General features: G+C 61.8%; 111 protein-coding genes, 1 pseudogene and 1 riboswitch (2 of these 113 only partly in view). Of the genes and pseudogenes, 18 read left to right on the plus strand and 94 right to left on the minus strand.

Features of this window, described 5'->3' with window-relative positions:
• The 10 genes from tgt to I6E42_RS02595 form a co-directional block, all read left to right on the plus strand.
• A protein-coding gene (tgt, locus tag I6E42_RS02550) for a tRNA guanosine(34) transglycosylase Tgt (protein ID WP_235370279.1) crosses the window boundary here: on the plus strand, position 1 shows a 1-nt sliver of it. Its footprint begins 1,142 nt before the window's first position; just 1 of its 1,143 coding nucleotides falls inside the window; the start codon falls outside the window, past its left edge; its stop codon straddles the left edge of the window (only 1 of its three bases is visible, at position 1).
• A 111-nt stretch (positions 2-112) separates the two neighbouring features.
• Positions 113-388 (plus strand): preprotein translocase subunit YajC, encoded by a 276-nt coding sequence (yajC, locus tag I6E42_RS02555; RefSeq protein ID WP_235370281.1) that lies wholly within the window; start codon positions 113-115, stop codon positions 386-388.
• A 67-nt stretch (positions 389-455) separates the two neighbouring features.
• Positions 456-884: a TIGR04086 family membrane protein gene (locus tag I6E42_RS02560; protein ID WP_235370282.1), complete on the plus strand. Its 429-nt coding sequence runs from the start codon at positions 456-458 to the stop codon at positions 882-884.
• Positions 885-966: 82 nt separating this feature from the next.
• On the plus strand, positions 967-1,107 hold the full coding sequence (gene scfA / locus I6E42_RS02565) for a six-cysteine ranthipeptide SCIFF (RefSeq protein WP_008980862.1): 141 nt from the start codon (positions 967-969) through the stop codon (positions 1,105-1,107).
• 82 nt (positions 1,108-1,189) lie between these two features.
• Entirely contained in the window at positions 1,190-2,611 is a 1,422-nt protein-coding gene (gene scfB, locus I6E42_RS02570; protein WP_235370284.1) for a thioether cross-link-forming SCIFF peptide maturase, read from the plus strand.
• A gap of 275 nt (positions 2,612-2,886) precedes the next feature.
• Positions 2,887-3,507: a hypothetical protein gene (locus I6E42_RS02575; protein ID WP_235370285.1), complete on the plus strand. Its 621-nt coding sequence runs from the start codon at positions 2,887-2,889 to the stop codon at positions 3,505-3,507.
• Positions 3,508-3,530: 23 nt separating this feature from the next.
• The gene (gene xerD / locus I6E42_RS02580; protein ID WP_235370287.1) at positions 3,531-4,412 is read left to right on the plus strand and encodes a site-specific tyrosine recombinase XerD; all 882 of its coding nucleotides are present in this window, start codon (positions 3,531-3,533) and stop codon (positions 4,410-4,412) included.
• Between the two features lie 100 nt (positions 4,413-4,512).
• Complete coding sequence (gene radA / locus I6E42_RS02585) at positions 4,513-5,886, plus strand: DNA repair protein RadA (RefSeq protein WP_235370290.1); 1,374 nt, start codon at positions 4,513-4,515, stop codon at positions 5,884-5,886.
• Positions 5,887-6,194: 308 nt separating this feature from the next.
• Complete coding sequence (locus I6E42_RS02590; protein WP_235370293.1) at positions 6,195-7,247, plus strand: tyrosine recombinase XerC; 1,053 nt, start codon at positions 6,195-6,197, stop codon at positions 7,245-7,247.
• Position 7,248: 1 nt separating this feature from the next.
• Positions 7,249-7,611 carry an SdpI family protein gene (locus tag I6E42_RS02595; RefSeq protein WP_235370295.1) on the plus strand — a complete coding sequence of 121 codons (363 nt, stop codon included), beginning with the start codon at positions 7,249-7,251 and terminating at the stop codon, positions 7,609-7,611.
• Positions 7,612-7,673: 62 nt separating this feature from the next.
• Here I6E42_RS02595 and I6E42_RS02600 read toward each other — a convergent pair whose 3' ends face one another.
• Together I6E42_RS02600 and fba are read right to left on the minus strand one after the other, a co-directional pair.
• Positions 7,674-8,210, minus strand: coding sequence for an amidase domain-containing protein (locus I6E42_RS02600; RefSeq protein ID WP_235370296.1), 537 nt, complete (start codon positions 8,208-8,210; stop codon positions 7,674-7,676).
• Positions 8,211-8,399: 189 nt separating this feature from the next.
• Positions 8,400-9,368: a class II fructose-1,6-bisphosphate aldolase gene (fba, locus tag I6E42_RS02605; protein WP_235370297.1), complete on the minus strand. Its 969-nt coding sequence runs from the start codon at positions 9,366-9,368 to the stop codon at positions 8,400-8,402.
• A gap of 144 nt (positions 9,369-9,512) precedes the next feature.
• Between fba and I6E42_RS02610 the strand changes: the two genes are divergently transcribed.
• On the plus strand, positions 9,513-10,754 hold the full coding sequence (locus I6E42_RS02610; protein ID WP_235370298.1) for a 6-phosphofructokinase: 1,242 nt from the start codon (positions 9,513-9,515) through the stop codon (positions 10,752-10,754).
• Between the two features lie 112 nt (positions 10,755-10,866).
• Here the strand turns inward: I6E42_RS02610 and I6E42_RS02615 are convergent, their stop codons facing one another.
• From I6E42_RS02615 to leuC, 6 genes are all read right to left on the minus strand, one after another.
• On the minus strand, positions 10,867-12,174 hold the full coding sequence (locus I6E42_RS02615; protein WP_235370301.1) for an AI-2E family transporter: 1,308 nt from the start codon (positions 12,172-12,174) through the stop codon (positions 10,867-10,869).
• Positions 12,175-12,202: 28 nt separating this feature from the next.
• Positions 12,203-13,639, minus strand: coding sequence for an adenylosuccinate lyase (gene purB / locus I6E42_RS02620; protein ID WP_235370303.1), 1,437 nt, complete (start codon positions 13,637-13,639; stop codon positions 12,203-12,205).
• 238 nt (positions 13,640-13,877) lie between these two features.
• The gene (locus tag I6E42_RS02625) at positions 13,878-15,077 is read right to left on the minus strand and encodes a pyridoxal phosphate-dependent aminotransferase (protein WP_235370305.1); all 1,200 of its coding nucleotides are present in this window, start codon (positions 15,075-15,077) and stop codon (positions 13,878-13,880) included.
• 418 nt (positions 15,078-15,495) lie between these two features.
• Positions 15,496-16,572: a 3-isopropylmalate dehydrogenase gene (gene leuB / locus I6E42_RS02630; RefSeq protein ID WP_235370307.1), complete on the minus strand. Its 1,077-nt coding sequence runs from the start codon at positions 16,570-16,572 to the stop codon at positions 15,496-15,498.
• The gene (locus I6E42_RS02635; RefSeq protein ID WP_235370308.1) at positions 16,569-17,054 is read right to left on the minus strand and encodes a 3-isopropylmalate dehydratase small subunit; all 486 of its coding nucleotides are present in this window, start codon (positions 17,052-17,054) and stop codon (positions 16,569-16,571) included. The genes leuB and I6E42_RS02635 overlap by 4 nt, the downstream gene beginning before the upstream one ends.
• An 86-nt stretch (positions 17,055-17,140) precedes the next feature.
• On the minus strand, positions 17,141-18,400 hold the full coding sequence (leuC, locus tag I6E42_RS02640) for a 3-isopropylmalate dehydratase large subunit (protein ID WP_235370314.1): 1,260 nt from the start codon (positions 18,398-18,400) through the stop codon (positions 17,141-17,143).
• Between the two features lie 111 nt (positions 18,401-18,511).
• Here leuC and I6E42_RS02645 point away from each other — a divergent pair, with 111 nt between their 5' ends.
• Positions 18,512-19,156: a Crp/Fnr family transcriptional regulator gene (locus tag I6E42_RS02645; RefSeq protein WP_235370316.1), complete on the plus strand. Its 645-nt coding sequence runs from the start codon at positions 18,512-18,514 to the stop codon at positions 19,154-19,156.
• Between the two features lie 83 nt (positions 19,157-19,239).
• Here the strand turns inward: I6E42_RS02645 and I6E42_RS02650 are convergent, their stop codons facing one another.
• Positions 19,240-20,898, minus strand: a complete 1,659-nt coding sequence (locus I6E42_RS02650; RefSeq protein WP_235370317.1) for a SulP family inorganic anion transporter — start codon at positions 20,896-20,898, stop codon at positions 19,240-19,242.
• Positions 20,899-21,306: 408 nt separating this feature from the next.
• Here I6E42_RS02650 and I6E42_RS02655 point away from each other — a divergent pair, with 408 nt between their 5' ends.
• Positions 21,307-22,884, plus strand: a complete 1,578-nt coding sequence (locus tag I6E42_RS02655) for a DUF6056 family protein (protein WP_235370319.1) — start codon at positions 21,307-21,309, stop codon at positions 22,882-22,884.
• A 111-nt stretch (positions 22,885-22,995) separates the two neighbouring features.
• Here the strand turns inward: I6E42_RS02655 and spoIVA are convergent, their stop codons facing one another.
• The 63 genes and pseudogenes from spoIVA to I6E42_RS02965 all read right to left on the minus strand — a co-directional run bounded on the left by spoIVA (position 22,996) and on the right by I6E42_RS02965 (position 84,408).
• Positions 22,996-24,474, minus strand: coding sequence for a stage IV sporulation protein A (spoIVA, locus tag I6E42_RS02660; protein ID WP_235370324.1), 1,479 nt, complete (start codon positions 24,472-24,474; stop codon positions 22,996-22,998).
• A gap of 158 nt (positions 24,475-24,632) precedes the next feature.
• Positions 24,633-26,159 (minus strand): DUF3794 and LysM peptidoglycan-binding domain-containing protein, encoded by a 1,527-nt coding sequence (locus I6E42_RS02665; RefSeq protein WP_235370326.1) that lies wholly within the window; start codon positions 26,157-26,159, stop codon positions 24,633-24,635.
• A 333-nt stretch (positions 26,160-26,492) separates the two neighbouring features.
• Positions 26,493-27,404, minus strand: a complete 912-nt coding sequence (gene rsgA / locus I6E42_RS02670; RefSeq protein ID WP_235370331.1) for a ribosome small subunit-dependent GTPase A — start codon at positions 27,402-27,404, stop codon at positions 26,493-26,495.
• Positions 27,401-29,389, minus strand: a complete 1,989-nt coding sequence (gene pknB, locus I6E42_RS02675) for a Stk1 family PASTA domain-containing Ser/Thr kinase (RefSeq protein ID WP_235370335.1) — start codon at positions 29,387-29,389, stop codon at positions 27,401-27,403. The genes rsgA and pknB overlap by 4 nt, the downstream gene beginning before the upstream one ends.
• 38 nt (positions 29,390-29,427) lie before the next feature.
• Entirely contained in the window at positions 29,428-30,147 is a 720-nt protein-coding gene (locus I6E42_RS02680; protein ID WP_235370340.1) for a Stp1/IreP family PP2C-type Ser/Thr phosphatase, read from the minus strand.
• 51 nt (positions 30,148-30,198) lie between these two features.
• Positions 30,199-31,236: a dual-specificity RNA methyltransferase RlmN gene (gene rlmN, locus I6E42_RS02685; RefSeq protein WP_235370354.1), complete on the minus strand. Its 1,038-nt coding sequence runs from the start codon at positions 31,234-31,236 to the stop codon at positions 30,199-30,201.
• Positions 31,233-32,570, minus strand: coding sequence for a 16S rRNA (cytosine(967)-C(5))-methyltransferase RsmB (gene rsmB / locus I6E42_RS02690; protein ID WP_235370355.1), 1,338 nt, complete (start codon positions 32,568-32,570; stop codon positions 31,233-31,235). The genes rlmN and rsmB overlap by 4 nt, the downstream gene beginning before the upstream one ends.
• Before the next feature lie 367 nt (positions 32,571-32,937).
• A complete protein-coding gene (gene fmt / locus I6E42_RS02695; RefSeq protein ID WP_235370356.1) occupies positions 32,938-33,858 on the minus strand; it encodes a methionyl-tRNA formyltransferase in 921 nt (306 codons plus the stop codon).
• Positions 33,855-34,352: a peptide deformylase gene (gene def, locus I6E42_RS02700; protein ID WP_235370358.1), complete on the minus strand. Its 498-nt coding sequence runs from the start codon at positions 34,350-34,352 to the stop codon at positions 33,855-33,857. Before def ends, fmt begins: the two co-directional genes overlap by 4 nt.
• A gap of 27 nt (positions 34,353-34,379) precedes the next feature.
• Positions 34,380-36,845 carry a replication restart helicase PriA gene (gene priA / locus I6E42_RS02705; protein ID WP_235370360.1) on the minus strand — a complete coding sequence of 822 codons (2,466 nt, stop codon included), beginning with the start codon at positions 36,843-36,845 and terminating at the stop codon, positions 34,380-34,382.
• A 71-nt stretch (positions 36,846-36,916) separates the two neighbouring features.
• A complete protein-coding gene (gene rpoZ, locus I6E42_RS02710) occupies positions 36,917-37,111 on the minus strand; it encodes a DNA-directed RNA polymerase subunit omega (RefSeq protein WP_235370366.1) in 195 nt (64 codons plus the stop codon).
• 73 nt (positions 37,112-37,184) lie between these two features.
• Positions 37,185-37,799 (minus strand): guanylate kinase, encoded by a 615-nt coding sequence (gene gmk / locus I6E42_RS02715; protein WP_235370367.1) that lies wholly within the window; start codon positions 37,797-37,799, stop codon positions 37,185-37,187.
• A complete protein-coding gene (remA, locus tag I6E42_RS02720) occupies positions 37,790-38,059 on the minus strand; it encodes an extracellular matrix/biofilm regulator RemA (RefSeq protein ID WP_235370369.1) in 270 nt (89 codons plus the stop codon). The genes gmk and remA overlap by 10 nt, the downstream gene beginning before the upstream one ends.
• 12 nt (positions 38,060-38,071) lie before the next feature.
• On the minus strand, positions 38,072-38,938 hold the full coding sequence (locus tag I6E42_RS02725) for a YicC/YloC family endoribonuclease (protein WP_235370499.1): 867 nt from the start codon (positions 38,936-38,938) through the stop codon (positions 38,072-38,074).
• Positions 38,939-38,975: 37 nt separating this feature from the next.
• The gene (locus tag I6E42_RS02730) at positions 38,976-39,518 is read right to left on the minus strand and encodes a hypothetical protein (protein ID WP_235370372.1); all 543 of its coding nucleotides are present in this window, start codon (positions 39,516-39,518) and stop codon (positions 38,976-38,978) included.
• Position 39,519: 1 nt separating this feature from the next.
• Positions 39,520-40,122: a J domain-containing protein gene (locus tag I6E42_RS02735; RefSeq protein WP_235370373.1), complete on the minus strand. Its 603-nt coding sequence runs from the start codon at positions 40,120-40,122 to the stop codon at positions 39,520-39,522.
• On the minus strand, positions 40,119-40,985 hold the full coding sequence (locus tag I6E42_RS02740) for a DUF5685 family protein (RefSeq protein WP_235370376.1): 867 nt from the start codon (positions 40,983-40,985) through the stop codon (positions 40,119-40,121). The genes I6E42_RS02735 and I6E42_RS02740 overlap by 4 nt, the downstream gene beginning before the upstream one ends.
• 10 nt (positions 40,986-40,995) lie before the next feature.
• Positions 40,996-41,418, minus strand: coding sequence for a SoxR reducing system RseC family protein (locus I6E42_RS02745; RefSeq protein ID WP_235370378.1), 423 nt, complete (start codon positions 41,416-41,418; stop codon positions 40,996-40,998).
• 37 nt (positions 41,419-41,455) lie between these two features.
• On the minus strand, positions 41,456-42,688 hold the full coding sequence (locus I6E42_RS02750) for a CdaR family protein (protein WP_235370380.1): 1,233 nt from the start codon (positions 42,686-42,688) through the stop codon (positions 41,456-41,458).
• Positions 42,685-43,563: a diadenylate cyclase CdaA gene (cdaA, locus tag I6E42_RS02755; RefSeq protein ID WP_235370386.1), complete on the minus strand. Its 879-nt coding sequence runs from the start codon at positions 43,561-43,563 to the stop codon at positions 42,685-42,687. Before cdaA ends, I6E42_RS02750 begins: the two co-directional genes overlap by 4 nt.
• A 342-nt stretch (positions 43,564-43,905) precedes the next feature.
• The gene (locus tag I6E42_RS02760) at positions 43,906-45,030 is read right to left on the minus strand and encodes an aminotransferase class V-fold PLP-dependent enzyme (protein WP_235370388.1); all 1,125 of its coding nucleotides are present in this window, start codon (positions 45,028-45,030) and stop codon (positions 43,906-43,908) included.
• Positions 45,027-45,281, minus strand: coding sequence for a DUF3343 domain-containing protein (locus I6E42_RS02765; protein ID WP_235370390.1), 255 nt, complete (start codon positions 45,279-45,281; stop codon positions 45,027-45,029). Before I6E42_RS02765 ends, I6E42_RS02760 begins: the two co-directional genes overlap by 4 nt.
• Before the next feature lie 235 nt (positions 45,282-45,516).
• Positions 45,517-45,990, minus strand: a complete 474-nt coding sequence (gene ispF, locus I6E42_RS02770; protein WP_235370396.1) for a 2-C-methyl-D-erythritol 2,4-cyclodiphosphate synthase — start codon at positions 45,988-45,990, stop codon at positions 45,517-45,519.
• 1 nt (position 45,991) lies between these two features.
• On the minus strand, positions 45,992-46,726 hold the full coding sequence (ispD, locus tag I6E42_RS02775) for a 2-C-methyl-D-erythritol 4-phosphate cytidylyltransferase (protein WP_235370399.1): 735 nt from the start codon (positions 46,724-46,726) through the stop codon (positions 45,992-45,994).
• A gap of 99 nt (positions 46,727-46,825) precedes the next feature.
• Positions 46,826-47,305 carry a CarD family transcriptional regulator gene (locus I6E42_RS02780; protein ID WP_235370402.1) on the minus strand — a complete coding sequence of 160 codons (480 nt, stop codon included), beginning with the start codon at positions 47,303-47,305 and terminating at the stop codon, positions 46,826-46,828.
• Between the two features lie 292 nt (positions 47,306-47,597).
• A complete protein-coding gene (locus tag I6E42_RS02785; protein ID WP_235370404.1) occupies positions 47,598-49,544 on the minus strand; it encodes a bifunctional 4-hydroxy-3-methylbut-2-enyl diphosphate reductase/30S ribosomal protein S1 in 1,947 nt (648 codons plus the stop codon).
• Positions 49,541-50,185, minus strand: a complete 645-nt coding sequence (locus tag I6E42_RS02790) for a lysophospholipid acyltransferase family protein (RefSeq protein WP_235370406.1) — start codon at positions 50,183-50,185, stop codon at positions 49,541-49,543. Before I6E42_RS02790 ends, I6E42_RS02785 begins: the two co-directional genes overlap by 4 nt.
• Complete coding sequence (gene cmk, locus I6E42_RS02795) at positions 50,182-50,853, minus strand: (d)CMP kinase (protein ID WP_235370408.1); 672 nt, start codon at positions 50,851-50,853, stop codon at positions 50,182-50,184. The genes I6E42_RS02790 and cmk overlap by 4 nt, the downstream gene beginning before the upstream one ends.
• Positions 50,854-50,930: 77 nt before the next feature.
• Entirely contained in the window at positions 50,931-52,202 is a 1,272-nt protein-coding gene (locus I6E42_RS02800) for a BaiN/RdsA family NAD(P)/FAD-dependent oxidoreductase (protein WP_328284072.1), read from the minus strand.
• The gene (locus I6E42_RS02805) at positions 52,199-53,062 is read right to left on the minus strand and encodes a MurR/RpiR family transcriptional regulator (RefSeq protein WP_235370410.1); all 864 of its coding nucleotides are present in this window, start codon (positions 53,060-53,062) and stop codon (positions 52,199-52,201) included. Before I6E42_RS02805 ends, I6E42_RS02800 begins: the two co-directional genes overlap by 4 nt.
• Positions 53,063-53,188: 126 nt before the next feature.
• The gene (locus tag I6E42_RS02810; protein WP_235370411.1) at positions 53,189-53,914 is read right to left on the minus strand and encodes a pseudouridine synthase; all 726 of its coding nucleotides are present in this window, start codon (positions 53,912-53,914) and stop codon (positions 53,189-53,191) included.
• 70 nt (positions 53,915-53,984) lie between these two features.
• The gene (locus I6E42_RS02815; RefSeq protein WP_235370413.1) at positions 53,985-55,094 is read right to left on the minus strand and encodes a D-alanyl-D-alanine carboxypeptidase family protein; all 1,110 of its coding nucleotides are present in this window, start codon (positions 55,092-55,094) and stop codon (positions 53,985-53,987) included.
• Between the two features lie 89 nt (positions 55,095-55,183).
• Entirely contained in the window at positions 55,184-55,615 is a 432-nt protein-coding gene (locus I6E42_RS02820) for a GerW family sporulation protein (RefSeq protein WP_235370415.1), read from the minus strand.
• 4 nt (positions 55,616-55,619) lie between these two features.
• A complete protein-coding gene (locus I6E42_RS02825; RefSeq protein WP_235370417.1) occupies positions 55,620-56,255 on the minus strand; it encodes a DUF2953 domain-containing protein in 636 nt (211 codons plus the stop codon).
• Complete coding sequence (gene scpB / locus I6E42_RS02830) at positions 56,252-56,881, minus strand: SMC-Scp complex subunit ScpB (RefSeq protein WP_235370418.1); 630 nt, start codon at positions 56,879-56,881, stop codon at positions 56,252-56,254. The genes I6E42_RS02825 and scpB overlap by 4 nt, the downstream gene beginning before the upstream one ends.
• Positions 56,882-56,896: 15 nt before the next feature.
• Positions 56,897-57,706, minus strand: coding sequence for a segregation and condensation protein A (locus I6E42_RS02835; RefSeq protein WP_235370419.1), 810 nt, complete (start codon positions 57,704-57,706; stop codon positions 56,897-56,899).
• A 209-nt stretch (positions 57,707-57,915) separates the two neighbouring features.
• Entirely contained in the window at positions 57,916-58,512 is a 597-nt protein-coding gene (yihA, locus tag I6E42_RS02840; RefSeq protein WP_235370420.1) for a ribosome biogenesis GTP-binding protein YihA/YsxC, read from the minus strand.
• A gap of 10 nt (positions 58,513-58,522) precedes the next feature.
• On the minus strand, positions 58,523-60,967 hold the full coding sequence (gene lon, locus I6E42_RS02845) for an endopeptidase La (protein WP_235370421.1): 2,445 nt from the start codon (positions 60,965-60,967) through the stop codon (positions 58,523-58,525).
• A gap of 144 nt (positions 60,968-61,111) precedes the next feature.
• Entirely contained in the window at positions 61,112-62,425 is a 1,314-nt protein-coding gene (clpX, locus tag I6E42_RS02850) for an ATP-dependent Clp protease ATP-binding subunit ClpX (protein WP_235370422.1), read from the minus strand.
• An 82-nt stretch (positions 62,426-62,507) separates the two neighbouring features.
• Positions 62,508-63,089, minus strand: coding sequence for an ATP-dependent Clp endopeptidase proteolytic subunit ClpP (gene clpP, locus I6E42_RS02855; RefSeq protein WP_235370423.1), 582 nt, complete (start codon positions 63,087-63,089; stop codon positions 62,508-62,510).
• Between the two features lie 173 nt (positions 63,090-63,262).
• Entirely contained in the window at positions 63,263-64,627 is a 1,365-nt protein-coding gene (tig, locus tag I6E42_RS02860; RefSeq protein ID WP_235370424.1) for a trigger factor, read from the minus strand.
• Positions 64,628-64,768: 141 nt separating this feature from the next.
• Positions 64,769-65,455, minus strand: coding sequence for a metallophosphoesterase (locus I6E42_RS02865; RefSeq protein WP_235370425.1), 687 nt, complete (start codon positions 65,453-65,455; stop codon positions 64,769-64,771).
• A 3-nt stretch (positions 65,456-65,458) separates the two neighbouring features.
• Positions 65,459-66,943: a threonine synthase gene (thrC, locus tag I6E42_RS02870; RefSeq protein WP_235370426.1), complete on the minus strand. Its 1,485-nt coding sequence runs from the start codon at positions 66,941-66,943 to the stop codon at positions 65,459-65,461.
• A gap of 150 nt (positions 66,944-67,093) precedes the next feature.
• Positions 67,094-67,462: a YraN family protein gene (locus I6E42_RS02875; RefSeq protein ID WP_235370427.1), complete on the minus strand. Its 369-nt coding sequence runs from the start codon at positions 67,460-67,462 to the stop codon at positions 67,094-67,096.
• Entirely contained in the window at positions 67,459-68,064 is a 606-nt protein-coding gene (locus I6E42_RS02880) for a ribonuclease HII (protein WP_235370428.1), read from the minus strand. The genes I6E42_RS02875 and I6E42_RS02880 overlap by 4 nt, the downstream gene beginning before the upstream one ends.
• Before the next feature lie 202 nt (positions 68,065-68,266).
• On the minus strand, positions 68,267-69,154 hold the full coding sequence (gene ylqF, locus I6E42_RS02885; RefSeq protein WP_235370429.1) for a ribosome biogenesis GTPase YlqF: 888 nt from the start codon (positions 69,152-69,154) through the stop codon (positions 68,267-68,269).
• Between the two features lie 149 nt (positions 69,155-69,303).
• Positions 69,304-69,645 (minus strand): 50S ribosomal protein L19, encoded by a 342-nt coding sequence (gene rplS / locus I6E42_RS02890; protein ID WP_328284073.1) that lies wholly within the window; start codon positions 69,643-69,645, stop codon positions 69,304-69,306.
• Between the two features lie 163 nt (positions 69,646-69,808).
• Positions 69,809-71,455 carry a hypothetical protein gene (locus I6E42_RS02895; protein WP_235370430.1) on the minus strand — a complete coding sequence of 549 codons (1,647 nt, stop codon included), beginning with the start codon at positions 71,453-71,455 and terminating at the stop codon, positions 69,809-69,811.
• Complete coding sequence (locus I6E42_RS02900) at positions 71,442-72,239, minus strand: Nif3-like dinuclear metal center hexameric protein (RefSeq protein WP_235370431.1); 798 nt, start codon at positions 72,237-72,239, stop codon at positions 71,442-71,444. The genes I6E42_RS02895 and I6E42_RS02900 overlap by 14 nt, the downstream gene beginning before the upstream one ends.
• Positions 72,227-72,934: a tRNA (adenine(22)-N(1))-methyltransferase gene (locus I6E42_RS02905; protein WP_235370432.1), complete on the minus strand. Its 708-nt coding sequence runs from the start codon at positions 72,932-72,934 to the stop codon at positions 72,227-72,229. The genes I6E42_RS02900 and I6E42_RS02905 overlap by 13 nt, the downstream gene beginning before the upstream one ends.
• 9 nt (positions 72,935-72,943) lie before the next feature.
• Positions 72,944-73,534 (minus strand): flavodoxin family protein, encoded by a 591-nt coding sequence (locus I6E42_RS02910; RefSeq protein WP_235370433.1) that lies wholly within the window; start codon positions 73,532-73,534, stop codon positions 72,944-72,946.
• Between the two features lie 69 nt (positions 73,535-73,603).
• A complete protein-coding gene (locus I6E42_RS02915; RefSeq protein ID WP_235370434.1) occupies positions 73,604-73,807 on the minus strand; it encodes a DUF1858 domain-containing protein in 204 nt (67 codons plus the stop codon).
• A gap of 326 nt (positions 73,808-74,133) precedes the next feature.
• Positions 74,134-74,415: a zinc-ribbon domain containing protein gene (locus I6E42_RS02920; RefSeq protein ID WP_235370435.1), complete on the minus strand. Its 282-nt coding sequence runs from the start codon at positions 74,413-74,415 to the stop codon at positions 74,134-74,136.
• Positions 74,416-74,473: 58 nt separating this feature from the next.
• On the minus strand, positions 74,474-75,112 hold the full coding sequence (locus I6E42_RS02925; RefSeq protein ID WP_235370436.1) for a sigma-70 family RNA polymerase sigma factor: 639 nt from the start codon (positions 75,110-75,112) through the stop codon (positions 74,474-74,476).
• An 87-nt stretch (positions 75,113-75,199) separates the two neighbouring features.
• Positions 75,200-76,558 (minus strand): phosphoglucosamine mutase, encoded by a 1,359-nt coding sequence (gene glmM / locus I6E42_RS02930; RefSeq protein ID WP_235370437.1) that lies wholly within the window; start codon positions 76,556-76,558, stop codon positions 75,200-75,202.
• Between the two features lie 206 nt (positions 76,559-76,764).
• Positions 76,765-77,841, minus strand: coding sequence for a Holliday junction branch migration DNA helicase RuvB (gene ruvB / locus I6E42_RS02935; protein ID WP_235370438.1), 1,077 nt, complete (start codon positions 77,839-77,841; stop codon positions 76,765-76,767).
• Between the two features lie 48 nt (positions 77,842-77,889).
• On the minus strand, positions 77,890-78,498 hold the full coding sequence (ruvA, locus tag I6E42_RS02940) for a Holliday junction branch migration protein RuvA (RefSeq protein ID WP_235370439.1): 609 nt from the start codon (positions 78,496-78,498) through the stop codon (positions 77,890-77,892).
• Between the two features lie 48 nt (positions 78,499-78,546).
• Positions 78,547-79,068, minus strand: coding sequence for a crossover junction endodeoxyribonuclease RuvC (gene ruvC / locus I6E42_RS02945; protein ID WP_235370440.1), 522 nt, complete (start codon positions 79,066-79,068; stop codon positions 78,547-78,549).
• Between the two features lie 233 nt (positions 79,069-79,301).
• Positions 79,302-79,820 (minus strand): annotated as a pseudogene (locus I6E42_RS02950) (L-serine ammonia-lyase, iron-sulfur-dependent, subunit alpha); the annotation flags it as partial.
• 173 nt (positions 79,821-79,993) lie between these two features.
• Entirely contained in the window at positions 79,994-80,131 is a 138-nt protein-coding gene (locus I6E42_RS12890; RefSeq protein WP_412761279.1) for a Gfo/Idh/MocA family oxidoreductase, read from the minus strand.
• Between the two features lie 210 nt (positions 80,132-80,341).
• Positions 80,342-81,157, minus strand: a complete 816-nt coding sequence (locus I6E42_RS02955) for a sugar phosphate isomerase/epimerase family protein (RefSeq protein ID WP_328284074.1) — start codon at positions 81,155-81,157, stop codon at positions 80,342-80,344.
• A gap of 317 nt (positions 81,158-81,474) precedes the next feature.
• On the minus strand, positions 81,475-82,182 hold the full coding sequence (locus I6E42_RS02960) for a Bax inhibitor-1/YccA family protein (RefSeq protein WP_235370441.1): 708 nt from the start codon (positions 82,180-82,182) through the stop codon (positions 81,475-81,477).
• A gap of 111 nt (positions 82,183-82,293) precedes the next feature.
• Positions 82,294-84,408 (minus strand): LTA synthase family protein, encoded by a 2,115-nt coding sequence (locus tag I6E42_RS02965; protein WP_235370442.1) that lies wholly within the window; start codon positions 84,406-84,408, stop codon positions 82,294-82,296.
• Between the two features lie 221 nt (positions 84,409-84,629).
• Between I6E42_RS02965 and I6E42_RS02970 the strand changes: the two genes are divergently transcribed.
• Positions 84,630-84,797 (plus strand): hypothetical protein, encoded by a 168-nt coding sequence (locus tag I6E42_RS02970; protein ID WP_235370443.1) that lies wholly within the window; start codon positions 84,630-84,632, stop codon positions 84,795-84,797.
• Positions 84,798-84,897: 100 nt separating this feature from the next.
• On the opposite strand, the gene I6E42_RS02975 is transcribed toward I6E42_RS02970, so the two are convergent.
• The 9 genes from I6E42_RS02975 to pyrH all read right to left on the minus strand — a co-directional run bounded on the left by I6E42_RS02975 (position 84,898) and on the right by pyrH (position 96,878).
• Positions 84,898-85,410 (minus strand): ferritin, encoded by a 513-nt coding sequence (locus tag I6E42_RS02975; protein WP_235370444.1) that lies wholly within the window; start codon positions 85,408-85,410, stop codon positions 84,898-84,900.
• Between the two features lie 143 nt (positions 85,411-85,553).
• The gene (locus tag I6E42_RS02980) at positions 85,554-89,690 is read right to left on the minus strand and encodes a PolC-type DNA polymerase III (RefSeq protein WP_235370445.1); all 4,137 of its coding nucleotides are present in this window, start codon (positions 89,688-89,690) and stop codon (positions 85,554-85,556) included.
• Positions 89,691-89,722: 32 nt separating this feature from the next.
• Positions 89,723-90,760, minus strand: a complete 1,038-nt coding sequence (gene ispG, locus I6E42_RS02985) for a flavodoxin-dependent (E)-4-hydroxy-3-methylbut-2-enyl-diphosphate synthase (RefSeq protein WP_235370446.1) — start codon at positions 90,758-90,760, stop codon at positions 89,723-89,725.
• A gap of 509 nt (positions 90,761-91,269) precedes the next feature.
• Positions 91,270-92,343: a M50 family metallopeptidase gene (locus tag I6E42_RS02990; protein WP_235370447.1), complete on the minus strand. Its 1,074-nt coding sequence runs from the start codon at positions 92,341-92,343 to the stop codon at positions 91,270-91,272.
• 25 nt (positions 92,344-92,368) lie between these two features.
• Complete coding sequence (locus I6E42_RS02995; RefSeq protein WP_235370448.1) at positions 92,369-93,505, minus strand: 1-deoxy-D-xylulose-5-phosphate reductoisomerase; 1,137 nt, start codon at positions 93,503-93,505, stop codon at positions 92,369-92,371.
• Positions 93,506-93,883: 378 nt separating this feature from the next.
• Positions 93,884-94,705 (minus strand): phosphatidate cytidylyltransferase, encoded by an 822-nt coding sequence (locus I6E42_RS03000; protein ID WP_235370449.1) that lies wholly within the window; start codon positions 94,703-94,705, stop codon positions 93,884-93,886.
• A 3-nt stretch (positions 94,706-94,708) separates the two neighbouring features.
• Positions 94,709-95,458, minus strand: a complete 750-nt coding sequence (locus tag I6E42_RS03005) for an isoprenyl transferase (protein WP_235370450.1) — start codon at positions 95,456-95,458, stop codon at positions 94,709-94,711.
• A 111-nt stretch (positions 95,459-95,569) separates the two neighbouring features.
• Positions 95,570-96,124, minus strand: coding sequence for a ribosome recycling factor (frr, locus tag I6E42_RS03010; RefSeq protein WP_235370451.1), 555 nt, complete (start codon positions 96,122-96,124; stop codon positions 95,570-95,572).
• A gap of 37 nt (positions 96,125-96,161) precedes the next feature.
• Entirely contained in the window at positions 96,162-96,878 is a 717-nt protein-coding gene (pyrH, locus tag I6E42_RS03015) for a UMP kinase (RefSeq protein WP_235370452.1), read from the minus strand.
• An 802-nt stretch (positions 96,879-97,680) separates the two neighbouring features.
• A riboswitch (FMN riboswitch) is annotated at positions 97,681-97,806 on the plus strand.
• A gap of 108 nt (positions 97,807-97,914) precedes the next feature.
• Between pyrH and I6E42_RS03020 the strand changes: the two genes are divergently transcribed.
• Positions 97,915-98,541 (plus strand): ECF transporter S component, encoded by a 627-nt coding sequence (locus I6E42_RS03020; RefSeq protein ID WP_235370453.1) that lies wholly within the window; start codon positions 97,915-97,917, stop codon positions 98,539-98,541.
• Positions 98,542-98,568: 27 nt separating this feature from the next.
• Here I6E42_RS03020 and I6E42_RS03025 read toward each other — a convergent pair whose 3' ends face one another.
• Positions 98,569-98,988, minus strand: coding sequence for a YjdF family protein (locus I6E42_RS03025; RefSeq protein WP_235370454.1), 420 nt, complete (start codon positions 98,986-98,988; stop codon positions 98,569-98,571).
• 300 nt (positions 98,989-99,288) lie between these two features.
• Between I6E42_RS03025 and I6E42_RS03030 the strand changes: the two genes are divergently transcribed.
• Positions 99,289-100,857 carry an alkaline phosphatase gene (locus I6E42_RS03030; RefSeq protein WP_235370455.1) on the plus strand — a complete coding sequence of 523 codons (1,569 nt, stop codon included), beginning with the start codon at positions 99,289-99,291 and terminating at the stop codon, positions 100,855-100,857.
• A 604-nt stretch (positions 100,858-101,461) separates the two neighbouring features.
• Complete coding sequence (locus I6E42_RS03035) at positions 101,462-102,601, plus strand: YibE/F family protein (RefSeq protein ID WP_235370456.1); 1,140 nt, start codon at positions 101,462-101,464, stop codon at positions 102,599-102,601.
• A 50-nt stretch (positions 102,602-102,651) separates the two neighbouring features.
• Here the strand turns inward: I6E42_RS03035 and I6E42_RS03040 are convergent, their stop codons facing one another.
• The 10 genes from I6E42_RS03040 to abc-f form a co-directional block, all read right to left on the minus strand.
• On the minus strand, positions 102,652-104,064 hold the full coding sequence (locus I6E42_RS03040) for an aminopeptidase (protein WP_235370457.1): 1,413 nt from the start codon (positions 104,062-104,064) through the stop codon (positions 102,652-102,654).
• 73 nt (positions 104,065-104,137) lie between these two features.
• Complete coding sequence (gene coaE / locus I6E42_RS03045; protein WP_235370458.1) at positions 104,138-104,737, minus strand: dephospho-CoA kinase; 600 nt, start codon at positions 104,735-104,737, stop codon at positions 104,138-104,140.
• 31 nt (positions 104,738-104,768) lie between these two features.
• The gene (locus I6E42_RS03050) at positions 104,769-105,794 is read right to left on the minus strand and encodes an L-threonylcarbamoyladenylate synthase (protein WP_235370459.1); all 1,026 of its coding nucleotides are present in this window, start codon (positions 105,792-105,794) and stop codon (positions 104,769-104,771) included.
• A gap of 27 nt (positions 105,795-105,821) precedes the next feature.
• Positions 105,822-106,103, minus strand: a complete 282-nt coding sequence (locus I6E42_RS03055; protein ID WP_235370460.1) for a GNAT family N-acetyltransferase — start codon at positions 106,101-106,103, stop codon at positions 105,822-105,824.
• 12 nt (positions 106,104-106,115) lie between these two features.
• Entirely contained in the window at positions 106,116-106,247 is a 132-nt protein-coding gene (locus I6E42_RS12690) for a hypothetical protein (protein WP_268841858.1), read from the minus strand.
• Positions 106,244-106,897: an HAD family hydrolase gene (locus I6E42_RS03060; RefSeq protein ID WP_235370461.1), complete on the minus strand. Its 654-nt coding sequence runs from the start codon at positions 106,895-106,897 to the stop codon at positions 106,244-106,246. The genes I6E42_RS12690 and I6E42_RS03060 overlap by 4 nt, the downstream gene beginning before the upstream one ends.
• Positions 106,898-106,930: 33 nt before the next feature.
• Positions 106,931-107,188 (minus strand): hypothetical protein, encoded by a 258-nt coding sequence (locus I6E42_RS03065; protein ID WP_235370462.1) that lies wholly within the window; start codon positions 107,186-107,188, stop codon positions 106,931-106,933.
• Between the two features lie 59 nt (positions 107,189-107,247).
• Positions 107,248-108,306 carry a peptide chain release factor 1 gene (gene prfA, locus I6E42_RS03070; protein WP_235370463.1) on the minus strand — a complete coding sequence of 353 codons (1,059 nt, stop codon included), beginning with the start codon at positions 108,304-108,306 and terminating at the stop codon, positions 107,248-107,250.
• Between the two features lie 44 nt (positions 108,307-108,350).
• The gene (locus I6E42_RS03075; RefSeq protein WP_235370464.1) at positions 108,351-108,992 is read right to left on the minus strand and encodes a YdcF family protein; all 642 of its coding nucleotides are present in this window, start codon (positions 108,990-108,992) and stop codon (positions 108,351-108,353) included.
• Complete coding sequence (gene abc-f / locus I6E42_RS03080; RefSeq protein WP_235370465.1) at positions 108,989-110,893, minus strand: ribosomal protection-like ABC-F family protein; 1,905 nt, start codon at positions 110,891-110,893, stop codon at positions 108,989-108,991. Before abc-f ends, I6E42_RS03075 begins: the two co-directional genes overlap by 4 nt.
• A gap of 70 nt (positions 110,894-110,963) precedes the next feature.
• Here abc-f and mtnA point away from each other — a divergent pair, with 70 nt between their 5' ends.
• On the plus strand, positions 110,964-111,980 hold the full coding sequence (gene mtnA, locus I6E42_RS03085) for an S-methyl-5-thioribose-1-phosphate isomerase (RefSeq protein WP_235370466.1): 1,017 nt from the start codon (positions 110,964-110,966) through the stop codon (positions 111,978-111,980).
• 74 nt (positions 111,981-112,054) lie between these two features.
• Here mtnA and I6E42_RS03090 read toward each other — a convergent pair whose 3' ends face one another.
• Together I6E42_RS03090 and I6E42_RS03095 are read right to left on the minus strand one after the other, a co-directional pair.
• Positions 112,055-113,446, minus strand: coding sequence for a UDP-N-acetylmuramoyl-tripeptide--D-alanyl-D-alanine ligase (locus tag I6E42_RS03090; RefSeq protein WP_235370467.1), 1,392 nt, complete (start codon positions 113,444-113,446; stop codon positions 112,055-112,057).
• Between the two features lie 4 nt (positions 113,447-113,450).
• Positions 113,451-114,454: the 3' portion of a D-alanine--D-alanine ligase gene (locus I6E42_RS03095; protein WP_235370468.1), read on the minus strand. The gene runs 49 nt beyond the window's last position; only the last 1,004 of its 1,053 coding nucleotides appear in the window; the start codon falls outside the window, past its right edge — the gene reads right to left on this strand; the stop codon is at positions 113,451-113,453.

A 114,454-nucleotide genomic window follows, 5' to 3' on the forward strand; every position in this document is an offset into this window, starting at 1 on the left:
AAAAGAGACGGGGGAATTTGACAAAAAGGCTTGTCAAGAAACCCTATAACCGCTATAATAGTAGAAACGCGTCCAGCAAAATGCTGACAGACGACTTTTGGAGGGAACTACTTTGGAATCTATTATTTTGCTTGTCCTTATGTTCGCCATGCTCTACTTCTTCATGATCCGCCCCGAGAATAAGCGGAAGAAGGAAGCGGAGAACCTGCGCAACTCCCTGGTCGTGGGTGATGAGATCACCAGCATCGGCGGCATCACCGGCACCGTCTGCGCCGTGAAGGAGAACACCATCGTCATCGAGACCGGCGCCGACCGCGTCCGTATCGAGCTGACCAAGTGGGCTGTCTCCAGCAAGAACGCCAAGGCCGGCGAGCAGGCAAGTAAGTAAAAAACAGGACATGAAACATACCCTCCCCGCATAGGTTTTGACAGAAGCCATGGGGGAGGGTATTGTTATGAAAAAACGGGACAGACGTCCGGAGGAGACGGGCGGACAGTGGATCGACGCCCTGTGTGACCTGCTGAAGGGGGGCGCGCTGGCCGGGCTGGCGGCTATCCTGTCCCTGCTCCTGTGCGCGGTTCTGGTGTCCGCCGGGCTGCTGCGGGAGCGGTGGATGGAGGGGGCGGTGCTGGCGGTCTGCGTTCTGGGGGCTATGACCGGCGGCCTGTACGCGGCCCGGCGGATCGGCCGCAGGACCCTGCTGGTGGGCCTGGGGGTGGGCGCCGTGCTGTTCCTGCTGCTGCTGACGGCGGGGCTGCTGGCCTATGACACCGCCTCGGTGGACCAGGGCGGGGCGGGGCTGCTGTGCGCCTGCCTGTGCGGCGGAGGCATCGCGGGACTGCTGGGCAGCGGCGGCGCCTCCAAGAAAAAACGCAGAAGATGATTGAAATGGAAAAAGTTCTGTGTTATAATAGTTATAATCTATGCGGGGCCCGCGCTCCGCGATCAATCAGGAGGAGATACCAATGAAGCATATCCAGACTCTCAATGGCGCCACTCTGAAGGCCAGCGCCGCCAAGGGCGGCTGCGGCGAGTGCCAGACCTCTTGCCAGTCCGCCTGCAAGACTTCCTGCACCGTTGCCAACCAGAAGTGCGAGAACCAGTAATATAAATCAGCGCTTAAAAAGGGTAGGCGTCAGCCTGCCCTTTTCCTATGTCAGATAGACGCAACGGAAAGGACGTTTCAAGATGGTACATACCTTTACCGCCCTGGGCCAATACCTGGCGGCGGATGTGAACAGCGGCGCGGTCCATGTGCTGGACAAGCTGAGCTATGACCTGCTCTCCCAGGTGGAAGGCCCCATGGGGGAGGCGCTTCCCGGGGAGCTGGCCGCCCGGCTGCCCCAGTATAGCCCGGCCGATCTTGCCGAGGCTTGGGAGGAGCTGCGCGCCCTCCAGGACCAGGGGCTGCTCTTTACCGATGACGAGTACGTGGACCGGGACAAGGCCATGGAGCTGCCCCGCCAGGCGGTGGTCAAGGCACTTTGCCTTCACGTGTCCCACGACTGCAACCTGCGGTGCAAGTACTGCTTCGCCTCCACCGGCGACTTCGGCACCGGCCACCGCATGACCATGGACTTTGAGACCGCCAAGCGGGCCATCGACTGGGTGGTGTCCAAGTCCGGCAAGCGGCGGAACATCGAGGTGGACTTCTTCGGCGGCGAGCCCCTCATGGCCATGGACACCGTGAAGAAGACGGTGGAGTACGCCCGTTCCCTGGAAAAAGAACATGACAAGTGTTTCCGCTTTACGATCACCACCAACGGCATCCTCCTCAACGACGAGAACATCGATTATATCAACCGGGAGATGTCCAATGTGGTCCTCTCCCTGGACGGCCGGAAGGACGTCAACGACAACATGCGCCCCACGGTCAACGGAAAGGGGAGCTATGAGATCATCACCCCCAAGTTCCAGAAGCTGGTGGCAGGCCGGGGTACCAAGGACTACTATGTCCGGGGCACCTTCACCCGCCAGAACCTGGACTTTGCCCAGGACGTGCTCCACATGGGAGACCTGGGCTTCCGCCATGTGTCGGTGGAGCCGGCCAGCGGCCCCCTGGATGACCCCTTCGCCATCAAGGAGGGGGACCTACCCCAGGTGGAGGCAGAATACGAAAAGCTGGCCAAGCTGCTGATGGACCGGAAGGACATCAATTTCTTCCACTTTAATGTGGATCTGGCCCAGGGCCCCTGCGTCATCAAGCGGCTCCGGGGCTGCGGCGCGGGCTGTGAGTACGTGGCCATCACCCCCGACGGCGACATCTACCCCTGCCACCAGTTCGTGGGGAAGGAGGAGTACCGGATGGGCAACGTGTTCGACGGCTCCTTCGACATGGAGATCTCCCGGACCTTTGCCGACCAGAACATCTACACCCGGCCCGCCTGCCGGGAGTGCTGGGCCCGGTTCTACTGCAGCGGCGGCTGTTCCGCCTCCAACCTGCTTGTCAACGGCGACATAACAAAGTCCAACGAGGTGGCCTGCGCCATGGAGCGTAAGCGCCTGGAATGCGCCATCGCCCTGAACGCCATCGCCGCCGGCATGGGGGAGCAGGGGGATACAAAATGTGATAATACATCTTGTAATCAGTGTGATCAGTGCGGCGAATGACCGAAAATCCCAAGATATAGCATAACAAGGCGAAAAATCATCCATATTTGGTAAAGGAGGCCCCGCTCAGGCGGGGTCTCCTTTCTTTCCACTTTACCAAATTTACATAACGCAATTTACATAACAAGTTTTAAAAATAGAAAAAATTGAAAAATCCGGGAAAAGGACTTGCGAAAAATGGTGGAAAAGGCTATATTAATTATATCGCCACAGTTGTCCGCCGTTCTCCGTCTATTTCCCGCCGCCGCCTCATACCCTGTATGGAGGTGAGGGCAATGGGAAAACGGGAGCAAAGGAAATGGGACTTGCCATGGGGACAGGGCGCGGTTCTGGTGCTGCTGTGCCTGCTGTTTTTGGCGGGGGGTATGGCCGGATGCCTGTTTGCCGGGTTGGGAGACCGGTCAGGCGCCCAGGAGCTGCGGGACTATCTGGTGGACTATCTCAGTTTGGTCCTGGAGGGACAGGCCGCTTACCCCTTCTGGCCGGCGGTTTGGAAAGAGTTGTGCCTCCTGCTTCCTGTCCTGCTGCTGGGGTTGGCTGCGGCCGGCGTTGTGGTGATCCCCCTGGTCCTGGCGGTCCGGGGATTTTTCTTCGCGTTTTCCGTGGGCTGCTTCTGCCGGGTCTTCGGGGCGGCGGGACTGGTCCCGGGGCTGGTCCTTTTCGGTCTGCCCGCCTTGCTGTGGGGGCCCGCTCTCTTTTTAGCCGCGTTTCAGAGCATGACCAGTTCCCAGGCCTTGATGCGGCGGGTCATGGGAGATTCCCGCTGCACGCTGCCTTTTACCCCGCGGTATTGGCTGTGGGCATGGCTGTGCGTCCTGCTGGTCCTGGCCTGTGCCGGGGCGGAATACGCGGTGGTGCCGGTACTGCTCCGGGCGGCCGCCCGTGTTGTGTTGTAATTTTGTGTTGGGAGAGTTGACTTGTGACTGATTGGTTATCTGTCTACGAGGACTATTTGAAAAATGAAAAACAGGCCTCGGCGAACACGGTCAGCTCTTATCTGCGGGACGTGCGGCAGTTCGCCAAAGAGATGGAGGAACGGGAGATCCCCTTGACCGAGGTGCTGTCCCAGGATGTGGAGGAGTACGCCCACGGCCTGACCCGGAAGGGAAAGTCCCCCGCCACGGTGACCCGTTCCGTGGCCTCCATCAAGTCCTTTTATAACTGCCTCATCAGCCGGGGCGGGATCGACCGGAACCCGGCCAAGAGCGTGGTCCCCGCCAAGGTGGAGCGTAAGCTTCCCCAGGTGCTGACAGGGAAAGAGGTGGAGCTGTTCCTGGAGCAGCCCGAGTGCACCGACCTGAAGGGCTACCGGGACCGGGCCATGCTGGAGCTGCTCTACGCCACCGGCATCCGGGTCAGCGAGCTCATCGCCCTGGACGTGGATGACCTCAACCTACCCGGCGGCGTGCTCAAGTGCTTCAGCAAGGGGAAGGAGCGGATCATCCCCCTGTATCCGGCGGCTATCCGCGCCCTGAACGAATATGTACATAACGTCCGGCCACAGTTGGTGGACTCCCTGGACGAGACGGCCCTCTTTGTCAACATGAACGGAGAGCGGATGAGCCGCCAAGGCTTCTGGAAGCTCATCAAATACTACCAGGAAAAGGCGGGCATCAAAAAGGACATCACGCCCCATACCCTGCGCCACTCCTTCGCCGCCCATCTGCTGGAAAATGGAGCGGACCTGCGGTCCATTCAGGAGATGCTGGGACACGCCGACATATCGTCCACCCAGATCTATTCCCGGCTGCTGAACCAGAAGATCAAGGACGTCTATTTAAAAGCCCATCCCAGGGCATGAAAACGCGGCAGGAGGGAGGCCTCCTGCCGTTTTGCGTTTACAAGTTTACCGCAGCCTGCTATAATGAAAAAAAGTTTTGTTGACCAAAGAGGAGTTTTTCATGAAGGCAAAGACCTTGTTTTATTGTACCGAGTGCGGCAATGAGACTCCCAAGTGGGCGGGAAAATGCCCTGCCTGCGGCGCCTGGAACACCGTAGTGGAGCGCCCGGCGGAGAAGCCGGCGAAAAAGGCCGGTCCGGCCGCCTCACGGGGGTCTGCCATCGGGGTGGCGGTCCGCCGCCCCAAGCCCATGACCGAGGTGGAGACCACCGACGAGCTGCGCTTTCTCACCGGAATGGGGGAACTGGACCGGGTGCTGGGGGGAGGGGCGGTAAAGGGCTCCCTGGTGCTGGTGGGCGGCGCCCCCGGCATCGGGAAGTCCACCCTGATGCTCCAGATCTGCGACAATCTCTGCCGGTTCGCCACCGTTTTATACGTGTCCGGTGAGGAATCGGAGCGGCAGATCAAGCTCCGGGCGGAGCGTCTGAAGGTGCGGGGAGATGGGCTTTATCTGCTGTCGGAGACAAACCTGGAAAATCTGGTGGACGCTGTGCACCAGCTCCAGCCCGATGTCCTCATCGTGGACTCCATCCAGACCATGTACAACGGGGATGTAAACTCCGCTCCCGGCAGCATCACCCAGGTGAAAGAGTGCACCATGACCCTGATGCAGCTGGCAAAAGGGGAGGGGCTCACCGTCTTCGTGATCGGTCATGTGAACAAGGAGGGTTCCATTGCCGGTCCCAAGGTGCTGGAGCACATGGTGGACTGCGTGCTTTACTTCGAAGGGGAGCGCCATATGGCCTACCGCATCCTGCGCGCGGCCAAAAACCGCTTCGGCGCCACCAATGAGATCGGCGTCTTCGAGATGGAGGACGGCGGTCTGACGGAGGTGCCCAATCCCTCGGAAGCCATGCTGGCGGGCCGCCCGTCCGGGGCCCCCGGCACCTGTGTCACCTGCGTCATGGAGGGTGTGCGCCCGGTGCTGGCGGAGATCCAGGCCCTGGTGGTGCCCAGCAGCCTGGGAAACCCCCGCCGGGTAAGCAACGGGTTTGATTATAACCGCGGGATGCTGCTGCTGGCGGTGCTGGAGAAGCGGGGCGGACTGTTGGTGGGCAATTGCGACGCCTATGTGAACGTCATCGGCGGCCTGTACCTGGATGAGCCGGCCGCCGATCTGGCCGCGATCCTGGCCCTGGCTTCCAGCTTTCGGGACCGCCCAGTGCCCCACGATCTGACCGCCATCGGAGAGGTGGGATTGACTGGGGAGCTCCGGTCAGTCAGCGCCCTGGGACAACGGCTGGCTGAGGTCCGGCGTCTGGGCTTCACCAAGTGCCTGATCCCCAAGCGGGTCCAGGGAAAGCTGGTTGTCCCGGAGGGCCTGGAGTTGATCCGGGTGGCCAATATCCGGGAGGCTCTGGCCGCGCTGCTGTAAAGCCGCGGACGGGTGCCTGGGGATAAAGTTCACACAGCCGCCGCTGGAAGGGATCCCGGAAGACAGCGCCCGTGACAAGGAACACCGGCCGTCTTTCTGATAAACGCAGGGATCGGTGCAGGCAATAAGACTCACGCAGATCCACCTCGATTCCATCCGGCATCTTTGTCTTAGCATCTCCAAAAGACTTTTTCATATACCGACGAAAGGAGGGACGTTAAAGGCCCTCTAAAATGGGTAGAGTCTCAGGTCAACAAAATAAAAATTTTGTTGACCTGAGTGGAGGCGAAAAGCCTGATCCACCCCGTTTGAAGGCTTTTAGCAGGCATACGGACTACCGAACTGAAGCTCCGCCGCTGCTGCGGGATTTTCTGGTTTACCATGAAACGATCCAGGGACATTCCAGGCAGACGGTTGACGAATACTTTTTAGACCTGCGGAATTTCTTCCGCTATTTGAAACAGGAAAAAAATTTAGTTCCCAGAGACGTTCCGCTGGATCACATCTCCATTGACGATGTTGATCTGTCTCTGGTCCGCAGTGTCACGCTGACGGATATTTACAGCTATATGAATCACCTGTCCCGCGACCGCGGTCTGAACGCCGCGTCCCGGGCCCGCAAGGTCGCCACCATCCGTTCCTTTTACAAATACCTGACCAACAAGGCCAAGCTGCTGGACCAGAATCCGGTCCAGGATCTGGATTCCCCCCGGTTGAAAAAGTCCCTGCCAAAATACCTGAATCTGGATGAAAGCGTGGAACTGTTGGAATCGGTGGAAGGCAAAAACGCCAGCCGGGACTACTGCATCCTGACGCTGTTTTTGAACTGCGGTCTGCGTATCTCCGAGCTGGTCGGGCTCAATGTAACAGATGTTCGAGGGGACCATCTCAGGGTGTTGGGCAAAGGCAACAAGGAACGGGTCTTATTTCTCAATCCCGCCTGTCAGAAGGCTTTGCAGGACTGGATGACCGACCGGAACACTCTGACGCTGGTGGATCAGAACGCCCTGTTCGTCACCCTCCAAAACCGGCGGCGCATCTCCAAGGCCGCAGTCCACAAGCTGGTCAAAAAGCACTTGGCCGCCGCCGGTCTGGACAGCACCCAGTACTCCTCCCACAAGCTGCGGCACACCGCCGCCACCTTGATGCTGCAAAACGGTGTGGATGTCCGGACCCTCCAGGAGGTGCTGGGCCACGACCACTTGAACACCACCCAGATCTATACCCACGTGGACAGCGACGATCTCCGCGCCGCCGCCCGGGCCAATCCTCTGGCCCAGGTAAAGCGCCGGGGCCGCCCGCCCAAAGGTGCCGGCAGCACCAAAGAGCATACCGAAACAGACGAAAAGGATGTGGATTGACATGTATTATCTGGCTTTCCTGCTGGTGATGGCTACTCCCCTGGCCCTGCTGGCCCTCGGCCTGATCTGGCGTTCCCACTCGCCCAAGCGCGGGGGCGGTGGTTTGGCCTACCGCACTGCCCTGTCAGACCGCAGCGACGAGACCTGGGCCTTCGCCCACCGGCATATCGCCAAGCTCTGGACCCGGCTGGGTCTGCTGCTGGCCATCGCGTCCGCCGCGCTGATGGTGGTATTTCGTTCCAGCTATTCCGGCTTTTTTCTCTGGCTTATTGGCGGCCAGATGGTCTTTCTGTGCATCAGTGCCTTCCTGGTGGAAGGCTTGCTGAAGGCCTCTTTTGACGAAAACGGCAACCGGATCGGCTGAACCAATTGCCGCGGAAAAGCGCCGCACATCTATGGAAGATGTGCGGCGTTTTCGCTTTACAGTCATTGGTTCTTCTTGGATTTTTCGGGTATCCAGAGCGGACGTCTGGCCCCGAGGATATGGATGAAACGGATCTCCTGGAACTGGTAGGTGTCCAGTGGACGGAAATCCGCATCCAGACTGTGGGCAGCTACCAGAATGTTGTTCAGGGTGGGCGGTTCTCCCACCTCCACCACGATGGGGGTATGCCCAAACCGCTCCTGCTCAAATCGGAGCTGGACAAAGTCACCGGGCTGGATCATGCGTGGAGAACTCTCCATTCCGAAAGGCCCCTGTGTCTCTTCAGTCCGGGTCATGAAATTGAAGAAGTAGGGCACGCCGGTCCAGGCGGGAGATTTGTCATTGGGCCCCAGGTAATACCAGCCGTAGGTAGGGGTATAATTCATGATCCCGGTACCGGCATAGAGGCACTGGGAGGCGAAATTGGTGCAGTCGCCCCCGATCTCCTCATAGTCGTAATACTTTGGATTCCGGCCATAGGCCCATCGGTGGGCATAGCGCACCGCCGCTTCCCGGTCATATGGAATGATCTCTGACATGAGGCCCTCTCCCCTTTCCCACCAGTCTATGTCCGGGGCAAGGGAAAAGGTTCCGCCCCGGCCCATAGGACCGGGGCGGTTTTCAGTTCTTCACAGATTCTCGTGGGACAGTGGCCAAGGAGTGAAAACGGGCCGCCGCAAATTCCTTGCGGCGGCCCGTCGGGTCACATGGGAAAAGATAAGCTGAGATCAGGCCTTGCCGTCGCAGCCCAGGACGTTGATCAGCTTGTGCTTGACCAGCTCCTTGATGTTGGCGCGGGCGGGCTTCAGATACTCGCGGGGATCGAACTTGTCGGGGTGCTCATCGAAGAACTGGCGGATGGTGCCGGTCATGGTCAGGCGCAGATCAGAGTCGATGTTGATCTTACACACGGACATGGAAGCGGCCTTGCGCAGCTGGTCCTCGGGGATGCCGATGGCGTCGGGCATCTTGCCGCCGTGCTCGTTGATCATCTTCACATACTCCTGGGGCACGGAGGAAGATCCGTGGAGCACGATGGGGAAGCCAGGCAGGCGCTTGGAGACCTCCTCCAGCACGTCGAAACGCAGGGGCGGGGGAACCAGGATGCCCTTCTCGTTGCGGGTGCACTGGGCAGGCGTGAACTTATAGGCGCCGTGGCTGGTGCCGATGGCGATGGCCAGGGAGTCGCAGCCGGTCTTGGTCACAAACTCCTCGACCTCCTCGGGATGGGTGTAGGAGGAATCCTCGGCGGAAACCTTCACCTCGTCCTCCACGCCGGCCAGGGTGCCCAGCTCGGCCTCTACCACCACGCCGTGGTCATGGGCGTACTCAACGACCTTCTTGGTGATCTCGATGTTCTCAGCGAAGGGCTTGGAGGAGGCGTCGATCATGACGGAGGTAAAGCCGCCGTCGATGCAGGCCTTGCAGGTCTCGAAATCGGGGCCGTGGTCCAGATGCAGGGCGATGGGGATCTCGGGGCACTCGATGACAGCGGCCTCCACCAGCTTCACCAGATAGGTGTGGTTGGCGTAGGCGCGGGCGCCCTTGGAGACCTGGAGGATCAGGGGGGCCTTGACCTCGCGGGCGGCCTCGGTGATGCCCTGGACGATCTCCATGTTGTTCACATTGAAAGCGCCGATGGCGTAGCCGCCGTCGTAAGCCTTCTTAAACATTTCGGTAGTAGTGACCAATGGCATAGTTACCATCTCCTTTTCAAATTTGGCGTTTCTTATTGTATCATTAACGGTTGATAAATACAAGGGTTTGTGTTATCCTTTAAAGAGAATTTCCGAGTTAATTCCATTTTATTCTTATTTATTTCGTTTAAGGAGGAAGCAAACATGGAGAAATTGACTGGCGCCTGTATTATCGGCCAGTCCGGAGGCCCCACCGCTGTCATTAACGCCAGCGCTCAGGGCGTCATCCAGACCGCTTTGAAGGCTGACTGCATTACCCGGGTGCTGGGTGCCGCCCACGGCATCAAGGGTGTGCTGGAGGACAAGCTGTATGACATGTCCCAGGAGGACCCCGCCGAGCTGGATATTCTGAAGTATACCCCCTCCTCTGCTCTGGGCTCCTGCCGGTATAAGCTGGCTGACCCCGACAAGGACGACACCGATTACAAGCGCATTCTGGAGATCTTCCAGAAATACAACGTCCGCTATTTCTTCTACAACGGTGGCAACGACTCCATGGACACCTGCAACAAGATCTCCAAGTATATGCAGAAGGTAGGCTATGAATGCCGCATCATGGGCGTGCCCAAGACCATCGACAACGACCTGAACGGCACCGACCACTGCCCCGGCTTCGCCTCTGCCGCCAAGTATATCGCCACCTCCTGCGCCGAGGTCTGGCAGGACGCCCACGTCTATGACACCGGCATGGTCACCATCATTGAGATCATGGGCCGTCACGCTGGCTGGCTGGCCGGTTCTGCCGCTCTGGCCTCCCTCACTGGCTGCGGTCCCGACCTGGTCTACCTGCCTGAGACTGACTTCGACATGGACAAGTTCCTGGCCGACGTGAAGGCCATCTATGCCAAGACCGGCAAGTGCATGGTTGCTGTCTCCGAGGGCATTCACTACGCCGACGGCACCTTCGTCTCCGAGGCCAAGACCTCCGCCACCGACGGTTTCGGCCATGCCCAGTTGGGCGGTCTGGCCTCCCTGCTGGCCGAGACGGTGAAGCAGGCCACCGGCGCCAAGGTCCGCGGCATCGAACTGTCTCTGCTTCAGCGCTGCGCGTCCCACGCCGCCTCCAAGACCGACGTGAAAGAGGCCTGGCAGGCCGGCGCCGCCGCTGTGGAGGCCGCTGTTTCCGGCGTCACCGATAAGATGGTTGCCTTTAAGTGCACCCGCGAGGGCGGCTACCAGTGTGAGACCAGCCTGGAGCCCCTGGATATCGTGGCCAACTTCGAGAAGAAGGTCCCCCGCGAGTGGATCAATGAGGCCGGCAACGGCATTGAGCAGCCCTTCATTGATTATGTGTTACCCCTGATCCAGGGTGAGTCCGAGGCCCCCAAGGAGAACTCCCTCCCCCGCTTCGCCCGCCTGAAGAAGGTCCTCACCACCGAGATGTAATGATCTGGACGCCCCGCCGTGTTATCACGGCGGGGCGTTTTCTTTCACGCCATGCGTGCCCGAAAATACGAGCGCCCCATGCCAGACGGCATAGGGCGCTCGTTTTCAATACTCAATGCAGAGGGTTCTTTTCCTCCGGCACATCACCTGCACCGCAGGACAAAGGCCCCGTTTTCCCCAGATAGAACCCCGTGTCCTGGGGCAGCCCATGCTTTCGCAGTCCCCGCCGGACCAGCCGGTTGGCAATGTTGTACAGCATGGCAAAAACAGGTACCCCCAACACCATTCCCGCAAAGCCAAACAGGCCGCCGAACAGCAGAATGGAGAACAGCACCCAAAAGGAGGCCAGCCCGGTGGAACTGCCCAGGATCTTGGGGCCAAGGATATTGCCGTCAAACTGCTGGAGCACAATGATAAACACCACAAAATAGATACACTGGATGGGACTGACCAGCAGGATCAGGAAGGCGCAGGGCACCGCCCCGATAAAGGGGCCGAAAAAGGGGATGATGTTGGTCACGCCGATGATGGTGGCCAGGAGGGCGGGATAGGGAAACTTGAACAGGTTGCTGCAAACCAGCGTGATCCCGCCGATGATCATGGAATCCAACAGCTTCCCAGTGATGAAACCGCTGAGGATACGGTAGGCGTTCCGGACTTCCTCCACGATCAGGTCCCCGGTGCGGGTGGGGAAAATGCTGTACACGACCTTCTTGCTCTGGGCGGCAAAGGTATCCTTCCGGGCCAACAGGTAGATGGAGACGATGAGGGCAATGAGCAGGTCCTTCATCAGGTTCAGGAATGCGGCGATCATGGCCGAAACGTTTGAGACCACCCCGGTAAGATTGGGCAGGACGGAACCTCGCAGCCATTGGAAGGTGGAGGGAATAGATTCCAGATTGGGCAGGATATCGGTGTACAGCCACTGCTCCAGGGAGTTGGCCGCCGAGTCGTACAGAGACATGACCGAAGACTGGATCTCCGGGTTGTCATCCAGAAAGGCGACCAGCCAGGTTTGGACGCTCTCAATATAGTCCGGGAAGGCCTGGATCAGCCCCACAATGCTGAGGTAGACCTGGGGGACCACCATGGCCATCAGAAGATAGACCAGAAAAAAGGCAAAGAGCAGGCTGAAAACGATGGCCAGGACATTCAGAAAGGCGAGGTTCCGCTGGTCCTTCAGACTGCTGTCCGGCGTCGTGGCCTTCATAAAGCCCAGGATGCCCCGGTGGACAGGCAGAAGGAGAAAGGCGATGATCATGCCCATGAAGATGGGGCGCAGGATGCGGGCCAGCAGCGTCAGAAACCGCCGGACCCCCGCGGCGTGGAACAGAAGGAAAAAGAGCAGGATGGCAGCGGCGACCACGCAGAACGCCGTGACGCCGGCAGCGATATAACGTCTATATGGACTGCGCTTCAAGGCAATTCCACCTGTCCTTCCCGGTGTGTCAGACCTTCAGTTCCGCCTCTTTGTCCTGGAGGGCGCCGGCGTAGCGCTCCAGCACGGGAGCTACCTCCCCGTCCAGGAACTCCTCCACCTGCTGGGGACAGCGGCCAATGTAACGGCTGGGCTCCAGATGGGCGGTCAGCTCCTCCCGGGTCATGCCGAAGGCGGGATCTTCCGCGATCAGATCGATCAGGTTGTTTGACAAGCCCAGATCCTTTACATTCTTTCCGGCCTCCAGGGAGTGGACACGGATGCGCTCATGGAGCTCCTGGCGGTTGCCGCCCTTCTTCACCGCGTCCATCATGATGTTCTCGCTGGCCATGAAGGGCAGCTCCTCCAAGACATGCTTCTCGATGACCTTGGGGTGGACAATGAGGCCGGAGGCCACGTTCAGGTAGATATTCAGGATGGCGTCCACGGCCAGGAAGGCCTCGGGCACGGAGATGCGCTTGTTGGCGGAGTCGTCCAGGGTCCGCTCAAACCACTGGGTAGCGGTGGTGACGGCGGGGTTGCCCACGTCCACGATGACATACCGGGCCAGGGAGCAAATCCGCTCGCAGCGCATGGGGTTGCGCTTATAGGGCATGGCGGAGGAACCGATCTGGTTCTTCTCAAAGGGCTCCTCCACTTCCTTCAGGTGGCAGAGCAGGCGCATGTCGGTGGCGAACTTGCTGGCGGACTGGGCGATGCCGGCCAGGGTGGACACCACGTTGTAGTCCATCTTGCGGGAATAGGTCTGTCCGCTTACGGGGACAAAGGCCGTAAAGCCCATCTCCTTGGCGATCTTCTCCTCCAGCAGCTTCACCTTCTCGTGGTCCCCCTCGAACAGCTCCAGGAAGGAGGCCTGGGTGCCGGTGGTGCCCTTGGAACCCAGCAGCTTCAGGGTGGAGATGCGGTGCTCCACCTCCTCCAGGTCCATGAGCAGATCGTTCATCCACAGGGTGGCGCGCTTGCCCACGGTGACCAGCTGGGCGGCCTGGAAGTGGGTGAAGCCCAGGGTGGGCAGGGCCTTGTACTCGTTGGCGAACTTGGCCAACTTGGCGATGACCTGGACCAGCTTGCCCCGCACCAGCTCCAGCCCCTCCTTCATGAGGATCACATCGGTGTTGTCCCCCACGTAGCAGCTGGTGGCCCCCAGATGGATGATGGGCATGGCCTTGGGGCACAGCTCACCGTAGGTGTGGACGTGGGCCATCACGTCGTGGCGCAGCTTCTTCTCCCACTGGGCGGCTTTTTCGTAATCGATGTCGGTGATATGGGCCTCCATCTCGTCCACCTGCTCCTGGGTAACGGGCAGGCCCAGCTCCATCTCGGCCCGGGCCAGGGCGACCCACAGGCGGCGCCAGGTGGAGAACTTCTTATCGGCGGAGAAAATGTACAGCATCTCGTCACTGGCGTAGCGGGAGGACAAGGGGCTTTCGTAGGTGTTGGTAGCCATGTTATTTCGACCTCTTTTATCTAAAGTGTTTCTTCTATGGCGGCACGAGGGCGGGAAAATACTGTTCCGCCTCCCCCCTGCCCTTCCGGCATGGCGGGAATCACAGCGCCGTTGATCCAGTCGATATTATTATATCGTATTTCTTTCCGCATTGCCACACTTTCGGGAAACTTTCAGGAAAAATTCAGAATAAAAAAGGATGCCGCGGACACGGCATCCCTTTGCATGTTCATATTGCTCAGACGGTCTCGCCCCGGAGGAAGCGCTCCAGGCGGCTCAGACCCTCCTTGATATTATCGATGGAGGTGGCGTAGGACCAGCGGACAAAGTTGGGGGCGCCGAAGCTGGTGCCGGGGACCACAGCCACCTTGCCGTACTTCAGGAACAGGGTGCCGAAATCGTCGGCGTTCCGGATGACCTGGCCGTGCATCTCCTTACCGATGAGCTGTTCAATGTTCATCATGATATAGAAGGCGCCGTGGGGCTTGTTGCAGCTGACGCCGGGGATGTTGTTCATCCGCTCCACCATATAGTTACGGCGGCGCTCAAAGGCCAGGCGCATGCTCTCCACGCTGTCCTGGGAGGCGGTCAGCGCCTCCAGCGCGGCCTTCTGGGAGATGGCGCAGGGGGAACCGGTGCAGTGGCTGAGATAGTTGGCGATGACCTGGGCGATCTGGTGGTTGGCGGCAACGTAGCCGATCCGCCAGCCTGTCATGGCATAGGACTTGGAGACGCCGTTGATGAGCAGAGTGCGCTCCTTGACCTCCTCGCCCAGAGAGGCGAAGCTGACGAATTCGGCGTTGTCGTAAACCAGGCTGTAATAGATCTCGTCGGAGATGACATAGATGTCCTGCTCCAAACAGACCTTGGCCAGAGCCTCCAACTCCTCCCGGCTGTACATGGAGCCGGTGGGGTTACAGGGGTTGTTCAGGATCATGCACTTGGTCTTGGGGGTGATGGCGGCGGAGAGTTCCTCGGCGGTGATCTTGAACTCATCGGCCTCGGCGGCATGGACGATGATGGGAACGCCGCCCACCATCCGGATCAGCTCGGAGTAGCTGACCCAGTAAGGAGAGGGCAGAATGACCTCGTCCCCGGGGTTGACCAGGGCGCGGAGGGCCACATAGACACAGGGCTTGGCGCCGTTGGAGACAGAGATCTGCTTGAAGTCGTAATCCAGTCCGCAGTCGGCATTCAGCCGGGCACAGATGGCTTTGCGCAGCTCCACAGTACCGCTGGAGGGGGTATAGCGGGTGTCGTTGTTGTCGATGGCCGCGTGACCGGCGGCTTTGATGTGGTCAGGCGTGGCAAAATCGGGCTCACCGGCGCCGAAGCCGATCACGTCCTGCCCCTCTGCTTTCATCTGCTTGAACATGGAGTCGATCGCCATGGTGGCGGAGGGTTCCACCGCCAGAGCAATTCTTGACAACTCTTTCATAGGTCTCTTTCCTCCTATTTCCTACCCTGTAATTCTTTTCCGATTTTGCAAAAAATCATGCAAAACAAAAGTATCTGTCCTGCAAAATACAGGGATTCCTGCAAAAATTTGCCGCAGCGGCCTCCGACCTAATCTATGCGGTCCTGTTCGCACACGGCAGGACATATTATACCCGCGAACCTGCAAAAATGCAAGAAAAATCTGCGAATCCCCTTCTTTTTTGCGCATATGACATTTCCCACACTGCAAAAAGAGCCTCCTGCTGTGATTATCACCAGAAGGGCGGGCCCCCATTTCCACCCATCTGCCCTTTTGCACTTCGCCGGGCAAGACGGATGCATGCTTCCGTCATGCAAAAGAGGTCCGGCTCCATAAAAAACGGCCGCCCACAGGCGGCCGTTTAAAGGTTTGGGTTGGATCAGATCTTTGCGCGGATCAGCTCGCCCATTTTTACGGTACCCACTGCCGGTTCGCCGGGGGCGGCGATGTCAGCGGTACGCCAGCCCTCGTTGAGGACGGCGTCCACCGCGTTTTCAATGGCGGCGGCTTCCTGGGGCAGGTTGAAGGAGTAGCGGAACATCATGGCCACGGACAGGATGGTGGCAATGGGGTTGGCCTTGTCCTGGCCGGCAATGTCAGGTGCGGAGCCGTGGATGGGCTCGTAGAGGCCGGGGGCGGTGTCGCCGATGGAGGCGGAGGGCAGCAGGCCGATGGAGCCGGTGATCATGGACGCCTCGTCGGAGAGAATGTCGCCGAACATGTTCTCGGTGACTACCACGTCAAACTGGCCGGGGTCCCGCACCAGCTGCATGGCGGCGTTGTCCACCAGCACGTCCTCATAGGCCACGTCGGAATACTCCTCAGCCAAACGGTGCATCACCTTCCGCCACAGGCGGGAGGTCTCCAGCACGTTGGCCTTGTCCACACTGGCCACTTTCTTATTGCGCAGGCGGGCCAGCTCGAAGGCGCGGCGGCCGATGCGCTCGATCTCCAGCTCGGAGTAAGCCATCCGGTCAGCGGCTTCCTCTCCCCTGTCCTCGGTCTGGTAGTGCTCCCGCTTGCCGAAATAGATGCCGCCGGTCAGCTCCCGGACGATCATCAGGTCGATGCCCCGGTCCGCCGTCTCCTTTTTCAGGGGGCAGGCGCCGGCCAGAGCGGGCCGCAGGGCGGCGGGACGGAGGTTGGCGTACAGGGCAAGGTCCTTGCGGATGGACAGCAGGGCGGTCTCAGGCCGCTTATCCGCCTCGGTGGAGTGGCCCCACTTGGGGCCGCCCACGGCGCCCAGCAGCACCGCGTCACATGCCTTACACTTCTCGGCGGTTCCCTCGGGGTAGGACTTGCCCACCGCGTCGATGGCGCAGCCGCCCATCATCACGTCCACAAACTCGAAACTATGGCCAAACTTGGCGCCCACGGTCTCCATGACCTTGACCGCCTCGCCCACCACTTCGGGGCCGATGCCGTCGCCCCGGATCAGCGCGATCTTATAATTCACTTCGCCACACCTCTCGCTTTCAGGGAATTGAGCAGTCCGCCGCTCTGGATGATGCCGTCGATAAACGCGGGGAAAGGAGCGGCCTGGTAGGTCTTCCCGGTGGTCACATCGGTGATGACGCCGGAAGCAAAGTCCACTTCCACCTGATCCCCGGCCTGGATCTCCTCGGCGGCCTGGGGGCACTCCACGATGGGGAGGCCGATGTTGATGGAGTTGCGGTAGAAAATGCGGGCGAAGGAGGGAGCGATGACGCACTTCACGCCGCAGGATTTGATGGCCAGGGGAGCGTGCTCACGGGAGGAGCCGCAGCCGAAGTTGGGGCCCGCCACGATGATGTCCCCCGCCTCCACGGTGGAGGCGAAGTTGGCGTCGATGTCCTCCATACAGTGGGAGGCCAGGGCCGCGGGAGAGGGATCGTTCAGGTGCCGGGCGGGGATGATCACGTCGGTGTCCACATTGGCACCGTATTTGTAAACCTTCATGCTCGGTTCAGTCCTTTCTTGTTGTGGAAAAACTCCGTTTTTCTTTATTTGATCGATCGCCTTTACAAAGTCCGTATCAGGTCAAGTCAGACCTTTCGGGGATCGGCCACGCAGCCGGCGATGGCGGAGGCGGCGGCCACGTCGGGGCTGGCCAGAATGATCTCGGAGGTGACATGGCCCATGCGGCCCACGAAGTTCCGGTTAGTGGTGGAGACGGTGCGCTCCCCCTCCGCCATGACGCCCATGTGGCCGCCCAGGCAGGGACCGCAGGTGGGGGTGGAGACGGCGGCGCCGGCTTCAATGAAGGTCTGGATCAGGCCCTCCTCCATGGCCTGGAGGACGATAGCCTGGGTGGCGGGGATGACGACGCAGCGGACGTTGGGGGCCACCTGTTTGCCCTTCATCACCGCGGCGGCGGCCCGCAGGTCGCTGATCCGGCCGTTGGTGCAGGAGCCGATGACCACCTGGTCGATGGGCAGGCCGGCCACCTCGCTGACCACCTTGGTGTTCTCCGGCAGGTGGGGCATGGCCACGGTGGGCTCCAGCTGGTCCAGGTCGATGACGACCTCGCTGTCATACCGGGCGTCCTCGTCGGCGGAGAAGGCCTCGCAGGGGCGGTTGACCCGGCCGTTGATGTACTCCATGGTCTTCTCATCCACAGGGAAAATACCGTTCTTGGCCCCGGCCTCGATGGCCATGTTGCAGATGGTGAAGCGGTCGTCCATGGACAGGGCGGAGACGCCCTCTCCGGCGAACTCCAGGGACTTGTACAGCGCGCCGTCCACGCCGATGGTGCCGATGAGGTGCAGGATCACGTCCTTGCCGGACACGTGAGGCTGGAGCTTGCCCTTCAGGGTCACCTTGATGGCGGAGGGCACCTTGAACCACAGCAGGCCGGTGGCCATGCCCGCGGCCATGTCGGTGGAGCCCACGCCGGTGGAGAAAGCGCCCAGCGCGCCGTAGGTACAGGTGTGGGAGTCGGCACCCACAATGACCTCGCCGGGGGCGCACAGGCCCTTCTCCGGGGCCAGAGCGTGCTCCACGCCCATCTGGCCCACGTCGAAGAAGTTGGTGATGTGGTGCTTGTGGGCAAACTCCCGGGACTGCTTGCACAGCTGGGCGGACTTGATGTCCTTGCAGGGGGTGTAGTGGTCCAGAATAATGGAGATCTTATCCTTGTCAAAGACCTGGGTAAAGCCGGCCTTCTCAAACTCGGTGATGGCGACTGGGGTGGTGATGTCGTTGCCCTGCACCAGGTTCAGTCTGGCCTCGATCAGCTGGCCAGGCTCCACCCGGTCCAGTCCGGCGGCCTTCGCCAGGATCTTCTGTGTCATGGTCATTCCCATAAAAATGATTCCTCCTATGCTGATAAGCGGTTACCGTTAGTATGACAGAGTCCTTGCAAAAAGAATGTAAACTATGTTATAATCAGTCATATTTCTTGGAGGTGACATCCCTTGGAACTGCTTTCCCAAGACTCCATGGGCCTCCCCGCCCAGATCTGGCAGCCCTTCGCCGAGCACCGTGCCCCCATCGCCTGCTCCCCCGGCTTCCTCATCTATCTCCAGGGCACCGAGGCCACCTGCTTCTACTTTCTCAAGGAGGGCCGGGTCAAGAGCTTTATCCAGTCCGAGGACGGCAACGAACGGGTTCTGAACATCTACGGCGCGGGCAGCCTGTTCGGGGAAGCGTCCTTCTTTGACGAGCTGCCCCGGGTGTCCTCCGCCGTGGCCATGACCCCCTGCCAGCTGGTCCCCATCGACCGGGAGCTGGTGACCCAGGAGATCGCCCGGGACCCGGAGCTGGCCCTGGCCATGATGAAGTATCTGGCCCGGACCGTTCGCCTCCTATCCGGCCAGGTGGACCAGATGGCCTTCCGCCCCGCCAAGTGGCGGGTGGCCCAGTACCTCCTCTCCCACGCCGGAGCACAGGACCTGGTGTCCTGCACCCAGGATGACATCGCCGCCTCGGTATCGGTGAGCCGGGTGACAGTGAGCCGCATCCTCAACGCCCTCGCCCGGAAGGGCGTAGTGGAGCTGGGCTACCGCGGGCTGGTCCTGCGGGACCGCGCCGCACTGGAGGCGATCTGTCAGGAGGAGTAAAGCCAGTCCACCCCATAAAAAGCAGCCCCGGCATCCTTTTAGATGCCGGGGCTGCTGTCTTCACTATGACAAGTATAAAGGCTTTACGCCTTCTGTTTTTCCTCCATCAGGTCCCGCAGCTCCACCGCGCGGGCAATGGCGGCGTCGATGTTGGGCTGGAAGTTGTCCGCTCCCATATCGTCCAGCAGGCCGGACTTCTTGAAGACAGACATGGGCTGCTCGTTCACATGGGAGAACACCACCTGGATACCCTTGCGGCGGCACTCCTCCCACAGGCGGCGCATACCCTTCAGGGCGGTGATGTCCAAGGCGGGGACCGCACGCATCCGCAGAATGAGTACGCTCTTGTCGGTCTCCTGGTCCATGTGGGGGATCTTGTCGGCGGCGCCGAAGAACATGGGGCCGGTGATCTCAAAGACCATGACATGGGCGGGAACGGGCTTCAGCCGGCCCTTCTTGTCCTGGGTGTCCTCCACATAGTCCCACTCCTTGACGGAGGACACATCGGCCATCCGCTTCATGAACAGCAGGCAGGCCAGGGACAGGCCCACGGCGATGGCCACCACCAGGTCAAAGACCACGGTTAGGAAGAAGGTGATCAGCAACACGGCGATGTCGCTCTTGGGGGAGCGCTTGACCACCCGGACAAAGGTGCGCCAGCCGCTCATGTTGTAGGCCACCTGGAACAGGATGGCGGCGATGCAGGGCATGGGAATGAGGGCGGCGTAGGGCATCAGCAGCACCAGCACCAGCAGCAGGACCCCGGAGTGGACCATGCCGGCAATGGGAGACAGGCCGCCGTTTTTGATGTTGGCCGCCGTCCGTGCGATGGCGCCGGTGGCGGGGATGCCGCCGAACATGGCGGAGGCCGCGTTGCCCACGCCCTGGGCCACCAGCTCCATGTTGGAGTTGTGGCGGGCGCCGGTCATCTCGTCGGCCACCACCGCGGACAGAAGGGACTCAATAGCCGCCAGAATCGCGATAGTAAAGGCGTCCGGGAGTACCGCCGCCACCGTTTCATAGGAGAAGGAGGGCAGGTGGAAGGTGGGGGGCGCGCTGGAGATGGTGTACAGGTCGCCGATGGTGTTCACCGGCAGGTCCAGCAGGGCCACCGCTCCGGCGGTGATGATGACCGCCACCAGAGAGGCGGGGATCTTGGCGGAGACCCGGGGCCAGAAGATCAGGATGGCCAGGGCCAGGACGCCCACCCCCATGGCCGCCACGTTCAGCGTGCCAATGCAGGAGACCACCTGCTCCAGCTTTTCCATGGTCTCGATGGGTGACTTCTCAAATGTCAGGCCGAGGAAATCCTTGATCTGGCCGATGAAAATGGTGACGGCGATACCGGCGGTAAAGCCGGTGGTGATGGTGTAGGGAATGAACTTGATCATGCTGCCCATCTGCAGCAGGCCCATTGCTACCAGGATAACGCCAGCCAGAATGGTGGCCACCGCCAGGCCGTCCATCCCGTTTTTCGCCACGATGCCCGCCACGATGGTGGCGAAGGCCGCCGTTGGGCCGGCGATCTGGACCTTGCTGCCGCCCAGGGCGGAGATCAGGAAGCCGGCAACGATGGCGGTGTACAGGCCCTGTTCCGGCGACACGCCGGAGGCAAGGGCCAGGGCAATGGACAGTGGCAGGGCGATGATGGCTACAATGACGCCGGAGACCAGATCTTTCAGGAACTTTTCCTTGGAGTAGTCCTTCAGGGACAACAAAAGCTGGGGCTTCAAGTCGTTCATGGGGTGCTCTCTCCTTCTCTTGATTGGACACAACACATTATTACGCGGGAAACAGGGCCAGGTCAATCATACGTAAGTAACGAACCGCTTTTGTAACTAGAGTAACAGCGCTTTCCTTCAGCCGCCGTGACGTGAAGCTGCGCCGAAAGCGGATGACCGTATCAAATGATAAGGGATAGGTCCATATTTTGCAAGTTATTTTTCCAATTTTCTCCCGTCCGTTCAATCCCTTCCCAACCAGCCGGAGAAAGTCGTATGAGGGGCGATTTGGCAGAAAGCTGTTGCAAAGCATAGGGTCCTATGGTATTTTTAATATGGGAATTTTTGCGGTGGGATGCTGTCTTTTGAGCCGCCGCTCCAAATAGGAAAGAGATACTGGAGGGAAAGCACAGTTTTGTGCGTGTCCATATGGAAAACGAACTGCATCACCCGTTAGAAGCCCCGGCCAATCCCGGAGAGGCCCTGCATGCTGAGCCGGCTGTACCGGAGGATCAGAAAGCCGCCCCCTCCTCCGTTCACCGGCAAAGAGAAAGACTGATCCGGTGGGCGGGCCTGCTTCTCTTATTCGCGGGTCTTCTGTCCCTGTTCTGGCTGTGTCCCGTCATGGGAGACGACTGGTTCCGGGAGGAACTGGGGCGGAACCTCCACAGCCTATCCGACCTGATGGATAAAGTGATCGCCGGCTGGTGCACCTACAACGGGCGTATTCTCGGCAACATTCTGGCCTACTCCGCAGGGGGACGGAAAGTACTGCGGGAACTGATGCGCGCCCTCTTTACCCTGGGCACCGTATGTGTCGCCGGCCGGCTGGCCGGTTTTCGCTCCCTGTGGGGCACGCTGCTTGCGGCCGCTGCCCTCCTGGCCCTGCCCAAGGAAATGTTTTGCCAGATCTACCCCTGGGCCGCCGGCTTTTTCAACTATGTGCCCCCGGTGCTTTTTCTGTTCACCGCCCTGTGGCTTATCCGGGCCGTCTTCACGGAGGAACCACTCCCGGAGAACCCGATCCGGGGAGCGGCGGTGTTCCTGCTGGGATTCAGCGGACAGCTGTTCATTGAGAACAACACCCTGTACGCCGTCTGGGCGGGGTTGGTCCTGCTGGTCTGGTACGCCTTCCGCCGGAGGATGCTGTCCCCCACACTGGTATCCTTCTTTCTCGGCACTGTGCTGGGCGCCCTCCTGCTGTTCGCCTCTCCCTCCTACGGGCTGATCTGGAGCAGCGGCGGCGGATATGAGACGGGCCTCGGCGGCGGCCTGTCCGGTCTCTGGTCCACTGTTCAGGGCAACCAGGAGGAGGTCCTGCGCTATCTGATCGCCGGCTGTCCGGTGCTGTACCTGTCGCTGACGGCTCTCGGCCTGGTGTGGTTCGCCCGCTCGGCCCGCCGCTGGCCGGACTGGACGGCGGCAGCGGTGCTGCTTCTGGGCTGTGTATACTTTGCCGCGAACCGCGGCGCCTCTCTGGGCCCTTGGGCCACTCCACTGGCCGTGCTGCTGTGGGGACTGGCCCTGGGCGTGGGCTGCTGGCGCTGGCTGCCCAAAGGGGCCGGACGAAACAGCGCCCTGTTCTTCTGGGCCAGTTCCGTGGTAGCCGCTTTCCCGCTGCTCTTTGTACTGCCCATCGGCCCCCGGTGCCTGTACCTGTCTTATGTGTTTCTGCTGCTGACCGCCGGATGCCTCCTCTCCTCCCTTCCCCTGGAACGGCTGCCCAAAGCGGCGGTATGCGTGTCCGCCTCCCTGCTGGCTGCCGCCGTTCTGGGTTATTACCTATACTTGTTCCTCCCCATCCACAGTCTGGAACTGGAACGGGACGCCGCTCTGGAGCGTGCCATGGCCGCGGGCAAGACTGAGGTCACCCTGCCCGCCTATCCCCACGGAGATTACCTCTGGGATGGGGACTCCGTCAAGGTCGGTTTCCGCTACTACTACCACACCCCTGGCGACCTGACCGTCCAGTATGTGCCGGCGGACCAGTGGAACAGTGAGGGCTGAGCCGATTCATCATGGGTTACCAGCCGCCGCCCATATCCCCATACTTCACCGAAAAACAGCCACATCCGGACAAAACCCGGATATGGCTGTTTTTTCCCTTTGTTTCCTCGCTTAAAGGATGATACAGATGAGTCCGCCGGAACCCTCGTTGATGATACGCTGGAGTGTCTCCCGCAGCTTTGCCCTTGCGTCCTCCGGCATCCGTTTCAGCTTCACATTCAGGTCCTCATTGACCAGCTCGTGGAGGGATTTCCCGAAGATGTTGGCCTCCCAGATCTTGCTGGAGTCCCCCTCATACTCCTGCAGCAGGTAGTTGATCATGTCCTCGCTCTGCTTTTCGCCCCCCACAATGGGGGATACCTCCGTCTCAATATCCGCCCGGATCATGTGTATGGACGGGGCGCTGGCTTTCAGACGGACGCCGTACCGTCCCCCCTGCTTCATGATCTCCGGTTCCTCCAACACCAGGGAGTCGATGGAGGGTACCACGATGCCGTAACCTGTCTCCTCCACCTCCTTCAAGGCGTCAGCCACCTTGTCATAGGCCGCCTTAACCCCCGCCAGCTGGGTGAGCAGGGCCAGCAGATCTCCGTCATCGCTGACCTGGAAGCCCGACTGCTGGGACAGGGTCTCATAGAACAGGGCCCGGGGCAGCTCCAGGGAAGCCACCGACAGGCCGATGCCCAGATCGATTGAGGTGATCTGGGCCTGACTGACCACCTCACAGTCCCGGAAGGAGGCCACCGCCCGCTCCACGTCCCGGATGCGGCACAGCTGTCCGGTGCCCTCCCGGATGGCGGCGTACAGCATGGCCTTGATGGGGTGCTCCTGGGGCAGAGCGTCAATCCAGGGCGGCAGGTACAGGTCCAGCTCCTTCAGGGGGAACTCATAGAGAACGTCCTTCAGGATCTCGTGGATCTGCTCCTGGCCAAGCTCCAGACAGTTCACCGCCATGCAGGTCACGTCATACCGCTGGGCGATGTCCGCGCGGATGGCCTGGGCCCGGTCAGAGTCGGGATAGGCCGAGTTGAGCAGCACCACAAAGGGTTTGCCCAGCTCCTTCAGCTCGGAGATCCCCCGCTCCTCCGCCTCCAGATAGTCCTCCCGGGGAATGTCGGTAATGGTGCCGTCGGTGGTGATCACAATGCCGATGGTGGAGTGCTCCGAAATCACCTTCCGGGTTCCGATTTCCGCCGCCTCCGCCATAGGGATCTCGTGGTCGAACCAGGGAGTGGTGACCATCCGCTCTGTCTCCCCCTCCAGCTGACCCACCGCCCCGGGCACCATATAGCCCACGCAGTCGATGAGCCGGACCCGGAAGGAGGCCCCTCCGTCCACCGTCACGCTTACCGCGTCCTCGGGGACAAATTTGGGCTCGGCGGTCATGATGGTCCGGCCCGAACCGCTCTGGGGCAGCTCGTCCCGGGCCCGCTCCCGGCGGTACACGTTGTCGATACCCGGGATCACCAGCGTCTCCATGAAACGCTTGATAAAGGTGGATTTTCCGGTACGGACCGGCCCCACGACGCCGATGTAGATGTCGCCCTCCGTCCGAAGGGCAATATCCTCATAGATTTTGCGGTCTTCCACTGCGATTCCTCCTTCGGCCCTATTCGTCAGCCGGTAGTTTCCCTACACTCTATGAGGATAAGCCCTGGAATATAACCCGGGCTTCAGAGGCTGTTACAGAAAACGGCCGCCCATAGGGCGGCCATTCTGATTCGTCTTTTCACGCCCCGGCGGCACTCCTACCTCATGCGTGGGATCAGCAGCATCCGGCCCTCGGGGAGGGCGTCCTCGCTGAGTTCATTGGCCTGCAGGATCTGCTGGGTGGTGGTACCGTAGGCCTTGGCCAGCTCCCAGATACCCTCCCCGGGCGCGGCCAGACGCAGGACCACCGAGGGACAGGGGCCCTCCCCCCGGGTCCTGGGGCCGCCCAGCCGGGCTTCCCGCACCGACGGTACCTGGGTACGGCCCAGTGTGAGGCAGTGGAACTCCAGGGTGAACCGTACCTCGGCGCCCCCGGCCGCCGGGACGGCAAAGACCTCACCGGGGCAGCGGCAGACGCAGGTGCAGCGGTAATCCTCCGGGCAGTCCAGTCGGCAGGTCACGGGAACGGTCCTGTGGGCGCACTGGACCAGGCCGTTTTCATCCAGGTAGAGGACTGTGATCCAGGCCTCCGCGCTGAGCAGCAGAGTGTTGCCCTCCCGGCTCTGGGTCACCTGGCCCAGGGTCAGGCGGCTGTCAATGACGCTGCGTACCAGTTCCCCCGTCTCCAGCAGCTCCCGCACCGCCTGTGGCCGGACAGACTGCTCCCCCAACTTCCAAAGTGTCTGGAGCTCGCTGTCCGCCTCCATCTCATATGCGGTGCTGTACAGGTCCTGCAGCAGAGTCACTGGCCTCCGGCACCGTACCCCAGCCTGGGCCAGCAGCTCCAGGTCCACGTTCAGACTGCCTCCGTCAGCCAAATCTGTCTCCCAGGTCAGATCGGTGAGCTCCACATCCACCTGGCAGTCCCCCTCCTCATTCTCCCCGGACACCTCCATGACCTGGGAGAAGGTGAGGGACTCGTGGCTGGAGGTCAGGCCCCCATCCCCCTCCTGGAGGAGCATATGGAGGTCTACTGTGCCCTTGAAGATCATCTTGCTGCCCACCAGCTTGCTTTCCGTGCACATGGGCTGGGCCCACAGGGCCATGATCCGGGGCACCTCTCCCGGACTGGAGGGCAGGCGTACCTGCTCCTGGAATGTAAAGGGCTTCTCCTGAACAGCACTGATCAGACAGGTCTCCCCGTGGAATTGGCGCTGACAAAGCCCAGCCCCCTCCCGCTCCTGGACGCCCCGGCAAAGGGTACATTTGGAGGGCTGATAGGCGGCCACATCCACCGCCAGGTCCACCCGCAGCAGCACCTTGCGGGGATTCAGGGCCCGGGCCTCCGCCCTGCGCAGTCTGGGAGAGGCAAAGACGGTCCCATCCCCGGTGAAGCCCGGCGCCTCCGCCTGGCAGGTAAAGGGCAGCCCCACCTCCATCCGCCGCAGTCCGCTGCCCTCCTCGGGCTGGTACAGGATGGCCGCCTTCACCATACCGGAGACCATGGCCGCTCCGTCCCGGGCCTGCTTCCCCGTCAGCACCGCCTGACCGCATACATCCACAATGCGCAAAATGTCCGGGCAGGCATCCGGGACGATACTCTCCAGGGTCTCCTCCTGGCACAGGGTCACCTCCGCCGCCGTTTCATAGAAATTCATGGTCTCCCGATCAAATTCCAGTTCCATGGTCGCTGTCCTCTCCCTTGTCACAGTATCATGTCCATTCCGGCCATCCGGGGGCACTGGCTTTGTGACACTATATGGCTGGGGGAGAAAATGTATGCCTGTTTTTACTTCAGACCGAACACTCTGCGCAGCAGGCCCCGCAGGCATTTGGGGGAACGTACCACCACGATGCCCATGAAAACGCCTCCCCTCCCTCATAGATTGGCCGTTTCCGGCTGTGTCATCCTATGTCACGGGGGCCGTGTTTGACACAGGAGATTTCTCCGCCCTCCCTCCACTCCGGAGAAAAAACATCCCGAACGGACCGTAAGACGCGGTTCGTTCGGGATACTTTCATTTCATGGATGGGTCCTGCTGGTTTTTGCGCCGCTCCCAGTCGGGGACGGCCTTAGCCTGCTGGTACAGGCGGACGTAGCTCTGGTGCCGGGTGGGTTGGATCTTGCCCTGGGCCAGGGCCTCCAGCACGGCGCAGCCCTTCTCCTTCACATGGGCACAGTCCTGAAAGCGGCACTTGTCCAGGTAAGGCGCAAACTCCCGGAAGGCGTATTGCAGGTCCTCCGCCCGGGCCAGCTCCATCCGGTCCACATCGAAGGAGGAAAAGCCCGGGGTGTCGGCCACCAGAGTGCCGCAGGACAGCCGCAGCAGCTCCACGTGCCGGGTGGTGTGCCGGCCCCGGCCCAGCTTCTGGCTCACGTCGCCGGTAGCCAGGGCGAACTGGGGATCTAGCACATTCAGGATGCTGGATTTTCCTACGCCCGAGTTTCCTGTAAAGGCAGATACCTTTCCAGTAATTGCCTGCCGCAATTCCTCCATACCCTCCCCGGTTTCCGCGCTGACCATCAGGGTCCGGAAGCCCGCCGTCCGGTAGATGGCGGCCAGGGGCTCCCCATCGGCCAGGTCGCACTTGTTGACGCAGACCACCACGTCACATCCCCGGCTCTCGGCAATGGCGGCCACCCGGTCGATGAGGAAGGGATCAGTCACGGGGATGGCCTGGGAGGCGATGACCACCAGCTGGTCGATATTGGCCACGGCGGGGCGGAAAAATTCGTTCTTTCGGGGCAGGATCTCCTCCAGCGCGCCGCTGCCGTTTTCCAGGGGGGTAAAGCGCACCCGGTCCCCCACCAGCGGGGTGACCTTGTCCCGGCGCAGCTTGCCCCGGCCCCGGCAGGCGGTGACGGTTTGCCCGTCGTCCACGTAATAGAAGCCGCTGAGGGCCTTCATGATGATTCCTTCCGACGTCATGGCGTAAACTCCACAGAGATACTGTCGGCCTGGACGCCGTTATAATAGACCGTCAAAGTTTTGGTCTCCCCTGCCGGCGCGGTGACCGTCACGGGGACAGTCAGCTCCATGGCGGTATCCACATCCTGGGAGAAGATCACCGCGCCGTCCATCATCACCTGGACGTTGACCACGTCGCCCCTGTCAGGCAGGGAGATGTCCACGGTCTTGGTGACCTCCTTGGGCTGACTGGCGGGGTCCGGACCCTGGCTCACCTGGAGATTCACCTTGGTCCCCTCGGATACCATGGTCGTGACCGCGGGGTACTGGTCCACCACCACGCCGGCTTCCACCGTATCGCTGTATACCGGCGTAATTTCACCCACCTCCAGCTTCTGGAAGGTGATCTGTTTCTCCGCATTGGCCTGGGTCATGCCCACCACATTAAACATGGGGAATTCCTCCACCTTGGGACCCAGGCTGATGACCAGATGGACGGTGGTGCCAGGCGCCACCGGGGTGTCAGCCAGGGGCGTGAAGGAAATGACGTGGTCCTTGGCCACCTCGTCGCTGTTTTCATAGTCGGGGGTATCGTACTTCAGCTTATGCTCATCCAGCACGATAAAGGCCTTGCGGTACTCCAGATTATACAGGTCAGGCACCTGGACGATCTGCGGGCCGCCGCTGACGGTGACGGTGATCTGGGTCACCGGCTCCCCCACCTTGCTGCCCGCCGCCGGGTCCTGGTTCAGGATGGTGCCCGCCTCGGCGTCATTTTCCACCGTATTGCCCAGCACCACGGTGAACCGGCCCAAAAGCGCGGTATCCTGGAGGACCTGCTCATAGTTCTTGCCCGTCAGGGGTGGGACCTCATAGGTTTGGGGCGGAGCGAAAAGGCCGGAGAAGAAGGTTCGGAACAGGAAATAGAATACCCCCGCCAGAAACAGCAGCACCGCCGCCACGCAGGCTACAATGGTCCAGGGAGAGCCGCCCCGGCGCTCCTCCTCGTCCTCCTCATAGCGCTGGACGTGCCGGCCGCCGGAGCGCTCGCTCCTGGGCCGCTCATAGTCCTCCCCCGAGGCGTGAATGTGGGTGACCGGACGGATGCGGGTCTTGTCCTCGTCTGGTTCTTCCTCGGGCAAAAACTCGTGGAGGTCATAATCAAAGTTGATGTTGGGATTTTTACGGAACTCCTCCAGGTCGGCGAGCATCTCGTCGGCGCAGGAGTAACGGTCATCCGGGTTGGGGGCCATAGCCTTCATGGTGATCTTTTCCAGGGCCTCGGGGATGGAGGGATCGATCTCCCTGGGAGACAGGGGGATGGAGTTGATGTGCTGAATGGCCACGGACACGGGGGTGTCCCCCTCAAAGGGCAGGCGTCCGGTGATCATCTCATAGAGGACCACGCCGGCGGAGTACAGGTCGGACCGGGCGTCGATGTGGCTGCCCCGGGCCTGCTCCGGGGAGATATAGTGGACGGAGCCCAGAGCCTCCTGAGTCAGGGTACTGTGTCCCCCGGAGGCCACCCGGGCGATGCCAAAGTCGGCCACCTTCACGCTGCCGTCCCGGAGGACCATCACATTGTGGGGCTTGATGTCCCGGTGGATGATGCCCCGGCTGTGGGCGTGGCCCAAGGCCTTGACGATCTGGGTGATGAAGTGCAGGGCCTCCCGCCAGTTGAGCTTGTTCCCCTTTTTCTGCATGTACTGCTTCAGGGTGATGCCGTCGATGAGCTCCATGACGATATACTCCAGCTCAGAGGAGCGGCTCACGTCGTACACCGCCACGATGTTGGGGTGGGACAGCATGGCGACGGCCTGGGACTCGTCGTGGAAGCGACGGCGGAACTCGGCGTCCTGGGCCAGATCCTCCCGCAGGATCTTGATGGCCACCAGCCGGTTCAGCCGGTGGCAGCGGGCCTTGTAGACCCGGGCCATGCCGCCGGTGCCGATGAGCTCCAGTATCTCATATCGGTTATCGAGTAATTTACCGATGTACGGATCCATGGTAAATATCCTCCTTCTCTTTCAGGGTCGTGCCGGAGTCAGCGGCGGATCAGCACCGCCGTCACGTTGTCCGGAGCGCCCCGGTGCAGGGCGATGTCCAACAGACGCTGGCAGCAGCTCTCGATCTCTCCGCCGTGGATGACCTCATAGAGCATCTCCTGCTCCGTGACCACGTTGCTCAGTCCGTCGCTGCACAGCAGCAGGCAGTCTCCCGGGGCCATGGCCTGCCGGAAGCAGTCAGCCAGCAGCACCGGCTCCGCCCCCAACGCCCGGGTGATCAGGTTTTTGTGGGGGTGGATGCGGGCCTGCTCCCGGGTCAGCTCGCCCCGTTCCACCATATCCTCCACCAGTGAGTGGTCCCGGGTGACCAGGACGATCCCCTCCTGATTGATGTGGTAGGCCCGGCTGTCCCCCTCGTTGAGGATGACCGCCTCCCCCGGCCCGGCCAGGGCCGCCACCAGGGTGGTGCCCATACCGGCACATTCCGGGTCGTTGGCCGCCCGCTGAAAGACCTCCTGGTTGGCCAGGGCGGCCGAGGTCTGCATCCGTTCCTGGTCGTTAGGCTCGTCTTTTTGCTCCAGGAAGCGGCGCATGAACAGCTCCACCGCCATGGTGCTGGCCACGTTGCCCGCCCGGGCGCCTCCCATACCGTCGCAGACCAGGGCGATGATACGCCCGTCCTCCAGAAGCCGGGCGTCAAAAGCGTCCTGATTTTGTTGCCGGACCGCACCCCTGTGGGTGATTCCCCATGTCTCCATGGAACATCTTCCTCTTTTCTGCCGGGATCCCGGCGAAACTGGGGCCTGATTTCAGCGCCCCTCCCCCTGTGCGGCCTTCATGGCCTTCCGGCGCAGCTGGCCGCAGGAGGCGTCGATGTCGCCCCCCAGCTTCCGCCGGACGGTGACGGTGACGCCGTGGCCCTCCAGACGTTTCTGGAAGGCGGCCACGCGGCGGCTGGGCTTCAGGGGACTCTCCTCCACCTCGTTGAGGGGGATCAGGTTCACATGACCGGGCGTGCCCTTCAGCAGACTGGCCAGCAGGTCGGCCTGCCAGTCGGCGTCGTTCACCTCGTCGATCATGGCGTATTCGTAGGAAATGCGCCGCCCGGTGGTCTGAAAATACCGGCGGCAGGTCTCCATCAGCTTTTCCACCCCCACCGAGCGGTTCACCGGCATGATCTTGGATCGGGTCTCGTCATCGGGAGCGTGAAGGGAGACGGACAGTGTCAATTGTAACCCACGCTGGGCCAGTTTGTCAATTTGCTCCACCAGACCGCAGGTGGACAGGGAAATATGCCGCATCCCGATGTTCATGCCCTCCGGGTGGTTGACCAGGGTGAGAAACTTCATCACCGTGTCGAAATTGTCCAGAGGCTCCCCGATGCCCATCAGGACGATATTGGAGATGGGGGCGCCGCTGTCCAGCTGGGTAAAGAGGACCTGGTCGATCATCTCCGCCGGGGTCAGATTCCGGACCTTGCCCGCGATGGTGGAGGCGCAGAAGGCGCAGCCCATTCGGCAGCCCACCTGGCTGGAGATGCACACAGTGTTGCCGTGCTTGTAGCGCATCAGCACCGTCTCGATACAATTGCCGTCGGCCAGCTCCCACAGGTATTTGATGGTGCCGTCCTGGGCGGACACCTGCTTCCGGGCCACCTGGGGGGCGGTGATGAAGCAGGTCTCCTCCAGCTTCTGCCGCAGGGTTTTGGACAGGTCGCTCATCTCGTCGAAGGAGGTGGCCCCCCGGTACAGCCAGCGGAACACCTGCTTGGCCCGGAAGGCCGGCTCCCCCTGGTCCCGGAACCAGGCGGTAAGCTCCTCCAGTGTCATGGATTTGATGTCGGTCAAAGGGTATCCTCCCCTTTTCTCAGTTTGCAGATAAAGAAGCCGTCCGTCCCGTGGCGGTGGGGCCAGAGAGTGACCATGCCGTCCTCCACCTCCCCAACGGGACCAGGGAGTGTAAAGGCTTCTGCCTTGTAAGTTGGATGGCCCTCCAAAAAGTCCCGGACCACCGCCTCGTTCTCCCGCCGCAGCAGGGTGCAGGTGGAGTAGAGCAGCGTCCCGCCGGGCCGCACATACCGGGCGGCGTTGGCCAGGATGGCCGACTGGACGGCGGGCAGCTCTGCCAGGGGCTTCGGATCTTTATAGCGGATATCCGGTTTTTTCCGAATGACCCCCAGCCCCGAGCATGGGGCGTCCACCAGTACCAGGTCAAAGGCATTCTCCCACTGGGAGCGGAACACCTTGCCGTCGGCGGTCATGGGGGCCACGATGTCCAGACCAAGCCGGTCCGCCCCGGCCTGAATCAGTTTTTTCTTATGGGGGTGGAGGTCGCAGGAGACCACTTCTCCCCGGTTCTCCATGGCGATGGCGGCGGCGAAGGACTTGCCGCCAGGGGCCGCGCAGCAGTCCAGCACCCGCATCCCGGGCTTGGGGTCTGCCGCCATGATGGCCGAGCGTGAGGCAGGGTCCTGGACGTAGAACAGTCCCTCCTGGAACGCGGTGAGCCGCTCCAGATCGCCGGTGCGGCTGAGCAGCAGGCAGTCCTCCAGCCAGGAGTGAGGCCGCACCTCTACCCCCGCCTCCTTCAGACGGAGGGTCAGTTCCTCCCCCGTGGTCCGGGTGGTGTTCACCATGACGCAGGTGGGCGGCTGGCTGTTGTCAGCGGCCAGAAGCTGGGCCGCCTCCTCTGCTCCAAGTGTAAGGATAAATTCCTTTACAAGCCACTCTGGATGGGAGTAAAGGGTGGACAGGTACGCCGCCTGGTCCCCCTGGGGGATCACCGGCAGGTCATTGAGGCTGCGCTCCAGGCTGCGGAGGATGCCGTTGACCATCCCCGCCGCCCGGGGGTTCTTGCAGTTGGCCTTGGTGATGGCCACCGCGCTGTTCACCGCCGCGCTGTGGGGAATTTTATCCAGAAACAGCATCTGGTAAGCTCCCAGACGCAGGATCTGGACCACCTTTCCCTCCATGCGCTTCAGGGGGATATTGGAGAATTTGGACAGGTAGAAATCCAGCAGCAGCTGGTTCTGGAGCACGCCGAAACACAGCTGCGTGGCCAGGGCCGCGTCCCGGCTGTCCAAATCGGCGGCCGCCAGCTGCTTTTTCAGCACACCGTCCGACCACCCTCCCTGCCGCTGGCAGGCGTTTAAGGTCAGCATCGCCGCTTCCCGCGCGTCCATATCCTCTGCCTCCTTGTGTGTTAGTTGTGGATCCTTTTCTTGTAAGAAAAGAATCAAAAGAACTTTGGCGCAAAACTTCGTTTTGCTTCCACCTTTGGATCGACCTGCGGAAACAACGAACCGTGTTCTTTGAAGAAAACTGTCCTTTGGGCGCATCGTGATGCGCCCCTACGGCCCGTAGGAGCGGCCCCATATGGCTACCCGCATTCGGCGGGGGCAAGCCCCCGCCCTACCGGCGCAAACATCCGACATATGCCGGAACCCGGACACGACAAGCCGTCTTCCTGCGCCATTCAAAAGCAATACTCCTCCAGCGCCGTCCGAGGCGAAACGCAGTTTCGCACAAAGTTCTTTGCCCCGCTTTCTTTCAAGAAAGCGGGTGGCCACGGAGGTAATCGGCGGCGGACATGCGGCGGCTGCCGGGCGCCTGGAGTTCCAGTACCCGGAGGACCTGCCCATCCCCGCAGGCGATGTCGATGCCGTCCTTTCCGGCGGCCACGATGGTCCCGGGCGCGGCAGAGACAGCTTTTCCCGGCACCGCGGAGCGGTAGAGCTTCACCGTATCCCCGGAGATCACGTCGGTGGAGGTGGCGGGCCAGGGGTTCAGCCCCCGGATCTTGTTGTGGATCGCCCAGGCGCTCTGGCTCCAGTCGATGGGCGACAGCTCCCGGGACAGCATGGGGGCGTAGGTGACCTGGGCCAGGTCCTGGGGGGTCCGGCGGACAGTCCCCGCCTCGATCTGAGCCACCGTCTTCACCAACAGCTCTCCGCCCAGAGCGGCCAGCCGGTCGTGGACGGCCTCCACCAGTTCATCCGGTCCGATGGGGGTACTGGCCTGGGCCAGAATGTCGCCCCCGTCCAGCTCCTTCACCACGTCCATGATGGTCACGCCTGTCTCCTTGTCCCCGTTGACCACCGCCCAGTGGATGGGTGCGGAGCCCCGGTACTTGGGCAGCAGAGAGGAGTGGACATTGATGCAGCCCTTGGGCGGCAGCGCCAAGATCTCATCGGGCAGGAGACGGCCATAAGCCGCCACAACGATGAGCTCAGGGGCCAATTTCTTCAGCTGGGCTAGGGCCGCCCCGTCCCGCAGCCTGGCAGGCTGAAACACAGGGATGTTATGGGCCAGGGCGCACTCCTTCACGGGAGTGGGCTTCAGCTTGTTCTGGTGCCGGCCCACAGGCTTGTCCGGCTGGCTGAATACCCCGCAGACCTCATGTCCCGCGGCGATCAGCGCCTCCAGAGAGGGCACGGCAAAATCGGGGGTGCCCATGAAGACGATCCTCATCGGTCCGCCTCCTGCTCCTCCATCATCTGGTCCAGTTCCTCACTGGTATAGAGCTTTTCACAAAGCTCGGTGTACAGATGGCCGTCCAGATGGGCCAGCTCATGACAGAAGCAGCGGGCGGTGAGTCCGGTGCCCTCCGTCTCAAACCAGTTCCCGTTCCGGTCCTGGGCCTTCACCCGCACCCACTCGGGGCGCTTCACATAGCCCCACATGCCGGGGACGGAGAGGCAGCCCTCCAGACCGTCCTGTTCTCCCTTCTGGGCCAGGATCTCGGGGTTGACCAGCTCTAGCATCTCCCCCTCCCCGTTGACCACCAGCACAACGCGGCGAAGGATGCCCACCTGGGGGGCGGCCAGCCCCACGCCGTTGGCCTGGGTCAGGGTCTCCCGCATGTCATCCAGCAGGTCGGCCAGCTTGCCGTCAAACTTGGTGACGGGGTGGCAGGCTTTGTTTAGCACCGGGTCATCCCCGGTAATAATGGTACGGATCGCCATAATCATTCTCCTCCATGTGGTAAAAATTCAGCTTTGATAGGGGTCCAGGTCCGCGTAGACCGACACCCCGCGGTTTTCCTTATCCTGATGGGCCGCCCGAAGCAGGTGGGCGATAAGGGCCCTGCTTTCTTTATCGTTCTTGCCTGTGAGGGTCAGACGGTAGCGCCAGCGGTTGTTCACCCGGGCCACTGCCGCCGGAGCGGGGCCCAAGATCTGCCAGCCTCCCCGCCGTCCCAGTCCGTTCTCCAGGGCCTGACGCAGGCGGACGCAGCACCGGAGCACCGCCCCTTCCTCCGGTCCCGAGGCGGTAATGACCACCACGTCGGAGAAGGGCGGGCAGCTCCGCAGCTTCCGGAGCTGGATCTCCGTCTCGTAGAACCGGCCATAGTCCTGGCGGGCGGCAAACCGGATCACATCGTTGTCGGGCGTATAGGTCTGGATGACCGCACGGCCCTGCTTCTCGCCCCGGCCGGCCCGGCCCACCACCTGAGTCAGCAGGGAGAAGGTCCGCTCCCCCGCCCGGAAGTCGTCCACGTACAGGGACAGGTCGGGGGCGATCACCCCCACCAGGGTCACATTTTCAAAATCCAGCCCCTTGGCCACCATCTGGGTGCCCACCAGAATGGGCACCTTGTCCTTGCGGAAGTGGTCCAGCAGCTTTTCGTGGGGGTTGGCGGCGGTGACAGTGTCCGTGTCCATCCGCAGGACCTCCACGCCGGGAAACAGCTCTTCCAGCTCCTCCTGGACCCGTTGGGTCCCCACTCCGATGAAGTTCAGCAGACCCCCGCAGACGGGACAGGCCCGGGGCAGGGGCTGGGAATAGCCGCAGTGGTGGCACATGAGCCGCCCGTTGGCCGAATGGTAGGTCAGTTTAACGGAGCACCGGGGGCACTCGGGCACCGCGCCGCACTCCCCACAGGACACCATTCGGTTGGCCCCCCGGCGGTTCAGAAACAGAATGGACTGCTCCCCCCGGTACAGGTTGGCCTGAAGCTCCTCTTTCAGCACGGAGCTGATGGTGGTGTCGTTTCCCCGGCGCAGCTCCTCCTTCATGTCCGCAATGAGGACCTGGGGCAGCGCCTTCTGATTGTAGCGGTTTTTCAGCCGGAACAGGTGGAAGGAGCCCTCCTCCGCCTGGTACATGGTCTCCACCGAAGGGGTGGCGGAGCCCAGCACCAGCAGGGCCTTATGCTGGACGCAGCGGTACTTGGCCACATCCCGGGCGTGGTAGCGGGGAACGTTTTCCGACTTATAGCTGTTTTCCTGCTCCTCATCCAGAATGATCAGGCCCAGATCGTCCAGCGGGGCAAAGACCGCCGACCGGGTCCCGATGACCACACAGGCGTCCCCATTTCTGGCCCGCTTCCACTCGTCGTACCGCTCTCCCGCCCGGAGAGAGCTGTGGAGCACAGCGATCTTGTCGCCGAAGTGGGAAGCAAATATCCTTAACAGCTGCGGCGTCAGAACGATCTCCGGCACCAGCACCAGGGCCTTGCGCCCCTGGGCCAGCATCTCCTGGATCAGGCGGATGTAAACCTGTGTCTTGCCGCTGCCGGTGACGCCGTACAGGAGGGCGGCGGCGGGCTTTCCGGTCCGGGTCAGGGCCAGCAGACCCTCAAAGGCCGCCTGCTGCTCCCCGTTCAGCACCGGAGGGGGCGCCGGCTCCACCTCCCCGGTGGGGACGCGGCGGAAGACCTCCTGCTTTTCCAGGGTAAGAATACCGCTTTTTTCCAGGGACTTGACCGTGGGCATGGAGGCCCCGGTGAAGTAGCAAAGCTCCTTGGCGGAGGCGGCTCCCAGGGTGCACAGCAGTTCGGTGACGGCATAGCGCAGGGGGGCGGACTTCCGCCGCGGGGTCACCACGGCCATGGCTTCCTCCGCCGGGACGGCCAGGACGGCCACCTTCTCCGTCTTGTCCCCCACCCCCCGCTGGGTGCTGGTCTCCAGGGCCACGATTCCCTGTTCCGCCAGCCTGTGGATGACGGGGTTGGGGTCCCTGGTCCCAAAGGCCAGACGGATCTGCTCCATCTCCCCTTGCCCGCCCCAGCCGTAGAGCAGGTCCAGGAGCTTGCTCCCCCCGAACACACCTTCAGCGGCGGCGTAGTTCCCCTCCCGGTCTGCCGGGCGGACCAGGGACACACAGTCCCGCAGGGAGAAGTACAGCCCCGCGGGGAGCATGGCCTTGACGCAGTCATAGAGGGTACAGAAGTACCGCTCCCGCATCCAAAGGGCCAGCTGGATGGCCTTGTGGTCCAGCACCGGAGTCTGGTCCAGCTGGGCCCGGATCTCCTTCAGATTCTGACCCGCGCCCTGCTCCTCACAGACAGACAGGACGATGCCGTCAGAGCCCCGGTTGCCCGACCCGAAGGGGACCAGCACCCGCACGCCGGGTCCCAGGCTGTCCTCCAGCTCCCGGGGGACCAGATAGTCATACGGCTTGTCAATGGCGTAGATCGCCTTGGATACCGCGACTTTCGCCACCTTGCGCCCCAATGTTTTCTTCCTCCCTTATATTCGGAAAAACCAAAACAAGCGCAGGGGGATCCCTTCGCTTGTTTTGCTCCTTATTGCAGTTTGTCGTCCAGCTTGCCCTCGGCCACCTCACGGATGGCGATGCTGACGGGCTTGTCATCCAGGGGCTCGCCGGCGGCCTCGGCCTCACTGGCGATCTGACGGGCCCGGCAGGCCACCACGTTCACCAGCTCATAGCGGCTGGGCACCTTCTTCAGCAGGTCTTTCATAGCGGGATAGAGCATCATAGTGCAAGACTCCTTCTTTTCCATTCAAAATAACTTCGGGGACCGCTCCAAACGGGATCGTCCCCCGCAGGCATCAGATAAACTGGGACAGAATGTCCCGGCGGTTCTCCACCTGGCACTCGGCCGCGGTGAGGATGGCCTCGATCTCCTCCACGGCGTTGGACACCTTGTCGTTGATGACCAGGTAGTCGTAGTTGGGGATCTCCCGGAACTCCAGCCGCGCCTTCTCCAGCCGGCCGGCGATCACATCCTCGCTGTCCGTGTTCCGGCCGTGGAGGCGGCGGGACAGTTCCTCAAAGGAGGGCGGGATAATGAAGATGAGCAGCGCCTCGGGACACCGGGCCCGGACCTTGGCCGCGCCCTGGACCTCGATGTCCAGCAGCACGTCCACCCCGGCCTCCAGCCGCTCCCGGATAGCCTTCAAGGAGGTGCCGTAGTAGTTGTCCACATACTCGGCATACTCCAGCAGCTCGTCGTCGGCGATCATCCGCTCGAACTCCGTACGGTCCACAAAGTTGTAGTTTACCCCGTTCTGCTCCCCCACCCGGGGCTTCCGGGTGGTGTAGGAGACGGAAAAGTACAGGTTGGACCGCTGGCCCATCAGCTCGGCAATGACGGTGCTCTTGCCCACGCCGGAGGGGCCGGACAGGACAATGAGCTGCCCCTTGTCTTTCTTCTTTACTGCCATTCTTCTTCCTCCTCCCCGTCCGCCGGCTCCCCGGACAGGCGGTTGGCCACCGTCTCGGGCTGGAGGGCGGACAGTACCAGATGGTCGTTATCCATGACCAGAACAGCGCGGGTGCGCCGTCCGTAGGTGGCGTCGATGAGCATCCCCCGGTCCCGCGCCTCCTGGACCATACGCTTGATGGGAGCGGACTCCGGGCTGACCACGGCGATCAGCCGCTGGGGAGAAACCAGGTTGCCAAACCCGATGTTGATAAGCTTCACCGGAGTTCCCCCTTACTCAATGTTCTGGACCTGTTCCCGAATCTTCTCGATCTCGGCCTTGATGTCCACCACATGGCGGGCGATCTCGATGTCGCTGCACTTGGAGCCGATGGTATTGGCCTCCCGGTTAAACTCCTGGATGAGGAAATCCAGCTTCCGTCCGGTGGCGCCGCCCTTGGCCAGCATCTCCCGGAGCTGGCCGATATGGCTGCGCAGGCGGACCGTCTCCTCGTCCACGGCGATCTTGTCCGCGAAGATGGCGGCTTCCGTGAGGATGCGGGCGGGGTCGATCTGGGTGTTGGCTAGGACCTCGTTCATCTTGGCCTCCAGCCGGGCGCGGTATTCCGACACGGTCTGGGGGGAGCGCTCCTCCACCAGGGCCACCTTGGACTCAATGGTCTCGGCCCGGGACAGGATGTCGTCCCGGAGCCGCTCTCCCTCCCGGGTGCGCATCTGGTCGAAGTCAGCCAGAGCCCGGTCCAAAACGGAACAGATGTCCTTGGCCATCTGCTCCACGTCTTCCTCCGCCTTCTCGGCCAGCAGGACGTCGGGGAACCGGGACAGCAGAGAGACGGAGATGTCGTTGGACAGGTGGTACTCCTCCGCCAGCTTCGTCAGGGCGGCGTAGTAGCCGTCGGCCACCGGCTTGTTCACGGACACCTGGACCTTGTCGGCCCCGGCGTTGTCCAAGGTGACGAACACGTCCACCTTTCCCCGGGAAATGGTGTTCTGGACTCTTGATTTGATGGCGTCCTCCGCGAAGAGGTACAGCCGGGGGATGCGGACGCTGCAGTCCAGATAGCGGTTATTGACGGAGCGCAGCTCCACGGTGATGGTACAGCCGTTGACGGTCTCCTCCGCCCGGCCGTACCCTGTCATGCTTTTGACCAAAGTGGTCACTCTCCTTATGTGATGATCAATATGGACCCGCCCGCCGGCCCGGACCCAGCCGGGTCAACAGCAGAGCGATGAGCTTGGATAATCCGAAATCATAGGCCAGAAAGACCAGGTTGCCCAACACACCGAGCAACACGCCCCGCTCGCCCAGCCAGGGCGGCAGATGGGGCAGAAGCAGCCCACGCAGGACAAACCAGGCGATGGTCAAGGCGGCGTTGAAGAAGGCCAGCTTCAGCACCCACTCCACCGGACGGCGGCGGATGGCCTCGATCCGGCTCTTTATCACGGGATAGATCCCCAGAAAGATCAGGTACAGGACCGGCACGCCCTTGTCAGGCAGCAGGACCAGGCCCAACAGGCCCGCCGCCGCCCAGCACAGGTAGCCCATGCCTCTCCCCGCGGCCAGCACCCCGGCCACGGGAAACAGCCCCGCCACGGCGGTGAGCCCCATCCGTCCCGACGGCGCCAGACAGGCCAACCACAGTATAGCCAGACTTCCGGCGGCCAGCACGCCCCCCAGGGCGGTCCGTCCGCTTCCCTTTGAAAACGGCGCATTCGCCATGTTAACAGTGGCCTCCTCCGCACAGGCAGTTCAGGCACAGCATGGTGGTACAGCAGTCCAGGCCGTCCACCGTGTTGGTGTATCCATAGGGGCGGTAGCCTCCGCCCCGCTGCTGCATCATATTCAGGGCCTGACGGTATTCCATGTTGCTCGGCTCCATCTGGACGGCCAGGGTGTAATTCTGCATGGCCTCGTCCAGCCAGCCCTTCCGGTAGGCGATGCTGCCGGACAGGAAGTACCACTCCCCGTCCTTCTGCCCTACCTCGTAGAGCAGCCGCTCCGCCGTCCCCAGGTCCCCGGCGTTGATGAGGTTGCGCACCCGGGCGTAGGTGGGGTTGTTGGAGGAGTAGCTTCTCTGCTGCTGGGCGTAGCCGCCATAGCTCCCGGAGGACTGCTGCTGGTAGCCGCCCCCTCCGGCGCGCTGCTTGGTGATGGCGTCGTAGGCCTCGTTGATCTCCTTCATCTTCTCCTCAGCCAGATCGGCCAGAGGATTGTTCTGGTAGTTGTCCGGATGGTATTTCCGGGCCAGCTCCCGGTACGCCTTCTTCACTTCCTCGTCGCTGGCGTTCTGACTGACGCCCAGGACGCTGTAAGGATCTTTCATTGGCCGTTTCTCCATATCTTTTGTTTTTTGATCTGAGCCCAGCTGCCGTCAAAGACGGCCCGCTGTACCAGGGGCAGGCCCAGGTATACAACATTTTCCAAAACCGGGGTCCTGCACCCGAAGTCCCCCAATTGCAGGGCCGCCCCCATCAGTTCCAGGGAGTGGTCCAGGGTCAGCTTCAGGGCCTGGTCATCCCCTTCCGGTCCGTACCGGGCCGCTACCGGATTATAGCGGTCCGCCTCCCGGTCCTCCGCCAGGTCATCCCGGGCGTCGATGAGGTAGATCCAACGGCCCAGGTGGTAGAGCAGCTGCTCCAGCACCCGGCTTCTGGGATCAGAAGACGGGGCCGCCGACCGGAGCAGGCGGGCGAAGGTATCCGCCGTCCGGTCCAGGGAGGCGCACTGTTCTGTCTCCAGGGCGGTCAGCTCCTCCAGGCTTCCTTGCACCGCCCGGTCAAATTCAGGCCGCAGCCCCGCCGCCTTCCGGTAGGCGGGATAGAGCAGTCCGGACAGGGCCTGGGCGGACATCCCTTCCCAAAATTCCTCATCCCGGACCGAGTCCCTCAGCTTCCACCAGGCCAGAATGATACTCTCGTCCGCCGCCAGCTCCAGGGCGGGGCTGTCAGGGCACATGGGCTTTTGGACCAGGGGATTGGCGTGGCACCGGCCCCGGCAAGGGGTAAAGGTATTCTCCGGCTGCCACAGCAACAGGGCGAGGAAAGTAAAATCAAAGTTCAGGAACATGGGGGCTACCGGACCGTACCGCCGGCGCAGACACCGGCACAGGCCACAGTAAGTGGCCCGGTACAGGTCGAAGTCCCGGCACTTCAGCTCCTGACGCAGGGGACGCACATAGCCGAACACCCAGCCGTCCTCAGCCCAGCAGCTTCAGGATGCGGAACTCGGGAGCCTGACGGCGTGTGATGGCCCGGTTGGCCAGCACGGCGGGCACAAAGCCCGCCACCAGGCCCAGGACCGCCGTTCCCAGCGCCGCCATATCTCCCAGGCCCAGCAGGCTCTGACCCAGGACATAGCCAAGGCCCAGACCCAGGCAGGGCAGCAGGAACACGATGACGGAAGTCATGATGTTGTGGCCGTCCACCGGCTCCACCTCCACCACGCTGCCGGGGACCGCGCCCACGGAATTGCTGGCCAGGGCCAGGATCTCCTCCTTGGGCTTCTGCCCGCAGCCGGCGCAGGCACCGTCACAGTGGAGTCCACACTCCATCTGCCGCAGGAGGGAGACCTGGACCACTCCATCCCCCACGATCTTCTTCACAATTGCGTTTTGAACCATAGCTGATGTTTTCCTCCAGGCAGGGCCGCGTTTCCGGCTACCTGCTGATATTGACCACAATGGAATACTCTCCGATGACACCCACCGAACTGCTGGCGTCCAGATAGACCTTCACGGGAATGGAATAGGTCCCCACCGTTGTGATCTCCGACATGTCGGCCACAATGCGCAACTGGCTGGCGTCCACCGTGGCCAGGTCCTTCTCCTTGCCCCGGACCACCACGGTCCGTACCTGGGTGGCGGAGGTCACCGTGTATCCCTCGGGCACGTTGGACAGAATGATGTTGTCCACATCAAAGGTGCGGGTGGAAAGTCCGCTGACCGTCACCTTAACGGTAGCCTGGGTGATGCCGCTGACGTTCTCCAGACTGGGATCCAGGTCGATGGGCCGGACGATGGAGTTGGTGCCGATCACCTTGGCCAGGTCCACGCTGCCCAGGGAGATCTCCGTCAGGTCCCGCAGGTCCTCCTCGGCCCCCGAGACCGTGATGGTCTTGGGATCGATCTCATACTTGATGTCATCCTCGGTGGCGCCGCCGCCGGTCTGGAAATTCACCGTCAAGGGAATCTCCTTGACAACCACCACCGGCAAGACCACATAGGCGGAGCTGGTGTCCAGCGTGATCTCCATGCCCTCCAGCACCTCGCCGGAGGCGTCCAGCAGGGTCAGGGGCAGGTCGCCGGCAAACCGCTCATCCAACTGCTCGTCCTCCAGAATGGCCACTACTTTGGCCACCCGGCTCACCTGCTCCACCGCGCCGCTGACCACCACGGTCTCCGGGCTGATGGCGGGGGTACCGGCCTGGTATCCCTTGGCCACCTTGCCCTTGAGCTGGAACTCCACGGTGAAGGTCTTGGTGTACAGCTTTTCCACGGTGACGGTAATGGAATCCGGGTTCCGGTTGGTGGTGACCAACTTCTCTGTGTTCACATTGCTGGGGTACACCGGGGTGTAGAGCAGCTTGTTCTCCCCCTCCACGCACTTGGATACATCCACGGTCACGTAGATATCCTTCCGGTTCCGGATCAGGTCATCCAGCACGCTGGTGGGGCCCTCCACCTTCAGGTTGACTGTGTCGGCGGACAATTCCGCCACCGTCAGTCCCTGACGGGTGAGCACCGTGCTCCCCGTTGTCTGGACAGGGATGTTATAGAGCCAACTGTCGTCCATGGGGTCCTGTTCCGCCCGGACATAGAGCCAGAACGTGATCGCCAGGGCCACGGAGATCAGCACATAGACCCACTTGCTTTCCCGAAGTTGTTCCATCATGTCTGATCCTCCTTCCGGCTCCGGCCCAGGATCAGGTTGACCAGCTGGCTCTGCCCGTTTTTCTTCTCCTCCTGGCTGTCGCTGAGCAGCTCGTTGCGCAGCAGGCGCTCCAGGGTCTCAGGGGCCAGGTGCCGCTTGAGCATCCCGCCCACGGCGGCGGAGATGGAGCCCGTCTCCTCAGAGACGATGACCACCACCGCGTCGGAGTGCTCGCTCATGCCGATGCCGGCCCGGTGGCGCATGCCCAGGTCCCGGCTCAGATTCACGTTGCCGGACAGGGGCAGCATACAGCCCGCGCCCACAATACGGCCCTCCCGCACGATGACAGCGCCGTCGTGGAGGGGAGCCTTGTTCCAGAAAATATTCTTTAAAAGCTCACTGGATACCGCACAGTCCAGGGCGGTCCCCGTCTTGATCACATCGTCCAGCAGATTCTGCCGCTCAAAGACCATCAGGGCCCCCACCTTGTCCCGTGACATGTCGGTGTAAGCGGCGGTGGTCTCAGTGATGGCGGATTCCAGGTCCATGGGGGTGGCCTTGTTGGACGTGAATACCAAGCCCAAACGGCTGCTGCCCACCCGCTCCAGCAAGCGGCGCAGCTCCGGCTGGAACAGGATGACCAGCACCAGAAGGCCGTATTCCACCACCAGGTTCAGCAGAAAGCTGGTGGCCGTCAGGGGGATCTCCGAGGAGATCCACATGGCCAGCATCAGCATCAGGATGCCCCGGAGGACCCTCCCGGAACTGCTCTTGCGCAGCATCCACAGCAGCTTGTAAATCAGGAAGGAGAGAATGGCAATATCCGCTACGTCCCAGATCCGCAGCCGGATCATAGGCAGCTGAGACTGCATAAATATCTGGGCCGTTTCCAACATGGAACTCACCTCTTTCATTCTCCGCGCAGACTGCCGTTCTGTCCCGCCGGCTGATCGGTTTTCCCGGGGACAGCCGCTTCGCAGCCTATCCATTAGATAATATTATACGATATTCCGACTGGATTGGCAACATGAAAGAGGGAGCGGGAAATGAAAATTTCATGAATTTTTCGGGGAATGTTTTCCGTTTCTGTCAATCCCCAATTGTCCCCGGAGCCCTCCTGCCCTGCCCGGGCATGTCCCTGTCCCGCGGGCGGCGGTCCGGTCCGGGGCCGCTGCTTCTTCCCATACGGATACCGCCGTCTCTGTCGGGACGGCGGTACCGGCGTTGGTATTCCGGCTCTATGGTTTATTCAGCCCCTCCATGGCCCGGAGGAACTGGCAGATCTCCCCCTCCCGGTTGAAGGGGGACACGCTGGCCCGGACGGTCCCTGTCTCCAGCGTACCGGCGCTCCGGTGAGCCAGGGGGGCGCAGTGGAGCCCTGCCCGCAGGGCGAATCCCCGGTCGCCCAGGGCCTCCCCCAGTTCCTCGCAGTCCCGGCCCTCCATCAGGAAGGACAGCACGCCCCCCTGGGCCTCCGGGTCCTCCGAGAGAAACACCCGAAGTCCGGGCAAAGCGGTCAGCCCCTCCCCCATCTTCCGGATCAGGCAGCTCTCCCGGCGGCCGATTTCTTCCACCCCCTGCCGCCGCACAAAACGGATGCCCTCCAGCAGGCCGGCCACGCCGGTGATGTTGTGGGTCCCCGCCTCCAGGCGATCAGGCAGAAACTCAGGCATGGTCTGGCTGAGGGACTGGCTGCCCGTCCCTCCCTCCAGCAGAGGCTCCGCTTCCCCGGCGCAGAGCAGCAGTCCGGTGCCCTGGGGGCCGAACAGACCCTTGTGTCCCGGCATGGCCACAAAGGCAACCCCCAGAGCCTGAAAGTCCAGGGGAAGGCACCCGGCCGACTGGGCGGCGTCCACGATAAGCGGCACTCCCTTCGCACGGCACAGGGCAGCGATCTCCTCCAGGGGAAGTATGAAGCCGAACACGTTGGACACATGAGTGCAGACCGCCGCGTCCACGCCCCGGTCCAGTTCCCGTCGGAAGGACTCCACCATGGCAGCCTGGTCAAACAGCGGCCCTTCCGCCACCCGTACCTCCACCCCGGGGATCGCATGGAGGGGCCGGGTCACGGCGTTGTGCTCATAGCCGGAAATCACCACCCGGTTTTTGGGCTTCACCAGGGATTTGATGGCGATATTCAGTCCATGGGTGGCGTTGAAGGTAAAAACCACCTGCTCCGGCGAAGTGACGTGGAACAGGGCGGCCGCTTCCTCCCGGCAGGCGAAGGCTGTCTCCGAGGCGGCCATGGCGGGGCGGTGTCCCCCTCGTCCGGGACTGGCCAGATGGTTGATGGCATTTGCCGCCGCCCGGGCCACGGCAGGCGGCTTTTGCAGCGTGGTGGCGGCACTGTCCAGATAGATCACAGTTCCACCTCCTGATAGCTGCCGTCTCCGGCAGTGATGAAGATCCGTTTGGGACTCAGCGCCGCCCGTTCCAATACCCGCAGGGCGTCCGGCAGACTGCGCTGGGAGACTTTTACAGAGTGGCTGCACCCCTCCCCCGCGATGCTTTTGGGGGAGCGCAGGACCCGTGCCGTGATCCCCGCCCGCTCCAGGGCGGCGGCGGTCCGCTGGGCGTCGGTCAGGGAGCGGCACACGATGAGATAATAGAGCATAGCACAGTTCCTTTCCTGTACAGCGGGGCGGCGCCCGGGACACCGGGGCCGCCCTGAGAGAACCCTCCTCTCTGCCCCATCCTATGCGTCTGCCCCGGCGGCGGTGCTCAAAAAGAGAGGGCCTTCCGGCACACCGGAAGGCCCTGGTACCATATGAAGCTGTAAACGTCCCGTGGACATTCTTCCCTGAACTGGGCCCGGTCGCATCTTCCCGGCCGGACCGCAGGGGCCGTTCTTACGCCCGTTCCAGCAGGCAGACCGCGTGGGCGGCAATGCCCTCCCCGGCCCCGGTGAAGCCCAGTCCCTCCTCGGTGGTGGCCTTCACATTGACCTGCTCCGGCGCCACACCCATATGGGAAGCCAGATTCTCTCCCATTTTTCCGATATGCGGGGCCAGCTTGGGCCGCTGGGCCAGGATGGTGGCGTCCACATTGCCCACCTTCCAGCCCCGCGCCCGGAGCAGCCCCACCACGTGGTCCAGCAGGACCAGGCTGTCCGCCCCGGCGTAGGCGGGGTCGGTGTCGGGGAAGTGCCGGCCGATGTCCCCCAGCCCGGCGGCCCCCAGCAGGGCGTCCATGACGGCGTGGGTGAGCACGTCGGCGTCGGAGTGGCCCAGTAGGCCCTTCTCCCAGGGGATATATACTCCCCCCAGGATCAGCTTCCGGCCCTCCACCAGCTTATGTACGTCGTATCCGTGTCCGATGCGCATGTTATACTCCTCTCGCGCGGCCTTCCAGGATGGCCTCCCCCAACAGCAGGTCAAAGGGCGTGGTGATCTTGATGTTCTCCCGGCTCCCGGCGGTGAGGGACACCCTCATCCCCAGCCGCTCCACGGCGGCGCAGTCGTCGGTGAGGCTCTCCCCGTCCTGGACCGCCTTCTCCAGCGCCGCCCGGATGAGCCCCGCCTCAAAGACCTGGGGGGTCTGGACCGCCCGCAGCTGCTCCCGGTCCACCGTCTCCACCGTCTGGCCGTTCTCCTCCCGCTTAATGGTGTCGGTGATAGGTACGGCGGGGGCCGCCGCCCCGGTGGCCCAGCCCCGGGCCACCACCTCGTTCAGCACCTCCTGGGACACCAGGGGCCTGGCCCCGTCGTGGATGGCGATCAGCTCCGCCGCCGGATTCACCTCCCGGAGGCCGGCCAGCACCGAGTGGATGCGCTCCGCACCTCCCACCACCACCTTGGTCACCTTGTCCAGGCGGTAATCCTTGCAGAGGCCGCTGATCTCCACCAGCAGGTCCTCCCGGGTGACCACCACGATCTCGTCCACCCCGGGGCAGTCCTGAAAGGCGTACAGGGTGTGGACGATCACCGGCAGTTCCCCCAGGGGCGCCAGGATCTTGTCGATCCCCTCCATCCGCCGGGCCGAGCCCGCCGCCACGATCACCGCGGAGCACAGCCCCGGAGCCGCCTTTTTCTTTTGAAACAGGGAAAGCAGTCCAGCCATATCATGTCCTCCCGTTGGAAAATAGTTACAAGGCCAAAGGAGCCCGAAGGCCCCCCTGGCCCTTTGTCATCACAGTATGGGTATTCATTTCCAGTCTTCTTATGCCAAGGCGGTGTCCAGCTCCCGTTCCACCGCCTCATAGCTGAGGCTCTTGGACAGTACCAGCTCAGAGATCAATATCTGCCGGGCGGAGTGGAGCATCTTCCGCTCTCCGGTGGACAGGCCCCGGGCGGTGTCCCGGACCGTCAGGCCCTTGACCACCCGGGCCACCTCCAGAAGGTCGCCGCTTTTCAGCCGTTCCATGTTTTCCCGGTAGCGGTGGTTCCAGTTGGAGGTCATCTCCACCTGGATACCTGGGATGGCCGCCAGTACCGCGTCGGCCCGGGCCCGGTCCACCACGGGACGCACCCCGATCTCCTCGCTGTTTTCCACCGGGATCATCACCACCATGGAGCGCTCAGGCAGCTTCATGATGTAATACTCCCGGGTCACACCGCTCACCTTCTTCTGCACGACGCTCTCCAAGATCCCGGCGCCGTACATGGGGTGGACCACCTTATCCCCGATTTGGAACGACATTTGACACCTCCAGTCCGCAAAAGCCCCTATCTCACCATATTTTCCCCTTCATTATAACCATTTAAACTTTTACGTGCAAGGGAATTCGGGAATTTTAACGAAAATCACACATTTTTTACATATTCTCGTGGTTTTGACCAATCAAGATACAATGTATGGCGGAGGTAGGGAGGCAGGCGGATACGCCGGTCCGCAGATGCGGATAACTCCACAGACCGCTTCTCGGAGAACCGCGGCGTGCGGAACAAAAAGGGTCCGGACGCGGCAGCGTCCGGACCCTGATGGGATTTGCTTACTCCTGAGTCTCAGCCTCCTCCTCAGCGGCGGGAGCCTCCAGCAGAGCGCGGATGGACAGGGAGATCTTCTTGTTCTCCATGTCGATGTCGGTGATCTTCACGTCCACCTTATCGCCCTCAGCCAGCACGTCGCCGGGCTTGTCGATGCGGTGGTCGGCGATCTGGGAGATGTGGATCAGGCCGTCCACACCGGGGACTACCTCGGCGAAGGCGCCGAAGGTCATCAGCTTGACAATGCGGACGTTGGCCACGTCGCCCACCTGGTAGGTGCTGGTAAACACGGTCCAGGGCTCCTGGCTGTGGTCCTTCATGCCCAGGGAGATCTTCTTCTTCTCCTTGTCGGCGGAGATGACGTACACGTCCACGGTGTCGCCCACCTTGACCACCTCGGAGGGGTGCTTGATGCGGCTCCAGGACAGCTCGGAGATGTGGACCATGCCGTCCACGCCGCCGATGTCCACGAAAGCGCCGTAGGAAGTCAGGGACTTCACGGTGCCGGTGTAGTGCTTGCCTTCCTCGATCTCGGCCCAGACCTTCTCAGCGGCGGCGGCCCGCTCGGCGCGGGTGACCTTGCTGATGGAGCCCACCACGCGGCGGCGGGCACGGTTGACCTCGGTGATGACCAAGCGAACCTTCTTCTTCAGCAGCTCGCTCATGGGAGTCTCGCGGGGCAGGCCGGTCTGGGAGGCGGGAACGAAAACGCGGATGCCCTTGACGGAGACGACCACGCCGCCCTTGTTGTCCTCGGTGACGAAGCCTTCCACCACGGTCTCGTTGTCCTTGGCGGCCTCGATCTCCTCCCAGCCCTTGACCATGTCCAGACGCTTCTTGGACAGCTTGACCAGGCAGTCACGGTCACTGACCAGCATGACATAGCTCTCGATCTCGTCGCCCACCTTGACCACGTCCTCGGGCTTGACGTTGGGATCGTCGCTCAGCTCGGACAGGGGAATGTAGCCGGGGTACTTGATGCCCAGCTCGACCTGGATCTCAGTGGGCGTGATTGCCACTACGGTGCCGGTGACCTTATCTCCATTATTGATAGGCTTGATCGACTCCTCCAGCAGCTCCGCGAAGGATTTTTCGATCTCCATGATTTCATCGCTCATTTTGTTATAGACCTCCTTTATTATCCACGCGGGCGTGGACGCGCCCGCCGTGATGCCGATCGTTTCCGTCTGGGGAATGTGGGTCAGGTCCAGATCCTCCGCCCGCTCGATGAGACGGACGTCGGGACAGACCTCCCTGCACAGCTCCGCGAGCCGTTTGGTATTGGAGCTTTTCCGGTCCCCAATGACCACCATCATGCCGCACTTTTCAGCCAGCTGACGGGCCTCCTCCTGACGTTTGGACGTCGCTCCACATATTGTATCAAAAAATTCTGCGTTTGTACACTCTTTTTTTGCTTTTTTCACGCAGCTGTCCCAAATTTTCCTGGTGGAGGTGGTTTGGGACACAAAAGTGAGGGGCAGCCCACGGTGCTCCGGCCCTTGGGACAGCCAGGTTTCCAGGTCTTTTTCCCCGGAGAGGACCACGGGATGGCGGCACCACCCGGCGATGGCCCGGACCTCGGGATGGTCGGGGGTTCCCACGATGATAGGCTGTCTTCCCCGCTCCTCCGCCTGAGCCACGATCTGGTGGATGCGGGTGACGTTGGGGCAGGTGGCGTCCAGGACCCGGACGCCCCGGGCCTCCAGTCCCTCGTGGACCGCCCGGCTCTCCCCGTGGGAGCGGATGATGACCGCCGAGCCGTCCGGGACATCCTCGGGCCGCTCCACTGCCCGCAATCCCTGGCTGGCCAGGTGGTCCATCACGTCCTGGTTATGGATGATGGGACCCAGCATCACGCAAGGTTCCCCCTGCTTCGCCGTCTCCTCCGCCAGCTCCACCGCCCGGCGCACGCCGTAGCAGAACCCGGCGGACTTGGCTAAGACCAGCTTCATTCCCGGCCCTCCCCCAGCTTATGGACCCGGTCCATCAGGTCGCCCACAATGGCGTCCAGCTCATCGGGGGTGGGCTTCCGTCCGGCGTACCCGGGGTGGTAGGGCTTTCCGATGACCACCACGTTCCGGCCAAACACCTTTTTCTTCCGCTGAATATAGACAGGCAGCAGGGGCGCGCCCGTCCGGGTAGCGAACATAGCGGCGCCCGTCTTGGCGGTCACGTCCTCCCCATCGTGGACCCGGGTGCCCTCGGGGAACATAAGCAGCTTGTTGCCGTCTTTCAGGCATTTCAGGGCGGTCTTCACCGCCTTCATGTCCGCGTGGCCTCGGTCCACGCCGAAGACCCCGGCTTTCCCCAGGATCCAGCCCACAAAGGGGACCCGCATGATCTGGATCTTGGCCATGGCCCGCATGGGATATTTGCGTCCGAAGGCGAAGACCACGTAGAATGGGTCGCCGATGGTGCTGTGGTTGGGGCAGATGACCGCCGGACCGTCGGGGATGTTCTCCCGGCCGATGGCATGGACAGGGTGGATGAAATTCAAAATAGGCCAGAGAACGGCATACAGGAAATGAAACCAGGCGTCTTTCCGCCGGTCCTCCCGGCGGCTCTCCTCCTGGGCGGCTAGTTCCGTGCTCACAGGTCGATCTTCTCCTTTATGATGGCCAGCAGAGCCTCCAGGCTCGCGGCCAGATCCAGATTGGTGGTGTCAAGCAGCACCGCGTCCTCCGCCTGACGCAGGGGGGCGATGGGGCGGTTCCGGTCCTGCTCGTCCCGGGCGATGATGTCCCGGAGGACGGTGTCATAGTCGGCCTGCTGGCCACGCAGCTCCAGGTCCCGGAGCCGCCGGCGGGCGCGGGCCTCGGGGGCGGCGGTGAGGAACACCTTCACGTCGGCATGGGGCAACACCACGGTGCCGATGTCCCGGCCATCCATGAGCACGTCGTGCTCCCGGGCCAGCTTCCGCTGGAAGTCCAGCAGAAAGGCCCGCACCTCCGGGATGGCGGACACCTTGGAGGCCAGACCGGAGATTTTATGCTCCCGGATGGCGGAGGACACATCCTCCCCCTCCAGGAACATCCGCTGCTCCCCGTCGGGGCCGTAGTCCATCCTCAGGTCCAAGTTCTCCAGCAGGGGGACCACCTGGGCCGGGTCGACGGGGTCCGCCCCCGCCCGTACCGCCTTCAGGGCCACGGTGCGGTAGATGGCCCCGGTGTCCACATATAAAAATCCCAGCGCCTTGGCCGCCTGTTTGGCCAGAGTGCTCTTTCCGGCCCCGGCGGGGCCGTCGATGGCAACGCTTCTCATCCAGTGATCACTCCAATGGTTGTTAGTTGTGGATTCTTTTCTTACAAGAAAAGTGACGCCCGGCCGGCGAGGCCAGCCTATCCTTCCGAGGCACGGATAGATTCCGCGGCGCTCTCCCCCGCCGCCCGTCCGGTGGCCCAGGCGATCTGGAGGTTGAAACCGCCCGTATAGGCGTCCACGTCCAGCAGTTCCCCGGCGAAGTACAGCCCCGCCGCCTTCTTGGAGGCCATGGTCTTGGGGTCCACCTCCGAGACTTTCACCCCTCCGGAGGTGATGATGGCCTCGCTGATGGGCCGGGGCCCGGACACCGCCACGGTGAAGTGCTTGAGCAGCTCCAGCAGCCGCCGGCGCTCCCCTCTTGTCATATCGTGGGCCTTCTTCTCTCCGGGGATGTCCGCCCGGGCCAGCAGCACCGGGATCATCAGCCGGGGGACCAGAGCCCCCATCAGGTTGGCCATGTCCTTGTTGGCGTTCTCCCCCAGCTCCCGCACCAGGCGGGCGTCCAGAGTCTGCTCATCCAGGGCGGGCTTTAAATCGATGGAGCAGGCGTACTGCTCCTTGCCGAAGTCCCGCATGTGGGCGCTGGCGGACAGGACCAGGGGACCGGACATGCCAAAGTGGGTGAACAACAGCTCACCCTGCTCCTGGTATACGATTTTACCCTTTCGGCCCCGCACCGTCAAGACCACGTTTTTCAGGGCCAGCCCCTGCATCTCCCCGCAGAAGGGATCCGGGGACTCCAGGGGCACCAGAGAGGGGCGGGGCTCCACAATGGTGTGGCCCAGCTCCTCCGCCATCCGGTAGCCGTCTCCGGTGGATCCGGTGGCGGGATAGGAGGCTCCGCCTGTGGCAAGGATAACCGCCTTACAGCTCAGTCCGGTCCGGTTTTTGCCCTCTCCCATCTCCACGGCGCACACCGCTCCGTCCCGCAGGCAGACCGCTGAGACCCGCTCCTGGAGGATGGGCACCCGCAGCCGTTTCAGCTCCAGAAACAGGGCGTCGATGATGTCGGCGGACTTGTCCGACTTGGGGAATACCCGGTTGCCCCGCTCCACCTTCAGCTCTACCCCCAGGCTGGTGAAAAATTCCTCCACAGCGGCGGGGGTGGTACGGCTCATGGCGCTGTACAAAAAGCGGCCGTTCCGCGGAGTGGCAGCCAGAGCCTCCTCCGGGGTGCAGTGGTTGGTCACGTTGCACCGGCCCTTGCCGGTGATATACAGCTTGCGGCCCACCTTGGGGTTGCGCTCGACGAGGCAGACCTCCGTACCCATCCGAGCGGCGGTGATGGCCGCCATCATGCCGGCGGCCCCGCCGCCCACCACGATCAGATCATAATGGGCGCCGCTCACTCCTGCACCTTCTCATAGACGCCGTACTCGTCCCAGATCCCCTCCAGGGTCTCAAAGGTGTGGGCCAGATCGTCATTCTTCTTCCGGCTCACCGCCACCAGCAGGGCGTTGACCAGAGACAGGGGAGCCACCAGGGAGTCCACAAAGGAGGCCATGTCGCTGCGGGCCTTCAGCGTGTAAGTGCAGATGGGGGCCAGGGGGGAAGCCTCACTGTCGGTGATGGCGATGGTGGTGGCCTTCCGGTCCCGGGCGAAGCTCATGGCCTGGACGGTACGGCTGGAGTACCGGGGGAAGCTGACGCCGATGACCACGTCCCCCTCCCCCACCCGGAGCAGGTTCTCAAAGACCTCGCTGGCGGTGTTGGCGGACACCTTCACCACGTTGTCGAAGATCAGGTTGAAGTAGAAGGACAGGAAGGTGGCGATGGCGGCGGAGGACCGCACGCCGATGATATAGATCTTCCGGGCGGACACAATGGTGTCCACCGCCTTGTCAAAGGCGGCCCGGTCCAGTTCCTCCAGGGTCAGGCGGATCTTCTCCATATCCGACTGGAGGACCATGGCCAGCAGGTCCTGGTCTCCGATCCGGTCGTTGGTCACCTCGATGCGCTGGACGGAGGTGAGGCGGTTCCGGATCATCTTTTGCAGGGATTTCTGCATATCCGGGTAGCCGTCATAGCCCAGCTCGGCGGCGAAGCGGACAACAGTGGATTCACTGACCCCCACCTTCTTGCCCAGGCGGCTGGCCGTCATAAAGGCGGCCTTGTCATAGGACTCCAGGATAAAATTGGCGATCCTCTTTTGACCCTTGGAAAAAGTGTGCATATTTTCCTGGATCAGCGCAAGGATATCATGATTCATTTCTTTTTCATCTCCCAATCTGTCGGCCCTGCACAGGGGCCGGCACTGGGTATATCTTACTCTGTTCTCCCATAAAATGCAAGGGCTTTTTGCAGGAAATTCATTTTTCCTTGCAAAAAGCCCCGGTCAATCTTCCTTTTTTCCCTCCTGGGACAACAGCAGCAGCTCCTGTCCGGTCAGCGCCCGCCACTTTCCCGGCGCTAGGCTCCGGTCCAGGGAGAGGCCTCCCTCCCGGATCCTCTTGAGCCGCAGCACCGTCAGCCCCGCCTGGGCGCACATCCGACGGACCTGGCGGTTCTTTCCCTGGTGGATGACGATGGACAGCTGGGAGACCCCGCCGATTACCCTGCCCCGGCGCACTTTGGCCGGAGACAGCATGTCCCCGGCCAGCTCCATGGGGGCGGACAGGATGGGCAGGGCCCGCTTCACGTCCCCGGTGACCCAGACCAGGTACTCCTTTTCGATCTCATGGCTGGGATGGAGGAGCCGGTGGGTCAGCTCCCCGTCGTCGGTGAGGAGGAGCAGCCCCTCGGAGTCCATGTCCAGCCGCCCCACAGGCCAGACCCGCGCGCCGCAGTCCGACACCAGGTCGGCCACCGTCCGCCTCCCTTTTTCATCGGAAAGGGTGGTCACATAGCCCCGGGGCTTGTTCAGCATCAGATAGGTCCGCCCGCCTCCGGGGTCCAAGGGGGTCCCATCCACCAGGATCTCATCCCGGTCCGGGTCAGCCCGGTCCCCCAGGTGGGCGGTCCGGCCGTTTACCGTCACCCGCCCGGCGGTGATCCATCCCTCCGCCGTCCGACGGGAGGCCAGACCGCAGGCGGAGATCAGTTTTTGCAGCCGTTCTTCCATAGGGACGCCCCCTTTCTCTCTGTATCGGTGAGATTTGCGTGGCGGCGGTCAGCCGCCCCCGCGGAAACACTCAGTCTGACAGCTCCTCCAGCCGCTCTTTCAGGCGGTCCAGAAAGTCCACGCTCGCTGTCCGGTCCGCCGTTACCGCTTCTCCCGTCACCAGGGGCACCCGGCCCACCTCCTGGTTTTCCAGGAAATAGACCGCCTCCCCCACCGCCGTCCCCGCGGGCAGAGGTCCCTCCAGCACCTCCCGGTCCAGCCGCAGCTCCCGGCGGACCTGCTCCTCTCCGGTCAGGCACAGGGAGAGGCTCCCCCCCGCCTTCACCGGACAAAAGGGCACCAGACTGCCCGACGTGGGCACCCGGCACAGGGTATCTCCCGCCCGGACCGCCTGCTCCCCACGGTAGTTGGCAAACCCATAGTCAAAGAGGGCGGCGTGGTCCGCCCAGTCGTTGGGGTCGTTAAGGGTGACGCAGATCAAGGTCAAGCCGTCCCGCTCAGCCGCCGACACCAGGGTCCGCCCCGCCTTCTCGGTATATCCGGTCTTCATGCCGATGCAGCCCTCATACCGCCACAGCAGCTTGTTGTGGTTGGTGAAGATCCGGGTGCCCAGGGTGATGGACTTGGTGGACACCATTTTGGCCAGAGTCTCGTTTTCCAGGCAGGCCCGGGCCAGCAGGGCCATATCGTAGGCGGTGGAGTAGTGGTCCCCGGCATTGAGGCCGTTTGGGTTGGCAAAGGAGCTGTCCTTCATGTCCAGTTCCCGGGCCTTCTCGTTCATCCGGGCTACGAAATCCTCCACCGTCCCGCCGCAGTGGCCCGCCACCGCCAGGGCGGCGTCGTTGCCTGACCGGAGGATCATCCCGTAAAGCAGGGTCTCCAGGCTTACCTTCTCCCCCGGCCGCAGGTAGATGGAGGAACCCTCCGCCCCCGCCCACTCCGGGCGGATGGTCACCTCTTCCCCCAGGTCGTGGCCCGACTCCAGGGCCACCAGAGCGGTCATCAGCTTAGTGATGCTGGCGATGAGCCGGGGTTCGTGGGCATTTTGCTCATACAGCACCCGGCCGCTGTCCGCTTCCATCAAAATGGCGGAGGACGCGGAGGTGCCCGCCGCGAAAGCGGCGGGCAGAGAGGTCATGATGATGGTCAGGGCGAGGACCGCCCTCAGGACCCGCTTCATAGCTGTCACCTTCCTTAGAAATGGACACTTGACACTAGTATGAAGCGGTATTTCTCCATTATCACGGGGAAATTTTTGAAATTATCCCATCATTCGGCAAAGTCGCTCTCGGCGGCCTGGGCGGCCTTCTGCTCCTTCTTGGCCTGCTGGCTCTCGATAAAGCCGGTGACCTTGTCCACCACCTCGGGCACCGTCTCGATGACCCGGTCCACGGTGGTGGCGGGGGGCGGAGCCACAGGCAGCAGCTTGACGCTGCCCTCCCGGACCACCAAGAAGGCCACGGGCTCCAGCTTGGCGCTGGCGCCGCTGCCGCCGCCGAAGCTGTTGTCTCCGGCGGGCTGCTTCTTGGTGGAGAACTCGGTGCCCCCTCCGGCCACGCCGAAGGACATCCGGGATACCGGGATCAGAGTCACCCCCTCCGCCTGAATGGGGTTTCCGATAATGGTGTTGGCGTCAGCCATGGTGCGCACATGCTCCATGGTGGTGCTGATGAGCTCAGCCAGGGAATTGTTCTTTTCCATACCGTCAGGCCGCCTTTCTCTCCTGTTGTTTCAGTTTCTGCCGTCTCCGGACGGCGAGGAAGCCCCGCAGGGCCTTACATCCGAAATAAAGTCCCAGCCAGAGGATCTGGCCGATCTTGAGGGACAGGGAGGCCCGGCCATATACCGTCATCCCCCCGGACTCAAAGTCTACCCGCACCCGGGCGTGTCCGTCCTTCACATGGAAGGCGCGGGTCAGGGGCTCCCACAAAGCCCCCAGGGCGGCGCTGGCCTGGCCGTACCGTATGGCGGCGTCCGCCGGGTCGGCGGCCCCTACCGTCAGTTCCAGTTCCAAAGTGTCCATCCGGATCTTGCTGTACATGCTGCCCACCGCGTCCAGAGCCACGGGCAGCAGAGTCCTGGCGTAGTCCAGAGCGCCCCCCGCCTTCTCCGCCAGCGGGACCTCTGCCTTGGGCTTCTCCTTCTTCTCCTTGGGAGGCTTGGCCTTTTTCGCCTTCTTTTTGGCGGGCTTGTCCTTCTTTTTCAAGGGGAACACTTTTATATGCAGCTTCCCCAGCCGCACCCAGGCAAGAAACCCTTTGGCGCTGTACTCCGCCAGACCGCCCACCCGGACCTGTCCGATCAGAAGCAGGACGGCCAATACGATCAAAAGGATTTTCATTCCTCACCCGCCGGGGGCTCCGGCTGGGCCGGGGAGGACTCCTCCCCCTCCTCCTGGGCCTTCAGCTTGGCTACAGCCGCCTCCAACTCCAGGGTCATCTGCTCCCCCTCCTTGGAGGCGTCGGGCAGCTCAGGCAGCTCCTCCAGGCTGGACAGGCCGAAGGAGCGCAAAAAGTTCTTGGTGGTGCGGAACAGGGTGGGACGGCCGGGGACCGCCAGACGGCCCGCCTCCTCGATGAGCTCCCGCTCCAGCAGCAGGCTCACGGTGTAGGCACTGTCCACTCCCCGCACCTGGTCCACATAGGCCCGGGTCACCGGCTGGTAGTAGGCGATGATGGCCAGCACCTCCAGCGCCGGCTGGGACAGGCGGGCGGGCTTGCGGCTCTCCAGGGTCTTTCGGATATAGGGGGCGAACTCCGGGGCGGAACACAGCTGGTAGCTGGTGTCCAGCCGCAGCAGGCGGATGCCCCGCCGCTCATAGCTGTACTTGTCCATGAGCCGCTGGGCCACCGCGTCCAGGGTGGGACGGTCCACCTCCAGGCCCAGACACAGCCGCTCCACGGCCACCGGCTCACCGGAGGCGAACAGCACCCCCTCCAGGGCCGATTCCAGTTCTTTGATCTCCATGGTCTCCCCCTCTCCTTATTGGCTGTATTGGCTGTCGGCGGTAAACTCCACCGCCTCGCCCGTCTCCTCCTGGGTGCAGGTGACGGTGCAGTCCTCCTCGGTGCCGGCCAGCCGGACCCGGTGGGCCTTGCACAGCTCCAGCACCGCCAGGAAGGTCGCCACCACCTCGGAACGGCTGCGGTTACCCTTGAACAGGGCCCGGAACCGGGTGACCCCGAATTGGACCAGGCGGTGGATGATCTCTCCCGCCTTGTCGGCCACGGGGTAGGGCTCCCGGCCCACGATGCCCTGAAAGGCGGCCCCCGGAGGCGGCAGCTTGTTGTCCGAACGGCTGAGTACCGCCGTCATGGCCTTCAGCAGGTCCTCCTTCTCATGGACATAGCGGTAGGTCTTGTCAGGCTGAATGGCCTCGGGCACCTTGGTCAGGTAGTCCCGGCCATAGCGGTAGCGGTCGTCCAAGGATGGGACCACCGCCTTGATCTTCAAGTAGTTCTCGTTGCGCTGGTGGGCCTCCAGAGTGGCGATGAGCTGTTCCATCTCGCTCATGGCCTCCTCGTCGTGGATGGACAGCAGCATCCTGGTCTTGATATAGATGAGGTGGGAGGCCATGGTGACAAATTCGCTGGCTACCTCCAGGTCCAATTCCTTCCGCTTGTTCATCCACTCCAGGTACTGGTCCAGGATCAGGGAGATCTGGATGTCCTTGATCTCCATCTTGTTCTTGCTCAACAGATGGAGGATCAGGTCCAGGGGGCCCACGAAGTCCTCCATGCTCTCCTCTTTCGCCTTCACCACCCCTTCCAGGTGGTAGATGGGTGCCTCCAAGGGCTCACCTCCCCCGATTTTTCCAGATTCATTCAAGATATTATATCAGTTCAAGGGAGAAAAGACAAGTTGAACGGGCGGCGGCAGTCGGATAAATTTTAGTTACCGTTTCTTAAGGCCCCCTTCATCGAACATGTAAACTAAAATCTATTATTCCATACAGCAAGATTCCCCCGACACGCCAAGCGCATCGGGGGAATGTAAGCAAATCATTTGAGCCCCGCCCCTGACAGGATGGCGGACAGCAGGTCCTCCCTGCCCGTCCCCTTCTCGGCGGAGAAGGGGATGACAGCAGTTTCCTCATCCAGCTCCAGGGTGTCCCGGATGGTTTGGAGGTTTGGCTCTATCTCGCTTTTTTTCAGCTTATCCAGTTTGTTGGCTACCACCACCAGGGGACAGCCCGTATCCTTGAACCACTGGGCCATGGTGCAGTCATCGGCGGTGGGCTTGTGCCGGGAATCCACGATCATGACTCCCAAGGTCATCAACTCGGGGTGGGCAAAGTAGCTCTCCATCAGCTTGCCCCAGCGGTCCCGCTCGGACTTGGACACCTTGGCGTAGCCGTAGCCCGGCAGGTCCACCAGATAGAAGGCTCCGTCAATCTTGAAATAGTTGATATGGATAGTCTTGCCGGGGGCCGCCCCCACCCGGGCAAAGTTCTTCCGATTGAGCAGGCGATTGATCACCGAGGACTTGCCCACGTTGGAACGGCCGGCAAAGGCCACTTGGGGCAGGCCGTCATGCAGGAAATCCTTGGGGGAGGCGGCGGAGAGGATAAACTCCGCCTTTTGCAGATTGATGGCCATTTTCTCCTCCTTACAGCCGCAGTCTGGCGGCGGACTGGTCCTGAACCGTGGGGACCAAAACCGTCTCCTGCTCTTTCCGGGCGGGTTTGCTGCCGCCGCCGGACTCCACTGCCGGGATCACATTCCGGACCAGCGCCTGATCCAGCACCTGGTCCGCCCGCTCCACCAGAATGAAGTGCAGGGCTTTCCGCACGGTCTGGTCGATCTCCTCCAGGTCCTTTCCGTTGTCCGCCGGGATGATGACCGTCTTGATGCCGTTTCGGAAGGCGGCCATGGTCTTCTCCTTCAAGCCTCCGATGGGTAGCACCCGGCCCCGCAGGGTCACCTCTCCGGTCATGGCGATCCCCCGCCGCACCGGAGTCCCGGTGAGGGCGGACACCATGGCGGTGGTGATGGCAATACCGGCGGAGGGTCCGTCCTTAGGGACGGCTCCCTCGGGGAAGTGGACGTGGAGGTCCTTTTCCTTATAAAAGTCAGAGGGGACGCCCAACCGGTCAGACTGGCTGCGGATATAGCTCAAGGCCGCGTGGGCCGACTCCTTCATCACGTCGCCCAGGTTGCCCGTCAGCTCCACCTTTCCGGAGCCGGGGACCACGTTGACCTCCACCTCCAGCAGCTCGCCGCCGACGCTGGTCCAGGCCAGACCGTTGACCACGCCCACACGCTCCTCCAAAGCCTGGCGCTCCGGGTAATACCGGGGAACACCCAGGAACTTCTGGAGCTGTTTTTCTGTAATGCGGATTGACTTTACATCATTTGATACTACCTGCATGGCCGCTTTGCGGCAGATGGCGGCCAGCTTCCGCTCCAGGATCCGGACGCCGGACTCCCGGGTATAGGAGGCGATGATCTCCCGAATGGCCCCGTCGGACACCTTCAGCTGCTGACGGGTCAGCCCATGGCGCTTCAGCTCCTTGGGCAGCAGGTGTTTTTTGGCGATCTGGAGCTTCTCCTCATCGGTATAGCTGGACAGCTCGATGACCTCCATCCGGTCCAGCAGGGGCCGGGGAATGGTGTCGGTGGTGTTGGCGGTGGTGACAAACAGCACCTCGGACAGGTCGAAGGGCACCTCCAGGAAGTTGTCCCGGAAGGTGGCGTTTTGCTCCCCGTCCAATACCTCCAGCAGAGCCGAGGCCGGGTCTCCCCGGTGGTCGCTGCCCAGCTTGTCGATCTCGTCCAGAAGGATCAGGGGGTTGCAGCTCCCTGCCTGGTTGATGGCGTTGATGATGCGGCCGGGCATAGCCCCCACATAGGTCTTGCGGTGGCCACGGATCTCCGCCTCATCGCTGACGCCGCCCAGAGAGATGCGGGCCAGCTTCCGGTTCATGGCCCGAGCCATGGACATGGCAATGGAGGTTTTGCCCACGCCGGGCGGGCCGACAAGGCAAAGTACTTGCCCCTTTAAGTCGGGAGCCAGCTGCTTGACAGCCACAAACTCCAAAATGCGCTCCTTCACCTTTTCCAAACCGAAGTGGTCCTGGTCCAGAGCTTTCTTCACGGCGGAGACACTGACCTTCTCCTTGGTGGTCTTGCCCCAGGGCAACTCCAGGCACACATCCAGGTAGCTGCGCAGGACGGTGGCCTCAGAGGAACCGAAGGGCTGCTTGGTCAGGCGGTTCAACTCCTTGGTCAGCTTCTCCCGCACCTGGTCGGGCAGCTGGGCGCCGGCGATCTTTTTCCGGTACTCCTCGAACTCGTCAGAGTCCTCCCCTTCCCCCAGTTCCTGCTGGATGGCCTTCATCTGCTCCCGCAAATAGTAGTCCCGCTGGTGGCCGGAGATCTGATCCCGGGCCTTGTTCTGGATCTCCGCGTCCAGGGAGAGGATCTCCACCTCCCGCTCCAGCAGGCGGTAGAGCTTCTCCAGCCGGCGGACAGGGCGCAGCTCCTCCAGGATCTCCTGCTTGTCCCGGTTGCGCATGGCGATGTTCTGGGCGATATAGTCGGCGATGTAGCCCGGGTCCTGACTGGCCAGCACATGGATCAGCAGGTCGGGGGACACCTTGGGCGCCAGTTCGGTGTACTGCTGAAACAGCTCGTAGGTGGAGCGCATCAGCGCCTCCTGCTTGGCCGTGGCACGGCTGCCGGGCTCCTCAGCCGGGATGGCCTGGACCTCCGCCTCCAGGTAGGGTTCGGTACGGGTCAGTTGGACCAGACGGCCCCGGCTCTGCCCCTCCACCAGCACCCGCACATTGTCCCCCGGCATCCGGAGGATCTGGCGGACATTGGAGACGGTACCCACGGTAAACAGGTCCTTTTGCTCCGGCTGTTCCACGCCGATGTCCTGCTGGCCCACCAGAAACACCGGACCTCCGGTGTTCATGGCCTCCTCCAGGGCTTTGATGGAGATGTCCCGGGCCACCTCAAAGTGGATCATCACATTAGGGAACACCGTCAGCCCCCGCAGGGCGATGGCAGGCATGGTGGACACATCGGTCAGGTTCCATTCTTTGCTCATAGCAAATTCACTTCCTCTCAGGGGTATCAGCGGAGGAGCGAGAAAGCGCGTTCTTCTCCCGTCCGCTGACAATATCGGCAAAAACGCCCCGTGGCCCGCCGTATCGGGGTGCCGCGGGACGTTTCCGTTTTCATTCTTTCGGTATCAGCCTGCGTGGGTGCCGGGCATTCCGCCCCGCTCCGCCCGCAGGGAGGCACGGCCCAGCTTTGGCCGCTGTTTCCGCTCCGGGTCCCGGGTCAGTTCGGGGGCGGCTCCCTGCTTCACGCTGTCAGCGTGGATGGACACCTTGACGATGGTGGGGTCGGAGGGCACGTCATACATCACCTTGGTCATGACCTCCTCCAGCACAGCCCGCAGGCCGCGGGCGCCGATGCCCCGCTCCACCGCCCGGTCGGCCACCGCCTCCAGGGCGTCCCGTCCAAAGTCCAGCTCCACCTGGTCGTACTCCATCAGCTTCTGGTACTGCTTCACCAGGGCGTTCTTGGGCTCGGTGAGGATCTTGACCATCTGGTCCCGGTCCAGAGACTCCAGGGTGGTGATGACAGGCAGACGGCCCACCAGCTCAGGGATGATGCCGAATTTCAGCAGGTCCTGGGGCTGGATCTCCGCCATAAGCTGGCCCACGTTCCGGTCCTTCCGGCTCTGGATCTCGGCGCCGAAGCCCATGGCCCGCTTGTCCAGGCGGTTTTCGATGATCTTGTCGATGCCGTCGAAGGCGCCGCCGCAGATAAAGAGGATGTTCTTGGTGTCCACCTGGATGAACTCCTGATGGGGGTGCTTCCGGCCGCCCTGGGGCGGGACGTTGGCCACGGTGCCCTCCAGGATCTTCAGCAGAGCCTGCTGGACGCCCTCGCCGGACACGTCGCGGGTGATGGAGGTATTCTCGCTCTTCCGGGCGATCTTGTCCATCTCGTCGATGTAGATGATGCCCCGCTCAGCCAGCTCCACGTCATAGTCGGCGGCCTGGACCAGACGCAGCAGGATGTTCTCCACGTCGTCGCCCACATAGCCCGCCTCGGTGAGGGTGGTGGCGTCGGCGATGGCGAAGGGCACCTTCAGCACCCGGGCCAGGGTCTGGGCAAAGAGGGTCTTGCCGCAGCCGGTGGGGCCCATGAGGAGGATGTTGCTCTTCTGGAGCTCCACATCCTCTCCGCCCCCGAAATAGATGCGCTTGTAGTGGTTGTAAACCGCCACGGACAGGGCCACCTTGGCCTTCTCCTGGCCGATGATATACTGGTCCAGAACGGCGTGGATCTCCTTGGGAGTGGGGATCACGTCGGGAATCTCGTTGTCAATGGCAGGCTCCTCCGGGGCATAGCCGTCGTCCAGGATGCTCATGCACAGCTGCACGCACTCGTTGCAGATGTAGGCGTTGGGACCGGCGATGATCCGGCGGACCTGGTCGGAATGTTTGCCGCAGAAGGAACAGCGGATATTTTTCTCGTCGTTTCGAGCCATGGATACACCTCATAAACACGTTCCTGGGGAACAGATAAGTCGGCGGGGGGATGGATTCTCCCCCGCCGGCGGGGAAAAGCCCTCAGCGGTGGTCGATGACCTTGTCGATGAGGCCATACTCCATGGCCTCCTGGGCGGTCATGAAGTTGTCCCGCTCGCAGTCGGAGGTGACCACCTCGATGGGCTTTCCGGTGTTTTCAGACAGGATGCGGTTCATCCGCTTCTTGACGATCTCCAGCCGCTTCAGGTGGATGGCCATATCGGTGATCTGGCCCTGGGTGCCGGCGGAGGGCTGGTGGATCATGATCTCGGCGTTGGGCAGGGCCAGACGCTTGCCCTTGGCGCCGGAGGACAGCAGGAAGGCCCCCATGGAGGCCGCCATGCCGATACAGATGGTGGACACGTCACACTTGATATACTGCATGGTGTCGTAGATGGCCATGCCCGCGGTGACGGAGCCGCCGGGGCTGTTGATGTAGAACTGGATGTCCTTGTCCGGGTCCTGGGCCTCCAGGTACAGCAGCTGGGCCACCACCAGGGAGGCGGTGGTATCGTTGACCTCCTCGGACAGCATGATGATGCGGTCGTTGAGCAGGCGGGAGAAGATGTCATAGGACCGCTCGCCCCGGTTGGTCTGTTCTACTACATAGGGAACTAAACTCATAATTGAAACTCCTTTTTCAGACGAGATACCAAAGTATACCCGCCCAGCCGGAAAACCATTCCTCCGGCCCGGGTGGGACGCTGATGAGACGTTCACAAGCCGAACGTTTCCGTCCCACGTAAATAGCACGCGCCCGGGGCGGCCTTGGCTGCCCCGGGACGTGTGATGGATACTTACTCAGCCTTGGGCTCCTCGGCGGGCTCCTCGGTCTTCTTCTTGCGGGTGCGCTTGGGCTTCTCTGCAGGGGCCTCCTCGGCCTGGGGGGCCTCGCCCACCTGGGCGGAGGAGATGACCAGCTCGCTGGCCTTCTTCAGCAGCAGGTCCTTCTTCAGGTCCTCGGCGGGAACGGCGGCCTTCACCTGGGCGGCCTCCAGCTTGTACTGCTCGGCCAGACGGGCGAACTCAGCCTCCAGCTCCTCCTCGTTGACCTCCAGGTTCTCCGCGGCGGCCACGGCCTCCAGAGCCAGCATGGTCTGGACACGGCGCAGGGCGTCGGGACGGGCGGAGGAACGGATCATATCGGCGTTGACGCCCAGCATTTTCTGATAGTCCTCCATGGAGATGCCCTGGCTCTGCAGCCGCATGGCGTAGTCCTCCATCATGCGGTCCACTTCCACGTCCACCATGCCGTCGGGGATCTCGCACTCCATGTTGGCGATGAGCTGCTCCATGACCTTGTTCTCAAAGTCGTTCTGAGCCTGGGCCTGGCGGCGCTGGGCCACCTTCTCCTTCAGGTCGGCCCGGAAGGCCTCCAGAGTATCGAACTCAGACACGTCCTTGGCAAACTCGTCGTCCACCTCGGGGACCTGGGACTCCTTGACCTCCTTGACCTTCACGTGGAAGACCACGGCCTTGCCGGCCAGGTCGGCGTGATAGTCCTCGGGGAAGGTGATGTCCAGGTCCTTCTCCTCGCCGGCCTTCAGGCCCACCAGCTGCTCCTCAAAACCGGGGACGAAGGAGCCGGAGCCCAGCTTCAGGTCGAAGTTCTCGCCCTTACCGCCGTCGAAGGCCACGCCGTTGTCGAAGCCCTCGAAGTCGATGACCACGGTGTCGCCGTTCTGGGCCTCGCGCTCCACGCTGACCAGACGGGTGGCCCGGTCGATGTAGGGCTTCAGCTCGGCATCCACATCGGCGTCGGTGATCTCAGCCTCGGTCTTGGGGGCGGTGAGGCCCTTGTACTCGCCCAGCTTCACCTCGGGACGGACAGAGACCAGAGCCTTGAAGGTGTAGCCCTCCTTGCCGGCCTCCACCAGCTCCACGTGGGGGTAGCCCACATCGTCCAGGCCCTGCTCCTTCACGGCCTCGGCGTAAGCGGCGGGATAGGTGGCCTCGATGGCGTCCTCATAGAACACGCCGGAGCCGTACATGCCCTCGATGATCTTCCGGGGGGCCTTGCCCTTCCGGAAGCCGGGGACGTTGATCTTGGTGCGGTTCTTCAGGTAGGCCTGCTGGACAGCGGCCTCAAACACATCGGCCTCCACCTGGATGGTCAGCTCGACCGTGCTCTTTTCTTTCTTTTCAACACTGGTGACCTTCATTTGTCAATTTCCTCCTGTCGGCGCGTCCTTGCCCCGACATTTTTCGGAAACAACAGCGCCTTTTTACTTTCGCCACGATATTTTACCAGATATATGTCCGTTTGACCAGAGCAATTTTAAGAAATTTCCATGAATTTTTGCTCAATCCATAATTTTCCTCGGGCAGAACCCCAAATAATCCGCCGAAACCAGCTGATAGTCCACTCCGCCCACCGGGCCGGAGACAGCCAGGCGGTGGCTCCCGCCGTGGAGGTGGCCGTAGCAGCAGCGCGTTACGCCGTACCGCTCCAGCAGGTCCATGATCTCCCGGCAGCGGTAGCCCTGGTACACCGGCGGGTAGTGGAGAAAACAGATCTTCTCCCGGTCCCCCGCCGCCTTCAGGGACGCCTCCAGCCGGAGCAGCTCCCGGTTGAAGATCTTGGCGCTGTGCTCCCCCCGGTCCTCCTCGTAGAACCAGCCCCGGGTGCCGCAGAGGGCCACGTCCCCGTACAGCCGGCAGTTGTTGTGGAGCAGCGAGAGGGTGTCGAAGCCGTTCTCCCGGAAAAACCGTTCCATCTTGGCCGCGGTGGTCCACCAGTAGTCGTGGTTTCCCTTGAGGACCACCTTCTGTCCGGGCAGGGCGTTGAGAAAGGCAAAATCCTCCCGGGCCTCCTCCAGGCTCATACCCCAGGACAGGTCGCCGCACAGCACCACCGTGTCCCCGGGCTCCACGATCTCAAAGCCCCGGCGCAGCCGCTCCACATAGCCGGTCCAGCCGCCGCCGAACACGTCCATGGGCTTGTCGGTACCGAAGGACAGATGGGTGTCTCCGATCGCGTAGAGGGCCATAGGTCACCCCAACATGGACATCACAGCGTCCACCATGTGGTCCTTCTCCACCGTGGTGGTAAAGCGGACTTCCTTGTCCCGCAGTCCGGCCAGGGGCGCGGGGGCGGGCAGGCCGGTCTTCTCAGACAGCTGGTCCAGGGCGTCCAGGCCGGGAGCCACCTCGGTGACGCCCAGGGCGCCCAGCACGCTGCCGCAGAACTTGAAGGGGCTGGCGGTGGAGGCCACCACGCAGGGAGTCTGGTCCCCTGTCTCAGCCCGGTACTGCTCCAGGGCAGAGAAGGCCACGGCGGTGTGGGGGTCGATGAGGTAGTCGTGGGTACGGTACATCTCCCCGATGACCCGCTGGGTCTCCTTGTCGTCGCAGCAGTAGCCCCAGAACCGCTTCTGCAGCTTCTCCAGCACCTTCTCCCGGACCTCGTAGCGGCCGGTGGCGTTGAGCTGCTCCATGTAGCCCTTCACCTCGTCCACGTCCTGGGTCAGAGCCAGCAGCATCCGCTCCAGATTGGAGGAGATCAGGATGTCCATGGAGGGAGACATGGTGTTGTAGAAGGTCCGGTTCCGGTCATACACGCCGGTGCGGATGAAGTCGGTGAGGACGTTGTTGCTGTTGGAGGCGCAGATCAGGCGGCCGATGGGCACTCCCATCTCCCGGGCGTAGTAGGCGGCCAGGATGTTGCCGAAGTTGCCGGTGGGGACGCAGACGTTGATGGTCTGACCCAGCTCGATTTTCCCGTCCCGTACCAGGTCGCAGTAGGCGGAGACGTAGTAGACGATCTGGGGCAGCACCCGGCCCCAGTTGATGGAGTTGGCGGAGGAGAAAAAGAAGCCCTTGTCCGCCAGGGTCTGGCGCAGCCCCTCATCGGAGAACAGCCGCTTCACGCCGGTCTGGGCGTCGTCGAAGTTGCCCACCACCGAGGCCACACCCACATTGTTTCCCTCCTGGGTGACCATCTGCAGCTCCTGGACCTGGGACACCCCGTCCTTGGGATAGAACACCAGGATGCGGGTCTTGGGCACGTCTTTAAACCCTTCCAGAGCGCCCTTGCCGGTGTCGCCGGAGGTGGCCACCAGGATGCACACCGTCTTGAACTCCTCGGTCTTGGCCAGGGAGGCGGTCAGCAGGTGGGGCAGCATCTGGAGCGCCATGTCCTTGAAGGCGCAGGTGGGACCGTGCCACAGCTCCAGGCAGTGGGTGTTCCCGTCCACGGTCCGGACGGGAGCCACGGCGGGCGTGTCAAACTTGGCCGGACCGTAGGCCGCGGCGGCAAAGTCGGTCAGCTCCTTGACGGTGAACTCCTCCAGAAACTGCTTCATGATGTAGACCGCCCGGTGCTGATAGGACATGTCCTTCAGCTCCTCCAGGGCTTTCCCGGGCAGCTTGGGAATATAACAGGGGGTCAGCAGGCCGCCGTCCGCGGCCAGTCCCTGTGTGATCGCCTGGGAAGCGGTGAACCGGGTCCCTGCGTCTCTTGTGCTGATATATTGCATGAAATCATCCCCATTTTGAGTTATAACAGAAAGCGGCCCGGACCGGGCTGTCCTGTGTACTGTCACTAAAGTTATATTATGCCAGTTTCCCCGCTCCAGGTCAAGGGATTCCCGGAAAAACGCCCAGAATTGTCAAAAATTCCCCGTTGTTCAAAACGCGTTTTCCGTGCGGCGTACAATGGGCCGCAGGGTGTCCCTCCCCTGTGGAGCATAGACCTCCACCACGTCAAACCGGGGCTGAAGGTTTGTGGGATGCTCCATCAGGTAGAGCTGGGCGGAGGTGCGCAGCTTCTCCTGCTTCCGGCCGTCCACCGCCTCCGCCCCCCGGCCGTAGGCGTCGTTCTTGCGCAGCTTGACCTCCACAAAGCACAGGCAGTCCCCGTCCTCCGCGATGAGGTCGATCTCCCCGAAGCGGCACCGCCAGTTGGCCGCCAGCAGCACGCATCCCCGCTGCTCCAGCCACTGGGCCGCCAGCGCCTCCCCCCAGCGGCCCAGGGCTCTGCTCTCCCCGCCGCTCATAGGTTCTTTAGAAATGTCCGGCGGTGGATGGGACTGGGACCATATGTACGCAGCAGCTCATAGTGGAGCTTCGTCCCATAGCCCTTGTGCTGTTCAAAGCGGTACTGGGGATACTGCTCCGCCATTTCCAGCATAAAATGGTCCCGGCTCACCTTGGCCAGGATAGAGGCCGCCGCGATAGAGGCTGACAAGCTGTCCCCCTTTACAACGCAGCGGTGGGGCACCGTGATGGCGGCGGTCTTTCCGTGGTCCCGGTTGCCGTCGATGAGAGCGAAGTCCGGGAACTGGGGCAGACCGTCCATGGCCAGCTGCATGGCCTTCATCCGGGCGCTGAGGATGTCAGTCTCGTCGATCTCTTTGGCGCTGACCGAGGCCACGCTCCAGTACTGGGCGATCTCCTGAATGATGGGAAACAGCGCCTCCCGCTTCTTCTCCGCCAGCTTTTTGGAGTCGTTCAGGCCGGGGATGTCCGCCCCCATGGGCAGAATGACGGCGGCAGCGTATACCGGACCGGCCAGGGGGCCGGCCCCCGCCTCGTCACAGCCGCAGACAAGGGTGTACCCCTCTGCCAGAGCCTCCCTCTCATATTGCCAGAGATCCATGGTTCATGCTCCTTTCAAGCAGCGCGTTTTCAGCCGTGAATTTTGGTAGGGCAAGGGCTCTGCCCTTGCCTTTCCCCGCCCACCAAACAGCGAAGAGACGGGGAACGGTTCCTTCTCATGGAATGGGCGCGCGCCCGCGGGCGGCCACACGGGGCCGCCCCTACGCAGCCCTATTGTGACCTGTCCATACGGCTTTGTTCGTTCACGTTTGATCTGCCTCAGCGGGGGCTTCCAGGGTAAACCGTCCCAGCTTGCCCCCCCGGTACTCGTCCAGCAGGACCCGGGCCATGCGTTCCGTGTCGAACTCCCCTCCGGAGATGCGCATGCCCCGCTTCTGGGCGCAGGCCTCCAGGAGGCGGTAGCCGTAGGCCACGTCGTTTTCCTCCTCCTCCCGCTCCGGGAGGGCGGCCAGCTTATACCCGGCCTTCAGGGCCTCGGGGTAGCGCTGGGACATCAGCGTCATCAGGTGGCAGCCCAAAGTCTCCACATCCATAATGTCATCCTTCACCGCCCCGGTAAAGGCCAGGTGCATCCCGGTGGTCACGTCCTCGAACTTGGGCCACAGGATGCCCGGGGTGTCCAGCAGGTCCAGGGACTGGTCCACGTTGACCCATTGCTTGCCCCGGGTGACGCCGGGCCGGTCCCCCGCCAGGGCGGACTTCTTCCGGGCCACCTTATTGATGAAAGTGGATTTGCCCACGTTGGGCACCCCCACCACCATGGCCCGCACAGGCCGGCCCACCTGGCCCTTCTCCCGCCAGCGGGCGATCTGCTCCTTCAGCGCCTCCTGGATCAGAGGAGAAAACTGGTTCACGCCCTTCCCCGTCTTGGCGTCGGTCTCCAGCACCGCGTGGCCCTGGGCTTTGAAGAAAGCGGCCCAGCGGCGGTTCATGGCCGGGTCGGCCTGGTCCGCCCGGTTGAGGACGATGAGCCGGGGCTTTCCGGCGCAGATGGCGTCGATGTCCGGATTTCGACTGGACACCGGAATGCGGGCGTCGATGATCTCCACCACCATATCCACGTTTTTCAGGTCCGCCTCGATCTGCCGGCGGGTCTTGGTCATATGACCGGGGTACCACTGAATGTTCACGGGAGTTCCCCCTTTTCCTACCTATTTAAAATGTTATCCCTTGCTCCCGCTGTCAGGCGGGCATCCTTCCGGGACCGTCTCCATTTTGTTCCGGTGCGCCGGGAAAGATACAAAAAAGGAGCGGCTCAAACCGCTCCTTTCTTGATGGATTACAGGGCCTCTTTGACCTTGGCAGCCTTGCCCACGCGGTCGCGCAGGTAGTACAGCTTGGCGCGGCGGACCTTGCCGTGACGCACCAGCTCGATCTTGTCGATGGAAGGAGCGTGAACGGGGAACACCTTCTCCACGCCGACGCCGTAGGAGACGCGGCGAATGGTGAAGGTCTCCTCAATGCCGCCGTGCTTCTTGGCGATCACAGTGCCCTCAAAGACCTGGATACGCTCACGGTTGCCTTCCTTGACCTTCAGGTGCACCCGAACAGTGTCGCCCACCTCAACAACGGGGGGCTCCGCCTTCTTGTACTTCTCGGTAAAAGCCTGCATCAGATCCATTTTCTTTTCCTCCTGTTATATAGGCGTTCATGCGGCAATGGCGCCTTTCACCCCTGTGAAAGGACTGGCGCAGAGGACCGCCCGTTTTCAGACTGAAATAGTTTACCACAGGGAGTTGAAAAAGGCAAGGATTATTTTAGAATCTTTTTGGAAATTTTCAAAATCAGGCAGGCAGAAAACGGCCTACGCCCTGCTCCTCCCGGATGATGCCCAACGTTTGCCCCTGTCCGTCCGTCACCCGCAGTTCTTCCGTTTCTTCCTCCAGATAGATCCGGCACAGTGCGCCGTCCCGGTAGTAATAGAGGACGTCGAAGCCCCGAGGGTCGTTGACCGCCGCGTTCCATTGGCGGTAGATGGGATCGGTGGGCAGAGGCGTCACCGAAGGCAGGCCCTCTCCCCCATTCAAGCAGACCAGCAACCCGGTAAATGCCCAGCTGCTTTCTGTACAGCCGTGGATGTGCTCATGCCAGCGGAAATTCTGTTCCGGCAGGAAAGAGGCCTCCATACCCAACACCCCTACCCGAAGGTCCTTCCGGCCTTCGGCCGTTGGAAAGTCCCGGTCCAGGACCGCCAGCACCGCCCGTGCCGCCTGCTGGTCCGCCTCCCAGGTGTCCCGGTAGTCCCGGATCTCCGAGGTGCCAGCCACACAGAAGGTCAGCGCCAGTACCGCGGAAAATGCCGCTGGGCCGGCTTTTTTCCCGGGCAGGCTCCTCCACAGGAGGGACACCAGTGTGTCCGCCGCCAGGGCCAGCCCCAGGAAGGAGGTCACCGCCCCCCGGCAGGAGAACCAGGGGTTGGCCAGGATCAGGAAAATACTCAGAGGGGCCGCCGCCAACAGCAGCCCTGTCAGAAGGGCCAGGGCGGTCCGGTGGTGTTCCTCCCCCTTCTCCCGCCGGACAGCCAGCCAGCCGTACAGCAGGCACAGGGCGGCGGCCAACACCGTCCACAAAGCCATCCGCTCCCGGGCGATCAGCACCAGACCCCGAAGGAAGCCCCGGGACAGGGTGGCCCAACCGCCCGGACCGAACACCTGCCTGATCTGCCCCAGGATATTGGGAAGAAAATCGCTCCAATAGCCCGGAGCGTTGGGCAGGAACAGCTGGCCCCGGCTCCCGTAGACGCCGCCGTTGGACAGCGCCCCAGTGACGGCAAAGTAGATCCCCACCGCCGGAAAGGACCAGAAGGCCAGCAGCCCCCGCTTCCAGCGCCGCCGTCCCTCCAGCAGCGCCATACCCAGCACCAGAGTCATGGCCAACACTGCCGACTGCTCATAAAACCCGAAGGGCAAAAGCATCAGCCCCGGAAAGGCCAAGGCCCATCCCGGCTTTCCGGTATCCAGCCAAGCTCCGAAGGCCAGTCCCGCCAGACAGGCGAAAAACAGGCCGCATATGATCCGGGTGGAGGCGGATATCCAATAGGTCCCCTCCACCCCCAGAGGGAACAGGGCCATGACCACAGGGAATACCGGACCCAGGGAAAAGTACCGGCCCAACAGCTTCTCCCCCATCCAGATGTCCGCCACATACAGGAGAGACATCAGGGCCACGCCCAGGATCATCCGGTCAAAAAGGGGTGACCAGAGATAGTAGTCCGCCATCCCTGCCAGAGGCCGGGAGGCCAGCACTCCAACCACCGCTTGGAGCTGTGAAAAGGTGAACCCGGCGGCGTAGTTATGGCATTGGATGTAATCGTCCAGTTGGGGCCAATATGCCAGTCCGGCGGCGCAATTCCGGACCATGACCAGGGCCAGCAGCACCCCGTAACGAACAAACTCCCTCCGCTGCCGGCTCAAACTGTCACACGCCCTCATAGACCTCTTTATGCCGCTGGGAGAGCAGCACCTCCACCTCCGGGAATTTCCGGGCCAACTGCTGGGCCAGAGGAGCGCACGCCACGTTTTCCGTGGCGTAGTGGCCCGCGTCCATCAACGTGATCCCCAGGGCCTTGGCCTCCAGATACTGGTCATATTTCACGTCGGCGGTGACGAAGGTGTCGCAGCCCGCGGCCAAAGCGTCGGCCAGCATGGAGCCGCAGGAGCCGCCCCCCACCGCCACTGTTTGGACCGGACGTCCGCCGCCGGCAAAGCGGACCGAGGCCGCCCCCAGCTTCTCCTTTACAAAAGCGGCGTACTCCCCCGCCGTCAGGCCGGGCCGGTGGGCGATTCCCACCCGGCCGATGCCGTAGGGCCTGCCCTGGCCGTCCACCCCATCCTGGTGGAGTTGACCCACCTCCGTCAGCTCCAGGGCGGCGGCCAGACAATCGTTGACGCCGCCCTGGGCAGCGTCCAGATTGGTGTGGGCACAGATGGCGGCGATCCTCTGTTCCGCCAGCCCCAGCAGGACCCGCCCGGTCACCGTCTCGTCGGTGACAGACCGGGCCGGGTGGAAGATCACCGGGTGGTGGGACACGATGAGCTGGCAGCCCAGCTCCGCCGCCTCCTCCGCCACTTCTTCCGTGATGTCCAGGGCTACCAGGAGGCGCTCCACCTGGACCGCTCCACGGCCCACCAAAAAGCCCGCGTTGTCAAAGTCCATCTGGGTGGCAAAGGGGGCCAATTGGTCCAAGAACCCGTATATTTCCTTCACCGCTGCCATGTTTCCCACTCCTTTTTCATCTCCAGCAGGCCGCTCCGAACCTGCTCCAGCTCCCGCCGCCGCTGGGGCGCGCTCTCCTGCCGGGACTGGGACAGCCCTGCCAGGGCCCGCTCCGTCTTGCCCAGCCAGAGGTCCAGCCACTCGCCCCGGAGCGGGGCGGCGCTGTTCCGGCCAGCCCACAGCTCCGCCGGAGTTAGAGGGGCCATCTCCCCCGCTCTTACCAAGAGCGCGGTATAAAGGGTTTCTCCTTCCCGGCTCAATTCCTCTTGGACGATCTCATACCCGTTTTGACTCAGCCACAGACGCAGGTCGGATATGGAGGACATAGGCTGGAGCACCAGGGTCATGTCCCGTTCCCGGGTCCAGGGAGCCGCAGACAGGATGGAGGCGATGGTCTCGCCCCCCATCCCCGCAATGGCCACAGCCCCGACCTCCTCCGGGCCGATGCCCTTCAGGCCGTCGCACAGCCGGAAGGCGATCCGGCCGTTCAACCCGTACGCCCGTACGGTGGTTTTGGCCCGGCTCAGGGGGCCGGGCCGGAGATCGGCGGCGATGGCCGAGGGGATCTTCCCCTCCAGGACCAGAGCGGCGGGCAGGTAGGCGTGGTCGGTGCCCACGTCGGCCAGCCGTACTCCTTCCGGGATCAGATCGGCCACCATCCGCAGCCGGGGCGTCAGTTCCAGTTTCTTCGCCATACCGGCTCCTCACATGGAGTGTCCCACGGTGATGTACAGGGCGTGGGCAAAGTCCCGGACGTCAAACTCGGTCTTTTCGTCCATGAATTCCTCTTTTTTCCCGGTGTCCCGGCGGCAGTACATCCCCAGATAGTCCATCTCGCCGTGCTTGCACCAGCGCTTCAGCGCCTCCTCCCACAGGTCCGCCCCGTATTCGGGCTTATACCCGCAGGTGGTGATGGAGGCGACCTGCTTCATCCAGTAGGCGGAGGGCTGTTTCTCCGCCCCGTAATACTTGCAGCCGGCGTAGATCAGCCGGTCCATGACCGCCTTCATGGGCGGCGTACAGAACCAGGAGTAGATGGGGGTCGCCAGCACCAGTACATCGCTGGTTTGGATGGAGTCGAACACCGGCTGGAACTCGTCCTTCTGGACGCAGCCCAGGCAGTCCTTGGCGTTCTGGCAAGCTTTGCAACCCCGGCAGGGCTTGATATCCCGCTCGTAGAGCCAGATCACATCCTGCTCAATGCCCATCTCCTGGTTTTCCTCCACAAAGGGCCGCAGCAGCGCCGCGGTGTTGCCGTCACGGTTGGGGCTGCCCATCAAAATCGTATATTTCATCTCGTGTTCCTCCCTGCGTCTTTTTCAAAAAAACAGGGGCGGATCTCTCCGCCCCTGTCTTTGTTTGGCTTACTCTCCAGCGGCGATCATTTCATTGACCTTCGCCAGCAGGTCGTTCACGTCCACGCCGTGGACCATGCAGGCCTGCTCCACGGTCTCGCCCCGGGAGGCGGGGCAGCCCAGGCAGTGCATGCCGATGCCCATGAACAGGGGGGCGGTCTGAGGAGCGATGGTCAGAATATCACCGATGATGGTGTCCTTGGTAATGGTCATAACAGAATTCCTCCGTTTTTCTTTGGGATAACGATAGTATATCCTAAGCTGTCGGAATTTGCAACGGCGTTTTCAATATTTTTCACGGACTCAGTCCTCCTCCGGGGCCCATCGGGACCGCACAGTATGAAGCACTCAAAATCAAGTCATCCGCGAAAGGCAAGGGCAGAGCCCTTGCCCTACAATAATTTTGACCCATATTTTCCGGACATGGGGGCCACCAACTGCGGCTGAAAACTGCGCGACCCTACGTTGCAGCCGTGAAAACTGCCCCGAATGCAGAAAAAGGACGCCCGGTTGGGCGCCCTTTTTTCCTGGCTTATTAATTAGCCCTGCTGCTCACGCATCTTGGCGAAGCAGTCGCTGCAGTAGACGGGACGGTCAGACTTGGGCTCGAAGGGAACCTTAGCCTCACCACCACAAGCGGCGCACACGGCGGTGAAATACTCACGGGGGCCGCGGGCAGCGTTCTTGCGGGCGTCACGGCAGGGCTTGCAGCGCTGGGGCTCGTTCTGGAAGCCGCGCTCAGCGTAGAACTCCTGCTCACCGGCGGTAAAGGTGAACTCCTTGCCGCACTCTTTGCATACCAGGATCTTGTCTTCGTACATGGATTTTCCCTCTCTTTGACTCGTTGTCCAATGGGTTTGGACGGTTGTAATATTGCGATCAGCTCTCGCTGGATACGCCGGAAGAAAACTGCCGCGCCATCTTTCGCCGGATACGCTGAATGGCGTTATCCACCGACTTCTGGGGGCGACCTACCCGCCGGGCAATCTCACCGCAGGTAAGACCGTTGAGGTAGGGTGGTAAAATTTTCGCTTCGAGCTCAGACAACTGGCCCTTCAGAGCGTCGAGCCGCTCTTTCAGTTCCTCCCTGCCGATGATGACGTCCTCCGGGCTCTCAGCGCTGGAAAACATGTGCGCGTTGGTTCCATCAAAAAGAGGGGGTTCAAAAGAGACACTGTGATTCAAAGGTGCGTGCTTGCCGCCCTGAGCCGCGCGGATCGCGGAATTCAGACGGCTGCGGACACAAATCTCCGCATAGGTCCGAAAGGCTGTGTCCCGATCCGGATCATAGCTTCGGATCGCGGTAAGCAGCCCCAACATTCCCTCCTGGATCAGGTCCTCGCTGTCCCCTCCCGCCAGAAACAAGGGGCGGGCGCAGGCGCGGACCAACTGTCCATACCGGCGGACCAATTCACCCTCCGCCTGGGGATCTCCCCCTGCGGTGCGCAGGCACAATTCCCGGTCTGAAAGACCTTGGAACTTGGTATTTTGCCAATCAATACTGCGGCTATTGACCATAATAATAAAAATCACCGGATTTGTCAAGGGTCCGCCGGAAAATTTTTGTACAATTCTCCATACCCTCCAAATCCTCCCCCCGAAAGCTTACAGTTCTCCGATCAAATCGGCCAGCCGCTGGGCGGCTGTCTGGGCGATCTCCTCGGTCTTGGCCTCCACCATGACCCGCATCAGGGCCTCGGTACCCGAAGGACGGACCAGTACCCGGCCCTCCCCGTTCAGGGCGGCCTCCTCCCGCTGGATGGCCTGGGCCAGCAGTTCGCTGGCCATGACGGCTTTCTTCACGTCGTTGTCGGCCACCGGGATGTTGATCAGGACCTGGGGGTACCGGGGGCAGGCGCCGAACAGCTCGGAGGCCTTCTTGCCGCTCTCCTTCAGCAGGGCCAGGATCTGGAGGGCGGTCAGCTCTCCGTCGCCGGTGGTGGCGTGCTCCAGGAAGATCATGTGGCCCGACTGCTCCCCGCCGATGGCGTAGCCCTTCTCCAGCATCCGCTCCAGCACGTTCCGGTCACCCACGGCGGTGCACTCCAGCTTCATGCCGTGCTCCTTGGTGTAGACGTGGAGGCCCAGGTTGGACATGACGGTGGCCACCACAGTGTTTCCGGGCAGCTTGCCCTTGTTCATCATGTCCAGGCCACAGGCGGCCATGATCTGGTCCCCGTCGATGAGATTGCCCAGCTCATCCACCGCCAAACAGCGGTCGGCGTCGCCGTCAAAAGCGATGCCCATGTCGTAGCCGCCGGCCTTCACCATGGCCGCCAGGGCGTCAATGTGGGTGGAACCGCACTTGTCGTTGATATTAACACCGTCGGGGTCCGCGTTGATCACGTCGGTACGCAGCTTGGAGAAGCGGTCAAACAGCCGGGCGGCGGTGGCGGAAGCGGCGCCGTTGGCGCAGTCCACCAAGATACGCAGCCCCCCCAGAGTGGAGTCGATGGTGGACTCCAGATGGTCAATATAGTCCTCCGAGGCCTTGGGGGCCACGTAGCTCACTTTGCCGATGTCGCCATGGGTCTTCATGGGCACATTGTTATGGCCGAACAGGACAATGTCCTCGATCTTCTCCTCCAGCTCGTCGGACAGCTTGAAGCCCTGGCCGTTGAAGATCTTGATACCGTTGTGCTCAAAGGGGTTGTGGCTGGCGGAGATGACGATGCCCGCGTCCGCCCCCTCGTCCACTGTCACCCAGGCCACACCGGGGGTTGGCAGAGTGCCCAGGTCCAGCACGTCGGCCCCGGCGGTACACAGGCCCGCGATCAGAGAACCCTTCAGCAGGTCGCCGGAGATGCGGGTGTCCTTGCCGATGGTAACCAGGGGCTTCTCCCCCGGCTTTTTGTCCTTGGACAGCACCTGGGCGGCAGCCAGACCAACCTTGTAAGCCAGGTCCGCGTCCAGACCGGCGTTGACCACGCCGCGGATTCCGTCGGTTCCAAATAGTTTACCCATATTTGATACACCTCAATTATTGATATATAAATTTGATGATAGGCACAAATTTTCAGATCGAAGCAGAAGGACGAGATCTTCGTTTAAGGCGCTGTCGAAGGTAAGCGACAAAGCCTCCTGTCACAAAAGGAGGTGCATTTGCGAAGGGAGCCTTGAGACGCGGCCCTGAAACGCGCTAAGAAACGAAATCTTGCCGTTCTGGCCGCTCAGCCCTCGAAGCTCAGCTGCTCCATCTCTCCCCCGTTCCGGGCGCCGGGAACGGACAGGCCCAGGTGCTGGTACGCCTTCGGGGTGACACAGCGCCCCCGAGGGGTCCGGGTCAGAAAGCCCAGCTGCATCAGGTAGGGCTCATAGACATCCTCCAGGGTGACGGCCTCCTCATTGATGGTGGCCGCCAGGGTCTCCAGGCCCACCGGGCCTCCCTTGTAGTTTTCAATGATGCTGCGAATCATCCGGTGGTCAATGGAGTCCAGGCCAAGGTGGTCGATCTCCAGGGCGGTGAGGGCCTCGTCCGCCACCTTCTTAGTGATGACGCCCCCCGCCTTAACCTGGGCGAAGTCCCGGACCCGGCGGAGCATCCGGTTGGCGATACGCGGGGTGCCCCGGGACCGCTTGGCGATCTCCATGGCCCCCTCCTCCTCGATGGGTACGCCCAGGATGCCCGCGGACCGGGTGACGATCATGGACAGTTCCTGTGGAGTGTAAAGCTCCAGCCTTAACGTCACCCCGAACCGGTCCCGGAGGGGGGCGGACAGCTGGCCCGCCCGGGTGGTGGCCCCGATCAGGGTGAACTTGGGCAGGTCCAGGCGGATGGAGTTGGCCGACGGCCCTTTGCCGATGATGATGTCGATGGCGTAGTCCTCCATGGCCGGGTACAGGACCTCCTCCACCGCCCGGTTCAGCCGGTGGATCTCATCCACAAAGAGGATATCGTTCTCGTTCAGGTTGGTGAGCAGGGCGGCCAGGTCCCCCGGCTTCTCGATGGCGGGGCCGGAGGTGATGCGCACGTTGACCCCCATCTCGTTGGCGATGATGCCGCTGAGGGTGGTCTTGCCCAGGCCGGGCGGGCCGTGGAGCAGCACATGGTCCAGAGGCTCCTGCCGCATTTTGGCCGCCTGGATGAAGACTTCCAGGTTCCCTTTTGCCTTCTCCTGGCCGATGTACTCCCGCAGGGTTTTGGGCCGCAGGGAATACTCATTCTCATCCTCCCGGGTGAGCGAGGTGGTCACCAGGGGCTCCAGGTCCTCAGATGTAAATTCTGAATTGGAAAAATCGATAGACATTTGGTCACTTCCTATTGACGCGGCATAGCCGTGGTCACGTCCACGGTATTACGCCTTCATCATCTTTTTCAGCGCCGCCTTGATGATCTGCTCCAGGGTCAGGTTCTCCAGATCGACGCCCTTGAGGGCCGCGTTGATCTCGCTCTGGGAGTAGCCCAGCACCGCCAGGGCCGCGCTGGCCTCGGACAGCTTGTTCTCCGGGATGACGGTGATGCCGGTGCCGCCGTAGCTCTCTCCGGCGGCGGAGATGGTCTGGCCCTTGGCCAGCTTGTCTTTCAGCTCCAGAATGACTCGCTGGGCGATCTTCTTCCCAATGCCCTGGGCACAGGTCAGAGCTTTCTCGTCCCCGGTGATAATGGACAGAGCCAGATTTGCCGGAGTGCTGGAAGACAAAATGGAAAGAGCGGCCTTGGGACCCACCCCGGACACGGAGATGAGCTGCTGGAACAGGTTCAGTTCCTCCTGGGTGGCAAAGCCGTACAGCTCCATGGCGTCCTCCCGGACATTCAGGTGTGTAAAGAGTTTTCCCTTGTCACCTTTTTTCAAGGCGGACAGGGTGTAGCTGGTGGTCCGGCAGGCGTAGCCCACCCCGCCGCAGTCGATGACCGCCAGGTAGGGCTCCACATGGGCCACGGTGCCACTTACGTAGTAAAACATAGCTTCTTCCTTTCCGGCCATATACCGGCCGCACAAACGGCAGGGCCGTCATCTTGTGTCGTATTTGTTCGGGTCGAACACCCGGTCCGTATTCAGCAAGGATGTGGCCGCCCGACTGTGGCAGATGGCCAGCGCCAGGGCGTCGGCGGCATCATCGGGCCGGGGGATCTCCTTCATGCCCAGCAGCCGCTGGGTCATGAGCATGACCTGCCGCTTCTCCGCTTTCCCGTACCCCGCCACCGCCTGCTTCACCTGCATGGGGGTGTACTCGAACACCGGCACCCCCAGCTTCTCCGCCGCCAGCAGGATCACCCCCCGGCCGTGGGCCACGGCGATGCCGGTGGTGATATTTTTGGTGAAAAAAAGCTCCTCCACCGCCATCTCATCGGGATGAAAGGTATGGATCAGCTCCTCCATGTCGTTAGAGATCTGGAGCAGGCGGCTGGACAGGGGAATACCCGGCGGGGTGGTAATGACGCCGTACCGCAGCAGGGTATTTTTCTGCCGCTCCGCCCGGATGACCCCAAAGCCGATGGTGGCCACGCCCGGGTCTATGCCCAAGATGATCATAGCGTTCTCCCCTGCACATAATAATTCATTTTGATTATAGCATACTTTTATGAGATTGGGAAGCGTGGAAATAAAAGCCTGCGGACAAAAGAGTGGGAGGCCGAAACCCCCACTGTGGTTCCGGCCTCCCGCCTTGAATTTGCGGCCTGCCGACGGCAGCCCCGCGATGTTCCATTGTATGATTCAGGAATTGGTCATGATCCGGATGATCTCCTGGTCTGTAGCCCGCATCCCATCCCGGCCCCGGCGGCCGCCCCGGCGCTGACCGCGCCGCAGTAGGCGGACAGGCGGCCGATCCCCGCCTTCTGATGGATGGCAATGAGGTTGGACAGCACCAGCGCCCGGTACAGCTTGTCGTTGCTCACCCCCAACTCCTGAGCGTAGATAACCACCGGGACCGACACCGTGATGCCCTGGTTCCCGCTTCCGGAGTTGATGACCACCGGCAGTTCACAGCCGCTCATGCGGGCGTCCGAGCCCGCCGCCGCGGCCTTCGCCCGGGTCGCCACATCAGAGACGCCGTAGGTCTGGCTCAGGACCCGGCCAATGTTGGCGCCGTAATTCCCCTGCATTCCTTCTTCGGAAATGGCCATGTTATAGGAGATCTGACGGCTGATGACCTCCCTGACGTCTTCAATATCCACCGTCTCCGCAAAATCCAGGATATCCCACACGTTCATCATCCCATAATCCAGTGGATTATCTCCGCAATCGGACTCCACCGGCGTTTCAAACAGGACTTCACCGTTTTTTCCACCAGAACGATGTTAGTGTCGATTCGGTGGGTCCCCAGCTCCGCCACCGCGTTTTTCCAGGGTGGCGTGCTGGCGTCCGGTTTTGCAGCTCCGCCTTTTACCCCCAAAAATGTTCGGAAGGATAGGATCCGTCCCAGTTCTCCCACTTCGATCAGTTCCCTGGCCTTTCTTTATGGCTCATACGGGCGCTGGACACGGCAGACCATCAGCTTTCGCCCGCTCTTCGCCGCCTCGTCCACCATGTCTTCCCCCTCATCAGCGTTCAGTGCCAAGGGCTTTTCACACAGGACATGCTTCCCGGCCTGCAGCGCCTACACGGTCAGGTCGTGGTAGGTAGGCGTCGGGGTGGCGATCAGCACGGCGTCCACCTGGGGGTCCACCAGGACCTCCTCAAAGGTTTTCCGCTGCTTTCGTATCGTGTTCCATCTCCGCGGTGGTCTTGAAGTAGTAGAGCTGCTGTAAGTTCATGTCTCATCCTCCCTGCCCCAGTGCCGTCCAATGTCCAGAGGCCCTTTGTTTTACAAGAGATCGATCAGGCTCCGAATATAGTCGTAGCCAATCTTCGCCCCGTTCTCCGGCGGCTCAGGCCGGTATTCGAAGGCCAGATATCCCCCAAAGCCCGCTTTCTTCAGCGCCCGAACCACAGAGGGATAATCATATCCGCCCTCACAGGGACAACTCCGGTCCTCGCCGGATATGTCCACCTGAGCCAGAATATCGGCGTTCTCCAGAATAGGGGCCTCGATCCCCTCGTTTTCATACAGCATGTGCATGGTATCCAGATGCAGTTTGAAGAACGGCGTATGGAAATCGCGGATGAACCGGGCCGTGTCGCGGATGGTGATATAGGCGTCTGTCTCCAGATGGTCGTTAGCCTCCAGGATCACCACAATCTTTTTCTGCTCCGCGTAAGTCACCACTTCCTCCACGCTGCGGTGGAACTGCCGGTAAAACAGCTCCGCTCCCCCCGCGTCATGAAAGCGCCCCCGAATGGCTCCAATGATCACCATGGCGCCATCCAGCGCCCGGGCCAGGTCGATATGCCCCTTCATCCGCTCCACCGCCTTGCGGCGGATCTCCTCGTCTCCCGCACCCAGGCACAGGCCGTCCACGGTATATCCCATTCCGGTCGCTACCCCTGAAACGCAGAGTCCTGTTTGCTCCACCAACTTTTGTATCAGGGCAACATTCACACATTCCGGACGATTGACCGTCAGCTGGACCGCGTCATATCCTATTTCCGCCGCCATGGGAAAAACAGTTTCATAAGCTCCCTGTAAGGGCGCGGTGGCACAGGGGAATGTCCCATCCGCAATGATCACGCTTGTCTTCATAAATATCCTCCATTCCTTTTCACGGGGTCATGTTGGTAGTTTTATTATAATTCACCAGGGGATAGAAGACTAATACTTCTTACTCATCAGATAAATAAAAGCCATTTATCATTTGAACGTCCGGTTCCTTTGCAGCTGCTCCGCCAGGCCAACGAACTCAGTGTAAGGCACCTTTTTGTTCGTATCTTTTTCACGGTTTCCCGCCGCGAAAACAGGCATATTCGGATTGAATATTTTCCACGTTCATCCCCCCTTCCCTGACCGGATGGATAAAAACAAGCCCCGCCTCACCGGAGACGGAGCTTTTAAGACCCTGTTCAGTTCTTCCGTCTGCCCATGAACCGCAGCAGGTAAAGGAACAAATTCAGAAAATCCAGATACAGCTGGAGGGCGGAGAAAATGGATGCCTTCTCAAGCATATCGGGGAAGCCGGCATAGTAGTGGTAATAGGCCCGGATCTTTTGGGTGTCATAGGCGGTAAAGGCCAGGAAAACGCCGATCCCGATGATGCAGGCGATCCGGTCCATGGCAGCCAGCCAGGGAATAAACATGGACAGGAGCCCAAAAATGATCAGAAAGATCAGCCCGGAAAACAGGATCGGGCGCAGGCCGGACAGGTCGGTCCTGGTGAAGTGGCCATAGGCCGCAAGGGCGGCAAAATAGACCGCCGTGGCCAGGAAGACCAGGATCAGGCTGGGCAGGTCAAAGACCAGCAGGTAGACGGATATGGTGAAGCCAAACAGCACCGCAAAAGCGATGAACATGGCCTTGGCCGTCCCCACCGCCATCCGCTCGATACGGCTTCCCATGGTAAAGGCCATCACCAGGGTGGCGATCAGGATCACGATCTGGAAACTCCAGACGTACATCACGATGCCGGTGAGCCAACAGGCCAATGCCACCCCGAAGGTCACCATCAGGCCCAGCACCATCCACAGGAAGGTTCTGGCCGTATACTGGCCCTGGGTCTCCATCTGGCCCGCCGGCGTCATGCCCCGGTCAAACTCATAGGGATCAAAACTCATTGCGCAGCGCTCCTTTCCCCGCGTTCAAAACGGCGTCAGCCGTTCCATTGCCTGTTTCGTACTCCGTATTGTATCCCGCATAAGTGGAAAAAAATCAACGGTTTCCCATCCTCAGTTCTGGCCAAAGACAAGGTCGTAAAAGTCGTTTTCAATGATCAGCGGGGTGCTGTCCAGCTTATAGCCCACCAGCTTCTTCATGGCGGACACATAGCTCTCCTGCTCCTCGGCGGTCATGTCGACTCCCTCCGCCGGGGTGAATTCACCGGTAAAGCGGTTGTAGAAGCCCTTGTCCGACTTCCAGCACCGGGAGGTGAAGACCACTAACCCCTCGCTGTCAGACAGGATGTCGCTGCCGTCCAGCATCCGGGAGTCGTACTCCAGTCCCAGCAGGTTGGAGAGGGTAGGCAAAATGTCCACCTGGCAGCAGACCTTGTTTACCACCACCGGCTCCTCCATGCTGGCCGTCCAGAGGATGAGGGAGTTTTTATACACATCGAAGTCGATGTTGGACTCCTTCAGAGCCTCCATGTCCTCGGAACTGCCAAATTTCTGGCCGGACAGCTCCTCCAGGGTGTCCACATTGAAATAAGGGATGTGGTCCCCGGTGGCCACGATGAGGGTCTTGTCCAGCTTGCCCGCCGCCTCCAGCTTGTCCAGCAGCACCTCCAGGGCCTTGTCCACCTCCATGGCGGTGGCGATGTAGTTTTGGGTGGTCTCACTGTAGGGTAGAGCCCGGACGGTGTCCCGGTAGGGAGCCACGATGCGGTTGTTGGAGTAGGGCATGTGTCCGCTGATGGTCAGGTAGTAGACGTGGAAGGGCTTGTCGCTGTTGATGTAGTCATCCACGCTGGCCTCGATGACATAGGAGTCCCGCTGGGGCCACAAGGGCTTGGTTTCCCCCATCTCCAGCTCCAGGCCGGACTGGTACTGCCGCCAGTCATAGCCCAGGTTGGTGTGGGAGGCCAGACGGCCGTACATATCGTAGTTGCCGTGGTAGCCCAGCACCTCATACCCCGCCCGGCCCAGCTGCTGGGCCAGGGAGAAGTAACAGTTGGTGCCCAGTACCCCGGTGCGCTTCATGGTGATGGGGTTTCCGTTCTTGGGGTACAGGCCCAGGAGCGTCTGGCACTCCCCGTTAGAGGTACTGGTGAAGTGGAGGGCGGTGTAGTAGTTGTTGAAAATAAAGCCCTCGTGGGTCAGCTTGTACAGGGTGGGGGTCAGCTCCGGGTCGATGACGTAGCCGGAGAAGCCTTCCAGAACCAATTGGATCACATTATACCCCTCGAACATACCGGTGTACTCGTTCTTTTTGGTGGGGGTGACGCTGTTAAAGTAGTCGGCCAGCCATTTGACGTCCTTGTTGGAGGTCTCGGCGGACAGCTTGGACAGGTCCACGTCCATGACGTTGGGCGAGGTGTCGATGACCGGGGCGGGGTCAGGCTCAGAGACGTCCCCCGAGGAGTCGGCCCCGCTGCCGGCGGGATCGGCAGAGCTGGCGCCCAGGTCCCCGATGCCGCTGAAATCGGCGTCCAGGTCGTTTTTCACCGGGAAGGCCATATGCTTTACATCCAGGCGCAGCATGTTCCACAGGCCCAGCTGCTCCACCTGGTCGTCGATATTGGTGTCCATCCGGTAGAGCATCTTGGGGGTCAGGTCGCCGTTCCAGGGCAGGTGGACCACTCCCAGGCCCAGCAGGTGGAGGACCAACGCCCCCGCCAGCACCAGACCGGAGAACCGGACGTCAAAGCGGTCATAGCCCATGAACCGTCTGCCCAGGGCGCAGAGCAGAATCACGGGCAGGAAAAACACCAGGATAATGGGAATGCTGGACACCACCGTGGAGAGGATCACGTCGGCATAGTCGGTGAGCCGGTTGCCGGCGGCGGTACCAAGGGTGCTCAGCGGGTAGTAGGACTGGAGGATCTTCTTGGCGATCATCTCCACCACATAGACCAGGGTGACCACCACCGCCAGCACTTTGGTGATTATCCCATTGATCCGCCGCTTGAAGGGCAGGGTCAACGCGGTACAGACGCCCCCCGCCGCCAGGCCGTACAGCAGCCAGATGGGCAGGTACTGCAGTGCCATTTTCATGTACAGGTGGAGCACCAGCTCCAGATAGACAAACAGCGCCGGGAAAAACAGCACCCGGGCCGGGGTATTGGACCTACCACGGTAGCCGGACTGCTCCTGCCCCCCAAGGACCCGTCTTCCGTTATATGACATAGAGAGTTCCCTCCGAATTTTTCTTGAATTTTACACACAGTTTACCATAATATCACAGTCTTCGCAAGTAAAGAGCGCCATTTTAAGAAAGACTTCAGGAATTCTACTCTCATGCCTTTTCTCCGGGTCCTGTACGCCGGCCACACAAAATGCCGGTCCGCTTACCGCCTCTCCACGTTTTATTTTTGCTTTCCCGGGCAAGCTATTCCCGAGGTGATTTTATGAAGTACCCCGATCTGAACAGCCTTCTTCAAAACGATTTGGAGGCCAGGAAATATTTTGATACCCTGCCCTACTACGCCCGTGAGCAGATCAGCACCCGCGCCGGCAACGTCAACTCCTTCGCCAGCCTCAAGGACTACGCCGAAAACCTCCTGAGCGGCGACTAACGCCAACCCGCCCCTCCCTTGGGGCAGGTTCTTCTATGTGACAACATCCCCTTTGCCGAAGCAAAGGGGATGTTGTTTGCATGTCCGGTATCAGATTCTTTTACAGGACCAGGGAGGGCGCGCTGTAAACCCGGGCGGCCATCTCACTGTTGAGCATGTACAGGCTCTTGGCATCGTCGCCGAAAAGCTTCATCTTCTTGATCATGTCCTCGGCGTTCTTCTCCTCCTCGCCCTGCTCCTTGACGAACCAGTCCAGGAACTGCATGGTACGGAAATCCCGCACGGAGTAAGCCGCGTCATAAATGGCGTGGATCAGGCTGGTGACATACTGCTCATGCTCCAGACCCAGCTCCAGCACGTGGAGTTTGTCGTCCAGCACCTTATCGGGCTTCGCGATGGCCTCCAGAGTGACCGTCTCCCCGTTGTTCTGGAGGTACTGCATCATCAGCATGGCGTGGTCCCGCTCCTCCTGGGCCTGGATCTTGTACCAGTTGGCGAAGCCGTCCAGTCCGGCGTCCTCATAGAAGATGGAGAAATCCAGGTACAGATAAGCGGAATAAAACTCCTTATTGACCTGTTCGTTCAGCAGTTCTGCTACCTTTTTATCCAGCATGACAAACACCTCGTTTCAGAATTTTCCCGTATCCGGGCCAACCTATGTTAGCACGAAACCATATTTTTGACAAGATGACCGAAAAAACTTGTTCTTTCCCAGCGCTGTTTTCCCGGCAGCGGAGCGATTCCCGCCCTACACATTCATCCGAACATGGAAAACAGGTCGATCTGGCTGGTTTCCGGCAGGTCCCCAAAGGTCCCCGCCGCTTTCAGCAACTCGATGTGGGTCTTGGAGACCTTGGGGCAGGCGGCGGAAACCTCCTCGATAGAGATGAAGGTCCGGCCCTTCCGGGCCTCGGCCAGAGACAGCGCAGCCGTCTCCCCCAGCCCGGCCACTGACACGAAGGGAGGCCGCAGAGTCCCCCGCTCCTCATCCATGGTGAAGTTGATGGCCTCGGACTGGTACAGGTCCATCCGGTCGAAGGTGAAGCCCCGGAGGTAGAACTCGTAACACACCTCCAGGGTGGTGAGCATGTCCTGCTCCACAGCGGTGGCCTCCTTGTCCTTGGCCACGATCTCCCGCATCTTCTTCTGGCACACGTCCATTCCCCGGCACATGTAGGCCTCGTCAAAGGCCTTGGCCCGGATGGAGAAATAGGCGGCGTAAAAGGCCAGGGGGCGGTGGACCTTGAACCAGGCGATGCGGAAGGCCATCATCACATAGGCCACAGCGTGGGCCTTGGGAAACAGGTAGGCGATCTTTTTACAGGAGCCGATGTACCAGTCCGGCACCCCGGCGGCCTTCATCTCCTCCTCCGCGCCCTCCGGCAGGCCCCGGCCCTTACGGACCGCCTCCATGATCTTGAAGGAGCGCTTGGGGGGCATTCCCTTGGAGATGAGGAACAGCATGATGTCATCGCGGCAGCCGATGGCCTGCCCGACGGGGACTCCCTGCTGGAGGATCAGGTCCCGGGCGTTGCCCAGCCACACGTCGGTGCCGTGGGAAAAGCCGGACAGCCGGACCAGAATATCGAACTGGTCGGGCTGGGTCTCCTCCAGCATCCCCCGGACAAAGGAGGTGCCGAACTCCGGGATGGCGGTGCCGCCGGTGGGGCCCAGGATCTTGTCATTCTCATAGCCCAGCACCTTGGAGGATTTGAAGATGGACATGGTGTCCGGGTCATCCAAGGGGATGTCCGTCCGGGCATTCACCCCCGTCAGCACCTCCAGCATTCGGATCATAGTGGGATCATCGTGGCCCAGCATGTCCAGCTTCAGCAGGTTGGACTCCATGGAGTGGTATTCAAAGTGGGTGGTGATGATGTCGCTGTTGGGGTCGTCGGCAGGGTGCTGGACGGGACAGAAGTCGTAGATCTCCTTGTCCTGGGGAATGACCACCATTCCGCCGGGGTGCTGGCCGGTGGTCCGCTTCACGCCGGTGCAGCCCAGCGCCAGCCGGTTCTCCTCCGCCTTGGAGGCGGTGAGCCCCCGCTCCGCCAGGTACTTTTTCACATAGCCGAAGGCGGTCTTCTCCGCCACGGCGCCGATTGTCCCCGCCCGGAACACGTGGGACTGGCCAAAGAGTTCAAAGGTATACCGGTGGGCGTTGGCCTGGTACTCGCCGGAGAAATTCAGGTCGATGTCCGGGACCTTGTCGCCGCCGAAGCCCAGGAAGGTCTCGAAGGGGATGTTGAAGCCGTCCTTTACATATTTGGTGCCGCAGACCGGACAGTAGGCGTCCGGCATGTCGGCGCCGCAGCCGTAGGGATGCTCCGGGTCCTGGGCATAGTCGAAGTCGGTGTGCTTACACTTGGGGCAGCGGTAGTGGGCGGGCAGGGAGTTGACCTCGGTGATGCCCGACATGAAGGCCACCAGAGAGGAGCCCACGCTGCCCCGGGAGCCCACCAGGTAGCTGTGCTCCAAGGAGTTCTGGACCAGCTTCTGGGCGGACATGTAGATGACGTCGTATTTGCAGCGGATGATGTCTCCCAGCTCCGCCTCGATGCGGTCCACCACGATCTGGGGCGGGTTCTCCCCATAGAGGTCGTGGGCCTTCCCCCAGACCAGCCGCTTCAGTTCCCCGTCGGAGTCCTCCAGCTTGGGGGCGAACAGGCCCTTGGGCAGGGGATCGATGGGGTCGCAGCAATCGGCAATGAAATTGGTGTTCTTCACCACCACCTCGTAGGCCTTCTCCTTCCCCAGATAGGAGAACTCCCGGAGCATCTCGTCGGTGGTTTTCAGATAGATGGGCAGAGGTTGATCCGCGTCCTCGAAGCCCTTGGAGGCCAGAAGGATATGGCGGTAGACCTCGTCCTCCGGGTCCAGGAAGTGGACGTCGCCGGTGGCGCACACCGGCTTGCCCAGCTCCTCCCCCAGACGCACAATGGTCCGGTTGAAGTCCCGCAGCTCCTCCTCCGACTTGACCATCCCCTTGCGCAGCATGAACATGTTGTTGCACAGGGGCTGGATCTCCAGATAGTCGTACCAGGAGGCGATGCGCTTCAGCTCCCCCCAGCTCTTGCCCTCCACCACCGCCTGGAACAGCTCTCCCGCCTCGCAGGCGGAGCCGATGATGAGGCCCTCCCGGTTCTCGTTGATGAGGGATTTGGGCATGATGGGGTAGCGCTTGAAATACTCCAGGTAGGACAGGGAGATGAGCTTGTACAGGTTGCGCAGCCCCGTCTGGTTCTTGGCCAGGACGATAAGGTGCTTGGGCCGACGCTTGGCCTTGCCCGCCTTGCGCAGCTGGGGCATGTAGCCGTTGATCTCCCCAAGGTCGTGGAGCCCCCGCTCCTCCAGCATCCGGAAAAAGGGCGGCAGCATGTAGGCCACCGTGGCCGCGTCGTCGCTGGCCCGGTGGTGGTTGAAGGCGGGCAGATTCAGGTGCCCCGCCACGATGTCCAGCTTGTATTTGCCCAGGTCGGGCAGCAGGTTCTGGGCCAGGATCAGGCTGTCCACTGAGGGGTTATGGAAAGGTATGTGATACTTCTCGCAGCCGGCGGCGATAAAGCCCATGTCGAACTCCGCGTTGTGGGCGGCCAGAGGCCGGTCCCCAGCAAAGGCCAGAAAGGCTTTCAGCGCCTCCTCCTGGGAGGGGGCGCCCACCAGCATCTCGTCGGTAATGCCGGTGAGCTGGATGATCTCGGGAGACAAAATACGGCCCGGGGCGACAAAGGTGTTGAACCGGTCGGTGATCTCCCCGTTTTTCAGCACCACCGCGCCGATCTCGATGATGACCTCATACTTTTTGTTCAGGCCCGTGGTCTCGATGTCGAAACAGACGATCTCCTGGTCAAAGGGCTGGTGGGTCTCCCCGTGGACCACCACCCGGTCATCCACGTCGTTGACGTAGTAGGCCTCCACCCCAAACAAGATCTTCATTTTCTTGGCCGAATGCCAGGCGTTGGGGAAGGAATGGGCCACGCCGTGGTCGGTGATGGCCACGGCGGGATGGCCCCACTTCTCCAGCCTCTTGATGGCGTTCTCCGCCACCGGGGAGTCGGTCTTGGCCCCCACGGCGGTCAGGGCGTCCATGGAGGACATGTTGGTGTGGAGGTGGAGCTCCACACGCTTCTCCTCCGCCGTGTCCATCCGCACCTTCTTGTCCGCCTGGGTGACGGCCACCGGCTCCAGCACCATGTCGCCGTAAAAGCGGTCCATGTTCAGGCGGCCCTGGACCTTCAGGTGCATTCCCTTTTTGATCCCGTCCACCAGGGGCTTGCCCTCGTCCCCGGCAAAGAACTTGTTCACCCGGATGGAACCGGTGTAGTCTGTCATATCGAAGGCCACCACCCAGGCGCCCCGCTTTTTCAGCTCCTTGTGGTCCACGGCGAAGACGTCGCCCTCCACCACCACGGTGCCCATGTCCAGCTCCAGTTCTCCCATGGAGACAGGGTCCTTGGTGATGGGCTTGCCGAAGATAGCCTTGCCCGCGAACTTCTTTCCCTCTCCCTTGGGAGCGGCTGGGTGGGCCACGCTCTTCATGGCCGCTTTCCGCAGGGCCTCCGCCCGGGCGAAGGCATCGGCGGGAGCGCTCTCCTGCTTAGGCGCGGCATCAGCGGCGGGGGCCTCCGCCGGAGCGGTAGGCTCTGCCGCGGGCTTCGGGGCCGCGGTCTGGATCTTCACGCTGTTCAGACCGTAGGCCCGGCACAGGGTCTCCTCCGCCTCCCGGATCAGGTTGGGTCCGGCGCCCGCCGCGCCCTCCACCAGGATCTTGGCGCTGCGGCTGGCCTTGTCGATGGCGGCGGAAACAATGAGCCAGCCCTCCACCGCGTTGGACAACTCGGTCCAGCGGCGCAGGGCGGCGAACATCTGTAAAAAGGGGATCTTTTTAGACATTATGTCAACTCTCCTTGAGGGTATCTCGGCACTTAAAGGGTATCTATGAGGGCAAACAGCTCGTCCACCAGCCGCTCCTGGGGAACTTTCTTGATGATCTGGCCTTTTTTGAACAGCAGGCCCTCCCCCTGGCCCCCCGCGATGCCGCAGTCGGCGGCGGAGGCCTCTCCGGGACCGTTGACCACACAGCCCATGACGGCCACGGTGATGGGCTTGTCCACGGCCTTCAGCCGCTCCTCCACCTCCCCGGCCAGGGAGATCAGGTCGATTCGGGTGCGGCCGCAGGTGGGACAGGACACCAGCTCCGCCCCCTCCTTCCGGATTCCGGCAGCTTTCAGGATGTCCCGGGCGGCGTAGACCTCCTCAATGGGGTCGGCGGACAGGGACACCCGCATGGTGTCCCCCACGCCCAGGGCCAACAGGCCCCCGATGCCCACGGCGGACTTGAGGGTCCCCATGCGGACGGTGCCCGCCTCGGTGACGCCAATATGTAAAGGATAATCACTTTTCAGCGTCATCAGCTGATAGGCTTTCATGGTGATAGGCACGCTGGAGGATTTGAGGGAGACGCAGATATCGTCGAAGTCGAACTTGTTCAGCAGGCGAATGTGGCCGAAGGCAGACTCCACCATGGCCTCAGGACATACGTGGCCGTATTTGGCCAAAATAGGCTTCTCAAGAGAGCCGCCGTTCACACCGATGCGGATGGGAATATTTTTCTGCCGGCAGGCCGCGGCCACCGCCTTCACCCGGTCCTCTCCCCCGATGTTGCCCGGATTGATTCGCACCTTGTCCGCTCCGGCGGCAATGGCCTCCAGAGCCAGCTTGTAGTCAAAATGGATGTCCACCACCACGGGGATGGGGCTGTGCTCCTTGATCTTGCCCACCGCGTGGGCAGCGGCCATATCAGGCACCGCCACACGGATGATCTCACAGCCGGCAGCGGCCAGCTTCCGGATCTGGTCCAAGGTAGCCGCCACATCGTCGGTACGGGTATTGGTCATGGACTGGATCGTAACCGGAGCGCCGCCGCCGATCAGAACACCGCCGACATTGATTTGTTTGCTCATGGAAAAACTTCCTTTTTAAAGTATTGTGTAAAATTTTGGTTATTGGCCTATGGAACCTAAAACCTATGTTATGTAGGGCAAGGGCTCTGCCCTTGCCCTTTCCGGGTATCCGAAATACTGGGAGAAATCTGCGCACTTGAACACTTCGCGTGCGAGCGGGACGGGAGATAGGGATATTTCGCCCCCGGGCGAGGTACTTTTGTAAAGATACAAAAGTACCCAAAAAATCTCCGGGGCTTCGGCCCCGGTCCCCAAGGGGCGTCCTACAAAAAAGCCTGCCTCACGTCCGGCGCCGATCCCCTGGTTTTGCCGCCCCTCCTTCCGGGCCTTCGGCCCTGGGTCAAGGGGACTTGGATTGGAACAGGCGCTGAATACTGCGCTTGGGTTTCACAACTATGCGGCGCGGTCCTTGACCGCGCTGGCCCGTCCATTGCATGCAGCTTGATTCAGTAGACACCTGTACCGGTTTGTCCCACAGAGCATAGACTCGCTTCTCTATAAACTAAAATTTATCTTCCGAACAGCTTGCCCACGTCGCTGAGGGTCACCATCAGCATCAGGGACAGCAGCGCCGCCATGCCCGCCATATGGACGTATCCCTCGTACTTTGGCGGAATTTTTCTGCGGAACAGGCCGTACAACACCCCGTTGAGCAGCAAAAAGAAAATGCGTCCCCCATCCAGGGCAGGCAGAGGCAACAGGTTCATCACCGCCAGGTTGACGGCGATCAGGGCGGCAAAGGCCGCCATATTCTTGGCTGCGTCCAGAAGCGTAGGGGAAAGCTCGGGATTGCTGCCCACCTCGGTCATCACTTCCACGATACCCACCGGCCCGGACAGGTCCCGCAGGCCAACCGCGCCGCTGATCAGGTCCTCCAGGCTGAGCCACACCATGCGCACGTAGTCCAGCGCTCCATACCAGCTGAACAGCAGCTTATTGCCCAGGGTGGCGGGCAGCACTTCCATGCCGATGCTCAGCCCCCGCAGATAGGTGGTCTCCCCCTTCTCGCCGGTCCGCTCCTGGAGGGGCATGTACAGACCCTCCAGCTTCACCTTCTGGCCGCCGCGCTCCACAACCCAGTCCACCGTATCCTCCGCGCGGCTCAAATACAGGGACACGTCGTCATAGCTGTACATCCGGTGTCCGTTGATGGATACCACCCGGTCGCCCGCCTGGAGGCCGCAGGTCTCCAACCCGTAGCCGTCCAGAAATCCGGCCACCGTGGGCATGACGAACCCACTGCGCTGGGAGTACAGCACCAGAATGATCAGCAGTCCGGTGAGAAAATTCATGGCCGCCCCGGCGCAGAGGATCAAAAATTTCTTCCAGCCCGCGGCCCGGCCGAAGGCCCCCGGGTCGGCGGAGTCATCGTCCTCTCCCTCCATGGCGCAGTAACCGCCGATGGGAAGCGCCCGAACGCTGTAAAGGGTTTCTCCTTTCTCCCCGCTGAACAGAGCGGGACCCATCCCGATGGAGAACTCGTTGACCTTTACCCCCAGGCACTTGGCGGCGGTAAAGTGGCCCAACTCATGGGTGGCGATGAGGATACCGAAGATCAGGATGGCAACAAGATTATAAAGCATAGAACCTCCAATGATCGCCGGCGGCTTACCGGGCGGCCTCCCGGGCGGCGGCGTCGGCCTCCAGAATGTCTGTCAGGCCGGGGTCCCGGACCACCGGGACTTTTTCCATAGCCCGGGCCACCTTGTCGGCGATGTCCAAAAAGCCGATCTCCCCTGCCAGGAACTGGGCCACTGCCGCCTCGTTGGCGCCGTTGAGAATGGCCCCGGCGGTACCTCCGGCCTTGGCCGCCTCCAGCGCCAGCGCCAGACAGCGGAAGGTATCCAGATCGGGGGTGCCGAAGGTCAGCGGCCCGCAGTTCCACAGGTCCAGCGGAGTGGCTGGACCGGGCACCCGCTTGGGCCAGGTCAGGGCATACTGGATGGGCAGCCGCATGTCCGGGGAACCCAACTGGGCGATCATGGCATTATCACAGTATTCCACCAGGGAGTGGATAATACTCTCCCGGTGAATTACGATGGCAATTTTTTCCGGCGGCATATGGTACAGGTGCATGGCCTCCATGAACTCCAGCCCTTTGTTCATCAAAGTAGCTGAGTCTACGGTGATCTTTGCCCCCATGGACCAGTTGGGATGCCGTAAGGCGTCTTCCCTTGTCATGCCTTGCAGCTGTTCTCTTGTTTTGCCGTAAAAGGGGCCTCCGGAGCAGGTCAGGATGAGGCGCTTCACCTCTCCCCTGTCCTTGTTGCCCTCCAGGGACTGAAACAGGGCGGAGTGCTCGGAATCCACGGGCAGAATCTGAGCTCCGTAGTCTTTCGCCTCCTCCAGCACCAGCTGTCCGGCGCACACCAGGGTCTCCTTGTTGGCCAGGGCGATGCGCTTGCCCTCCCGGATGGCCGCCAACGTGGGCCGCAGACCCACCATCCCCACCACGGCAGTGATGACCGTATCAGCGCTGGAAATGGCGGCGGCCTCCATCAGCCCCTCCATGCCCGACAGTACCCGGACGTTGGTGTCCGCCAGCCGGACCCGCAGGTCGGCGGCGGCTTTCTCGTCCACCAGCACCGCCAGCTCCGGCTTGAACCGCCGGGCCTGCTCCTCCATCCGGCCCACGCTGGAATTGGCCGTCAAAGCAGCCACACTCATGCCGCAGGCGGCAATCACATCCAATGACTGCCGCCCGATGGAACCGGTGGAACCTAAAATTGAAATTCGTTTGCTCATATTTTTCACCTTTTCAGTTGTGGATTCTTTTCTTGTAAGAAAAGAATCAAAAGGACTTTGGCGCAAAACTTCGTTTTGCTTCCTTTGACACTCAGAGCTCTAGCATACAACGCAAAGTAAAAGTCCACTGACGGCTATTCCCAGCAATACGCATAAAGCAGTAATGATACTCTTTGCTGCCTGGTTCCCAGCGACTAACAGATCCACCTTATTCGCATTTAGGGCCACTATAATACCTAATCCGAGCAAAAGCCAAGAAATTTTTGACATTTTTCTTCCCTTTCACAACATAAAAAGAAACCTTCTTGACCGCCAGAAGCGCAACGCAGTTTCGCAGGAAGTTTTCTTTGCCTGCTTTCTTTTTCAAAAGAAAGCAGGTCAGAAGGCGGGGAACAGCTCCACCAGCAGCAGCAGGGTGGGCGCCGCAAAGACCATGGAATCGAACCGGTCCATCATGCCCCCGTGGCCGGGAAGCAGGTTGCCGTAATCCTTCACGCCGCACTGGCGCTTGATCAGAGAGAAGGACAGGTCCCCCAACTCGGTGACCGCGCTGCCCACCAGGCCGTAGAGGGCCATCAAGTGGAAGGACACCGCCAGCCCGGCGAATCTGGCCAGGACCAGGGCATAGAGCAGCATAAACACGCAGCCGGACAGGATACCGCCCACGTAGCCCTCCACCGATTTGTTGGGGCTGACCCGGGTGATACCCCGGTGCTTGCCCAGAAACACCCCGGCGAAATAGGCCCCCACATCGGTGAGAAAGGCGCTGATCACAGGCAGCAGCACCAGATACTGCCCGTTCTCCATTCCCTTCAGCCGGACCAGAGAGGACAGGAACAGGGGGATGGCCACGCCCCCAAAGAGGCAGACCATGACATGCTCGAACCGGACCTCCTGTTCCTCCAGGTCGTAGTGCTGAATGGCCGTGAAAAACAGGGCGCACATCAGCAGCAGGGCAGCGGCCAGGGAAACCAGGCTCCCCCACCCCGCCCAATAACCCACGGGGATGGCGGCGGCGGACAGAGCGGTGTAGACATACATGTGGTTGTGGTGGGCCACTTTGGTGGCCCGGAGCAGCTCATAGGAGGCCATGGCCACGATGGCGGCCACCGTCACCGCCAGACAAATGGGCGGCAGAAAAAACAGGTCCACGAAGAACAGCGGGGCCAGCACCACCGCCACAAGAATCCGTGCTTTCAACGGTCACACACCTCCAAACCGGCGGTTTCGGCCCTGGTAGGCCGCAATGGCCCGCAGCAGCTCCTCCTTGGAGAAGTCAGGCCAGAGCACATCGGTGAAGTAGAACTCCGCATAGGCGGACTGCCACAGCAGGAAATTGGACAGCCGCAGCTCTCCGCTGGGCCGGATGACCAGATCCGGGTCGGGAACCCCCTTGGAGAACAGATAGCCGCCGAACTGCTCCCGGGTCAGGTGGTTGGGGTCCGCCCTGCCCTCCAGACAGTCCTGGGCATAGGCCTTGGCCGCACGCATCAGCTCGTCCCGTCCGCCGTAGTTCAGGCAGATGTTCACCTGACAGCCGTCATAGTGCCGGGAGATCTCCCGGGTGCGCTCACACAGCTGGCGCAGCTCCGGGGTCAGCGGGGACAGGTCGCCGAAAAACTCCATTTTCACCTTGTCCCGCTCCATCCGGCCAATGGCCTCCAGCAGATATTTCTTCAGCAGGCCCATGATGGCCTCTACCTCGTCCGCCGGCCGCTTCCAGTTCTCGGTGGAGAAGGCGTATACCGTCAAATAGTCCAGGCCGATCTCCTTGCAGTAGGTAGCGATGGTTCGGAAGGTCTCAGCCCCCGCGGCGTGGCCCGCCGTCCGGGGCAATCCCCGCTTCTTGGCCCAGCGGCCGTTTCCGTCCATGATGATGGCGATGTGCCGGGGCAGGTGTTCAAAGTCCACCTGGGATTCCGGCTGATTGTTTTTTTTCTGAAATAAGGCCATTGGGGCACCTCGATCCGGTCTGTCGTTTCAGACCTTGTCTCAATATCTCAAAACCGTCAAAGGGCCGCGGGGCGGACAGCCGTCCCCGCGGCCATGTATGGCTGGGTCCGATCAGACCGCCATCAATTCCTTTTCCTTCTTCGCGGTCAGCTCGTCGATTTCCTTACACCGCTTATCGGTGATGTCCTGAAGCTCCTTCTCCAGATTCTTCTGGTCGTCCTCGGTGATCTCAGACTTCTTGACCTTCTTCTTAATTTCGTCCATGGCGTCCCGGCGGATATTCCGGACGGCAACCTTACCCTCTTCCCCGTACTTGCGGACCTGCTTGGTCAGGTCCTTGCGGCGCTCCTCGGTGAGCTGGGGGAAGGCCAGACGGATGATCCGGCCGTCATTCTGGGGATTGATGCCCAGGTCGGAGGTCTGGATGGCCTTCTCAATGGCCTTGAGCAGAGAGCTGTCCCAGGGCTGGATGGTCAGGGTCCGGGGATCAGGGGAGGAAATGGCGGCCACCTGGTTCAGAGGGGTGGGAGTGCCGTAATACTCCACGGAGATCCGGTCCAGCACACCGGCGTTGGCACGGCCGGCGCGGACAGAGGCAAAGTTGGCCTTGACCACCTCGATGGTCTTCATCATCTTGTCGTCGTAGATTTTGTTCTCAGGGCTCATGGTCTTGACTTCCTTTCCTTAATTCCAGTTTTTCCGATCAGCCGCCTACAATGGTGCCGATCTTCTCCCCCATAACGGCCCGGAGAATGTTTTCAGGGTCCTTCAGGGCAAAGAGGAGGACGGGGATCTTATTGTCCATGGACAGGGAGGTGGCGGTGGAATCCATCACCTTCAGGTGCTGGGCCAGGACGTCATCGTAGGTAATGGCGTCATATTTGACCGCGCTGGGGTCCAGCTTGGGATCGGCGGAGTAAACGCCGTCGATATTCTTGGCCAGCAGGATCACGTCGGCGTCGATCTCGGCGGCCCGAAGGACCGCGGCGGTATCGGTGGAGAAGAAGGGATTGCCGGTGCCGCAGCCGAAAATGACCACGCGGCCTTTCTCCAGGTGCCGGATGGCACGGGAACGGATATAGGGCTCGGCCACGGAACGCATCTCAATGGCGGTCTGCACCCGGACCTCAACGCCCTTCTGCTCCAGCACGTCGGCCACGGCCAAAGCGTTAATGGTGGTGGCCAGCATGCCCATGTGGTCGGCGCGGACCCGCTCCATCTGGTCGCCGCCGTCCTTGACGCCGCGCCAGAAGTTGCCGCCGCCTACCACCACGCCCACCTGGACCCCAAGGCCCACACAGCGCTTGACCACGTCGCACACCTGGCCGATCACATGGAAGTCCAGGCCGCGGGAGGCGTCGCCCGCCAGGGCTTCGCCGCTGATCTTCAACAAAACTCTTTTATACTTAGGCTGCTCCATTGGAACCACTCCTGTCTTTTTTCTTGCTTTCTTATTTTAATATAATTCTCCCCGTTTGCATAGGGGTGAAATCAAAGTTTTTCAAATTGTCCTCACTTGAAAACGGATCGTCCGCGGATCACGTGGACCGTCCCGGAGGCGGTTTTTCAAACCTCCCATGTCTTATTGGAAGCATAAAACAGATGTTTATTTTATTGGTACCGCAATAAATTTTCGTTTCGCTGTCCATGGGAGCGAAAACCGATGTGATGTAGGGCAAGGGCTCTGCCCTTGCCCGTTTCGGGTGAGCAAAATGCTGGGAGAAATTTGCGCGCTTGGACACTTCTCCTACAGGCGGGACGGGGGATTAGGGAAGTTTCGTCCTCGGGCGAGGTACTTTTTTAGAGATACAAAAGTACCCAAAAAAACTCCGGGGCTTCGGCCCCGGTCCCCAAGGGGCGTCCTACAAAAAGCCTGCCTCACGTCCGGCGCACATTCCCTGGTTTTGCCACTCCTCCTTCCGGGCCTTCGGCCCTGAGTTAAGGGGGCTTGGATTGGAACAGCCGCTGAATCCTGCGCCTGGGTCTCACGACTGTGCGGCGTGGTCTTTGACCGCGATGGGCCGTCCATTGCATGCAGTCTGATCCATCGGCAGTCCGCATAGGTCAGTCCTACAGAGCGTAAAACTGCTACCTCATAAACGAAAATTTTCCTGTTTATGTTGTCCGGTGTCTGCGATGTTTTGGCACAAACGAAAGATTTTTCCGCAAGGGGTTGCAATTTTCTCCCCTGTGCCGTATAATGTGCCACAGACAACTGAATCCAATGTCTTCAGGGCGGGGTGCAACTCCCCACTGGCGGTACAGTCCGCGACCGGACGCAGCGATGCGTCCGCTGACCCGGTGAAACTCCGGGACCAACGGTATAGTCCGGATGGAAGAAGATGTGTGTAGAACAATATTCACGCGCGTTTGCGCGGGTTGCGCACCTCCTTGATTGTTTTGACACCTGGAAGGCATGGCTTTTCGGGCGTCAAAAATTTTAAGGAGTGTTTTTTATGTCCGCAAATACCGCTACCCAGTCCGCCCGCAGCGCCAGCCGCGTCCGGGCCAGAAATCTGGCTGTCACCGCCATGTTGTCCGCCGTCGCCTTTGTGCTGATGTTTTTGGACTTCCCCATTCCCTTTCTGATTCCTGCCTTTGTCAAGATGGACTTCTCCGAGCTTCCCGCCCTTCTGGCCGCGTTCAGCCTCGGTCCTGTGTACGGCGTGGCGGTCTGCCTGGTGAAAAACCTGATCCATCTGGCCATCACCACCACCGGCGGTGCCGGCGAGGTATGTAATTTCCTGCTGGGCGCCTGCTTCACGTTCGCCGCTGGCTTGCTCTACCAGAGGGTCAAGTCCCGCAAGGGCGCCCTGGCCGGCGCCCTGGTGGGCGCTGTCATCATGGCGGTGCTCTCCGTCCCCCTGAACTATTACATCTCCTATCCCATCTACACCAAGTTCATGCCCATCGACGCGATCCTGAACATGTACCGGGAGATCCGCCCCAACTCCGGCGGACTGCTGGAATGCCTGATCGTTTTCAACGCGCCCTTCACTCTGGTCAAGGGACTGCTGACCACCGCTCTGTGCTTCCTGATCTACAAGCCCTTGTCCCCCATTCTCCACGGCACCAACCACTGACCGCTGACGCAAAAGCGGGGCAGATCTTCATCTGCCCCGCTTTTTTTCGCGCTTTTTTTGCTGGCGCAGGCGGAATTTCCGCTCCGCCTCCTCCTGCCGTTGTGCACGGCTCTGAGTCTGGTGCGCCAGTCCCTCCTGCTCCCGCTGCCGGCTAAGGGCCTCCTGGGCTTTCGTCCCCACTCCCCTGGCTCCGGCGGCCGCATGTGCCTCCCGCTGGAGCCGTTTCGGGTTCTTCGGGTCCGTTTCCGGGGGCTTCTCCGCCGACGGCTCACTGAACCGCAGCCTGTGCCATTCCCGCAGCACCCAGCTGTACAGCTGGGGCTCGGTGGGTTCGGCGCCAAAGACCACTCTGGCCGCCTGATAGCCCTCCCCGCTCCAGCGCTGGGCGATCCCCACCCAGAAGGGCGGCTGAAACAGCACGGTAAAGCTGCTCACGTTTCGGTCCATATACAGTTTCCTCCCTAAAAATACGCGTCAGGGAAGGGACGACCCGGGAGGGAAGGTTACTGACGGGAGCGCGCCGCCCGCGGACGGACTACCAACCGCCCTGTGTTTTTATCCCTGCCTTTTGATTATACCGTGCGGCCAAGCGGTCCGCAAGTCCAAACGCCCGAACATACGGGACGAATCACCTCCGCCCCTCTTAACCTCCTTTTGACCTGCTCCCGGTAGCGGTTTTAACAATCCTTTTTTAGAATAATGCCGTCTACTGCGACAAAGATTACATCAAACAGGAGGAAACCAATTATGAAGAAACTACTGTCCGCCGCGCTCTCCGCAGCGCTGGCCGCCTCCCTTCTGGCGGGCTGCGCCGCCAGCGCCGCCGGAAATGACGCCGCCGCCCAGTCCAGCGGCGCCGCCGCCGTCACCCCCCTCGCCTCCGCCACCGAGACTCTGAAAGCGCCGAAATATGTATTCCTGTTCATCGGCGACGGCATGAGCTACCCCCAGTTCCAGGCCGCCTCCGACTATCTGGGCGCCATGGCCGACAGCGACTACATGCAGGCGGAGCCCAGTCTGGACGACAACCAGGGTGCCGTTCTGGATGGTCCTGTAGCCCTGAACTTCATGAACTTTGAAGTGGCCGGCTCCGCCGTCACCTACGACTCCAACTCCTTCGCTCCTGACTCCGCCTCCACCGCCACCTCCATCGCCACCGGACACAAGACCTACTCCGGCTCCATCAACGTGGACGAGACTGCCACCAAGACCTATGAGACTATCACTGAGAAGGTCCATGAACAGCTGGGCATGAAGGTGGGCATCATCTCCTCCGTCAACCTGAACCACGCCACCCCCGCCGCCTTCTACGCCCACCAGGCCAGCCGCTCCAGCTACTATGACATCGGTCTGGAGCTCATCGACTCCGGCTTTGAGTACTTTGCCGGCGGCGGCCTGCTGAAGCCCGACGGCCACGACAAGGAAAACCCCTCCGAGAACCTGTATGAGCTGGCCGCAAAGGCGGGCTATAACGTGGTCAATACCCAGGCTGAGGCGGAGCAGGTCACCGGCGGCCCCGTCATCATCATCGACGAGCATCTGGCTGACGCTGACGCCATGGCCTATGAACTGGACCGCACCGATGATATGTGGGCTTTGGCCGATTACGTGGAAAAGGGCATCCAGGTCCTGGACAACGAAAATGGCTTCTTTATGATGTGCGAGGGCGGCAAGGTGGACTGGGCCTGCCACGCCAACGACGCCGCCTCCACCATCCACGACACCCTGGCGCTGGCCGACGCCGTCCAGGTGGCGGTGGACTTCGCCAAGGACCACGCCGACGAGACCCTGATCCTGGTCACCGGCGACCATGAGACCGGCGGTCTGACCATCGGCTTCGCGGGTACCGACTACGACACCTACCTCTCCCTGCTCAGCAGCCAGAAGATCTCCTTCGCCAAGTACGACAGCGACTATGTCTCCGCCTATAAGACGGGCAAGACCTCCTTTGAAGACGTGCTCAAGGACATCGAAAACCTGTTCGGCCTGAAGGCCCAGGGCGAGGAGGGCGACAAGCTGGTCCTTACCGACTACGAGAAATCTCTGCTGAAAACCGCCTATGAGAAGAGCGTCAACGAGAAAGACACCGGCATGGCCCAGCAGCAGGAGTATGTGGCCTATGGCACCTACGAGCCCCTGACCGTCACCATCACCCACATTCTCAACAACAAGTCCGGCGTCTCCTTCACCTCCTACAGCCACACCGGCCTGCCTGTGGGCGTCTTCGCCGATGGCGTCAACGCCCAGGAGTTTAAGGGATATTTCGACAACACCGAAATCTATCACAAGCTGGCCAACATGCTGAACGTCAAGTAAAACCACTTCCCTGCTCCCGCGTAAAAGCCCGCTCCCGCGCACTGCGGGGCGGGCTTACGCGGTAAATTTTGGTTTATTGACCAGCAAGTCTATGCTCTGCAGGACCAACCGGTGCGGTTTTCTGCTGAATCAAGCTACATGCAATGGACGGACCAGTGCGGCCAAGTACCACGCCTCACAGCTGTGAAACCCAGGCGCAGGATTCAGCGGCTGTTCCAATCCGGTTTTCCCTGACCCAGGGCCGAAGGCCCGGAAGGCGGGGCCGCAAAACCAGGGAATGTGCGCCGGACGTGAGGCAGGCTTTTTTGTAGGACGCCCCTTGGGGGCCGGGGCCGAAGCCCCGGAGATTTTTTGGGTACTTTTGTATCTCTACAAAAGTACCTCGCCCGAGGGCGAAACATCCTTATCTCCCGTCCCGCCCGCAGGCGAGATTTTCAATTCTCTACTATTCGGCGGCCCCAAGGGTCCGCCTTACCTGAACGCAGAATAACGTCCGTCAAAGGCAAGGGCAGAGCCCTTGCCCTACATCATATCAGTTTCCGCTTCCATGGGCTGCGAAGCCAGAATTTGTATTTTCCATCTCGATGCAAAGGAATCATACGCCATGAAACAGATCCTCTCCTCCTCCGCTGCCTCCACCCGCGCTCCTGTTTTGGTCTGTCTGCTGCTCACGCTGGTCCTGCTGTTTCTCCCCACCGGCTTTGAGGACAAGGAGGTCTTTCAGGAATCAGACATCCGGCCCGCACTGGTGCTGTCCACCGACGAATCTTCTGTCGTGGACACCGGCCTCATCCGTTCCGGGGAACAGCGCTGCCAGCTGAAAATTCTCGGCGGGCCTTTTCAAGGCCAGACTGCCGAGGGCAAGAACATCCTCAACGGCTCTCTGGAGCAGGACAAGCTCTTTGCCGCCGGGGACAAGGCCCTGGTCCGCATCAACTACGACGGGGAGCAAATTCTCAACATCTCCATGATCGACCACTATAGAATGCCCTGGGAGCTTCTCCTGGCCGGGATGTTTGTCCTTCTTCTGCTGCTGTTCGCCGGCTGGGCGGGCCTGCGGGCGGTGCTGTCCTTCGCTCTGACAGTGCTGATGATCTGGAAGCTGCTGATTCCCCTGTATTTAAAAGGCTGGGACCCTGTCTGGGTGGGGCTTGCCATCACCCTGGCCCTCACGGTCCTGATCATCGCCCTGGTCTACGGCTTCGACCGCCGGTGCGCCGCCGCCGTCTCCGGCTCCTTTTTAGGCATTCTGGTCACCTGTGTCCTGGGTATTTTGTTCACCAACCTGTTCAAGCTCCATGGGGCGGTGATGGCCTACTCGGAGAGCCTGCTCTATGCCGGGTATCAACACCTCAATCTGACCCAGATCTTCATGGCCTCTGTCTTCATCGGCGCCTCGGGGGCCATCATGGACCTGTCGGTGGACATCACCTCCGCCGTCCGCGAGGTGGTGGAGAAACGGCCTGACCTGACTTGGTGGGAGGCCGCCCGCTCCGGGATGAACGTAGGCCGGGCCGCCATGGGCACCATGACCACCACCCTCCTCTTTGCCTACTCCGGGGGGTATGCGGCCCTGCTCATGGTGTTCATGGCCCAGGGCACCCCCCTGTCCAACATCTTTAACTACAAATATGTGGCCGCCGAGATCATCCACACCGTCATCGGCTCCTTCGGGCTAGTCACCGTGGCCCCCTTCACCGCCCTGTGCGCCGGATTGTTTCTCACCAAACAGCCACAGAGATGATCCCCGGACATAAAAAACTGGCAGACCGGAACGGTCTGCCAGTTTTTCTCTTATACCGCCTCAAAGACGGCCTTCATTCCCTTGAAGGTCATATAGCAGTCCAGCTTGGACACCGTCTCGAAGGGGGCGTGCATGGACAGGACGGGGACCCCCGCGTCCAGGGTATCGATGTCCCGCTCCGCCATGTAGACGGCCACGGTACCGCCGCCGCCGGCATCCACCTTGCCCAGCTCAGCCATCTGCCAGACCACGTTGGCGTTGTCCAGCACCCGGCGGACATAGGCCACCAGCTCTGCGGAGGCGTCAGAGGCCCCGGACTTGCCCCGGGCCCCGGTGTACTTGCACAGGCCCATGCCGTAGTTGATGAAGGCGCTGTTACGCTTTTCATAGACCTCGGCGAAATTGGGGTCGTAAGCCGCCGTCACGTCGGCGGACAGGCAGAAGGACTGCTCATAGCAGGCCCGGGGCAGCACGCCCTGGCCCGCGCACAGGTCGGCCATGAAGGTGTCGAAGGCGGCGGACTTCATACCGGACACGCCCTCGGAGCCGATCTCCTCCTTGTCGGCCAGCATACACACGGCGGTGCGCTCGGGCATGCCCAGCTGCAGCAGAGCGGCCAGGGCGGCGTAGGCGCACACCCGGTCATCGTGGCCGTAGGCGCCGATGAGGGAGCGGTCAAAGCCGATGTCGCAGGCGGAGAAGGCGGGGACGGCGGACAGCTCGGCGGAGATAAAGTCCTCCTCCACGATGCCGTACTTTCGGTTCAGCAGCTCCAGAACGGCGATCTTCACCCGGTCGCTGCCCTCGTCATCGGCCAGGGGGCGGCTGCCCACCAGAATGTTCAGGTTCTCGGCGGGAATGGCCTCGCCCAGAGGCTTCTTGGACTGCTCCGCGCCCAAGTGGGGCAGCAGGTCGTCGATGGTAAACAGGGGGTCGCCCTCCCCGTTGCCCACGGACACCCGAACTACCTGGCCGCTCTTCAGGGCCACCACGCCGTGAAGCTCCAGGGGGATGGTCACCCACTGGTACTTGCGCAGGCCGCCGTAGTAGTGGGTCTTGAGGAAGGCCATCTCGTCGGCCTCGTACAGGGGATTCTGCTTCAGGTCCAGCCGGGGGGAGTCGATGTGGGCCGCGCCGATGTTGACGCCCTGGTCCAGGCCTTTCCGGCCCATGACCGCCAGCATGATGGCCTTGCCCCGGTTGGCCCGGTACACCTTATCGCCGGGCTTCAGCTCCATGCCCCGGGTATAGGGGCGGAAGCCCGCCGCCTCGGCCAGGGCGATGGTGCGGTCCACGCACTCCCGCTCGGTCTTGCCCGCGTCCAGGAACTGCTTGTAGCCGGTGCAGTAGTCCTCCATGGCCTCCAGCTCTCCGGGCAGCAGCCGGTCGTAGCCGTTCTTCTTTTCGTAGGCCAGGGCTTTACGAAGCTGCTCGCCCCGGGTGGGTTCCTTAAATTCGTCCATTGAAAAAACCTCCTTGCAAGAAATATAAATGGGTCAATCGATCGGTCCGGCCAGCGGCCGGCTGTCATTTTCTTCACCGTTCATCCAAAATCTTCTCAAACAGCGCTCGGGCCCGGGCGGCGAACTTCTCCGGGGCGGCGCAGTCGTTGACCAGAGTATAGCCGCACTTGCCCACATAGTATTCGTCCCGCTGCTGGGCGGCCACCCGGGACCGGGCATAGTCCTCTGAAATACCCTCCCGGGCCATGATGCGGCGAATCCGCACCTCCGGCGGGGCAGTGATGGCCAGCGTGGCGGAACACAACTCGGCCAATCCGCTTTCAAACAGCCGGATGGCGTCGATGGCGGCGGCGGGACGGCCCGCCCGCTCCGCCTGTTCCAGCCGTCCCCGGATCTCCGCCGTGATGTACCGGTTGGCGATGGCGTTCAGGTCGGCCATGGCGGCGGGGTCAGCGAAGACAATGGTCCCCAGCTTTTTCCGGTCGAAATGACCCAGGCCGTCGATGAGGGGGCCGAAGCGGTCCTCCAGCTCATCCCGTAAAGTATGATCACTTGCCAGCAGCTCATGGTACACGGCGTCAGCGTCGATGATGGCGCCCCCCAGTTTCTCCAGCTCATTCAGGGCCGTGGTCTTCCCCGCCCCGGTGGGTCCGGTGATACCGATAATAGTCATAACAGCCTCACTTCCGATCCGCCTTTCCCGCTCAGACTTCAATAATATGGAATCCCGCCGCCTTATTCAGCCGGTTGGCGATGGCCAGTCCAATGCCCGAGGCATCAGGGCACTGAGCCCAGATGGCGGGGACGTCGGTATGGTCGAAGGAGCGCAGGGCATCGAAAATGTGCCGGGCCTGCTCCTCCTTGTCCCCGGCGGGCCCCAGGTCCATGACCGGCCTCGTCCCGGCACGGCCTGAGAACAGGGACGTGTACTCGTCAAAGCAGATGATCCCATCTTCAGGAGCGGCATGGGCGGCGATGTAAGCGGCGCTCCTGGCCGGGTCCCCCGCCACCACCGTCACCGGGGCTTTGGGGGCGTAGTGGCGGTATTTCATGCCGGGAGCCCTGGGCTTCTCCCCCGCTCCCATCAGCCGGGTCACCGCCGGGTCCACCGCCACCTCGCCCAGCACGGAGCGCAGTTGCTCCAGGGTGATCCCCCCGGGCCGCAGCAGCCGGGGCGGCGTGCAGGTCAGGTCGATGATGGTGGACTCCACCCCCACGGCGCAGGGACCGCCGTCCACGATGGCGTCGATCTTGCCATCCATGTCCTCCAGCATATGCTGGGCGGTGGTGGGGCTGGGCCGGCCCGAAGTATTTCCCGAAGGAGCCGCCACCGGCACGTCCGCCAGGCGGATGATCTCCCGGCAGACCGGATGGGCGGGGCAGCGCATCCCCACCGTCTCCAGCCCTGCGGTGACCACATCGGGCACCACCGCCTTCCGGGGCAGGATCATGGTCATGGGCCCGGGCCAGAAGCGCTCCGCCAGAGTCCATGCCGCCGCCGGGATTTTTTCGCAGTACCGCTCCAGCCAGGAGGCCTCCGGGATGTGCAGGATCAGGGGATTGTCCTGGGGGCGGCCCTTGGCCTCAAAAATATGGGCCACCGCCTGGGCGTCCAGCCCGTTGGCTCCCAGTCCGTACACGGTCTCCGTGGGGATGCCCACCAGGCCGCCCGCCCGCAGAATGGCGGCCGCCTGTTCCGTATCTCGTTTTGTCAGCTGCTTTGTCTCCATATTGCCAGCTCCAAACCTTGGTTTTGTCTACGCCAAACGCATCGGGGTGTAACGGATCCCGTCCTCCACCTGTTCTTCCGCCGTGGGAACAAAACCCAGGCGGCGGTAAATCTCCACCGCGTATGGGGAGGAGTGTACCGTCATGGGCCGTCCCGCCCGGGCGGCGGCATATTGGAACAGGGCCCGGCCTATCCCGTGGCCCTGGACCTCTTCCCGGACAAAAAACAGAGAGATGTGATTGCCCCGCAGGGCCAGGACACCCGCCAGGCGGCCATCCGTATAGGTGCCATAGGTGACAAGTGTTTTCACTTGCTCCATGTTCTAAATATAGGTCTGAAAGGTCTCCACGCCCTGGGCGCTGTACTCCGGCGCTTCAAAGCGCTGAAAGACAGCCCAGACCAGTTCCATGGCCCCGGGCAGGTCCTGTTCCTCCAGCTTTCTGACGTGAATCATGCTAAAATCAACTCCGCCAGCTGGGCCGGGTCCTCCACAATGTAGTCGGCTCCCTCGGCCTCCAGTTCCTGCCGGGTGCGGAAGCCCCACAGAACCCCGCAGCCGGTGAGGCCGCCGTTTTTGGCCGTTTGAATGTCCACATTGCTGTCCCCCACGAAGAGGGTCTTCTCTGGGACAGCGCCCATCCGCTCCATCAGCTTGCGGAGCAGGGTGGGGTCCGGCTTGGTGGGCAGGCCATGCAGGGCCCCCTGGACCATGGGGAACACCCCGGGGTAGTACCGCTCCACAATGGGTCCGGCGGCCCCGTCGGGCTTGTTGGTCAGCACCGCCATAGACACCCCCGCCTCCTTGAGGCGGGCCAGGGCCTGGGGCATCCCGGCGTAAACAGTGGTTTTATCCGCCTTGTGGGCGGTATACCGGAAGGTAAACTCTTCCATGAGCTGTGCCCGCAGTTGGGGCGTCAACTCCACATCTTTGGGCGCCACCCGCTCCAGGAGCTTGGGTGCGCCGTTGCCCACAAAGTTCTTGTAGGCCTCCACCGGGTGGGTGGGCCAGCCGTGCTGCTGACACACCCAGTTGGTGGCCGCCGCCAGATCCTCCAGGGTGTCCAGCAGGGTTCCGTCCAGGTCAAATATTACATAATTGTACATGGTTTTGCCTCCAAAGGGCTGTTTTGAAGCCCTTTACTCGTAAATGCCGATCTCCATGCCGCCGATCTCCACCAGGGTATCCCGGGCAAAACCGGAGCGCTGAAGGTAGGCCTTCACCGCCATCTGGGCGTACTTGGGGTTGATGTTCTCGTCCTCCAGGTCCAGGTCCAGGCGGTTGTCCTCGCCGCCGCAGACCGCGCCGTGGTCGTCCAGTACCTCGTTCAGCTCGCCCACCACATCGGCCAGGGTCTTACCCTCGGGGAGAGAATTGTAATGAATAAACAGGTCCATGGTTCAAACTCCTTACCTTCTTGTTTCGGGGCCTCCGCCCCGGCTGTCTCAGTGTTCCCTCAAGACTGCTCCTTGAGTCGTTCCGCCTGATCGTTGGCCGCCAGGGCGTCAATGATCTCATCCAGGTCGCCGTCCATGACGCTGTCGATCTTGTACAGGGTCAGGCCGATGCGGTGGTCGGTGACCCGGCCCTGTGGGAAATTATAGGTTCGGATACGCTCGTTCCGCATGCCGGACCCCACCTGGCTGCGGCGCTGGGCGGTATATTCGTCCACGATCTTCTCCTGCTCCGCCTCGTACAGCCGGGAGGCCAGGATGCGCATGGCCTTGTCCCGGTTCTGGAACTGGCTGCGCTCCTGCTGGCACTCCACCACCGTCCCCGTGGGCTTGTGGATCAGCCGAACGGCGGAGGACGTCTTGTTGACGTGCTGGCCGCCCGCCCCGGAGGACCGGAACACCTGCATCTCAATATCCGCCGGGTTCAGCTGGACGTCCGCCGTCTCCATCTCCGGCAGGACAGCCACCGTGGCGGTGGAGGTGTGGATCCGGCCGCCGGACTCGGTCTCAGGCACCCGCTGGACCCGGTGGACTCCGCTCTCATACTTCAGACGGGACCAGGCGCCGTCTCCTTCTATTGTAAAGGAAATTTCCTTTATGCCACCTAACTCCGTTTCACTGGCGGAGTCCACTTCCGTCCGCCAGCCCCGGGACTCGGCGTACATGGAATACATGCGATACAGGGAGTGGGCAAAGAGGGCGGCCTCCTCCCCTCCGACCCCGGCCCGGACCTCCACAATGACGTTTTTGCCGTCGTTGGGGTCCTTGGGAAGCAGCAAAATTTGCAGTTCCCGCTCCAGCCGCGGCAGGTCCTCCAGGGCCTGCTGGTACTCCTCCTGGGCCAGGTCCTTCATCTCCGGATCGGAGAGCAGAGCTTGGGCCTGGTCCCGGGCTTCCAAGGTACGCTGGTAGGCATGGAAGGTCTCGGCCAGGGGTTGGAGCTCCGCCTGTTCCTTATTCAGTTTTGCCACCAGCGCCGGGTCGCCGTAGGTCTCCGGCGCCGCTAAACGGGCCTGGATCTGGCTATATCTGGCCTCAATGGCGGTGAGTTTGTCCAGCATGGCGGACCTCCTGTGGTAGGAATCGTTGTATGGTACACTTTAGTTTATCGGTCGAACAAGAACGACTTTACCAGGGCCAGCGGCTCCCGGACATACATTTTCAGCCTTGAGGGGGTATGGCTGGACGGTGCGGCCAGGGTGGACAGGGTATAGGTCCCCTCCCAGGTCCGGTCAAAAAGCATCCGCACCCGGGTCAGATGGAAGCCGTTGGACACCACCAGCACCCGTCCCATCTCCTCCTGATGTCCCGTCTCTTTCAGCAGTTCAAAGGTGCGTTGCAGGTTCTCATAGGTATTATGGGAACGTTCTTCTTTCAAAATCTGTTCTTCCTCCATCCCGCTGGCCACCAGATAATCATACATGGCCTGAGCCTCGGTGGAGGGTTCGTCAGGCCCCTGGCCGCCGGAGACCACCACCAAAATATCCGGGTGGTCCTCCCAGTACTCCAGCGCCTTGTCCAGCCGGTCCTGGAGCAGAACAGACGGTCCCCAGGGCTTCACCTGGCAGCCCAGCACCACCATAACCCGAGGCTCCCCGCTGAGCTGGTCCCGGGCCCCGGACAGGACCGCCCCAAAGATGACCCCAAAGGCCAGGACCCCCGCCAGCACCAACGCCAGCAGACCCTTGAGCCACCGGGAGTACCGGCGTCCCTTATAGCTGGCCACTTCCATTTTTTGCTTTTTCATCCCCGGGCCTCCTCCAGTTGGGCGGACAGGGACTCCCAGTTCCCATACAGCTTCAGGATCTCCTCCTCCAGGGCCTCCCGCTGCTCGTACAGCTCCTGGAGCTTCAGGTAGTCGGAGGCGGCCTCCTCGATTTGAAGGGAGAGGTCGTACATCTGCTCCTCCGCCTTGGCCACCGCCCGCTCAGCGGCGTTGACCTGCTTTTCCAGTTCCTTAGTCCCGCCGGGCCGTTTGGGTTTCTCTTTCTTCGGTTCCTCCTTGGCCGCCGGGGCCGGAGCGGCAGCCGCCAGCTTCTGCCGCTGTTTGGCCGCCAGGTACTCCTGGTAGGTGCCCTTGAAGTCGGTGATATGCCCGTCCTCCAGCATCCAGATACGGGTGGCGAAACGGTCGATAAAGTATCGGTCGTGGGACACAAAGAGCAGGTTGCCCTCGTACTCCTCCACCGCCTCCTCGATCCACTCCCGGCTCTGGATATCCAGATGGTTGGTGGGCTCGTCCAGGATCAGCAGATTGATCTTGGCGTCCATGAGCATACACAGCCGCAGCCGGGACTGCTCGCCGCCGGACAGGGTGGAGACGGGCTTGAACACGTCCTCCCCCCGGAATTTGAAGGAGGCCAGCCGGTTCCGGGCAGTCTGGGGCGTACAGTCCAGATCATAGATCATGGTGTCCACCAGGTTGCGCTCCGGGTGGTCGAAGTGGATAATCTGGGGCAGGTAGCCGATGCGCACCGTAGGACCCAGCCGCAGCTTGCCGCCGTCGGGCGCCTCCTCCCCCATGATGATCTTGATGAGGGTGGACTTGCCGGTGCCGTTGTCCCCCAGCAGGGCGATGCGCTCGCCCCCCTCCACCTCCAGGTTTACTCCGGAAAACAGGGTGCGCTCCCCGAAGGACTTTTCCAGGTTCTTGACGGTCATCACCTCGTCCCCTCGGAACTCCCGCTCTCCAAAGCGCACCTCCATCTTCCGCTCCCTGGTGGGGCGGTCGGTGGTGCGCATCTTCTCAATGCGCTTTTCCATGGACTTGGCCCGTCGGAAGGTCTTGTCCATGCCGGAGTAGGCCCAGGTCCGCAACTGCTCCGCCGATTTTTCCAGCTGCTCGATTTTGGCCTGCTCCTTCTCATACTGTTTCAGCTTCTCCTCATACCGCCGCTCCTTTTCCACGGCGTAGAAGCTGTAATTGCCGGAGTAGAACTCCGCCTTGCCATTCTGGATCTCGATGACACGGCTGACTACCTTGTCCAGAAAATACCGGTCATGGGAGACGGTGAGGACGGTGCCCTTGAATTTCTCCAGATACTCCTCCAGCCACTCGGTGGCCCGCAGGTCCAGGTGGTTGGTGGGCTCGTCCAGCAGCAGGATGTCGGTGTCCTCCAGAATGAGACGGCCCAGATTCACCCGGGTCTTCTCCCCGCCGGACAGTTTATCAAAAAGCCGCTCCCTCATGTCCCGGGAAATGGAAAGGCCGTTGCACACCTTGTTTTTCCGGGTATCCGTCTCATAACCGCCCTCGGACTGGAAGGCCGCGGACAGCTTGTCATACCGGGCCAGCAGGGCGGGGTCGCTGTCCCCCGCCGCCATCTGGTGGGACAGCTGTTCCATCTCCTCCTCCATCTCATGGAGGGGGGCGAAGGCGGTGTCCAGCACGTCCTCCACGGTGTAACCCGCGGGATAGACGGGAATCTGGGAGATCAAGCCCAGCCGTTTCCCCGGGGCGATGACCACCTCGCCCTCGTCATAGTCCATGACGCCGGTGAGGATGCGCAGCAGCGTGGTCTTGCCGCAGCCGTTGGGGCCCAGCAGGCCCACCCGCTCCCCGGCATCCACCTGGAAGGTAAAGCCGTCTAAAATTTTGGTGCCAACCTCAAATTCTTTGACCAGGTTGGTTACGGAAATATCGATCATCGCTTGTCTCCCGGTTCTCTGGTGTGATATGATAATAGATACTGAATCATAGTTTTTGGGAGGTCTCGCCATGGAAGCGATCCGATGGGAAAACCATACGTTATATCTCCTGGATCAGACCCGGCTGCCCACCGTGGAAAACTGGCGGCGGTACACCGACCCCTTTGAGGTGGCCAGTGCTATCCGGACCATGGTAGTCCGGGGAGCCCCCGCCATCGGCGTGGCGGCTGCCTATGCCATGGTGCTGGCTGCCCGGAAGGACCCAGACGGCTCCGGCCGCGGCCAGCAGATGGTCCGCGCCAAGGAGGCCCTGGCCGCCAGCCGCCCCACGGCGGTCAACCTGTTCTGGGCTCTGGACCGGATGGAGCGGTGCGGCCTGTCCTGCGGGAACGACCCGGACAGGCTGGAGGCGGAGGCCGTGGCCATCCACCGGGAGGATATTGCCACGAACCAGGCCATGGGCCTGGCGGGGGCGGCGCTGGTGCCGCAAAAGGCCCGCATCCTCACCCACTGCAACGCCGGGGCCCTGGCCACCGGCGGCTACGGCACCGCCCTGGGGGTCATCCGGGCGGCCCATGCCCAGGGCAAGGTCTCCATGGTCTACGCCGATGAGACCCGTCCCCTCCTCCAAGGGGCCCGGCTCACCGCCTTTGAACTGATCCGGGACCAGATCCCGGTCACCCTCATCTGTGACGACATGGCCGGAGCCCTGATGGCCCAGGGCAAGGTAGACCTGGTGGTGGTGGGCTGCGACCGGATGGCCGCCAACGGAGATTTCGCCAATAAGATCGGCACCTACTCCCTGGCGGTGCTGGCCCGGTACCACCATATCCCCTTCTACACCGCGCTCCCCTCCTCCACCGTCGACATGTCCATCCCCAACGGGGACCATATCCCGGTGGAACAGCGCGGAGGCGAGGAGGTCCTCCGTTTTGCCGGGGGCCAGACCGGCCCCCTCGGTGCAAAGACCTGGAATCCGGCCTTCGACGTGACGCCCCACCAGCTGCTTTCCGGTATCATCACCGAACGGGGCGTGATCCTTCCGCCCTTTGACCAGGGGCTGGCTCGCTGGTTTCGCAAAATCTAAAAGGACAATGTGAACAGACATCCAGGGCGTGCCCATGGCGCGTCCTGGATGTTTTTCTTGGTGAAAACAGGGCTTTACGCCTCCTGGGTGTGTTCCACCAGGTAGGCGGTCAATTCCTCCAACTGCATGCCTCGGGAGGCCTTTACCAAAATGGTGCTGTCCGGCTTGATGATCTGGTCCAGCACCGCCTTGGCCGCCGGCTTATCCGCGCAATGGTAGACCAGAGGCACCCCGGATTCCCGGGCGCCCTGGGCGATATGCTCCGACATCTCCCCCACTGCCACCAGGCAGTCGATATGTGCCTTGCCCAGGCACTCCCCCACGCCGCTGTGGAGGGCGGGGGCGAAGGGCCCCAGCTCCAGCATATCCCCCAGAACAGCCGCCTTCCAGGAGCTGTGGCTGTCAGACAGCACGCTGATGGCCGCCCGCATAGACTGGGGATTGGCGTTATAGGTGTCGTCCAGGATGGTGATACCTTGGGCCCGGCGGAGGATATTCATCCGCATCCGGGTGGGCACGAACCGGGTCAGGCCCTGCTCGATCTGATCGGGAGTCAGACCGAACCGCTCCCCCACCGCCGCGGCGATGAGGGCGGGATAGATCATATGCTCTCCCAGGGCGGGGATCTTCACCTCCCGGTCCATACCCGGGGTGGTGAGGCGGCAGTGGATATGGCTGACGCCGTCGCCGCCCATGACCTGGGCCCGGTACTCCAGCCCCTCCCCCTGGCCGCAGAAGACAGTGTTCACCGGCGTATTTCCCCGGAGGGTGGCCAGCATGGGATCGTCCCCATTGAGGACCAGCAGACCGTCCTTCCGGATATGGGGCAGCAGCTCACACTTGGCCTTGAAGATATTTTCCCGGCTGCCCAGCCGCTCGATATGGGCGTCGCCGATGTTGGTGATGACGCCCACGTCGGGCTTTACCGTCCCGGCCAGGTAGTCGATCTCCCCGAATTTGTCCATGCCCATCTCCAGAACGGCGATCTCATAGCTGCGGTCCAGCCGCAGCAGGGTCAGGGGCAGGCCCACGTTGTTGTTGAAGTTGCCCTCGGTCTTGAGCACCTTGTATTTGGTGCCCAGCACGGCGGCGATCATGTCCTTGGCCGTGGTCTTGCCCACGCTGCCGGTGACCGCCACAAAGGGGATCTGGAACCGCTCCTTGTACCAGGCGGCCAGGTCCCGGAGGGCCCGCTGGGTATTGTTCACCTTCACATAGAACTTGTCGGGGCGGTAGCTCTCCCGCTCCCGGGCGGTGAGGCAGCCCACCGCGCCCCCCTCCAGGGCGGCGTTGATGTAGGCGTGGCCGTCAAACCGCTCGCCCACCAGAGGGATGAACAGCGCCCCCTCGTGGATGTTCCGGCTGTCGGTGTCCACCCGCAGGATTGGGGCGTCCAGATCCTCATAGCTTCCCAGCAGCTTGCCGTTGACCGCCGTCAGCAGCTGGGCCAGTGTAATGGTCTCCATGGACTCAAAGTCCTCCCTTCCGGGCTTCCATTGATTTCCGGATGATGGTCTCGCACAGGGTCCCGTAGTCGATCCCCACTGCCGCCGCCTCCTGGGGGACCAGGCTGGTGGGGGTCATGCCGGGCAGGGTGTTGATCTCCAGGAAATAGGGGGTGCCGTCCTCCGTGACGATGAAGTCGGCCCGGGAGTAGACGGACAGGCCCACAGTGTTGAACACCGTCAGGGCGTCCCGGCCCAGACGCTCCTCCCACTCCGCGGGGATCTGGGCGGGGCACACCTCCACCGCGGCGCCGGGCTGGTACTTGTTCTCATAGTCGTAAAAGCCCACCTTGGGGATGATCTCGATGGAGGGCAGGGCCTTTCCATCCAGGATAGCCACCTGGATCTCCCGGCCCTGGATATACTGCTCCAGCACGGTGCGTCCCCCCAGCTTGATGCTCTCAGCCAGGGCATGGCGCAGTTCCTCCCGGTCGTGGGCGATGTAGACGCCGATAGAGGAGCCGCTGTCCATGGGCTTTACCACCACGGGCAGCTGCGTCCGCTGGGCCAGCTCCTCCAGATTTTCATGGGTGATGGTGACCGTCTCCCACCGGGGGGTGGTCACCTTGCCGGCCACCAGCCGCTTGGTCAGGTCCTTATCCATGGCGATGGCGGAGCCCAAGCAGCCGGAGCCGGTGTAGGGCACCCCCAGCAGGTCCAGGGCGGCCTGGATGCGGCCATCCTCGCCGCAGGCCCCGTGGAGGGCCAGATAGACCACGTCGGCCCCCCGGCACAGGTCCAACACCCCGGGGCCGATGGCGGAGGGGCTCCGGTCCTTCCGGCTGGCCCGCACCTGGGCCAGGTCGGGGGCCTGGCGGCTCACCCGCTTGAAGGATTCTGGAATGGGGGCGGCGTATAAGTCCTCCGGCGCGCCCGGGAAATCCTCCAGGCCAAAAAACAGGTCCACCAGGGCCACCTGGTGTCCCCGGTCCCGCAGGGCCTGGCACACCATGGAGCCGGACGAGAGGG

Origin of the sequence: Pseudoflavonifractor phocaeensis, from assembly GCF_021531815.1 — a bacterium.
GTDB lineage: Bacteria > Bacillota > Clostridia > Oscillospirales > Oscillospiraceae > Lawsonibacter > Lawsonibacter phocaeensis_A.

Bases quoted from the DNA above. Each gene is read 5' to 3' on its own strand.
- I6E42_RS02560 (WP_235370282.1), top strand. From the start codon at position 456: ATGAAAAAACGGGACAGACGTCCGGAGGAGACGGGCGGACAGTGGATC.
- scfA (WP_008980862.1), top strand. From the start codon at position 967: ATGAAGCATATCCAGACTCTCAATGGCGCCACTCTGAAGGCCAGCGCC.
- scfB (WP_235370284.1), top strand. From the start codon at position 1,190: ATGGTACATACCTTTACCGCCCTGGGCCAATACCTGGCGGCGGATGTG.
- I6E42_RS02575 (WP_235370285.1), top strand. From the start codon at position 2,887: ATGGGAAAACGGGAGCAAAGGAAATGGGACTTGCCATGGGGACAGGGC.
- radA (WP_235370290.1), top strand. From the start codon at position 4,513: ATGAAGGCAAAGACCTTGTTTTATTGTACCGAGTGCGGCAATGAGACT.
- I6E42_RS02595 (WP_235370295.1), top strand. From the start codon at position 7,249: ATGTATTATCTGGCTTTCCTGCTGGTGATGGCTACTCCCCTGGCCCTG.
- I6E42_RS02600 (WP_235370296.1), bottom strand. From the start codon at position 8,210: ATGTCAGAGATCATTCCATATGACCGGGAAGCGGCGGTGCGCTATGCC.
- fba (WP_235370297.1), bottom strand. From the start codon at position 9,368: ATGCCATTGGTCACTACTACCGAAATGTTTAAGAAGGCTTACGACGGC.
- I6E42_RS02610 (WP_235370298.1), top strand. From the start codon at position 9,513: ATGGAGAAATTGACTGGCGCCTGTATTATCGGCCAGTCCGGAGGCCCC.
- purB (WP_235370303.1), bottom strand. From the start codon at position 13,639: ATGGCTACCAACACCTACGAAAGCCCCTTGTCCTCCCGCTACGCCAGT.
- I6E42_RS02625 (WP_235370305.1), bottom strand. From the start codon at position 15,077: ATGAAAGAGTTGTCAAGAATTGCTCTGGCGGTGGAACCCTCCGCCACC.
- I6E42_RS02635 (WP_235370308.1), bottom strand. From the start codon at position 17,054: ATGAAGGTTTACAAATACGGTGCCAATGTGGACACCGACGTGATCATC.
- leuC (WP_235370314.1), bottom strand. From the start codon at position 18,400: ATGGGAATGACCATGACACAGAAGATCCTGGCGAAGGCCGCCGGACTG.
- I6E42_RS02650 (WP_235370317.1), bottom strand. From the start codon at position 20,898: ATGAACGACTTGAAGCCCCAGCTTTTGTTGTCCCTGAAGGACTACTCC.
- I6E42_RS02655 (WP_235370319.1), top strand. From the start codon at position 21,307: ATGGAAAACGAACTGCATCACCCGTTAGAAGCCCCGGCCAATCCCGGA.
- I6E42_RS02665 (WP_235370326.1), bottom strand. From the start codon at position 26,159: ATGGAACTGGAATTTGATCGGGAGACCATGAATTTCTATGAAACGGCG.
- rsgA (WP_235370331.1), bottom strand. From the start codon at position 27,404: ATGACGTCGGAAGGAATCATCATGAAGGCCCTCAGCGGCTTCTATTAC.
- pknB (WP_235370335.1), bottom strand. From the start codon at position 29,389: ATGGATCCGTACATCGGTAAATTACTCGATAACCGATATGAGATACTG.
- I6E42_RS02680 (WP_235370340.1), bottom strand. From the start codon at position 30,147: ATGGAGACATGGGGAATCACCCACAGGGGTGCGGTCCGGCAACAAAAT.
- rsmB (WP_235370355.1), bottom strand. From the start codon at position 32,570: ATGGACGCGCGGGAAGCGGCGATGCTGACCTTAAACGCCTGCCAGCGG.
- fmt (WP_235370356.1), bottom strand. From the start codon at position 33,858: ATGAGGATCGTCTTCATGGGCACCCCCGATTTTGCCGTGCCCTCTCTG.
- def (WP_235370358.1), bottom strand. From the start codon at position 34,352: ATGGCGATCCGTACCATTATTACCGGGGATGACCCGGTGCTAAACAAA.
- rpoZ (WP_235370366.1), bottom strand. From the start codon at position 37,111: ATGATGCTCTATCCCGCTATGAAAGACCTGCTGAAGAAGGTGCCCAGC.
- gmk (WP_235370367.1), bottom strand. From the start codon at position 37,799: ATGGCAGTAAAGAAGAAAGACAAGGGGCAGCTCATTGTCCTGTCCGGC.
- I6E42_RS02725 (WP_235370499.1), bottom strand. From the start codon at position 38,938: ATGACAGGGTACGGCCGGGCGGAGGAGACCGTCAACGGCTGTACCATC.
- I6E42_RS02730 (WP_235370372.1), bottom strand. From the start codon at position 39,518: ATGGCGAATGCGCCGTTTTCAAAGGGAAGCGGACGGACCGCCCTGGGG.
- I6E42_RS02735 (WP_235370373.1), bottom strand. From the start codon at position 40,122: ATGAAAGATCCTTACAGCGTCCTGGGCGTCAGTCAGAACGCCAGCGAC.
- I6E42_RS02745 (WP_235370378.1), bottom strand. From the start codon at position 41,418: ATGGTTCAAAACGCAATTGTGAAGAAGATCGTGGGGGATGGAGTGGTC.
- I6E42_RS02750 (WP_235370380.1), bottom strand. From the start codon at position 42,688: ATGATGGAACAACTTCGGGAAAGCAAGTGGGTCTATGTGCTGATCTCC.
- cdaA (WP_235370386.1), bottom strand. From the start codon at position 43,563: ATGTTGGAAACGGCCCAGATATTTATGCAGTCTCAGCTGCCTATGATC.
- I6E42_RS02765 (WP_235370390.1), bottom strand. From the start codon at position 45,281: ATGCTCTATTATCTCATCGTGTGCCGCTCCCTGACCGACGCCCAGCGG.
- ispF (WP_235370396.1), bottom strand. From the start codon at position 45,990: ATGCGCATCGGACACGGATACGACGTACATAAGCTGGTGGAGGGCCGG.
- ispD (WP_235370399.1), bottom strand. From the start codon at position 46,726: ATGGCTGGACTGCTTTCCCTGTTTCAAAAGAAAAAGGCGGCTCCGGGG.
- I6E42_RS02780 (WP_235370402.1), bottom strand. From the start codon at position 47,305: ATGTCGTTCCAAATCGGGGATAAGGTGGTCCACCCCATGTACGGCGCC.
- I6E42_RS02785 (WP_235370404.1), bottom strand. From the start codon at position 49,544: ATGAAGCTGGTCTTAGCCAAGTCCGCCGGGTTCTGCTACGGCGTGCGC.
- cmk (WP_235370408.1), bottom strand. From the start codon at position 50,853: ATGAGAAGCGTTGCCATCGACGGCCCCGCCGGGGCCGGAAAGAGCACT.
- I6E42_RS02805 (WP_235370410.1), bottom strand. From the start codon at position 53,062: ATGAATCATGATATCCTTGCGCTGATCCAGGAAAATATGCACACTTTT.
- I6E42_RS02810 (WP_235370411.1), bottom strand. From the start codon at position 53,914: ATGGAAGAACGGCTGCAAAAACTGATCTCCGCCTGCGGTCTGGCCTCC.
- I6E42_RS02815 (WP_235370413.1), bottom strand. From the start codon at position 55,094: ATGAAGCGGGTCCTGAGGGCGGTCCTCGCCCTGACCATCATCATGACC.
- I6E42_RS02820 (WP_235370415.1), bottom strand. From the start codon at position 55,615: ATGGAAAAGAACAATTCCCTGGCTGAGCTCATCAGCACCACCATGGAG.
- I6E42_RS02825 (WP_235370417.1), bottom strand. From the start codon at position 56,255: ATGAAAATCCTTTTGATCGTATTGGCCGTCCTGCTTCTGATCGGACAG.
- scpB (WP_235370418.1), bottom strand. From the start codon at position 56,881: ATGGAGATCAAAGAACTGGAATCGGCCCTGGAGGGGGTGCTGTTCGCC.
- yihA (WP_235370420.1), bottom strand. From the start codon at position 58,512: ATGGCCATCAATCTGCAAAAGGCGGAGTTTATCCTCTCCGCCGCCTCC.
- lon (WP_235370421.1), bottom strand. From the start codon at position 60,967: ATGAGCAAAGAATGGAACCTGACCGATGTGTCCACCATGCCTGCCATC.
- clpX (WP_235370422.1), bottom strand. From the start codon at position 62,425: ATGGCTCGAAACGACGAGAAAAATATCCGCTGTTCCTTCTGCGGCAAA.
- clpP (WP_235370423.1), bottom strand. From the start codon at position 63,089: ATGAGTTTAGTTCCCTATGTAGTAGAACAGACCAACCGGGGCGAGCGG.
- tig (WP_235370424.1), bottom strand. From the start codon at position 64,627: ATGAAGGTCACCAGTGTTGAAAAGAAAGAAAAGAGCACGGTCGAGCTG.
- I6E42_RS02865 (WP_235370425.1), bottom strand. From the start codon at position 65,455: ATGGCCCTCTACGCGATCGGAGACACCCATCTGTCCTTCGGTACCGAC.
- thrC (WP_235370426.1), bottom strand. From the start codon at position 66,943: ATGCAATATATCAGCACAAGAGACGCAGGGACCCGGTTCACCGCTTCC.
- I6E42_RS02875 (WP_235370427.1), bottom strand. From the start codon at position 67,462: ATGAGCGGCGGGGAGAGCAGAGCCCTGGGCCGCTGGGGGGAGGCGCTG.
- I6E42_RS02880 (WP_235370428.1), bottom strand. From the start codon at position 68,064: ATGGATCTCTGGCAATATGAGAGGGAGGCTCTGGCAGAGGGGTACACC.
- rplS (WP_328284073.1), bottom strand. From the start codon at position 69,645: ATGGATCTGATGCAGGCTTTTACCGAGAAGTACAAGAAGGCGGAGCCC.
- I6E42_RS02895 (WP_235370430.1), bottom strand. From the start codon at position 71,455: ATGAGGGCGTGTGACAGTTTGAGCCGGCAGCGGAGGGAGTTTGTTCGT.
- I6E42_RS02900 (WP_235370431.1), bottom strand. From the start codon at position 72,239: ATGGCAGCGGTGAAGGAAATATACGGGTTCTTGGACCAATTGGCCCCC.
- I6E42_RS02905 (WP_235370432.1), bottom strand. From the start codon at position 72,934: ATGGCGAAGAAACTGGAACTGACGCCCCGGCTGCGGATGGTGGCCGAT.
- I6E42_RS02910 (WP_235370433.1), bottom strand. From the start codon at position 73,534: ATGAAATATACGATTTTGATGGGCAGCCCCAACCGTGACGGCAACACC.
- I6E42_RS02915 (WP_235370434.1), bottom strand. From the start codon at position 73,807: ATGACCATTACCAAGGACACCATCATCGGTGATATTCTGACCATCGCT.
- I6E42_RS02920 (WP_235370435.1), bottom strand. From the start codon at position 74,415: ATGTACGAAGACAAGATCCTGGTATGCAAAGAGTGCGGCAAGGAGTTC.
- I6E42_RS02925 (WP_235370436.1), bottom strand. From the start codon at position 75,112: ATGGTCAATAGCCGCAGTATTGATTGGCAAAATACCAAGTTCCAAGGT.
- glmM (WP_235370437.1), bottom strand. From the start codon at position 76,558: ATGGGTAAACTATTTGGAACCGACGGAATCCGCGGCGTGGTCAACGCC.
- ruvB (WP_235370438.1), bottom strand. From the start codon at position 77,841: ATGTCTATCGATTTTTCCAATTCAGAATTTACATCTGAGGACCTGGAG.
- ruvA (WP_235370439.1), bottom strand. From the start codon at position 78,498: ATGTTTTACTACGTAAGTGGCACCGTGGCCCATGTGGAGCCCTACCTG.
- ruvC (WP_235370440.1), bottom strand. From the start codon at position 79,068: ATGATCATCTTGGGCATAGACCCGGGCGTGGCCACCATCGGCTTTGGG.
- I6E42_RS02955 (WP_328284074.1), bottom strand. From the start codon at position 81,157: ATGAAGACAAGCGTGATCATTGCGGATGGGACATTCCCCTGTGCCACC.
- I6E42_RS02960 (WP_235370441.1), bottom strand. From the start codon at position 82,182: ATGAGTTTTGATCCCTATGAGTTTGACCGGGGCATGACGCCGGCGGGC.
- I6E42_RS02965 (WP_235370442.1), bottom strand. From the start codon at position 84,408: ATGTCATATAACGGAAGACGGGTCCTTGGGGGGCAGGAGCAGTCCGGC.
- I6E42_RS02970 (WP_235370443.1), top strand. From the start codon at position 84,630: ATGAAGTACCCCGATCTGAACAGCCTTCTTCAAAACGATTTGGAGGCC.
- I6E42_RS02975 (WP_235370444.1), bottom strand. From the start codon at position 85,410: ATGCTGGATAAAAAGGTAGCAGAACTGCTGAACGAACAGGTCAATAAG.
- I6E42_RS02980 (WP_235370445.1), bottom strand. From the start codon at position 89,690: ATGTCTAAAAAGATCCCCTTTTTACAGATGTTCGCCGCCCTGCGCCGC.
- ispG (WP_235370446.1), bottom strand. From the start codon at position 90,760: ATGAGCAAACAAATCAATGTCGGCGGTGTTCTGATCGGCGGCGGCGCT.
- I6E42_RS02990 (WP_235370447.1), bottom strand. From the start codon at position 92,343: ATGCTTTATAATCTTGTTGCCATCCTGATCTTCGGTATCCTCATCGCC.
- I6E42_RS02995 (WP_235370448.1), bottom strand. From the start codon at position 93,505: ATGAGCAAACGAATTTCAATTTTAGGTTCCACCGGTTCCATCGGGCGG.
- I6E42_RS03005 (WP_235370450.1), bottom strand. From the start codon at position 95,458: ATGGCCTTATTTCAGAAAAAAAACAATCAGCCGGAATCCCAGGTGGAC.
- frr (WP_235370451.1), bottom strand. From the start codon at position 96,124: ATGAGCCCTGAGAACAAAATCTACGACGACAAGATGATGAAGACCATC.
- pyrH (WP_235370452.1), bottom strand. From the start codon at position 96,878: ATGGAGCAGCCTAAGTATAAAAGAGTTTTGTTGAAGATCAGCGGCGAA.
- I6E42_RS03020 (WP_235370453.1), top strand. From the start codon at position 97,915: ATGTCCGCAAATACCGCTACCCAGTCCGCCCGCAGCGCCAGCCGCGTC.
- I6E42_RS03025 (WP_235370454.1), bottom strand. From the start codon at position 98,988: ATGGACCGAAACGTGAGCAGCTTTACCGTGCTGTTTCAGCCGCCCTTC.
- I6E42_RS03030 (WP_235370455.1), top strand. From the start codon at position 99,289: ATGAAGAAACTACTGTCCGCCGCGCTCTCCGCAGCGCTGGCCGCCTCC.
- I6E42_RS03035 (WP_235370456.1), top strand. From the start codon at position 101,462: ATGAAACAGATCCTCTCCTCCTCCGCTGCCTCCACCCGCGCTCCTGTT.
- I6E42_RS03040 (WP_235370457.1), bottom strand. From the start codon at position 104,064: ATGGACGAATTTAAGGAACCCACCCGGGGCGAGCAGCTTCGTAAAGCC.
- coaE (WP_235370458.1), bottom strand. From the start codon at position 104,737: ATGACTATTATCGGTATCACCGGACCCACCGGGGCGGGGAAGACCACG.
- I6E42_RS03050 (WP_235370459.1), bottom strand. From the start codon at position 105,794: ATGGAGACAAAGCAGCTGACAAAACGAGATACGGAACAGGCGGCCGCC.
- I6E42_RS12690 (WP_268841858.1), bottom strand. From the start codon at position 106,247: ATGATTCACGTCAGAAAGCTGGAGGAACAGGACCTGCCCGGGGCCATG.
- I6E42_RS03060 (WP_235370461.1), bottom strand. From the start codon at position 106,897: ATGTACAATTATGTAATATTTGACCTGGACGGAACCCTGCTGGACACC.
- I6E42_RS03065 (WP_235370462.1), bottom strand. From the start codon at position 107,188: ATGGACCTGTTTATTCATTACAATTCTCTCCCCGAGGGTAAGACCCTG.
- prfA (WP_235370463.1), bottom strand. From the start codon at position 108,306: ATGCTGGACAAACTCACCGCCATTGAGGCCAGATATAGCCAGATCCAG.
- I6E42_RS03075 (WP_235370464.1), bottom strand. From the start codon at position 108,992: ATGAAAAAGCAAAAAATGGAAGTGGCCAGCTATAAGGGACGCCGGTAC.
- abc-f (WP_235370465.1), bottom strand. From the start codon at position 110,893: ATGATCGATATTTCCGTAACCAACCTGGTCAAAGAATTTGAGGTTGGC.
- mtnA (WP_235370466.1), top strand. From the start codon at position 110,964: ATGGAAGCGATCCGATGGGAAAACCATACGTTATATCTCCTGGATCAG.
- I6E42_RS03090 (WP_235370467.1), bottom strand. From the start codon at position 113,446: ATGGAGACCATTACACTGGCCCAGCTGCTGACGGCGGTCAACGGCAAG.